Origin of the sequence: Amycolatopsis sp. NPDC051128, from assembly GCF_040682715.1 — a bacterium.
In the GTDB taxonomy this organism is placed as follows: Bacteria; Actinomycetota; Actinomycetes; order Mycobacteriales; family Pseudonocardiaceae; genus Amycolatopsis.
The window spans coordinates 348,443-431,819 of sequence record NZ_JBFBBN010000001.1; the positions used below are offsets into that span (position 1 = coordinate 348,443).

Here is an 83,377-nt window from a genome sequence, read left to right on the forward strand (position 1 = left end):
CGCGACGGCGACCTGACTGACCCGGACTGGTCGATCACGATCCGCTGGGACAACTCGCAGCGCAACGCCCACCGCACACCGTGGAATCCGCGCTACGACAGCACAACTCCACCAGCGCGGTCGCCCGGCGAAGCTCCCGCACCGCCGGAACTGCGCTACCCCGCCGCGGTCTCCTGCCGGCTGTGCCGCTCTCGGTTCGCGCTCGTCCGCGCCATCCACCACGCATTCTGCGTCCACTGAAGGGAAATCCGATGGCCCCAGCTTCGCTGCCCGACGTCTTTGACCGCGTCGCCGGTTCCACTTCCTCTCACCGGACCGCGGACGCTACTACTGACCGTGCGTTCGGTGTCCTGCGCCGCCGCGACGAACCGGTCCGCTGGCACGGACGCGACGAGATGACCCGCGAGTACGTCCACCCGGGCCGCACCGTCATCGAGGTGCCGAACCGGCCCTGGCCGATCGGGCGCCCGGAGGACTGCGACGACCAGACTTCCACCGGGCTCTGGTTCGACGCCACCGGCACCCCACAGCCCAACCCTGACAACCGCACGGCGTCCGACGGTGTCGCGCTGCTGTGCCGTCGATGCGGCCTGGACTGCACCTGACAACCGCGAAACGAACTCCGTTACGTCCACTTCAGACACTGGCAGGTGACCCGATGCCCGACAAGAACCAGCCGCACGGCCTCCCCGCCGACGTTCTCCGCGTCGACGAAGGACTGGTGTGCGGTGACGACCATCCCTACTTCCCCGCGCAACTCGGCGAACCGCAGTTCGCGGCCCACGACGCACACGGCCGCCACCACTACACCTTGCTGCCGCGGTTTCGTCGTGTCGTCACCGAGTGGATCGCCATCACCGTCGAAGCCACCTCCGACCACCTGCGCTTCCGCTGGGACGGCGACGACCTGATCGTCACCGACGACGACGCACACGAAGACTACGACGATCCGACAAGCGGTCCCGCCCGCGAGCGCCTCCGGCCCGACGCCGACGGCCGGTACGTCTTCCCGACCTGGGAGTGGCACATACCCGACGTTGACCTCGATCACCTCGACGAGGACACCTGCGCGGCGTTGGCCCTCCTGGCACACGACGATCCGCAGTCAGTCGACCCCCTGATCCGCTACGTGGCCGCCAATGCCTACCCCGCACCGACTCCGCAGACGCCACGGACCATCCGCCATCGCCATCGGACCACCGCGAATCCGCCCACCGCATCAGTCCGCGACACCGAATCCGAGGAGACCCACGATGAGTAGCGACTACGCCGGGATCCCCGCAGGATGCGACGTCACACTGGCACGCCCAGGCGACGAGGCCGGCGTCCAACTTCTCGCCGACGGCGACTTCGCCCTCGTCCTGACCGATGCCTGGAACGACATGGTGGTCACCGTTGAGGGCACCCGGGCCGAACTGCTCCACTTCGTGCGCCGGGCTCAGCACGCGCTGGAAGAAGAGGGGGACCGCACCTCCCCGCCGCCCGCCGACTGACCGTAGCCGCGATCAGGCACTCCGGCCGGTGCGGACGACCGCCGCCAGCACAGCACACCCGGGCCCTCGGGCGCCGACTCCCGCGCCACGTCACGCGAGCTGACAGGCGCCCGAGGACCACGGGTGTGCTTCAGAGGTCGGGTTCACCCGCACCCGACCCGGAGGCACGCCATGACCGCGACCACCGCCCAGAGCGCACCGTCCGACTGCACCGAATCCGCCTACGCCCGGGCGTGCCGGTTGATCGAAACCGAACTCGGCGGCCGCCGGCTCGCGCCGGAACCCCGAACCTGGCTCGACGACCTTGCCCGCACCCGGCGGCACAAGACCGCGTTCATCACCGCGGTCTGGAACACCTGCTTCCCCTCCGGTGTCGTGGAAGCCTGCCGGGTCGTCGAAGCCGTCTACCCCTACCTCGATCCCGAGGGGCTCTGCACCGACGCCGCGCTCACCGCCGCCTGGAACATCCTCGAACCCGACGCCGGGACCTGGCCCGAGGATCTGCAGGACGAGCGGCGCCGCTTCACCGACAAGTGCGTGACCCGCGCGCTCGCCGAGGCGAACACGGCGGTGACCGACCATGCCTGAGAACCGGTTGTGTCTCACCGCCTACGACTGGAGCCGCTCCTACGTGCTGCCCGAGTCGGTCGCCTGCAACATCCCCCACCGCGGCAGCCTCCTCGACTACGGCGCCTGGAACGTCGCACGCGGTGTCCTCGTCGAGCTGTGCCGCGCGCTGCCCGCGACACCGGTCTCGCTGCTCTACGACGAGCCCGTGCAGCGCCGCAACCGCCTGCGCGTCGCTATCCGGATCACCGCGCACGCCCGCCGTGCCGACGGGCAGGACGTGCGCGTGATCTACCGCAGCGAACGCACCGACGCCGAACCCTGGCCGGAGTTCTGGAGCGTCGCGGTCAACGGATTCATCCCCGCCTCCGGCCGGGACGTCCGACGGCCGTCACCGCCGTGGATCGCCCACACCGCCGCGCAAACACTGCGGTCCGAACTCTGCCGGTGACCTCCGGTCTCCAGTCGTCCGCACCCTTGTTCCCTGCCGGACAGGACGCTCGTGCGACGACATCCGACGTCGATTCACCGGCGACGGCCACCTACTAGCGGCCGATCGGACCACGCAGCTACCGCCACGTCGCTCCCACCCGCACCATTCGTCCACTGTTCGCAGCGAGGTTTCCTGATGCCTGAACCGATCTTCCTGACCGACGAGAATCTCCTGGCCGCCATCCCCGCCGTGGTTGGGTTCACCCCCAACGACTCCCTCGTGATCGTCGCCGCAGTCGTGCACACCGACGGCACTGTCCGCCTGGGCCGCACAACCCGATTCGACCTCGACCCGGCCATGCGGCTGCCCCGCGTGATCGTCGCAGACCTCAACCGCGCGCTGGGCGACCAGCCGATCCAGCGCCTCATCGGCGCCGTCGTCCACGACGCCAGCGACACCACCGACCTGCCCTACCGATCTCAGCTTCACCAACTCGTTCACCAGCTGCACGAATCCGGTTTCACCAACACCGAGTTTCTGCACGTGCCTAGCTTCACCCCCGGTGCTACCTGGTCCTGCTACGACGTCGCCGACCACACCGGCACCCTGCCCGACCCTGCCATCTCCCCGCTCACCACCGACCGCGTAGCGAAAGGCAACCGCGTCTACCGCAACCGCGACGCCTTCCTCGCCCAATTCGTTGCCGCGCCCGCCGACATCCGCGACCGCATCGCAACCCTGGCCGACCCGATCGCCGAGGACGTCCAGGCCGAAGAACTCGCCGGCGACTTCCCCCGGCTGCGCCGGCGCCTGCAGCTGATCGACGATGCGGTCACCGCCGCCACCCACGGCCGGCTCCCCACCGACCACCACGAGATCGCGGAACTGATCGCTGCCCTGTCCAGCTTTCTCCTGCGCGACATCCACCTCATCCAGGACACCGAGCAGCGATGCGGGGCGGCCCAGTCGCTGTGGCTGCACCTGTGGCGACACGCCTCCGACCGATACGCGCCCACGATGACCTCGCTGACCGCCGTCACGGCATTCCTGCGCAAGGACAGCGGCGTCGCCGGGCTCATCATCCAGCGCGGTCCGCGCTCCACGAAACTCACCCGGCTGGTACACCGATGGATGCGCGAGAGCGTCGACTTCACCGCTCTGCACACCGACATCGCGGACGTTGCACAGCAGCTGCGAGCAACTCTGACTACTTCCACCGAGAGCTGACACCTCTCCTTGCCGTCGACGGGTTCATCCGGCCTCCCGCCACACGGACGCTGCACGCCGAACTCGGCCGATGGTCTCCCCGGCCCGGTCCTCACCGACAGTCCGTGCTCGCTCTTCTCTGAAAGGACGATCGTCGATGCCGCTCACTCCCGCCAGCACCAGCGTCGTAGTCGCCAGCATCCCGGCCCTGCTCGGCTTCATACCCGAGGACTCCCTGGTGCTGATCGCCACGCTCACAAAGGACCCCGGCTCGGCCAGCAGCGGCCCCCTCGCCCGAATCGACCTCACCCACCTCGCCCACGATCCAGAAGGCTGCGCGCGGCACTTCAACCGGCAGTGCGCCGATCTGCCCGTCCTCTGCGTGACCGGTGTCGTCGTCCGCAGCGTCGACGACGCCACCGCCGGCGACGACGCACTGCCGCTGCGCGCCGACGTCGACAGCGGCATCGCGCAGCTGGCCGAGCACGGATTCGCCGACGTCGACATCGTGCACGTGCCGGACATCACCGAAGGCGCGCGCTGGCGCTCCTACCGCGACACCGACCGCACCGGTGTCCTGCCCGACCCCGCAGCCACCACCGCCGCGGCCGCCGCTGTGGCCGCCGGATACACCATTGCCGCCCGCCGCGACGACCTCGCGGCGCGGTTCACCCCCGCCCCCGAGGCCCTCCGCGCACGGCTGCACCCCCGCATCGCCGACGCCGTCGAATCCGCCGCCATCGACGAATCCTGGCATCTGGCCGCGCACGTCCGGCTGGATCGCGCCGACGCCGCGATCCGCGCCGCCGGCCACGGCCAGCTGCCCACCGACGAGGCCGACGTCATCGATCTCGCCGCGACCTTCGCCGTGCCCGCGTTCCGCGAAGCCCTGCTCGCCCTACCCGACCACACGGCACGCCTGGCCGCCGAGAACCTGGTCCTGCATCTGTGGCGCCACAGCTGCGATCCCATCGCCGCCCAGCTCGCCACCGTCATCGCGGTGTACGCATACCTCCGTGGCGACGGAACCGTCGCGCGAATCGCGCTCGAGCACGCCGACCCCGAACAGCCCCTGGCGGGACTGCTCTCGACCATGCTCAGCCACGCGCCCGGCTCGCCGGGTCGTGGATCGCCCGAAGGTAAGCACACCCCGGCCGGGGGCAATGCGTCCCCGAAGCCCCGCCCGATCCGCCCGGGTGAACCAGCCCCCTCACCCAGCCGAGCTCCGATGCCGGTCGCGCGCGAGCTGGTTCACGCGCGGGCGGATGAGCCGGGCCGGGGACGTCGCCTGAAGGCGACCCCCGGCCGCCGCGTGCTCAGGCTGCGCCGCGTTCCACACCCCAACGAGCACCAGGGAGACACACCATGGCCGGCGACACCACCCTCACCATCATCGGCAACCTCACCGACGACCCGACCAGCCGCTTCTTCGACAGCGGCTCCTTCGTCACCAACTTCACCGTCGCCTCCACCCCGCGCAAGCTCAACCGCGCCACCGGCGAATGGGAAGACGGCGACGCGCTGTTCCTGCGCTGCAACGCCTGGGGCCAGCTCGGCGAGAACATCGTCAACAGCCTCCGCAAGGGCCACCGCGTCATGGTCCAGGGCCGGCTGCAGCAGCGCAGCTACACCACCAAGGACGACGAGAAGCGCACCGTCCTGGAACTCAACGTCGACGAGATCGGCCCGTCGCTGCGCTACGCCACCGCCGAGGTCACCAAGAGCACCAAGACCACCCAAGCCACGGTGAACCCCAACCTGGTCACCAGCACCCACAACGCGCCGGCCGAGGACCCGTGGAGCGCTGACGCCGGACGCGACCTGGTGGGGGCGACCGCCGGCGGCGGGTTCAGTGACGAGCCGCCGTTCTGATGAGAGCGGGTGTCCGGCCGGACCTTCCCCTCCGGCCGGACACCACCCCGAAGGCCGGGGCCAGCCTGACGGCTGGCCCCGGCCTTTCCCATGCCACACCACCGCACCCCGGAGGCCACCATGCCCGCCGCTCCCAGCACCACGCCGTCCACCCGATCCGATGCGCCGACGAACCGCCGTGTCGCGCGCGAGCGGATACTGCGTGCCCTGACCCAGAAATCACCCTTTAGGGTAGGAGAATCGCCTTACGCTCGAAACATGAGCAATCGTTACGGCGTCACGATCCCCGGGCTCGTCCTCGCCGGAGGAACTGGCTTCTACCTCGGCATCCAGCCCTTCGGCTACACCGGACTCCTCGTCACACCCTTCACCGACCCCGCCGGCCTGCTCGCCCTCCCCGGCGCCGTGATGTTCGGTGCGCTCCTCGGCTGCGTCGTCGGCTACCTCAGCCGCAACCGCATCAAACCGAAACTCGCCCACCGCTACCGCCGCGGAGCCATCCTCGGCGCCGTCACGCTGCCCGGCTACCTGTTCATTGGGCACTTCCCCGGCGCAACTGAAGGCGGCACCGCCAGCCAGTGGGCGTTCGGGATCGCTTTCTGCTGCGGCATCGCCGCGATGATCGGCTACTACCAGCGCCGCAAGCGCGCCACCTTGGCCCGCCGAGCCCGGCGTCTCGCCCAGCAGCAGGCCGACCAGCCGACCATGACGCGCTGACCTCCCGAGCACCACACGAGGGGCGCTGGCACCTGACGGTGCCAGCGCCCCTCTTCGCGTGCCCGGCAGTCCCAGCCGAATCAGTCAGCCGGAACATCCACCCCTGAATCTCGTTCGGACGGCTCGACCTGCTCGCCCACAGGTGCTTCCACAGCCCGCTCATCCCCCGAGGTTGCCGCCTCTACTGCTTCAGCGTGCGTGGAGTCCGCGTCGCTCCGCTGGCCGTCGACGTCCGACGCTGCTGCAGCACTACGCGACAACGCGGTAACCGCCTTCGCCGAGATTCCCAACAGTGCCCCCGTCTCCGCCGCGCCGACATCCGCTGCGCGGATCTCGGCCACCGACGTGGCCATCACCGCGCGCCACTCGCCGATCTCCATCTCCGCATCCGCGCGGACCTGCTCGGCCGACCACTCGAACTCCGCCACCTTTGCCGCCCGCTGCCGGTCCAGCTCCGCCAGCCTCCGCCCCAGCTGAGCTTCCAGCGCGCCGATCCGGTCGTCACGCCGGCGCTCCACCGCCTCGATCGCCGTCATTGCCTCCACGAACGGCCCCAGCGCCGCGTCCACACGGGCCTCGTTCTCCCGCTCGCGCTCCAACTGCTCGACGCGGCGGTGCCGCGCCGCCTCCAGCCGCGCCAGCGTCGCCGACGACCGACGCTTCCGCCTCGGCTCCTTACTTTGACGTTCAACCATGACACACCTCCCGCGCGGGGAGGGCTGCGGTTCTACCGCCCAGCCTACCCGCGGCAACGGTGCCACCGCGCCGCGTCGGCGGCGCAGCGCTCACGCCGCCGCCAAGACGACCGACAGCGTCGACCGTGCTCACGACGACAGTCGGCAGGCCACGAGAAGGAGGCGCGGTACCGCCGCAGCAGCCCCGAAGGGCCACGCCACCGAAGCGGCGAGCTGCAAGACTCGCGGCGGCCCGCTGACGCTCCGCCGGAGGGCCTACGCGAGCCCACGAAGCGCTCTCAGCAGCATACCCGCAGGTCATCGGGGTCGTCGCCAATGGGGGCAGAGCAACCGTTTCAGCTACTCAGGCACCCGCTTCTAGAGCACCCAGACGGTCGGAACCTTCCGATGTTCTCGTTGCGTCCGCGGGTGGTGGGTGGCCCCGAAATTGTATCGGTCGTCCCCCCAAATACAAGGGCACCCCAAACTATTTTTGACCGAAAAGCGTGGCCAAAAATAGTTCGAGGCCCCACCCTTGCATTCGGGGCCCCTACTCCCTAGGTCAGGCATTAAGGGCAGGCCGGGGGCCTGCCCTGGTTGCTTCGGGGCCACCCACCACCCACTCAGCACGTGGTCGCCTCTACGGCAGCGACCAGCAGCACTAGGCGGGCTACCAGCGCGGACAGAAGCCACCGTCCGCGACTCAATCGAAGCTTCACAGCGAATGAGCTTTGAAGCATTTCCCGACGCCTCAAATTGCCTGAGATATCGGTCGGAACACCCTATTTGAAGTGGAATTGAGAGCCTTTTAGCAGTAACATGGAAGCGTAAGGCAATCGGGACTGCAAGCCCGAGAACCCGAGAAATTACCTACGCGAAGGTTGGTTATCATGGTTTCGACCATTCACCCGAAGAACCGCCCCAGCATTATCCGCGCGGTAGAGGCGTTGCAGGCACAGCCGCCGCGCGTCCGGTCCGCGCTCACCGAGCTGCGGAACGCGTTCACCGACAGCGGCGACAACCCGCCCGCGATCCTCGCCGCGTGCGCGACACTGCTTAACACCGACGCCGCGATCAGCGGTGACGTCCTCGCCGCCGTGCGCGCCGCTCACGCCGAGTGGGACAGCTACGGCGAGACCGAACGCGAGCTGATTAACCTGTGCGTCTACAGCAGCGAAACCCGCCGCGCCGTCGCCGTGACCAACGTCAACGACGTCACGGCCATGCTGCGCGAGCAGCCCAAGCGAATCACCGACGCGCTGAACGGTCTCCGGTGGCTCAACGCCCAGACCCAGCACGCGCACCAAGCGGTGTTCACCGTGTGCGGGACGCTGCTGAAGAACCCCAGCGCCGACCACCCCGCCATCGTGGAAGCCATCCAGACCGCACACCAGTTGTGGCCGAGCCTCGCCGACGACTTACGCACGCTGGTCATGACGTGCGTGTACGCGAGCAAGGCACGCGCCGCCCACGCCCGCGCCCGCACCGCCGCCCGACAGCAGGCCAACGAAGCCGAGTCCGGCGACATCCACCGGTGCGGCAACTGTGAAGGCAACCTCGCCGGACTCCCAGAAATGCGCTACTGCTCCGATACCTGCCGTAAGGACGCCGAGAGCGCCGAGCGCCCCATGCCCGGCGAGCACACCGCTACCAAGGAACCGGCTACCGCGCCCGAGGCCACCGAAGCCGCGCCGATACCCGGGCCCGCCACCGAGGCGACGCCGAAAATCACGGCCAAACGCAAGAACACGGCCAAGGCCGGACACGAGCCGATCGAGAAGAAGGCGGACGGCCGTTACGTCGTCGGCGAAGTCGAAGCCCAGTTTGACGAGCGGTGGCGCCAGATTCAGCAGGCGATCCCGACCGCCGGTTTCGTCCGCAAGGACGAGCGCGGGGTGGACCTCTACGAGCAGGAGCGGCAGCGTCACGCCGACCTTGACGACAGCAGCGACGCGGCGCGCGACCTCACCGGCTACACGCTGTCCGATGAGGATTACGAGTGGCTTGCTTTGCTCCCGGTCGCGCCGGGTGGGTTGTGCGTGGCGTGCAACCTCGAACGCACTCCCGCCGAGCAGCGCACCCAGGGCACCGACGACCGGTGCGAGATGTGCCGGGACCGCGACATGCCGCCGCTGTCCGCGTTCGCGCCGTTCCGCGAACTCGCCGCCGTCGCCTAACCAGCCGCCGCGCGCGGGGGCACCCGGTGCCAGGTGCCCCCGCCCCACCCCAAGCCAGGAGCCACCACCGTGCGCACCTTCCATGACATCCTCGCCGACATCGACCGCGAGCTAGCCGCCGCCGACACAATCCCGACCGACACACCCGCGTCCGTCGCGGCATTCCTGCGCGAGCTACTCACCCGCTACACCCGAACGCTCACCGCATCGAACGGCCTGCCGTTCGACGTCGTACCCGCCAACGCGATCCGCTGCGAGCTGGAAACCCTGATCCGCGCCACCCAGCAAGACAGCGACGAGACCGAGGAGCGGGCCGCCATTTGGTGCCACTTCGACTGTGGACACATCGGATGTGACGCGCCGTACTAGATGTCCGTCCCCACACAAAGCGGCCGCCGATCTCCGGATCGGCGGCCGCTTTGTTATGTCGGCACAACCGAGGACCGCACCGGCGCCGGCAGACGGCGCCCGGGGGCCTTAGTGCAGGCGCCGGCGCTCGACCCGAAATCGGTCACCACACCACCGCCTCACCAACCCCACTCAGCCACCGCACCCCGCCCACCACCACACCCCAGCCCCGCACCTACCCCGCCACCCACGCACCCAGCCGACCACGCCACCGCACCACCTCACCCAGCCTGCCCCCTACCCCGCACGCAGCACGTCTTGCAGACGTTCTGAACCGGGTGGGCTCCGCCGGATTTTCGGCGTAGTCTGGTGTGGACATGATGGGCTTGCGGAAGCTGAGCCCTGGTGGTCATGAGTACCTCACGAACACGGTGGCGTGCGCCGATCGCAGCCGTGAGCTCGCACCCGGCGAGCTGTTAAGTGACTACTACCTCTCCCGTGGTTACCCGGCAGGCCAATGGTTCGGCGCCGGAGCAGAGCACTTAGGACTCTCCGGCGCAGTCACCCCTGCCCAGATGAACGCCCTCTTCGGCGAAGGCCGGCATCCACACGCCGACGCCATCGAAGCCGAAATGATCACCGGCGGCGCCACCGCCGAGGAGGCATTGAAAGCCACCCGGCTGGGCCGGCGGTTCCCGCAGTACTCCGCGCTGGATCACCTGCGCAGCCAGGTGTCGCAGGCGTACAAGGACCACAACCGTCTGCAGGGCCGCCCGATCGGCGCACCGATCTCCGCGGCCAAACGCGCCGAGCTGCGCCGCGGCGTGCAGCTACAGGCCTACCGCAAAGCCCACGACGGCAACGGTCCCGCCGACGACAAGGAACTGAACAAGTGGCTGGCAGAGCAGAAACGCAATCTCAAGTCCGCGGTCTCCGGGTTCGAGGCGGTGTTCGCTCCGGATAAGACCGTCTCCATCGCGTGGGCGATGGCGTCACCCTCCGGACGAAAGCGCATTGTCGGCATGGCCCGCCAAGCTGCCCTTGACACCGTGTCCTATATGGAACGCAACGTCGCGTTCACCCGCCGGGGGAACATGGGCGAGGCCCAGGTGGACGTCAACGGCATCACTGCCGCGCTGTTCGAGCACTGGGATTCCCGCGCTTCCGACCCGCATCTACATGTTCACGTGCTGATCTCGTCGAAGGTGCAGCGCAGCGACGACGGCGAATGGACCGCCCTTGACGGTCGCACCATCTTGGCTGCGACCGTCACGATGTCGGAGTTCTTCGACAACCGCCTGCGTGACCTGTTCCGCGAGCAGGGTGCGTCGTGGGTGCAGCGGAGCGCTGAGGGCGTGGACATGAAGCGCCCGGTGTGGCAGCTCGAGGGTGTTCAGGTCGAGCTGGTGAAGCTGTTCTCCCAGCGCCATCGCCAGTTCGAAGCCGCTCGGGCGAAGCGCATCGTGGAGTTTAAGGCCCAGTACGGGAAGGAGCCGACGCCGAAGGACATTTTCGCCATCGACCGGGCCGCCCAGTACGACAACCGGCCCGGTAAACAACCACCCAAGACGCTTGCGGAACATCTGCAGGCGTGGCGCGAGCATGCGCTCAGCATCGTGCCCGCCAAGATCCTGGACACGCTCGCCGACCGCGTGTTCCTTACCGGACGCGCGGAGCCGGACGCGTTCGACATCGCCAAACTCGCCGAGGTCACGCGGGAGGTGGTGTCGGACAACTACAGCCACTTCTCGTGGTGGAACCTCGCTGCCGAAGCCCACCGCCAGTCCGCGCACCTGCGGATACCGGTGGACAAGCGGGAACAGCTCGTCGACGACGTCGTCGACACCATCCTCGCCCAGCCCGACACCCTGGCCCTCGTCGGACCGACCGCGGTCAACGAGCCCGTGTCGCTGCGTCGCCGGGACGGGGAGTCGGTGTTCGTGGAGCACCGCTCCACCCGCTACACCACCACCGCCACCCTGGCCGCCGAAGGCGACCTGGTCGCTTGGGCGCGCCGCGGCGGCGGTCACCGGCTGCGCGCCGGCACCGTCGAGAAGGCCCTCGCGGGCCAGGGGCTGAACGCCGGGCAGACGGAGATGGTGCGCCAGTTCGCCCTCTCCGGCCGTCGGCTGCAGCTCGCCTTGGCACCGGCTGGAGCCGGGAAAACCTCGGCGATGAAGGTCCTGGCCACGGCCTGGCGGCCTACCGGGCACCGCGTCTACGCCTTCGGCCCGTCCGCTCGCGCCGCGCAGGAGCTGGGCGCGTCGATCGGGGCGAAGCCGCACACGCTGCACCAGCTGACCACCGCGCTGTGGTTCGGGTTCGCCCACCGTGCGTTCCCGATGGAGTCTGGGGACCTGGTGATCGTCGACGAGGCGGCGATGGCCGGCACCCACACGCTGCACAAGGTCGTTAGGTACGCGCTGACCAACGGCGCCGACGTGCGGTTGATCGGCGACGACGCGCAGCTGGCCGCAGTCGAAGCCGGCGGGGCGATCCGGCTGATCGCCCACGACGTCGGCGCTGTCCGGTTCCGGGAGATCGTGCGGTTCCGGGGCGAGGACCGGGAAGAGCAGGCAGCGGCGTCGTTGCAGATCCGGGCAGCGAACCCGAAGGGACTCGAGTACTACTTCGAGCACGGCCGGGTCTCCGACGGGTCTCTGGAGACGATGCGCGACGCTGCGCGCTCGCACTGGCAGGCCGATCTTGACGCCGGCGTGCAGTCGCTGCTGATCGTGCCGACCAACGAAGACACCGTCGCGCTGAACATCGAGGCCCGCGAACGGCGCCTGGGCCGGGGTGCGGTCGATCGTGGCCGTGAGGTGGATCTGCACGACGCGACCACCGCCGGCGTTGGGGACTGGGTCGTCACCCGGCACAACCAGCGGCTGCTCTCGCTGTTCGGTGGGAAGGATTTCGTCAAGAACGGTGACGTCTGGACGGTTACCGCCGTCCACGCCAACGGCAAGATCACCGTCCAGCACCGGGTGCACCAGGCCGCGATCACGTTGCCTGCCGGGTACGTCCAGGCGCACGTCGAGCTCGCCTACGCGGCCACCGTCAACCGGGTGCAAGGCATGACCAGCACCGGCAACGCTCACCTGCTGGTGCCGCCGACGATGACCCACGAGCAGTTCTACCCCGGCATCACCCGCGCCATGCTCCGCAACTTCATCTACGTCGTCACCCACCACCACGTCATCGACCAGCACCAGGAGACACCGGAACCGGTGTCGCCGGAGTCGGTGTTGACCGGGGTCCTGCACCATTTCGGGGCTGAGGTCTCGGCCACCGAGACGTTGCGGGAGGCGCAGGACGACGCGTTATCGATGGGCACGCTGGTCTTGCGCTACAACTACACCGCCACCTACCGCGACGAGGACCGCTACCGCGCCATCCTTGCCCACCGAGCCCCCTCCGCGCTTGATCTCGACAGCGAGCCGGCGTTGATCCAGACGCTACGCAACGCCCACGACCTCGGCTGGGAACCCGACCCGCTTGTCGCCGCCGTGATGCGCTGGCGTCAGTCCCTCGACGACGCCGACGACCCCGGTGCCGCATTGCAAGCCCGGATCGCCACACATCTTCAGCGCCGCGGGCCGCCCTCGCCAATGGCGCCAGCCCAACCGACCGATGTGACCCGCTGGCGAGGCATCATCGACGCGATCGCCCCGCACGCGGCCGTCGAAGACCCGGAATGGGCCAAGATCTGGCAACGCGCAGCCAGCGGCCTCGCGGTCGGCGTCGACGTCGACGCGGCCTTGACCGTCGTCGCCCATCAGCTCGCCGCTCGTCCGGTGGTGCCGGACCCGATGCCGGATGACCGATACGCCGACGCGGCATTGGCCGCGGAACTTCAGCGTCGGAGTGAGCGTGGTGAAGCGCACGTGCGTGCCGTGCCGTGGCTGGCCCGGCCCGACTTCGCCCACGTCCGCCACCGTCCCGGGCACGCCGAGTACCTGCACGAGATGAACCTCGCGATCGCCGACCGCCTCGAGCAGCTTCGCGCCGCGGTGATCCGCGACCAGCCCGAATGGGTATCGGAGCTCGGGCCGCGGCCGGACAACCCGATCGCCGCCGAGGACTGGGACGACCTTGTCGGCCTCGTCGCGGCCTACCGCGAAACCTTCCGTATCGACGGCGAGGCGCCGCTGGGAGGCAAGCCTGACAGCCGCGGGGCGAAGTCGGAAGCCTGGCGCACGCTGACCGAGCGCTGGGAGGCTTTCGGTCAGGCACCAGCATCAGCCTCATCCGAATCTCCATCACCAATCACGTCGGCCCACGCCGCTGAGTTGGACGACGTGTTCGCCGAGTTCGAGCGCCACGACGAACGGGGCGTTCTCGAGCCGTTGAACGTGCTGGTTCGCCGATACGAGCTGCTGGCCCGTGACGGTGACGAGGACCGCTACCTCGACGTCCTCGCCCGCTACGTCCCCGACGCGGTCAATACCGGAGCCGAGCCCGCGGCCTTGGCGGCGCTGGCCCGTGCCCAGGACCGCGGGTGGCAGGCCGACCGACTCGTCCGTGACCTGGTCGACGACCGCGGATTCAGCTGGGCCCAGGACCCGGCCGCAGTGCTGGCCAAGCGGGTCAACGACCACGTCCGGACCCACGTGGCGCCCGCACGGATCGCCCCGGCGACCGACGAGCAGATCAGGCGCTGGCAGCAGATCGTCGCCGCGCACCTGCCCGACGCGGCAGTGACCGAGGAGTGGTGGGGCATCGTGTGGCGCCACGCCGCCGGCGGCGCCACCCGCGGACTCGACCCCGACACCGCGCTCACCGCCGCCGCCCGAAAGGTCGCCGCAACAACGACCGGCGTCGAGCACACCGACCCCCGCAGGACCGGCGTTGCGCTCGTCAGCGTGCTCGTGCGCCAGCACGACGCCGGCGCCGGGCACCACTCCGCCCTACCGTGGCAGGCCCAACCCGATCTGGCGCACACGGCGAACTATCACGGATCGCTGGAGCGGCTGGCGACCACGAACGCGGAGATCACCGCGCGAACCGACCAGCTGCGGGACCAAGCGGTTCGGGAACAACCGCCGTGGCTCGCACGCTTCGGTGCCCGCCCTGACGATGCTGCACTCGCGCGGCAGTGGGATCACCTTGTCGGGCTCGCCGCGGCGTATCGTGAGACCTACGACATCACCACCCCTGATGCTGCCTCCCCGCTCGGCAACCAACCCGCCGGAAACGACCTTCGCGCCGACGCCTGGCGGAACATCACCCGGCAATGGAGGCAGATGATGACCACAGCCGACCGCGAAGACGCCGCATCCGACGTCATGCTGACCCGCGAATCTCTGCGTGACGCCGCCGACGCCTACGTCGCGCGGTTCAACGCCGAACTCGCCGCCGAGAAGGCACAGGAGGAGGACGCCGCGGCGGAAGAGGCAGCGGCCGCGCGGCGTACCGAACTGGAAGACGAACTGGTTGATCGCCAGGACCACAGTTACGGCGAAAGCGCCCACCGCGGGCTCAGCTACTGACCCGCCCGCCAGCAACGTCCGGCGAGGACGGCCACGTGACCGATGACGTGGCCGTCCTCGCCGGACATCGGAGTTCTCTCAACTTTCTCTCCAGCGCCGATGTTCAGCGCCGTCCGCCAACTTCTACCTCGTCGCGGCCGCGACCTTCTTGCGCGGAGCACGCTTCCGCGTCGCCGGAGCGGGCTCGTCGACGACGATGGGCTGACCGTCGTTCGCGTCGAATGCCTCAATGATCTCGGCCGAGAGACGGCCACGGTCGGACACCGAGTAGCCGTTGGCGTTCGCCCACTCACGGATCTGGCGCGACCGCTCGCGGTCCGCAGCAGTAGCGCCGGACTTCTTCACCTGCGAAGACTCTCCGGCCGCCAGCCGCATCTTACGGCCGCCGATCCGTCGCCCGGCGGCAATGTAGCGGGCGAGTTCATCGCGTAGCGCGGCCGCGTTGGCGTCGGACAGGTCGATCTCGTAGCTCACCCCGTCCAGGCCAAATGGAACCGTCTGGTTGGCCGCACCGCCGTCGATGTCGTCGACCATCTCCACGAGAACTTTCTGCACCATAACGGAGAAACCTCCAGTGACTCCGGCTGCAAAATAAGATGTGCCGGACGGTGTCACTATAACTCACGACCGTCGAGCTACGCTGCAGTCGCGGCATTGTTTCCGGACGCCTCGATCGTCTTGAGGATCTTCCGCCGCCAGCGGAGCGCGAACTTCACACAGTTGTTGCATCGCCGGTGGCCGTGGCATTCCGGTAGCGGCGGCGCCATCGCGCGGCGAAGGACCAGGCCAGAGTTCTCTCTCGGGTGAGAGCTGTTGTGTTGACTTCGGCCAAATGAGTTGCTGGGACGACCAGTTGTGGGGGCATGATGTCAGTGCTCCGATGCAGGTCGAGGATGGGTGGGATCGTGTTTGTTGTGAACTTGGCTGAGCGGCCAGATCTGTTGGAGCCAGCGCTTGCGCTGGGTGATATCGGGGCCGAGTTCATGCAGCACGACCAGATCGGTGCGCTGACGAGGGCTCGCCGCCTCGCCGTCCGCTGGCCTGAGTACTTCCTGGTCGTTCTCGACGGCGACGTTCCTGTCGCCCGGGCGGTGAGCGTGCCACTGGTTTTCCCTGACACCGAGCGGGCAGAGCTCCCGGATCAGGGTTGGGACGGGATCATCATCTGGGCGATCGAGGACGCACTGGATGAACGACCCCCAACGTGTGTGGCGGCGCTCGACGTGCAGGTCACCAGTGACCGGCGAGGCGAAGGGATAGCTGCGGAGGCGTTGACGTTCTTGCGGCAGTCGGTTCGCGAGCGTGGTCTGAGCCGGCTCGTCATCCCGGTTCGTCCGACGACGAAGGATCAACTCCCGTCGTTGCCCATGGAGCAGTTTCTTGACAGGCGGCGCCCCGACGGGTCATCGGCCGACCCATGGGTTCGTGCTCATGAACGTCTGGGCGGGCAATTCGTCAAGGTGGCGCCGTTTTCCATGACCATCGTCGGCTCTCTCGCCCAGTGGCAGTCGTGGACAGGCAGCTCGCTGGATGAAGGGGCGAACGTGGTCGAAGGCGCTCTGGTGCCGGTGCTGGCATCGACGGAGTTGGATGTCGGTGTCTATGTGGAACCGAACGTCTGGATGGAGCACGCAGTTGGCCAGCCGGAAGCACCTGATGGTGGGTCATGAGTCCGATCTCCTCAACGGCGTGACGGTTGCGCGCGGAGAAGCCTCCTGCTCCCTCAACGCCTTGTTCTCCAGGGCAAGTTCGTTGATGACCTGCGCGTAGGTGCGGACGAGTTGTTCGAGCTCAGCGCAGTGCTTCTTGAGTGCGTCGTGGTCCCGTCGTAGCGGGGTGCAGGGGTCGTAGTTGTCGCGAACCTCTGCGGCGGTCCGACGGGCGTGAACGACGAGCTGCTGGAAGTGGTCGCAGATCGGGGTGCTTTTGAGCGACGACCCAGTACTTGACGTCGGCTTCGACGGCGAGCTGGACAGTGGACAAATTGCCACCGAAAGCATGCAACCGATAGCCACGCTGCGCGAGCGAACGCACGATGCCCTCGGCTTCTGCGGTGTGCTGGCGGCGGTTGTCGCGGCAGTTGGCGTGTCCCGTTGCGGACGTGTCGCGTTCCGGCCAGGCGGTTGAGGTCGTCGGCGCCGTGTTCGTCCATGTTAGACGATGTGGTCGTCGAAGGGGCTGTTGATGTGGCCGTGTCGGGTTAGTGGCTCGGCCATGGTTTCGTGTTCGACCGCGTGATAGCCGACGGAAATTCCGTTGGCGGCCGGTCCCCGACGCGGCAAGATCACGGTGTGACTGTGGCGAGGATGCGGCCGTATGCTGGCTTGGTGGATCTGCGCGCGATGCAGCGGCTGGTGCAGCGGATCTGGTCGTGGGCGAGTCGGTGGCATGTCGGTGATCTGGCGTGGGAGCGTAACCAGCACCTCGGTCGCGAACCTGAATGGCCGACCGCGTTGTGGGAGGCCGAGGGTGAGGTCGTTGCGTGGGGCTGGGCCGAGTTGCCCAACAGCCTGGCTCTCCTGGTGGATCCAGCCTGGCCGGATCTGGCCGCCACCGTGCTCGACTGGTTTTCTGGCATTGCTGCTGCGCCTCAGACGACGGTCACAGTGCTGGACGCCGAGAAGCACTTGATCGCCGCGCTGGAAAGGCATGGATACATCCGCCGGAATTTTCCGTACTTCAACTGGTATATGGCTCATCCGCTGACTGAGTTGCCGCAGCCGGACCTGCCCGAGAGATATCGGGCGCGGCCAGTTCGAGGTGAGGAGGACTTGGCTGGCCGGGTCGCTGTGCACCGGGCCGCTTGGCATCCTTCTCGGGTCACCGAGGGCAGCTATCGCAACGTGATGGCCGCATGGCCGTATCGGGCGGACCTGGACTGGGTTGTCGAGGCTCCGGACGGCAGCCTCGTGGCCAACTGCTTGATCTGGCTGGACGAGCGCAACAAGGTGGGCGAGTTGGAGCCGGTCGGCACCGACCCGCGATTCCGGCGCAGAGGTCTGGCCCGCGCGGTGTGTCTGGCGGCGATGCATGCTCTGCGCGAGGCAGGCGCACGGCATGCGGTGGTGTATCCGGTGCAGGGTCACCCGGACCATCCGGCGCCGGTCCCACTCTACGAGGGCTTGGGATTTCGGCCGTATGCCCGCACGCTCACCTTCACCAAGGGAAACGAGAGCGTCGCGGCCGATGTCGATTAGCTGCATGGTCCGGTGATCCTCGACTTCCTGGCGTCGGGGAGTTTCGGACGTTGTCGGGCGAGTCCGCGCTCTGGCGAAGCCGGAGGATCTCCTGGTGCTGCGCGGCGAGCTGTGCGGCCCAGTCGAGCATGCCGATTTCGTCGCGGTAGCGGCGCAGCCGGTCTACGTACTCCCGCGGTGGGATCGTCCACCGGCCGTGCTGCTTGAGCTGAGCGAAACCGCCGTTCCCCAGTACGCGGTGTCTCATGAGACGCAGAGCATCTGTCCGCGCTGCGCTGCTGGATGGTTTTCGGTGAGCCGAGCCGAGAGTGCTTGGATGCGGCGATGATCGTTGCGTCGGGTCGGCTGCGCCTACTACCGGCATTCTCAAACTGGTTCCGATCCCGTCGTGGCTTGACAACCACATGGGGGAAGCCCCAGGAGCCCTTCGACGGGCCTGGGGTGTGCGCACGTCTACCCTGGACCGATGATCATCGTCGTGCCTTACCACCAGGATGAACGGTTGCCCGACAGCAGCATCCCTCTGCCCGGGTCGGCCGTCATCGAGACCGTCGAAGCCACCTTGCCCGAAGGGGATATCTGGACGCGTCTGGTGGCCTTGTTCGACCTTGTGGCGGATAGGGTGGCCGCCCGGCTCGGGACTGAGGAGGCCATCGCGCCGGTGGTGGTGTCCGGGGACTGCCTGGCCGTGAACGCCACGGTCACGGGTGCGCAACGCGCAGGCCTCGACCCGTCGGTGGTCTGGTTCGACGCGCATGGCGACGTGCATACCCTGCACAGCTCGACCTCCGGCTACCTCGGTGGCATGGCGCTGCGGTTGGTGATGGGCGCGCACGAGGAACGACTCGCCGCACCCTTGGGGCTCCGTCCCCTGACCGAACGCCAGGCGGTGCTCGTCGATGCGCGCGATCTCGACCCTGCTGAGGTCGACTATCTTTCCGGCAGCGACCTCAGGCGCCACCGGGTCGAGGAGCTCCAGGCACCGATGTTGCCCGATGGGCCGCTCGTACTGCACATCGACGTGGACGTGATCAGCACCGACGAACTGCCGGGGATGCGCTTTCCCGCCCCGAACGGCCCCACGCAGCGAGCCGTGCTCGACGCGGCGCGCCGCGTGCTGGCCACAGGCCGTGTCATCGCCATCGACATCGCTTGTCCTTGGCACCCGTCCCGTGACGAGCAGGACACCACTACTCGGGCACGCCTGCTCACCGAACTCCTCACCGCGGCCCGGGCCGGGCTCTGAGATCACGACGCTGGTGCTCGGACGACATGCCACCCCCGTCCCGCGCCGGCGCCCGCCGGTATGGGCTGGGGTGCGGACAGAACGGTGATGTCGCCCCGACTCGTCGCTGTGAGAACACGTTTGCCGAGCCGCACGAGACCGGCACTGCGTGTACCCCTGAGACGGTTCCAGACAAACTGAAGAACCGCCGGAGTCGCAGGCCCAGTCGCATGACGCGACCGGCAAAGTCTTGTACCGGCGCAGAGTTCGGTCGGACACGAACAACGGCACATCGAGCAGCGCCAGCCAGTGGGGCCGATGAACCCGAGCAGGAACCTCATGACCGGCGACGGACGATGGCAGTCACGATCGTTCTGGCAAGGACGCCGTACGCTTTGCCCAGCAGCTGACCTGGCGTCAGTGCGAGCGAAGCGAACGCGATCGCCGGGAACAGCAGCGAATCGACCGTGACGCCGACGACCCCGCTGCACAGCACCGCAACGACGGCGCCGCGGCGCTGGACGGTGCCGGAGTACACCGCCGCGTCGAGCACTTCGCTGACAGCGAAGGACACCGCCGACGCCGTCGCGATGGCCGGGCCGGCAACCACGTAGGACAGCACCGTGCCGAGAACGACAGCCACTAATGAGATCCCTAGCCCGGCGAGGCGTTGCACCCAGCCAGCCAGTTCACGCCGACGACGCACGCGATGTACAGCGCAACCACCGACACGCGTGCGAGCCGGGTGCTCGATTCGCACGTCCACGACCGGCGCGCGTAGGCGATCATGGCCGACCGGGCACGGTCAGCTGGTCGTCGACGCGGGCCTCTTCCGCTGCCCGTGCCTCCCGTTCGCGATGTTCCAGCGTGAAACGATCGGGGCGAGCCGGTGCGCCGGCGGTCTTGTGGCCGTCGGATCGGCAGCGTTGATGGACCCATTCGGTGGCCATGCGCTCGGCGAAGCCGGGGCGCCAGTGGTCGTGCCAGTACTGCGCATCGCGGGCGGTGGCTTTCTTGCCCAGATGGGCTTCGCGCCAGGTGTAGGTGAGGGTGGCCAGTTCGGCGACCAAGCCAGGATGGTCGAGCCAGCAGTCGGGGATGGCGACCGCGCGGGTACCGGGATTGCCGACGTAGGTCTCGTTGTAGTACTGCACGAAGTGCGCGATCGTGAACAGCGGTGTGTCCCCGTGATGCTGCTTGTCCTCGGCCGCGTCCGGCGGCAGGAACATCAGCCACCGCGCCAGTCGTGGATCACTCTCCGGCTCATCGGTCAGCTCCGCGAGTTTCTCCGACAACTGCTCGATCTGCCGCCCCAGGGCCTTTGCCAGCGTCTCCAACCCGGCAACCACCTCGTCGAGCTCATCCAGCGACCGCGGCTCCGACCGGTCCCGATCGTCGGGGCGCTCGGCGATGTCGTCGTCGCTCATCGCAGATCACCCACACCAGGCAGGGTCAGCGGGTAGCCGTCAGGAGCAATTGCAGCCTGCCCGGAGCGGATCGCGGCGACGTCAGCCTGCAGCTGGGGCCAGTCCGGGCGTTGCTCGACGTCGACGGTGTGGCCGAGGATCGGGCGGAGGTTGCCGTGCAGGATCAGCACCCGTCCGCGGTCGAGGGTGCGGATGTCCCCGGCGCGCAGCGTCGGGACGGTCTCCTCACCGCTGGCGCCGCGCCCGACGCTGAACACTCCGTCGCTGTGGTGCTGGTGGGTTCGGCGGCGGTGCTGCCCGGACAATGTGGACAGCCACTCCAGGGTTTTGTCGTCCTTCAGCCCGGGGAACGCGGTCAGGGTGAGGGTGTTGTCGATCAGCTGCAGCCGGCCTGGCTCGCGGTAGAGCTCGTCCAGCTGGGAGCGTGACTGCGCGGACCAGTGGATCAGCACGCCGCGGCCGGCGGAGTCGGCGATGATCCCCGGCAGCCGCGGCACCGGCGTCCCCGCGAACAGCTCATCCAGGATCGCGGTCGTTGGTGGTTCCAGCCGGCGGCGTTCGCGGCGCAGTGCGGTGTCCTGGGCGGTGGTGAGGATCTGCTCGACCAGCGCGGTCAGCACCGGCCGGGCCTGCGGGGCTTGGTGTTCCCCGGCGATGATGAACAGGCTGCCGCGGCGGTGCAGGAACTCGTCGATGTCGAGTTCCTCGCTGGGGCTCGGGGTGGCGAAGTAGCGGATGGCCGGGTTCATGAACGGTTCGATCGCGCGGCGGACCGACATCCAGACCGCGTCCGAGGTCTCGGCGACCATCCCGATCTCCGACTCCAGGTTCTGCGCCAGCTGCGGATACTGCTGCTCCAGCAACTCGACCGGTTCCCGGTCGGCGGGTTTCGCGATCGACCACCGCACGAGATGGTCGACGGTGCGGTGGTGGGTGGCGGCGGCGAGCAGGTACGCCTGCATGACGATGGTCGCCCGGCCTCGGAACACGGCGTCGTTGCCGCCGACGTTCTCCAGGCCGAGCGAGGACGCTTCGATCAGCGTCTCTGCGCGGCGGAGTGCGACGGCGGGGTCGGCGCAGCCGGTGACCGGGGACCAGCGCGCGTGTGCCGGCCAGGACAGGGAGCCGGTGGCGTCGATCACCAGCACCGGCCCGGCGCCCGGGCGGCGGGTGCGGGCCAGCAGGCACCACTCCGCGAGGTCGTTCTTGGTCGTCGACGCGACCAGGGCGCCCGGTGCGGCGAGCACCTTGTGCACCAGGTCGGTGCGGCTCTTGCCCGAGCGGGTCGGCGCGATGGTCCCGGTCGGAGTCTCCAACGACGTCACCAGCTGCTCGCAGCGGGGACCGCGGTGCAGTGGGACCGCGATCTCCTCGACCGGAGCGGTCCGGCGTTGCTGGTCGGTGAGGTCACCCCGGGTCCACACCGCGGTCTTACGCGCGGCCGCGACCGACAGGTTCTTGGCCAGGTCGCGGCGGGTGGCGTGTCCGGCATCGGTCGGCGCCACCCGCCGCCAGACCGGGATCGCACTGCCGACGGTCAGGCCGGCGGCGAGCATGGTGATCGTGGTGAACCAGATGTAGAACGCCAGCTGGTGATCGCCGACCGCGCCCGACCACGGGACCGGCAACGCCGGACCGGGATCAGCGGCGTGGAAGGCGACCGTCAGCGCGAAGCTCGGCCACGCGGTGACCGGCGGCCACGTCCAGCCGCCGGCATGAAAGCCGGTGACCACGACCGCGGCGATGACGACGATCGCGCCCAGCGCGCAAAGGACTGCCAGGGCGGCGACCGCGAGGCCCATCAGGGCGACGTCGCGGTCCAGGTTGAGGGTGTCGGTGCGTGTGCGCGGCATCGGCCGCTCCTCCCGGACAGCGGGAGAGCGGCACCACGGCGACGTTCATCGGAGTGGGCTCCCTCCCTGTGGCGGGGAGGGCAAAGGGGAGTCGGCGATCCGGCGGATCGCGACGATCTTCGAAGTCCAGGCCGAGAGCGGTTCGAGGATGACGCCGGTGTCGGTGTCGTAGGCGTCGACGATCAGCCCGTGCCCGGCGTACATCCCGACATGCCGCGGCACCTGCGCGCTGCCGAACGCCCCGGGGATCAACAGCAGATCCCCAGGCTCGACCTGCTCGATCGAGGAGACGGCGTGCCCGGCATGGACCTGACTGACCGTCCCCGCCGGGATGCCGATTCCAGCGGCGGCCCAGGAGGCGAGCATCAACCCCGAGCAGTCGTAGGCGTCCGGGCCTTTCGCGCCCCACACGTACGGTTTGCCGAGCTGGCCCAGGGCGAACCCGACCGCGGCACGCTGGCGGACATCGGTCGGCAGCGTGAACCCCGGCGGTACCTTCGTCGGATCGATCTGGTCGGGGTCGCGGGGGACGTCGGATCCGCCCTGGTCTGGGCACAGCGTCTTCGCCTGCACCGCTTCCGTGCTGCCTCCGGGCGGTGGGGGTGGGGTGGGGTTGTCGGGGCCGGTCCAGAAGCGATCCACGATCGCTGCGGCAGCGGGCTCGCGCGGGGCGTAGCGGTCTGGGAAACCGCTGCGCTGCACCGCCTGCTCCGCCCTTCCCGGGGCCATGGTGTCCCAGCCGGACACCGCGATGAGGGCGTCCAGGAATCTTCCGGTGGCGTAGACGGGGTTGAGGATCTGCTCGCGGGTGCCCCAGCCTTGGCTCGGGCGCTGCTGGAACACCCCGATCGAGTCGCGATCGCCGTAGTCGAGATTGCGCAGCCCGGACTCGACCATCGCAGTGGCGATCGCGAGGACCGCGGCCCGCCGCGGCAGCCGCCGCTGCTGAACGACGTCGACGATGGTGCGGGCGATGTCCATCTCGTCGGCGCCCAGCTGCTGCCGGTCCACCATGATCGATCCGCCGCCCGGGCCGCCCTGCTCACAGCCGCTCAGCTGGACGACCGTCGCGGTCGCGGCCGGCACGACGACGAGGGCCAGGGCGAGGATCGGCAGCATCACCAACCCGACCAGTGCACCGGCTACGCCAGCAAGAACTCCGGTGCGGCTCACGACGACACCGCCGAGGGGCCTTCGTGCGTCAGCGGATTCGGCTTCCGGACGAGTTGACTGTTGGTGTCGAAGATCTGCCGCTCAATCCGGCTGAGCACGGTCTGCACCTTGAGCCCGGTCCGGTTCTCGATCTTCCACAGCGCCCGGCCCTGGCGGTCGTTGGCCCATCCGGTCGTGGCTTCCTGTTCTTTTCCCGATAAGGCGAGGACATCGGCCAGTTCGCTCGCCACCCGGGTCGACTGTCCAAGCAGGACGCGGATTGAGCACAGGGCGAGCAGATCGCGGGCGATGGCGACCTCTTGAGAGCCGGTGGCGCCGACGGAGAGGAAGTCGCCGGGCTTGTGGCTGACCAGCACCTGGATCTTGCGTTCCGCGCGGGACAGCCGTAGTTCACTGTCGACGGCCTGGACCGCGCGCAGCCCGAGCCGCAGTTGCCGCCAGATCTCGTCGCGGACGACGATCCGCAGCTCTCCGTCCTCCTGCAGATCCGTGGCCAGCGACGACCATGAGCCCAGGCAGGTCAACGCGACGGCGACCGCCTGATCGCCGCGGGTGCGTAACCGCGAGAGATCCAGGCTTTGGATCGGGGCGTCCCAGTCGACGGTGAAATTCGTGGCTGCGTCGAACAGGCCGGCCAGCGGTCCGCTGATCAGGTTGGCCAGCGCATCGGTGATCGACCGGAGGTGGTCCAGGAATTGGCGGCGGCCGGCGAAGCGCAGCTCCTGCCAGAGCTGCTCATCCGGGTCCGACAGCGCCCGGTGAACGTCGGGGATGGTGATCGGCGTCAGGCTGGAGTAGCCGTCGGTGACGCCGAGCAGCTGCCGCAGCACCGCCGAGAGGGCGGCCTCGTCGGTGACGGTGGGCCGATAGCCCTGGGCTTCGCCCAACGCGACCAGCAGCTGCACCCACCGGCCCAGGACCCCGTCGACTTCGTCGCGTTGCCGGTCAGCTGACCAGCCGTCCCAGCGGGCGGCCAGGGGGCCGAGGTCGAGGGCGTTGAGGCGGGCGCTGCTGCCGCGGCCGAGCATGATCGGCGTGACACCGAGCGCGTTCAGCAGCGGGGTGTATTCGCCTTTGACGTCGCCGGAGATCAGGGTGCGGACGCCGGTGAGCATCATCCGCAGCAGAAACGCCACCACCGTACTGCTCTTGCCGCGGCCGGGTTCGCCGAACAGGACCATGTTCGGGTTGGTGCAGATCGAGCGCAGGACGAACTCGACCGGATGCAGGTAGAACGCGCCGCCGGAGTGGACGTCGTAGCCGATCCGCGCACCGACCGCCGGCAGCGGACTCGCTGCCAGCAGCGGGAACAGGCCGCCGATCTCGTGGGTTCCGGCCTGATAGATCTGCAGCGGCGCTGCCACGGGCGACCAGCCGTACCCCGGGCGGGCGAAGCCTCGCCGCGGTGCCGCTCGCCGGTTCACTCGCGCACCCCGATCGTCCGGACGCCGACGTCCGGGTGACCGCGTGCTGAGGGCAGGCCCGAAGGTGGCGAGCAGTTCCGCGGCGGTCCGTTCGTCGTCGCGGCCGCTCACGGCACACCGCCCCGCAGCCGAGGCAACCCCACACCGACCGGCAGGACGGCGGCGACGAACCCCGCATCCTGGGCCAGTTCCATCCGCAGGAGCTGGAAGCGGCCAGCGATGTCGTTCTCCAACCGGGCGGCGTGGTCCTCGACGTTCCAGGTCTCGGGGATCGTGACCGCGGCGGCGACGGCGAAGCGGATGATCCCGTGCCCGGCCGCGACCGCGTGCTCCTGCGCACGCGCCCCGCCTGCCTCGCGGGCTTCGGCTGCACCGGAATTGAAGCCCTTCGCCGACTTCCAGTCCCGCACCACACCGGTGCGGAACCGCAGCCGGCGCACAGCCTTGCGGGACCGGTGCTGGGACAAGGTCTCGTAGTGGATGGCCAGGCTGCGTCGCTCGCCGGCGGTCTTGACCGCCAGCAGCCCGCCCAGCGACCCGAACACCGTCCCGGCCTCCGGCATCAACACCGAGAAAGACACGGTCGCGAAACCGTCGTGGTAGTAGGCCCGCGCCGACGGCGCCGGAGCGTGCACGGGACCCGCCGTCGCCCAGCGCACGCCGGCGTCGCCGCCGGCCTGGTGGCGACGCGCGGCGAGACCGGCGGAGCTGGCTGGGTTGAACCCGGTGCGGATCGCCACCGCCAGCTCCGGGCCCGAGAGCCACTGGACGCCGGTGGCGCCGAGAGACTTGAGCTTGTCCTCGAGCCCGTCCAGCACGCGGTAGAGCACGGCGGCCCGGCCGGCGACCCCGCCGCCAGCGGCGGCAGCGGGGCGGCGGAGGGCGTCTTCGGTGCCGGAGAGCGTGACGAACACTTCGTGCCGGACCGACACCGCTCCGACCAGCCGATCCAGCTCCGCGGCCGCCTGGTGCGCGAGCGCGGGGGCGCCGGGGACGTCGTGTTCGGCGCGCCAGGCGTGGTAGTCGGCGCCGTCGTCGGGAACGGTGCGCACCAGCAGGCTCATCCGGTCGATGACCTCGAGGTGCCCGATCGACAGCAGCAGGTTGCCGAGCCGGTTGGCCAGCCGCTCGCACTGGGCGTCCGAGAGCATCCCGACCCCGGCGTGGGTCAGGCGGGCGGTGGCGCCCCACCGTCCGTCGGCGGTGTCGTGGATCAAGCAAACGCGGCCGACGTCTCGTAGAGGCGGCCCGTCGGGGAACCGCAGCCGGGCCAGCACCCCGGGTAGATCCGGCTCATCGAGATCCTCGGCCTGCCCGGCGACCGCGCGCGACTGCCACCGCGACCAGCCCAGCGCGGTCCCGGCGCGGTAGAGCAACAGATGCCCCAGCCACCGTAGCGCCGGACGGCCGCGCACCGGGACCACCACCAGCGCCGCCGCCGTGCCGCAGAGCCCGCCCAGCGCGAGAGCCTGCCCGAAGCGGCCGGCCGCCAGCGCGAGAATCACCGGCACGGCCAGCCCCACGCACACGAACGCCTGTACGGGCGTCAGGCCGATGATCCAGCCCGCGCGTTCCTTGCGGGACAGTCCTTTGTAGATTCGTATCGCCGCGATCACAGCAGCACCGCCGCGTCCTCGGCTTCACCGGCCGCGGCACCGCCGCCGTCATCCGGCGGCGGACCGCCCGGAGGTTTGGGGGCCGGCGGTGTGGGTGGGCCCGTGTCGCCGGGCGGGTCCGGTGGTGGCGACTTCCCATCGTCTTCGCTGTCGTCAACAGGCCCGGTCACGCTCGCGTCCCCGGCCTCGGCAACAGGCGGAGCTATCGTCTCAGCAGCCGAGTCGGCCTTCGATTCTTCGACACCGCCGGACTTCTCGGCCGCGGATGCGTCGCCGCCTGGAACTGCGCCGGTCGCGTCCGCCGTGCCGGATGCGTGCTCGTCGTCGGTCGCGTCGGGCGGCCCGATGGCCGTGTCGTCTTCGGCGGCGGCCTGGTCGAAGCGCTCGACGTTCGCCTGTTCTTGGCCGTCGCCCCCGTCTTCCCCATCGCCGCTGGTTCCGTTGCCGCTCAGCTCTTGACGGGCCTTGTTCCCGAACGCTCCGGCTATGCGTCCGGCGATGCTGTTGGCGCCGTAGGAGTCCAGACCGGCATCGGAGAGCTTGTCGCGGAACACCCCTTGCGGGTCGGCGTTGGGATCGATGAAGGCGAAGAGTTTGAACAGCACCAGCGGCACGCACAGTGCGACGAACAGCACCCCGATGCCGGCCAGCAGCCCGGACAGGCCCTGCGCGCCGCCGACGATCGCGACAGCCAGCACCACGACGAACGCCAGGGCGGGTTTCATCACGATGGCGACCAGGCCCCAGCGGACGACTTTCCAGTACCACCGCGCGGTCGCATCGGCCACGAGTCCGGCCGCGGCGATGGGGATCGTGGCGACCAGTAGGTAGATCGCGGCCTCGCGGAACACCGCCTCGAACGCGAACCCCAAGCCCGCGGGGATCACCCCGAAAGCACCGGCGAGACCAAGCACGACGTTCTTGACCTCGTCCGAGAGGGCGTCGGTGAATCCGGTCATGTTCAACGCGTCGCGGAAGTTCCCCACGCGCAGCCCGGTGGACAGGATCGCTTCGGTCAGGCCGTCTGCGGCGGCGAGGAGCGCCGCGACCACGCTCACGGTGATGGCGAGGGCGATCCCGTACTGGATGGGGCCGGTGATCAGGCGGAGGAAGCCGCGGCCGCCGTGCAGGACCGTGGTGATGATCTGCCAAAAGAACATGCCCAGCGCGATGGCCCCGGAGATCCACAGCGTCATCGGCCACAAGATCGAGACGGGTCCGTCTGTTGTGGACACAGTGAAGATGGAGAATTGGTCTACGAGCTGAAACGCGGTGCGCAGGATGAACAAGGCCGCGGCCCAGGTGGCCGCCATGAGCGGCTCCAGGACCCCGCTGGCGGTCGCCCTGATCCCGAGGCCGGCCAGCCCGCCCAGCTTTTCCAGCAATTCCAGGGACGTCATCGGACGCCGTCCCGGTGCAGGGGCCGGTAGCCGGCGGTGACCGATTCGGCGCTGCCCGGCCACGCGCAGGTCGCGTAGGCCGCGCGGGTGCCCGGGGCGATGCGCCAGGCGGTGCCGGTCCAGCGCAGGGCCTGGCAGTCGCCGATGCCCATGCTCGTGGCCTGGCCCTGGTAGTCGAAGCTCAGCTGCCCGAGCGTGCACACCACCGCGAACCGGCCGCCGTCGGCGGTGCCCTTGATCAGACCCTGGGTGACCTCGTAGGTCACGGTCAAGCCGGGTTTGAGCTCGCCAGGGCGTATGTCGGCGCGGTCGCGGAACGAGGTCAGCAGCGCGAGCGGGCCACTGCCTTGGGGGGCGGGTGCGTGTGGGAGCGCGGACTCGCTGTAGGCGCGCACGTAGGTGGCTGGGTCGCCGCCGCGCAGTGCGGTCTCGTTGAAATCGGTCAGCCAGCCGAGCGCGCCTTCCGCGGTGGCCGGGAACCCGTCGGAGATCACGCGGTTCGCGATCGGCGCCGGTCGCGGAACGGTGATCGGCGGGCCGGTCGTTGCGGTGGTGAGCTCGTGCGGCAGGGCCGCCTCGGGTGGCAGGGTCAGCATAGGACGGCTGGCCAGCGCGGTCGCCTCGTCGACCGGTGCCGTGGGTGTGGCCGTGGGCGCGGCGCCGGGCGGGGGCGTTGTTGTCGGCGGCGCAGGCGGTGCCGTTGCGTGCCGAGCAATGACTACGACCGCGATGGCCGCCACGAGCACGGCGGTGACGGTGATCCAGCGGCGGGCACGAGTGCGGGCGCGTGGGGATGGCGTGGTGGTGAACATGGCTCAGCCGCCCGCGAAAGAATTGATGAGCGACCAGCCGATGCCGTAGAGGATCGCGCCGGCGATGGCGCAGAGCATCATGACGACGCCGACTTTCCCGGCGCGGTGGTGATCGACCCAACGGCCGCCGACCCAGACGATCAGGCCGATGAAGAACCCGGCGACGAGCGCGACTCCCGCGCCCCACTTGACGTTGTTGAGCAGCCCCAGGATCTTGTCGCCACCGACCTCGGGCTGCACGGGTGTCGGATTCGGGATCTGGACGAGCCAGTCGATGACAATGTGCGCGGACATCGCGCCCTCCACATCGCACCGCCCGACGTCACGTCAGGCGGGTCAGGTGGGAGGGCGTTGAAGGTGTTCTCGGCCGAACGGCGGGTGGGCTCAGCCGGTGTCGGGGTCGGAGACGCGACCGCGGACGATCCGCGGCCACCGCAGCGCCAGGCGGCGTGTCGGCGGCTGCAGCATGTGCCAGGAACGGAGCAGCTGTTCGGCGGGTGAGCGAAGCGCAGCAGGTGTCACGTCGGCCGTGATGCCGTGGTTGGCGACGTCACGCTCGGGCGGGAAGAAGACAGCGTCGGGTAGCAGGACGCTGGTGCGGCGGCCCGCGGTACCGGCCACGCCTTTCGGCCATCGGCGGGCACCCACGACGAGCAGTTGCGTGGGTGGGGTCACCGCCGCGGTCCGCACCCACGGCTCCAGGCGGGCCAGGACCTGTTCGGCATGTGCGAGCGCGGGAACCGTGGGCCGGACCACCAGAGCGGGTATCGGTGAGGGGCTGCCGACGCGCAGCCATTGCCCTGGCCCGAGCGTGGGGTCAGTTGCCAGCCGCCAGGGGTCGTGGCCGATGTCGACCACGGTCACGTCGACACCGCGGGCGCCGCCTGGGTGCCAGTACGGCGGCGGCGGAAACATCACCGGCTCGGCGGCGCACTCTGCCACGTCGAGGCGGGCAAGTATCGCGCGGGCGCGCCGGGAGAAACGAATCCCGGCCGCGGGGCCGGGTCCGTCCCGCCGTGGCCCGTCGGCCCGCGCGGCACGCCCGAGTCCGGATCGGACCGGATCGCCGGCATCGACGAGCAGCACCGATCGGCCCGCCAGCTGGAGGGCGTCGGCGATCGCGACGGCGGTGCTCGTCGCACCGGCTCCCGAGGAGGCGGCCAGGATCGCCACAACTCGGCCAAACGGTGACCAGTCGATCAGCTCCACCGCTCCCTCCGCGGGGACGGGCTGGTGTCGCTCTGTAGCTGGCGAGTCCACGTGGTAGCCGATATCCGCAGGTAGCTCGGACGTGGCCATGACGGGCCTCCCCTCAGCGGTGGTGGTGCGCCGGTGAAGGGTGCGGCGGTCACAGCGGGACCGTGCTCCAACCCCCTGTACGGGGTGGCGTGGGTTGCTTTCTCTCGGTAAACCGAAGATACTCGCAACGAGTGTGGCTCTTTGCATTCGATGGTAGACGTAACTTGCGATGTGTCAAACACGAGCCATCACGACGAAGTCAGCGCCGAGAGTGACGAAACTGGGTGGGTGTGCGGCGTGGGCCGACGGTATGAGGATGAGCCGGTTTTCGACAGCTGGGAATCGACTGCGCCCGAGTACCTGACTTCGCCGATCCCGCATCGCTCCTACGCCGAGCAGCAGCAGCTCACCCTCGAACTACTCAACCTGGACACCTTCGCCGAGCGGTTGACGTACCTATTCGATCACGAGTCGACCTACTACGTGCTCGAGGGCGAGGCCGTCGTCGATCCCGACGAGATCGCCCGCTTGGCCGCCGACGAGACGTCCGGGTTCCGAAGTTTCGTTGCGCGGGTGCCGCTGGTGGCGCGATGGGTTCAGGCCCGCAGCGGGGTCCCCCTGACCAAGCAGGCCCTTCACAACTTCAAGGGCGGGGTCCGGGAGAATACCCGCCCGTCGATCAACCGGGCCTTGGCCGCGTTCTGGCGAATCCACCAGGATTTGCTCGACCCCCACGTTGCGGCCGCGGAGTTCGCGCTGCCCTACGACGTGACCGACCGCAGAGCCCACGAGCTGATGACCGAGTTCGGCGGGGTCGGCGTCGACGCCCGCACGATCACCAGCTACCTGGACGGTGCCCACGAAGCGGACAAGCAGCAGTTGCTGAAGGTGTTGGAACGGATCGCCCAGACCGCCCGCGACACCGGCCACGGGCGGCCCGGCTGATGGTCCGACAGCCGGGCCGACCGTCATCACGCCCGGCTGCCGGCGGCGAACTGCGTCGGTCCCATCTTCTTCGCCAGCCGTTGTACCCGACGGTCGCTCAGTACCTCGCCGACAGCTGCCAGATAGACCAGTCGTGTGCCGTCATCGACGCGCAAGCGCTCGGTTTCCGGCCACCACGCCTCGCCATCCTCAGCATCGTCGGTGTCATCGCGGGTGCGCTTCCCCGATGGGTGTGACAACTGCGCGACGAGTGTGGCTATCGCGATCTCGAGCTCGACGGCGATGGCCATCGGTTCGATGTCCATGCCATAGACGAGCGTGAGGTCCCGCAGGTCGTGCCGAATCGCACAGCGCGTCGCCGAGCCGATCATCTGGTCCACGATGAGTAGAGCGTCCTCGATTTCGACCAGCTGCCGAGCCTGGGTCAGTGGCGGCCGGCGGCGGCTGGCGAGCAGGATCCGCGCCCGCCGCCACAGGCGCTCGATCGCAGCGTCCTGGCGTGCTGTGCGGCGCCGATCACGTCGGTCGAACACCGAGCGGGTCGCGGCGGCGAACAGCGAGCCCAGGACGAACAGCAGCAGCCCGGCTGCGTCGGTGAATACCCCGAAGTGGCTGCCCCGGGGCGGATGGTCCGGCTCGGCCAGCAGCCGGAGTGCGCCACCGAACCGCCAGCACAGCCCGACGAGCGACACCGCGATACCCAGCTGGGCCAGGGCGACGCCGCCGCGGACCGCGGCCACCTCACCCATCGCCACCACGGTCAGCCCCAGCAGCAGTAGCGCCAGCCAGCCGACCATGTAACCGAGGTAGATCGCGCTGTAGAGCTGGGAGGGCAGTGCCGGGTTCTTGGGCGAGGCGAACCAGGACGTGTGCGCGCCGGCCAGTACGTAAAGGGTGACCATCGCCGTGGCGCAGATCAGGAAGATCGTGACCACGCCGGGCATGGGAAGCCGGAGCTGCCCGAGGGTGTGCAGAAACGCGGCGGTGAAGACCATGGCCAGCATCCCTAGCAGGTGGTGGACCACGATCGCGACGTTGTGCAGCCCGGTCAGGTGGTCGGCCCAGTCCAAGGTCATCGGGCTACCGGCCGCCATCGATAGGGCCATACTCGCGATGCCGGCGGTCAGGAGGTGGCGGCTGAGGGTGTAGCCGACGCCGCGGTTGACCAGCACCTTCCGGGCCGATTCGGCCACGCCTGCGGCTGCGGCGCCGTACCAGAGGCAGGTGACCGCGTCAGGCATCGGCGCACAGGTGGCGACGGGCTCCGAATGCCGCGCGCAGGGCCGTGCGGCCTGGCGGGAGATGGCGATCGCGGTGGCGCGCGGTACCGGCCCGCACGTGCGCCTGCAGCAGGTCCGCGAACTGCTCGGCTTCGATCTCCCGGCGGTCGTCGGCACTCGTGCGGCGTCCGCAGACGTAGTCGCCCGGGTGGCCCAGGAGCCAGTGCCCAACCTCGTGGAAGGCGATGTGGAACACGTGCGCCGGGACGGCGGCGGCTGCAACCCCGAGCCAGCACTGTGTCCGCATGCGCACCAGCAGCCCGCTGGTCCCGCCGCGCCCGCTCGGCATCCTCCCCAGGACCACGGTCATTCCCCGTTGCTTTCCGACGGCGTTAAGAAACGCGCGTAGCTCGAACGGGTACCGAATCGGCAGCGTGGCGATGAGGGTTTCGCAGCGCCGGATGAACTCCTGGTCTGCGTATCCTGTGTTGTTCAACGTTGTCCCCTGGATGTTGTGTCGATCCCGCCGGTCCCCACCGGCCCCCTAGTCGACGCTGACGCGATGGATCTTCATCGCAGCAGGTCAGAGCGTTGCCGCCATACTGACGGACGCAATACACCTCAGACGTCCGAATACGCCCGCCGGATCCCGCAATGTTCGCGTGCGGGGGTCATGCGGGCGTTCGGCCGCGTCGCGCACCAGCTGCACGGTCCACGCGCAGTGGCGTTCCTCGATTGCGTCCTGGTTGCCGAAGTGCCGCAGGCGTCGTCGGCCGTATTCACGCAGGCAGTTTTGCTGGCGGTAGCGACCGTCCGCGGACGCGCCGTCGATGATCGAGTGGGTAACCAGGTAGTCCAGCGTCGCGAGGATCTCGGCACGGTCGACGCACTCGCCGGCGCAGACTTGCTCTGCCGCCTCGAGAGTGAAGCCGCCGGTGAACACCGTCAGCCGGGCCCACACCCGCTGCTGCACATCGCTGCACAGCTTCCAGGACTCACCGATCGCCACATCCAGGGACAGGTGATGGGCTTGGACTCCGCGGGTGCCCAGGGCGTATCGCAGCGACAGCCCACCTTCCAGCCGTTCGAACAGCACGGCCGGCGAGCGACCTGTGCTCAGCTGGGCCGCAACGAGTTCCAGGATGAGCGGAATACCGTCGGACCAGCGCACGAGTCGGACGATGGCCGACCAGTCATCGTCGGCGGTCAGCGGCCGCCCGGCCAGGGCTGCGCGGTCCTGCAGCAACCGGACGGCGTCGCATTCCTCGGCCTCGACGCGGGCGGCGTCCTCCTCCGGGACGCGGAGGGGATTGAGGTGCACGATGCGCGCGCCGTGGATCTGCAGCCAGGCGCGGCTGGTCGCGACGATCTGCAGCTGCGGCGCCTGGTTGATCAGCAGGTCCACGAGTTCCTGGACGCACCCGAGCAGTTGTTCGCAGTTGTCGAGTACGAGCAGGACGCGTTGGTCGCGCAGGAACCCGATCAGTACGTCCAGTGGTTCGGCGTCAGGCTGGTGATTGGCCACGCGTAAATCTGCGAGTAGCAATTTGCAGATTCGCTCGACGGTCGTGTAGCTGTCCGCCTCGTCGCTCATTTCGGCGAGGCGAACGAAGGCCGCCGCGTCGTAGGCATCGCCTCGCCGCCGGAAAACTTCCGCGGCTAGTCGTGTTTTTCCCACTCCGCCGCTGCCGGTCACTGTCACCAGACGGGCACCGTCGTCGATATAGCTCTCGACCTCGGTCACCTTGTGTGATTGACCGGCGAGTGTCGTCGGATAGGCCACGCCCGGAGGACCGACACTCGGCGATTGTCTACGCGCCATGTCGCCAGGGGTCACACCGTTAATCACTCTGGTCCATTGTGCCGCGGTGCACGACTCCGACATTGCCCCTCCTACAGCACTCGTCACAGGCGCCGATCTGCGCCCGTCCCACCCTCGCCAGCCGAGCGCTGCGTTCACCCCAGGTGTACCGCGCTCCGCGCCATGTTTCGTACCACGGGTAACACCGTGATCCTCAAGCATTAACCAGGGGAACACTCAATCGGGTTAATCGTCTACAACCATGCAGCTCCCAGATGACTACAGTCAGTAGCAGTACCGTTCTTCGGTCAATCGGCCAAAAAGGCCACACATCACGACTCACGAAGAGCGCCCGGCAAGACACACATGGCAACAACAGGCGGGGAAAGCTAGGCGTCGAGCGCGTGCACCCATCGGACATCCGCAACGGTTGTTGACTTTTGCCAAGATCTGGTTATTGTTCGTTCCAGCAAGGCGGATCGTGCTCACGCCGGGGGAGGCGTGGTGCAGGCACGGTCAGCCGACACGTTGGGACGCACCCGTGCTCACACTATTTGCTGTATTCCACGTAACGGCTCGAGGACCGCCGTAGCGATCTCGGTCCGGCGACCACCTCTGACTTAGATCCTCGCCGGTCGCGCAGCGACCGGCACGATGACCAGGCCTGCACGGCCGGTCCATCCGTCCGAAGTCTCCGCTCAGCCCTTTTCGCGTATCCCTGGCTGCGGCACGAGGCCCGCCTTTCAGCACGCCCGTCACCCGACGGACGTCGCACTGGATGGCTTTCCCTTTCATTCAAGGAGAAACCTCGATGCACAGCCGTCTTTGGCATGCCCTCGCCGCGACCGCGGCCCTACTCGCCTCCACTGTGGCCACCGCCGTCGCGGCACCCAGTACGCCCGCCGGCGACACCGCTGACCGCACTCCGATCGCCGGGAGCACCCCCGCCTGGGCCACCCCGCACACCGAAGTCGCCCGCGCCAACGGGAACACCGTCCGGCACATCAAGGTCGCACTCGCGTTCCGTGACCAGGCCGACGCCGAACGCCTCGCCGCACAGCTGGCCACACCGGGCAGCGCCGAACACGGCAAGTTCCTGTCCTCGAAGGAGTTCCTCGACCGATTCGCCGCCACCCAGGACACCGTCGATCAGGTGTCGCAGTGGCTGGCCACGCAGGGCCTGCACGTGACCGGGGTCAGCGCCAATAGGCACTTCGTCAACGCCGAAGCCCCCACCGCAGCGCTGGAGTCCGCGTTCGGGACGCGGATCGCCGCGTTCCGCACCCGCATCGACGGAGCGGTCCGCACCCTGACCGCTCCGGCGTCGCCGGTGACCGTGCCGACCTCGCTGCGCGCCTCGATCACCGCCGTGCTCGGCCTGGACGACAGCGCCATCCTGCTCAAACCCCAGCACACCCGCACGGACGCGGCGGCAGCCGAGCAGCACTGCGCCCGCTGGTGGGGCGAGCAGAACAACACCGACGTCCCGCAGAAATACCCGTCCGGGTTCCAATCGAACGCGCTGTGCGGCTACACCGGCACCCAGATCCGTGCGATGTACAAGCTGAGCGACGGAAACACCGGTGCCGGTACGACGATCGGTGTTGTCGGCGCCTACAACTCCGACACCATCGTCGCCGACACCAACCAGGCTGCCGGCCAGCTCGGCGTGCCGCCGCTGGCCGAGGGCCAGTACAGTGCGGTCCTGCCCGAGGGCGGGTTCACCGACGCGACCGAGTGCGGCGCCGAGGGCTGGGCGGCCGAGCAGACCTTGGACGTGCAGGCCTCGCACACCATCGCCCCGGCGGCGAAAATCCGCTACTACGCCGGGAAGACCTGTAAGGGCACCGGGATCTACGACGCGTTCAACCAGGCCGTCGCCGGCAACGCCGTGGACGTGATCAGCAACAGCTACGGCAACGCCGACGGCGAGAACAGCTTGCCGCAGACGGCGCGGGATCAGTTCAACGCGATGGCGCTGCAGGCGGCGATCCAGGGCCAGACCGTCACGGTGTCCACAGGCGACGCCGGCAACAACTCCGGTCCCGTCGGTCGCCCGACCGTCAGCTTCCCGTCCTCGAGCCCGTGGGTCGTAGCGGTCGGCGGCACGAGCGTCGGGCTGGACCAGAACAACCAGCCCAAGGTGCTGACCGGGTGGGAGAACAGCGGCAGCACCCAGTCCGGCAGCAGCTGGGCACCGCAGCAGGATGCCGACGGCCCGTTTGCCTCCGGCGCCGGCGGCGGCAGCTCAGCGCTCTACTACGCGCCGAACTGGCAGGTGGGCTTCGTCCCCGGCAGCGGTGAGAATCGCGGGGTCCCGGACATCGCGGCGCTGGCCGACTCCTACACCGGGATGCTGGTCGGGCAGACCATCAAGGGCCAGTTCGGGATCGGCTCCTACGGCGGCACCTCGCTGGCCGCGCCGCTGATCGCCGGGCTCGTCGCCGACGCCCAGCAGGCCCGCACCGGCAACGCCCGCGCGGGGATGCTCACCCCGATCCTCTACAGCCTGCACAGGTCCAGCGCCATCGCCGACGTCACGCCGCAGCAGGCCGGGGTCTGGACACCGATGATGCACGCCTTCGGCGGCGTCGCCGTCCCCGGCGGGCAGGGCAGCTACCTGATCGACTTCGACGCCCGCCCGCAGAACCTGCAAAGCGGTACCGGCTGGGACCCCGTCACCGGGCTCGGCACCCCCGCCGACGGCTTCATCACCGCACTTTCCCAGTAACGGCAACCTCTTTCGTGGTGGGCCCGCTCGACGGCGGGCGGGCCCACCGCGGCCTCCACCACCGCAGGAAGGTCTACGCCATGTCCGAGGCCACGCAGCCGGCACCGAACCGATGGCTCGTCCTCGCAGCCTGGGTGACCGGCATCGCCCTGGTCGCCACCGCCGGCGCCCTGCTCGCCCCGTCCCGTCCGGCACCCGGACCCGGCCCCCTCGGCCATCCGGTCGAGCTGGGTGTCGAACTGCACGCACCGGTCGTCGCCGCCCGCCCGGTCCCGAACCTCGCCGGACTGCCCGAGGCCAGCACCTTCGGCACGGTGCCGGGCGCTCCGGCGGACGCGTCGGCCGAGGAGGTCCCGGACGGGCAGCTCGTGCACCCCACCGAGCCGGTGCCGGTGTTCGACCAGCCCGGCGGGGCGGCCATCGCCGTCCTGCCGACCACGCAGCTCGGGTCCGACACCTGGGTGCCGGTGATCGCCGACGAACCGGGCTGGGTGCAGGTCCTGCTGCCGTCGCGGCCCAACGGCTCCACTGGCTGGCTGTCCACCCAGGACAACACGCTCACGATCCGGTCGACGACCACCTGGATCGTCATCGACCGGGCCGCGTTCCGGCTCACGCTCTACCGCGATCACCAGCAGATCGGCAGCTGGAGCGTCGGGGTCGGCACCGCGGCGGCGCCGACCCCGGCGGGGCGGACGTTCGTGCTGGCCTCGATGACCGACGCGACGCAGACGTTCAGCCCGGTGATCTTCCCTCTCGGGATCCACTCGGCGACCTTCTCCACCTACGGCGGCGGTCCCGGCACCACCGGCATCCACGGCTGGCCCACCACCGACGTGTTCGGCCGCCCGTCCAGCGACGGCTGCATCCGCGTCCCCGCCGACGCCCTGGCCACCTTCACCAACCCTGCCGCCCCGGTGCCCATCGGCACCCCGGTCCTCATCCGCTAACCCAACCACACCAACATTTTCGGAGATTCGTCATGAACACCAATCGCACCGCACTTGCCGCCGCCGGAGCCGGCGCGCTCCTCGTCGGCACCCTCGCCTCCAGTTGCACCCCGGCGACCGCCGCACCACCCGCCTTCGTTGCCGCCGCGGCGACGTCGACGGCGACCGGGATCTCCGTCTCCGGCGGCGAACACCTCCCCGCCCAGCCGAGCGTGTCCAGTAGCGGCGCGATCAAGTCCGCCGACGGCTCGGTGTCCAGTCCCAGCGGCGCCGTGGTGGCCAGCGGCATCAGCCTGCAGGCCGGAGCAGGATTCGCCGAAGCCCGAGTCGCCTCGGTGCGAGTCGGCGGGACCACGGTCGGGCCGTTCACCGCGACCTGCCGCAACGGGGCCGTCACCACCAGCGCCCCCAAGGGCGGCGGCGGCAACCTCACAGTGTCACCCGGCGGGCATCGCACCGCCGGCGTCATCACCGTCACCACCAGCACCGCCCCCACCCGCACAAGCGAGTCCGGCGCGCCGAACAAGCCGACCGCGGGAACGGCGATCACGGTGACGGTGGCGACGGTCAGCTGCGGCGCCGGAACACCGCCGCCAACGGGCAACCCGCCCACCGGCACCCACCCGGCCCCGACGCACAAGCCCAGCGCACCCGGCACGTCCCACCCGGTCAAGCCGGGCGAAAGACACCAGCAGGGCGACAACCCGGGTGACCGAACCGCGCCCAAGCCACAGCCCAAACCCGGCCACGTCGCCGTCACCGGCTAACCCTCAGGCCGCGCGGGCCCGCACCCCATCAACCCGCCATCGCGGGCCCGCGCACCCCTCCCGCTCCCCATGTCCCCGCCGGGCGACCTCCCCACGCCCGCGCCACCACACAACCCATCCGACTCGCCTACCAGGGGAGAAACCCATGTCCACGCTCGTTTTCAGCGACACCAGCCGCAACCGCACCGACGCCGCGTCATCCGAGGATGTCCGGGCCGTGCACTTCGTCGGCTCGCTGCCCGCCGTCCTGACCGGGGACCACCGCGCGACGATGCAGTGGTTCCTCGACCACAGCTCCGACACACCGTTGACCGGGCTGCCGTGCGACCCGGACCCGCGGTGGATCATCGACTGGCTCGAAGGCCTCGCCGCGATCGACGCCCTCGAACCCGTCCGGACCGGCGCGTTGGCCGACTACGACGACATGCCGACCTACCGCCTCAAGCACGGCCACTGGCTCGAATCCGAGGATCTGTCCCTCGGCCGCGCCGCGCATACCGATGCTGTCATGGCCGCCCGCGTCCAGCTGCACGACGACCGCGACTTCCCGCCACACCAAGTGTCGATTCCCAACCCCTACGACCTGTCACTGTTCACCTTCGGCAGCCCCGGCGCCGCCGTCACGCACCTGCCGGTGTTCCGCCAGGCCGTGCTCGACGACGTCCACACCATCCACGGCCAGCACGGCCACCAGGTCGTCTTCCAGCTCGAAACCCCCGCCGTCCTGGCGACGCTCGATCGCACCCCGCGGCCGTTGTGGCCGGCCGCCGTGCGCGCGCTGGCCAAGCAGGTCGCGCGCGTCTTCGCCGATGGCCCACGCGAGGCGACATGGCGGATCCACCTCTGCTACGGCGACCTCGGCCACCAACCCCTGTTCGCCCTGACCGACCTCGTGCCCGCGGTGCAGTTCCTCAATGCGCTGCACAAGCAGCTGCAGCGACTGCGGATCCCGATGCCGGCCGCGCACATCCCAATGTGCACCGGCACCGACGCCCCGCCGACGGACCCACGGTTCTACCGGGCGCTGCGGCACCTGCGCCGCGACATCGACGTCATCGCCGGACTCGTCGACGAAACCCATCCCGAGGACTCCCGCGCCGCGCTCGGGCTGGTCGAGACCGAACTGGACCGGCCCGTCCTCGCGGTCGCCGCAGCCTGCGGCCACGGCCGCCGACTCGTTCCCGACGCCGTCGCCAACGCCGCGCTCGCCTACACGCTCGCCCGCCACACCACCGACACCCCGGCCCGCTGACTCCGACAGGGAAGGACCCGTCGACATGGACACCACGACCACGCAGATCACGTCTGAGGCTGGGCATCTGGCCGGCGAAGACGAAACGCTCACCCCCATCCTGCGCACGGGGACCGTTCCCACCCGCGCCCTGTCGGGCGGCCGGATGCACCTGCCCGGCGCCACCACCCTCGCCCCGCAACGCCACGACACCACCGAGACCGCGATCGCGATCATCAGCGGCCACGTCGCCGTCCTCTCCGGCAACGCCATGCAGCCCTTCCACCCCCGCGCCGGGGACATCATCTACATCCCCGCGACGCTGCCCTACGCCGTGGTCAACCTCAGCAACAACGCCTCCGTCCTCGCCCTGGTCTTCCGCACCGACCCCGGATTCGACACCGACGTCCACCAGGTGCCCGAACTCGACCAGACGGCCCGCGACCAGATCCCCGACCTGCGCCGCGCCCACCACGAGGCGCTCCTCACCCGGCGCGGCGGCCGCGCCCGCAGCACCTGACCATCTCCCACCCTCCCGACCAGCACCACGCCACCCGCCGACCGAACCCGTTCGGCGCCTCCCCAACACCTGGCGTGCCACACCGACCGGCTCGATCAGGAAGACATCATGCGCACCTGGATCACCGACACCACCCGCGACCTACTCGACGACCCGCCACCCGGCGGACCGCTCACGCTCGACGAGATCGCCGCCTGCGCCGGCATCACGCTCCACCACCTGCGGGCCTACTACGGCTCGGTCGACGCCATCACCGCCGACCACGCCGACATCCCGGCACACCCACCTCAAGTCGGGCGGTGATGAACCATGCGTTGGCAGAACCTCCACCTACGCGGCATCGGCGCCGCACTCGGCGACATCGTCGCCGTCGACGACCTCGAGTCCGGCCGAACACTTCTCGGAGCGACCAGCCAGCGCGCCGTCTCGATCGCCCGCGACAGCACCGGCATGGACCTGGCCGTGCGTGCCGGCCGCAACGCCCTCGCCAGCATGGCCATGACCACCGCCAGCCCGCTCCCGATGCCCGACCTGCACTTTCACGCCGCGATCTGGCGGGGCAGCCGCGGCATCGATTTCTGGTCCCGCGCCGCCTACGTCCGCAGCCGTCTCGGCCTGCCCGCCGGCCGCGGAATCGCCAGCGAGCTCAACGCCATGAGCAACAGCCTCGTCGGCGGCATCGACATCTCCGCCCGTGTCCTGGCCGGCAGCCCCGACCTCGACACCGTCCTGCTCACCGGCGGCGAAACCTTCGGACCACCCGCCTTCGACCACCTCACCGCCGACCACGGCATCGTCTACGGTGACGGCGGCTCCGCCCTCATCCTCGGCCGCCACCCCGGCCTCGCCCGCGTCCTCGCCACGAGTTCGTATATCGACCCGACCCTCGAACAGCTCCACCGCGGCAACCACCGCTTCGCCCCCGCCGGCACCACCGAGCTCGGCATCGAACGGATCCGCGAACGCAAACGCCAGTACACCGATGTCGTCGGCGCCGCCTCGGTCACCCGCCGCAACCACGATGGCGTCCGCGCCGTCATCGACGAAACGCTCCGCGACGCCGAGCTCAGCCTCGATCAGCTGCGCTGGGTGCTCCTGCCGCACTACGGCCGACACCTGCTCCACACCCACTGCCTGCAACCGCTCGGCATCACCGCCGACCGCACCCTCTGCCACGCCGGCGACCAATGGGGCCACATCGGACCCAACGACCAGATCATCGGCCTCACCCACCTGCTGACCCGCAGCGCCGTCGCCCCCGGCGACCACGTCGTCCTCCTTGGAATCGGGATCGGCATGACCTGGACAGCCGCGATCCTCCGCATCGACACGGCACCACCCGGCCTGAGCATCCTTGCCCCGCCGCTGCGCTGGCCCTGGCGCGCCCCAACCGACGTGCCGAGCTGATCAGCCGTCCGCACGCCGAGCTCACCGAGGACTCCCCATGCCAAACACCTACATCCCATCGCGCCTTGATCAGGCACTCTTTGGCGCGCCATTTATCGTCATCGGCGCCGACAACGACGCCCGCACGATTACCCACCGCCTCGACGACGCCGTCGCCACCCTTAACTCCGACAGTGCGGCACGCGCGGTCGTCGGCACGCTCCGGCACCCCCTGCTCGCCATCGACATCGACCCCGAAGACACCGGCGCAAGTGCCGAGGCAGGCGAAGTTGTCGCTGAACAGCTGCTCCTCTGGGCCGACCACTACGGCCTGCCGTGGCTGCGCCGCGAGTCCGGCCGGCCCGGCCACACCCACCTCGTCATCAAGACGCCGCCGAGCCTGCACGACGAGCTGCAGCTCATCGTCCGCACGGTCGCCGCCAGACAAAACGTCTCCGCCACCGTCCGCTCAACCCTCCGACTCACTTCCTCGCCACACCGACACGAGCTTCCCAGCCCCATCCTGAGCTGCACACTGAAGACGACCGACGTGTCCCAGCCCATCGAGACCGGACCCCGGCGCGCCGCGCGACCCGCGCGCCGACGAGGTGGTTCAGACCGCAGCAGATCCGAAGGTGAGTACGGCCACGCCCTCGCGCTTGCCCGTGCCGGCCACACCACCGCGCACGCCTGGGCCTTCGCCAACCTCGCCGAGACCAAAGCACGGGAAATCGGTGAGAAAGCGTGGCGGCGCTGGTTCTGGGCACCCGCCACCACGATCATTGCCGCCGAAAATGGCCTCACCGAGCAGCAGGCCTGGGACCTCTTCCACCAGGCTTCCCCCACGCAAGCGGCACATATCGGGAGAGCCGCCTGGCGGCGCAGACGTTGGTTACCTGCAATCCGCGAAGCAGCGGACATCCGGCCGCGACGGCGGCGCCTCGGACTACGTCAGGCAACCGACAACCAGATCGAACCTTCGTCCCGTCGACTCCGCCAGGTTCGAGCGGTGCTTCAAGCCGCCGTCGACAGGTACCTGGAGGGTGGATTCAGCACCGCGACGCGCACCGGCGTGATTGCGGGCGTACGAGTTTCGAGCTTGCGCGCAGCCCTCGACGCATTCGCGCACGCAGTTCTCACCACCCGAGGCTCTATCTCAGTGCGACTTTGGGCCGAGCGCGCAGGTCTCGATCCCAAGACCGTCCGCCGGGCACGAGATGTCGCCTTGAAGCTGGGCATCCTCGAACGGGTTCACCGCTACGCAGGAGGAGAATCAGACTGCGACGCATTTATTTTGATCGAGAAAATTGCAGCGGAAAACAATACAAAATCGACTTCCCCCACTCCGTACACCCCCACCCGAGGTAAGGCCGACATCCTCCGACTCCGATCACAGCATCAGCGCGACCGACGCCAGTTCGCCCTCAACAACCAGAGGACCTCAACTACAAACTCTGCTGTCAGCATTCCGCTCGAGAGCACTCGTACGCTACCGCGAATTCAGTCGATCGCTTATGTCCCCGGCGTCCGCGATCAGCGAACATCCGCTCCTGTCACAGTGCGGGCCGCAGACAACCGTGCTCAACGATCCGAGAGCCCTGAGCCGGAGGCGCGGGATCCGGCTCTGTCTCGGGCCACGGCTGGGAGCGCGGGGCCGAACGCGCGTCGGGGCGGCTCGGACTGCCAGCGCGGCCACGGTTGCGTTGACGCCACCGTGGCCGCGCCGACGCCGAACGGAGCCACCCGGCCGAGCACGATGATGCCCTGCTTGGTGCCGTACTTCGTGATGAAGTTCTTGCCCAGGACGCTGTTGATCTGGCGCAGCGTGGCCGTGTGCACCTTGCCGACGAGCTGGCGGGTCCAACGCTGACCGGTGCGCTCGGCGACCTATAAGGACCTATAAGGAGGTCAAGGCGGCTCGAACCCTGACCGTGTCGGGCCAGCGACACCATCAACTCGAATACCCCTCGCGACGCAAGCCCCCGGGGGCACGACCACTCGATCGAGTGACTCACCGTGAAGCCACCTTGCGCCGATAACCACTTCGACACGTAAACGAATGCCCGCGCCAAATCCACTGACTCGTGATCGTCGACCTACGGAATTCGTAGCTTATGCCCAGGTAGATGCTTCGCGAGGCGAAGGCTCGAACGTGAATGACGTTCATGTCGAAGCGCCGACTCGCCGCTTGGCCGAGCGCTTAGTCGGACAAGCGGTCCTACGCGTCGGTAACTCACCGTTAGCGCCGAAGTCCCTCGACCGTTGGTCGACGAGTGTGGTTCGCTCAGCGCGACACACCTCTGAGTAGACGACGCCCGCCTGCAGGCGGGAGAGGATTGACGTGGCCGGGCGACGTCCGGTCATGAGAACGCGGCCCCCTGCTGGAACAGGAGGCCGCGTGATGTCAACGAACCCGCTAGCGTCTCTTCTAGGAAGGCCCAAGACAAGCGTGACTGTACAACCAGACGTTGCGGCTGCGCCATACAACAGGACGCAGGCGCCCGTCGTCCTCCCCCGCTGCCGGCCTCGCAGCCTGTGCGGCACGATCTACGCAAATCTCGTGGCGCCGCCCCTTCGGAACCTCGACCGCTGGACTCCGACAGCTCGGTCTGCGGCGGTCACCATCCTCTTATTCGGCGGGGCCGCGGCTGTATCGCTCCTCGCGTCGACCGGTGCGACTGCTATGAGTTGGACCGTAGGAGTCGGGCTTTTTGTTCCATTCGTCGCTGTCGTGATCTCCGCGATCCGCTGTGCGCCATCTCACCGGCCGGGGTTGCCCGAGTACAGCATGCAGAGCAGTCAAGCCAACTCGGCACAGGAAGGCCAGCCGCAGCGGGAAGCCGTATTCCTGAGAGGTTGGTGACCGACCGGTCTCGTTAGCCAGCCGCTCCCGTCTGCGCGCTCGACCTTGATCCTTGACAACTGAACAGGCCTCCGCCGAACCGGTTCCGAGATGCGAGAAGGTCCGGACGCGCCGCACGTCCGGACCTTCTCGTAGCTACCCCAGGCTCGGCCGCACAGCCCTTCCCAGCCGTGCCGCCAAGTATGTGCGGCGTTCGACTCCCCTCCGCCGACAGTCGATCGCCACTTGATGCGGATCTTTCAGAGGATGATGACCTGCTTGGTGGAATCGCCGGTCTTCAGTAGCACCTCTGCACCGTCCCGCTTGACGGCTTCATACACAACCTCGCCGTAGCCAATGAGGCGACGAACGGCTTCGGTGAGGCTGACACCCTCGCGCTCGATGACGGCTTCGAGCGCCTGGATGGTTTCAGGATTCACCGCCACGTTGATGCGCTTCGGCGGTGTCTTTTTCTTGTCCTCTGGCGTCCCGCGCTGGTGAGGCGCGTTGGTTGCAGCTGCGGACATACTTTCTCCCTCGGCAGGATCGGCGCATCGGGCCCCTCTCCCGAAATCCCGGCGCCTGTCGATCTTCTGATGGTCGTCGACCTAGGCTCCCTCCCGATGGAGTTCTAGGTCGCACGATGCGTCCGTAACCACATGCCCTGACAGGGACTCGACACTCCCAGGGCACGGCTTGCACGTTAGGGCTCACGCACCATACTCAAGCATCTTTCCCACGAGAACACCACCCACTTGCCGCAATCATCACACGAGTGAGCCACGTCTGCGCCACGCATGACCCACACCTTTCACACGTCTGTGTGTCGTCTGAGGTAGGGTGCCCGTTACGCGTGGACCTGGCTACGGGCTCCAGCGCTCGGCCCCCGACGAGCGCCAGCGCGCCAACGTGTCCCTTTCGATAGGAACGCAGGTAACCCGACCGCATGACCACATACCCCGAGCGCCCCAACCCGCCAACAGCTGAAGTTGAGCATCTCAAGACCGCCGAAGCCCGCCACGACCTCGACGAAGACACCTGGGTTGGCTTGACACCGCACGACAAGGTTCCACGCGAGCCGGTTGTCGTGCTGTTCGTCAAGGAGGAGAAGAGCCCGACCGGCAGGCGCCGGTGAGCGAGTCTGACGAAACCTGGAGCGACGACGACCCGGCCTCCGGACCGTCCCACCGCACGCCACCGCCGAGCGACGCACCGATCGTCCGCATCGACGAGCTGGAGGTGCGGCGTCACGCTCACAAGGCGTCAATGCAGAACCGCGTGCTGGCCGGCGTCTTCGGGTTGATCCTCATCACGCTGTTGGTCATCGTGATGGCGGTGAGCCTGCACGGCATCACTGAGCAGTTCGCGCTCGAACTCGCTCGACTAGTCCTGCCAGCAGTCCTGGGGTCGGCTGGCGCCATCGTGGGGACCTTGTTCGTAACCCGCGGCCGCGACGAATCGTAGGTCGGTGTGGGCGCCGAGATTTTCCCGTATCCCCCACGCTGCCTTCCAGAGCAACGGCGACGTGCCGCGCACCACAGAATCTCAAACCATCAGCACAGCTTGATCAACAAAGAAGCGGGACCCTGCGCCGCCGCCCCACGAAAGGAGCCTGGTCGGATGACGAGCTATGGCTACAAGTTCTACACGTTCAGCGTCCACAACCGGGGAGACAACACCACCCGCCTGAAGCTCGGCACGCTCCGCGGCGAAAGCGCCGGGACGAGCGGAACGCCGGCATCGAGGTGCGATGCCCTCGTCACGCTGTACGGCCTCTTGAACGGAATCTGCGGGCGCCGCCTGGCCGAGAAGACCAAGCACCTCACGGTCAGGTCTGTCAGCCCGGCGGGCCGCTCGGTCCGGTTCACAGCCGACCTGGGCACGAGCGGTCAGAGCTCGACCTTCATCGACCCGGCCACCGGTGATGACGCTCAAGTCTTCCGGCGGGCCGAGCGCCACATCGAAAGCAACCAGCGCCGCGGGCTGATCGTCGCGCCCACGCAGTCGGCGGTCGGCATGCTCGCCCTCGAGTCGCACTCCGGCTCGACCGGCAGCAGCCAGATCATGCCGATGCTCAAGCGTGGGTTCACCGCCCACACCGGCCTGGTCATCGACTTCGACGCGGTGGTTCACGAGGACGCTCTCGACAAGTTTCTCGAGGAAGCTCACATCGGCGCCATCACGGTGCGTCGGCAGGGCCTGCCCACTGACCTCGCTGACCTTCTCGAGGTCCGTGACAAGGAGGCCCCGCTCGGCCGGCTGGAGATGAAGATCAGCAAGGGGCGCATCCCGGCATTCACGCGCGGCTTGACGGACAAGCTTCGCCGCAACGCTCAGGCACGCGAGCAGCTGCTCTCTGTCGGCGGTCTCGCCTTTGACGAGGTCAACGTCAAGATGGAGGTCGGCGACCGCGCCACGACGCTGTCGGTCTCGGCCGAGCGGATGCCGTCGTTCGTCTACCAGATCTGGACCAGCGCCGTCCCGACGGACGACCGCTTCTACGACGAGGTGAGCCAGATGGTGCCGGACGTGGCACGCGCGTTCGGCGCGATTGTCGGTGCTGCCTGGCAGACTGGCGCCTGGTCGGATGCCAGCCGAACGACGGTCGTGGAGCTGCCGCAACAGGAGGTTTCGCGTGGGGAGGGGCCCAACTAGAGCGCGGGGCAAGTTCTCCAGTTTTGCCCTGGTCAGCGACCACTTCCGGACGCTGAGGGACGCGGAGACCGGCCAGCCCCGGGTCCGGGACTACCTGACGTTCGTCGGTCTGCCGCTCCTCCTGGCGGCGGTCGCCTGGGTCCGCGGGGCGCACGCCGGCCACATCCCCGAGGTGCTGGCCGCGGTAGCCATCCTGACCGGGCTGATCTTCAACGTCTTCGTGCTGCTCTTCGACCTGACGATGCGAGCAGCGGACAAGACCGACCCGGCACACCAGGCCACGCTCAACCAGCTGACCGACGAGCTCCGCGCCAACATCTCCTACGCCGTGCTGCTTGGCCTGATCCTCACGGCCACGTTCGGCGGCTTGGCCATGTTCACCGACACGAGTCAACCCCTGCCGACCAGCGTGACGGCGGTGATCGTGTTCCTTGGCATCCAGATGCTGCTGACGGTCTCGATGATCTTGAAGCGCATCCGCGCCCTCTATCGGGCGTTCCGGGTGGTCGGCCCAGAGCGGATCCCGTGAGCTGATTCGGACCCCGACCAGTTGGCACACATGGTTGACATCAGGTCGGCTGCAACGCGCGACCGAATTAGGACCGTCAGCGCCCGCCAGGTTCGCTCAGTTGGATGAAGCCTGAGCCCTCGTCGTTGGCCACGAAGCGTCGATCGCCCGGCCCATTGAAGATGTCACGCGGCAGGGGTGTGGCGGTCGGACTTACGGTCTCGATGACGTCGAGGCTGAGGACCTCGCCTAGCGGTGCATCGACGCGCGCTGCTCTAAGCAGCGCCGCGGTCAGAGTGCTGGCGTCCTCGTACTGAGCGCGATGTTCCGCGATCCACTGATCACTCCAGGCGCGGGCAAGCGGCGAAACACGAAGCATCGCGACCGCGCTGAGGTACGCATGGTGGGTCGTTAGTCGACCGTTTCGTCCCGCCACCAACGAGAACTCGCCTAGTGATCCATCCTCGAGCTGCGAGGCGCCCAACTCGAAGTCTCCGTACATCGCGGCCATGACTGACTTCGGGTCAGTGGGTACCAAGAAGCCGAACGGGTTTGACAGCACCACGACAAGTGGCCAATCTCGATCTTGCAAGTCCTTTAGCTGGGCGGCAGCCGATTTGATGTCCTCGCGCAGGGGCGCCACCAGCTCTTTCATGTTCCTCGCGCCGATGAACGGGCCCTCGCCGCGGGCTGCCGCAAGAACGCCGGCGGTGTTGAGTGCCTTGACTTCGCACACCACACTCCGGCCGTCTGCATCGACGAGGTAGTCCGGTCGCTTCTTGGTGCCAAGGTCGGCCGGCTCGCGCCGCCAGGAATAGCCCCGCTCACCGAGATACCGCTCAAAGAGCCCCTCGGCGACCGGGCCGGGGTTCAAGATCACGAACTTCACCTTTTCGCCCGCGCAACAAGCAGACTACGCCCGCCCAGCGAGGGATCCGTACAGGATCTACCGCACCGCAGCCACCGCAGCTCCGCTTCTGCGAGCGCGCACGTCGTCACGATCTACCCTGGAGAAGCGGTTGCTCCTGCGAACCTCGACTTCACACCAGGCGCCGCCTCAATCTCAAAGGTCTGTGGCGTTCCGTCGTCATTCAAGAACTCGTTGCTTCCAACCTTCTGTCGACTTTCATCAGTGAATTGGCAACAATACAGCGCGGGTCGGGTCAGCATGTCCTCGCCGAAGCCGCGCCTGGGCATCGCAGAATCTAGGCATGCGACTTCGACCTGAGCTGTCCAATTTCCGACTGCGGTAACGGTGGCGCGCCTCGTGGTCACCACAGCACGCCGTCTGGGAGCGTCGCACTCCGTCGCGTGCGGCGACGACATACGGTTGCTGACCACGTCTCGGCAGAGGATCATGAGAGTGGACGAGTTCCAAGGTTCGGAAGCCCTCCCCTTGTGCACCAGGTGGAGGCTTCGTGTCCAGCACATCCAGCACATTCGACGGATTGGCCGGAACGGGTTCCTTAGCTAACCCGTTGGCGACCGATCACCTGGCCACAGGTGCGGCCGCACGGCCCGCGGATCGGATCGTTGAGACCCTGGCGCTGCCGTCGTTGAACCGGGCAGACGTCAAGCTTGAGCCGCTACCCGTTCCCACGCTGGAGCCGTTGATGGACTCTTCGGTCGCAGTGTTCGCCTTGACGCGGGTTGATGCCTCGGGTGCCGTCGCGTCGAAGACTGCCGTCTCCCAGTTGGGATGGCCTGCCGACACACCAATTCGCTACGACGTGCGCTCTGGTTTGATCGTGGTGAGTGCGGATCCTGGCGCCAAGCGGAGGGTGCCGACGAAGTTGAACCTGGTTTTGCCCACGCAGATCCGGTCACAATGCCGGGTACGCGCGGGCGAGCAGATGCTCCTCGCTGCGCTGGTCGAGCATCAACTCCTGGTCATCTACTCGCAGCGCCGACTCTACGACATGGTGGTTGCCTACCACGCGACCCTGCAGCCGGAACCGGGCTCACTCCTCTGACCGCCGAGGCGCCCACGGCCACAGCCTGCGGGGTGTTGACGTCTGTACGACGGCGTCAACACCCCGCAGGCCTGGTCAGGCGGCAGGATCTGGTGCGACTGGGTGTGGTTCTCCGCTGAGAGCAGCCAGTGCGGCGGCGACTTCGGTGATGTCGGCTTTGACGTAAGTGGTGGTGGTCAGGTCGCTGCCGCTGTCGGCGTGGCCGGCGTAGGCGCGGGCGACGCCGATGCCGAAGCGGCGTTCGACCCAGGTGAGGGTGGTGTGGCGGAGCCAGTGGGCGGTGACGCCCATGGCTTTGGCCCAGTCGAGTTCATTTTGGACCCGGTTGAAGATGTAGTCGTAGCGGCGGTCGGTGATGGGTTTGCCGTCGGCGTAGCGCAGCAGCTGTCCATTGCGGTGGCCGTCTCCGCGCTCGTTGGCGTGGGCGAGCAGATGGCGCATCAGGGTCGGCGAGACGGGCTGCCAACGCTCAGTCTCGCCCTTTTCGCGCAGCAGGATCAGGCATTGTGCTTCGTCGAGGTCGCGGGGCCGCAGGGCCAGTGCGCCGCCGCGGCGGCAGGCGGTCTCGACGTGCAGGCGGCAGATCAGGGCATCGAGTTCCGGGTCGTTTCCGGTGCTGGCGACGACGTCGGACAGTTCGGTCAGCCGGGCGTTGGCCAGGCCGCGCCGGGTGGAGGGGTTGCGGCGGGGTTTGGTGACGCGCATGGCGGGGTTGTCGCGTTCGTCCATGCGCCGGTCGTTGACCAGGTGCTTGTAGAGGCAGCGCATCGCCGCGATGAAGTTCTCCGCCGCGTTGCGGCCGCCGCGGGAGTTTCGGCGGAGCCTCGCGGTGCGGCGGACGACCTCGGCTTGGGTTTTGATGTCGCTGGCGGTGATGGTGTCCATGCGACGGCCGGGCCAGGCGGCCTCGGCCTTCTTCCAGTAGGAGCCGTAGGAAGCGGCGGTGCTGGGCGAGACGAGGGCGGCGACGACGGGGATCCATTCGCTGATCGTCGGGACCGGCTCGTCCGCGGTGTCGTTGTCCGCAGGTGCCTCGTCGAGCAGGTCGGCGGGGTTGACGCCCAGACGTGAAAGCAGCAGGCGGGCGGCCTCGAGGTCGGCCGGGTTCGTGGTGTCGGTCATTGGTCCGCCTCCCCAGCGGCAAGCATGGCGTGGAAGTCGCGCAGCATGGCGTGCACCACGGGTTCGGGGTGCACGACCAGGACGTCCTGGGTCAGGTCGGCCACGAGCAGGACGCGGCTACCGGCGAGGACGCCGCAGCCGTGCCGGACCGGGGCGGGCAGCACGACATACGGTTTGCTCGTCATCCGGAAGACACCGTCGCCGCGGCGGCAGATCACAGCCGACGAACGGATCTGGGTGATTAGCAGCCGGTCCCCCGGTTTCCAGCCCAGCGCGGTGACGATCCCGCGGTCCTGGATCCGGCCCGAAGTGTCCAGTAGCGCGGTGGAGAACCGCCGTTCGCCACCCGCGGACAGGTCCGGCAATGAAGGCATGGGCAGCGGGGCGAGGGATCCGGCCAGCGCCTGGCTCGGAGCAGGCACACCGGTACGGGGTGGGAGTGGCAGCGGCTGGACGAGGCCGGTCATGACGCACCTCCCCGGCAACGGTCGTGCGGGGAGGGCACGGTCAAGATCAGCGTATCTGACCGCGCGGAGGAGGATACGACGAAAGGACCCACCGTAGTGGGCCCCTTGCTCTGTGGTGCGGGAGATATCCCGTATTTTTGTGTCCGAGGGGGGACTTGAACCCCCACGCCCGTTAAGGGCACTAGCACCTCAAGCTAGCGCGTCTGCCATTCCGCCACTCGGACCTGCTGAACAAAGAGTATACGGCCACCCTGCCCCCTCGTTCAGGGGGGTCCGGATCAGTGCCCGGCGCCATCCTGGCATGATCGACAAGTTTCATCCCGACTGCATCGATTCAGCGAGCCGACCTGCGGCTTGGCCTCGGCGAAACATGCGCAGTGGCTCCTGGTACCGGTAGCGATCGGCGCCGAAGGGGTCCAGGAGGTGGGCGTCCGTCAGGGACTCCAGCAGCACCGCCGTGTCGCCAGGCGTGAGGCCGAAGGCCTGGGACGCCGAGGCGACCAAAAAGTCCTCGGCGTCGGACAAAGCGCGTAGCCGCCGCCGACGGACTCGATCTCCACTCCGACGTGCCGCAGCCGGGAGACGTACGAGCGGACCATGCCGACCGCGGCCCGCCGTTCGGCGCCGCCCCACCGGGCCGACACCGGCTGGGCCGGCGACAGCGGGGTGCCCTCCTGCAGAAGCAGCACCGCCGGCGCCGCCCGCTGCTGGGGCGGGCCCAGCTCGATCTCGACGTCGCCGCGCCACGCGCGGACCGGGCCCCGCACCTCGAACCGCAGCGCATCCGTCACGCCGAGCGCAACTCCCGGCGGGCTATTCCGGGACGTGCGCCGGGCGCAGGCGCGCGAACTCCTTCCGCAGCTCCGGGACGACCTCCGCGCGCAGCAGGTCGATCTGGGCCAGCGCCGTCTCGTGCGGCAGGCCCATGCCGTCCACATTGAACAGCTGGCGCTGGTAGTCGCCGAAGTCCTCACGGAACCGCATCGTGCGGTCGATGACCTGCCGCGGGCTGCCGACCACCAGCGGCGTCTCCTCGAGCGACGGCCCGTGGCCGTAGATCGGCGAGTGGTCGAAGTACGGCCGGAACTCGGCGGGGCCGTGGCCGTGGTGCTCGAACCGTTCGCGGTAAAGGGAGATCATCCTCCGAGTGTGGTCGGGTGGCCAGAAGATGTTGTTGTGGAAGTACCCGTCGCCGTAGAAGGCCGCTTGTTCGGCGATCTGCGGGCTGCGGATCGACCCGTGCCAGACGAACGGCGGGACGCCGTCGAGCGGCCGGGGCGTCGACGTGAACCTGCAGCGGTGTCCGGAAGCGACCGGACCGGTCGACGACGTCTTCGCGCCACAGCCGCCGCAGCAGCGCGTAGTTCTCCACCGCCAGCGCGATCCCGTCGCGGATGTCCTTGCCGAACCACGGGTGCACCGGCCCGGTGTTGCCGCGGCCGAGCATCAGGTCGAGCCGCCCGTCGGCGAGGTGCTGCAGCATCGCGTAGTCCTCGGCCAGCTTCACCGGGTCGTTCGTGGTGATCAGCGTCGTCGACGTCGAGAGGATGATCCGGCTCGTGCGCGCCGCGACGAAGCCGAGCAGCGTGGTCGGCGACGACGGCACGAACGGCGGGTTGTGGTGCTCCCCCGTCGCGTAGACGTCGAGGCCGGCCTCCTCGGCGCGGACGGCGGTCTCGACCATCCGCTTGTTCCGCTGGTGCTCGGTCGGCGCCCGCCCGGTCACCCTCCGGGTCGCGCACGCCGGCGAAGGCGGCCTCGTGCTCGGCGTAGTAGAAGAACATGTTCGCGAGGTCGTCGGCGCGGGGAACGCCAGCGCGCGCAGTACGTCGACGCCCATCGGCCGGTAGGCCACGTCCTCGCCGAGCTGTTTCGCGAACGCCGTCGCGTACTCTTCGCCGGTCAGGTTCTCGCCGGAGATGCTGATCGTCTCGCCCACGAGCTCCGTGCCGCGGGCAAAGACGCCGAACGCGGTGCGCCCGATGTCCTTGGCCGCGATGCCCGGCAGCCGCCGGTCGCCCATCGGGAGGTGCAGCGCGAGAACTCCGTCCGCGTCGCGGACCGGGCGGAAGAAGTCGATAAAGGACTCGAAGAAGAAAGTCGTCGACAAGAACGTCGTCGGCACGCCCGCTTCGACGAAGAACGAGGTGCAGGCGGGTGTCCGGCAGGGTGGACCAGCCATCCCGCGAACTTGCCGCTGTTCCCGCTCCGGCGACTGAAGCGCTTTCACCAGGCTTGCCTCGGCCGGTGGCACCGACGACGGCGATGATCTTCTGGTCTGTCATCGAAAAACCTCCTGCGGTCCGGCCGGGTGATCCGGCCACCAGCCCAGAAAACCGTCTCGACGTCAGCGTGTCGTGCACGCCGGATGCACGCGGCATGCACACCATTTACAAGTCCGCCCGGTGTTCCTAGGATTCGCCGGGCAAGCCAGCGCGTACAAGCGCCCACAAGGGACTGGAGGTTCCGCCATGGCGCGCGCCGGTCGGCGGCGGGGGGAAGACATCTCCGTCGACGAGCTGCTCCGGGAAACCGGAGCCACCCCGCGATCACTCGGCGGGTCAGCACCACCCGTACGGGCTCGTGAAGACGAGATCGGCGATGGCTACCGCGAACGGCTCGAGCAGCGGGCGCGCGAGGCCGCCGCGGCCCAGCAGCGCGCCGGACGGCGGGTGCGGTGGGTTTCCGCGGTCTGCGGTGCCGTCGTGGTGATCGGCAGCCTCGTGATCATCGCGGTCACCTCCGAAAGCTCGCCGGGGCGGCAGGCCGCGCTGGCACCGGCGCCGCTCGATCCGGCGACGACGACCCCGCGGCAGGCGACGACGTCCGGCACCACGACGCCGAGTCCGTCCCCGATCCCGACGGTGCTGCGGCAGACCGAGACCCCCACGCCGGCCTCGACCTCGGCCTCGGCCCCGCCTCCGCCACCACCTCCACCCCCGTCCAAGCCCGTCGTGACGGCGTCGTGCGCCGTCCACTACGCCGTGACGGACACGTGGCCGAACGGCTTCACCGCCGCGGTCGCCGTCACGAACACGGGCACCGGCACGCTCACGCCGTGGACGGCCGGCTGGACGTTCAGCGCCGGCCAGCGGGTCACCCACAGCTGGAACGGCGACTTCAGCCAGAGCGGCGCCCGGGTCACGATGAAGGCTGTCTCGTACAACCTCACCCTCGCGCCGGGCGCGAAGGTCGACATCGGGTTCAACGGCGCCTTCGACCGCGGCAACCCGGCGCCCGGCGCGTTCACGCTCAACGGCGTCTCCTGCGACGTGCGCTGACCGAAGGTTGACCTCGGTGTCCTCCGGGTAGCCACGGAAGATCGGCCACCCGGAGGAGGAACGATGTCGGAGCCTCACCACGAAACCGGTGAAGAGGATTCGAGCGGCAACCCGGTCGGGGACCCGCCCCGGCGCGACGACCCCGACGGCCCGCTCGAAGACGAAGACGCGAAGGCGCGGCCCGGCCATCCGGGCTCGCAGGAGAACTTCCGCGGCGGCTAAGCCGTTTCCTCGGGGCGGCGCCGCATGGTCGGCTCCGGCGCCTCGGTCCGGCGGTCGGAGTCCCGCAGCACCTCGCGGGCCTGGCCTTCCGGATCGGCGCTCTCGGCGGCCTGCTCCTCGGGCAGCAGTTCGGCCCGGGTGGTGGACCGCTCGGCGATCTTGTTGCGCTCGTCGAATGCTTCAGGTGCCATGCCGGGCGGGTACCCGCCCGGGCCCGGTCTCAGACGCCGTCTCAGCCACCACGAAGCCAGCCGAAGGCCAGCGCGACGACCAGCGCGGCCACCATCAGCACGAGCACGCCGGTGACGACCAGCCACAGCACGGGGGTGGCTTTCGAGGGCATGGGCTGCGGGTGCGACAGCCCGGACGTCTGGGCCGAGTCGGGCGGGGTGCTGCCCGGCGGCACCCCGCCCCCGGCCTCCAGGTCCGGGGTCCGGCGCGGGTCCGGATCCGGGGGTTCGGCGGTCATGGCGGCATCGTCCTTCCGTCGCGGTCGCTTTCGCCGCCGGGTGCCCGCCGGCCGGCCGCGCAAACCCCGGACGACGGCGGCTCGGACAAGCTTCGCTCAGTCCCGCGCCCGCCGGTTCCCCGCGGCGTCGCGGCGCAGCCGGTCGGTCTGTTCCGTGATCTCCCCCAGCTGCTCCGCGAGCCCGGAGTGCGGACCGGTCAGATGCGGCCGCGCGGCGGCCAGCGGCGGGAGCAGCGTCGCCGGGTCGTCGTCGCCGAGGGCGGCACCCAGGCGGTTCGCGCTTTCCTGCCCCGCCGGGCCGAGCCCGTCGAGCGCGCTCACCCGGCCGGCGAGCTGGCGCAGGATGGCGGAGTTGCGCCGCGCCCAGTCCGCGACGGCCCGGTCGCCCGCCCGCCGGTCGCGCTCCGCGTCGACCCGCGCTTCCCCGGTCTTCTCCCCGGTGTGCGACGGCTGGAGCCTCAAGTACCGCCGTTCCGCGGCTTGGCGACTGGCCACGCCCAGCGCGGGAGCCAGCGCCACCCAGCTGGCGCCGGCCGCCCTGGCCGCCGTGATCAGCTCCGGTTCCCAGCCGGCCAGTTCCTCGCGGAGGAGGCGCAGACCGGACAACGCGCTCAGCAGCTGATCCTGGTCCGCCGTGCCGGCGCGGGCGGCCGCCACCACGTCCTGGATCCGCCGTAGCGCGCCGGGGGGATCGATTCCGTCCATTCCGTCATCCTTTCGACGACCTGCCTCTTGTCATCGGTTTGACGACATGCTAGAACAGAAGTGCGTGTTGACACCAGAGTCGTCGAGTTCCAGGAGGTGGATCCCGATGTTGATGCGCACCGACCCGTTCCGCGACCTCGACCGGTTCGCCCAGCAGGTCTTCGGCACCGCGGCCCCCGGTACCTGGTCGAAGCCGGCCGCGATGCCCATGGACGCCTACCGCGCCGGTGACGAGTTCGTGGTCTGCTTCGACCTGCCCGGCGTCGACCCCGACGGTGTCGAGCTGGACGTCGAGCGCAACGTCCTCACCGTCAAGGCTGAACGCCGGCCGCTGCCGACCGGCGACGACGTCCAGCTGCAGGTTTCCGAGCGGCCGCTCGGCGCGTTCTCGCGCCAGCTGTTCCTCGGCGACACCCTGGACACCGACCACATCACCGCGGACTACGACGCCGGCGTGCTGACCATTCGCATCCCGGTCGCCGAGAAGGCCAAGCCGCGGCGCATCGAAATCGCCGGCACCGGCGAACGCAAGGAGATCAAAGCCTGACCTCGCCGGCGTGGGGCCGGAAACGCGTCCGGCCCCACGCCCCCACGGCGTCGAGGAGGGTTCGCGATGACGGTGAGACCCACAACGGGCGAGCGGGCCCCGTTGACCGCGCTGCTGGAGGAGCTGCTCAAGCGGATCGCCGCCGACGTGCCCGGCGCGCTGGGCGCGGCGATCTCCGTGCACCACCGCGGCTCCTCCGCGTGGCCGCCACCCACGGGCTCTCGACGGCGTTCGTCCCGGCCCAGCTGAACGGATTCGGCGGGCCGGTCCCGACCTCAACGTCAAGGTGCGCGAACTCGCCGTCGCCCTGGTGGAACTGATCGCCGGAGCACCGGCGCCCCAGCCGGACGGCGACCGCACGATCCGTCCGAGCGCCGCCGCCCGCGTCGGCGCCGGCCATGTCGTGCGGGCCTTGGAAACGGCGTCGGCGAGCCTGCCACCGTCGGGATGACTCAGCCGGGCTGACTCAGGCCGGTTCGACGCGGAAGACCGCGATGCGGGCCGCCGCCGCGGCGACCGCGTCCGGCGTCGCCCCGTCCGCGAGCCCCGTCGTCACGAACCGCTTTCCCACGCTCGCCGGGCTCTTCTCGACCAGTTTGCGCAGGACGGGACCGCGCTCGGCTACCGGGAGCTCGGCCAGCCGCGCGGCCGACGTGCGCCGGCCGCGGGTGAGCGTCACCTCGCGGGCGGCCCGCGCGTTCGCCACCCACGCCGCCTTCGGATAGGCCTGGACGATGTAGCGGGCGCCGTCGATCGGGACGACCGCGATGGGGAACGTGCGGGGGACGCCGGTGCGCCGCCCTGCCACGGTGAGCAGCTGCATCGGGCCGAACGCGACGCCGAGCCGCTGCAGCCCCACGACGATCTTGTTGCCGGCGTTGACCATCCGCCGGTAGTTCTGCGCTGTTGTCATCATGCTCCGAACAGTACACGAAGTCATATGAATCTCATATGTTCTGTGGGTCATACTCATTGCTTGGGGTCCGGCGTTGACCCTGACACCGTGTCAGGCCCTATCCCGGAGCCATGACGTCCTTCGCCACCGCCACCGAGGTCGCCGCCGGCATCCGCCGCGGCACGCTCTCGGCCCGCGAACTGACCGAACAGCTCTTCGCCCGCATCGACGCCTCCGACGTCAACGCCGTCGTGGCGACCCGCCGCGAGTACGCGTTGAAGGCCGCTTCGGAAGCCGACCGGGCCGTCGCGCGCGGCGACGCCGTCGGGCCGCTGCACGGCGTCCCGATGACGATCAAGGATGCCTTCGCCGTGGCCGGGCTGCCCACGACCTGGGGCGAACCGGCGTTCGCGGGCCGCGTCGCGGATCAGGACGCGGTGGTCGTCGAACGGCTGCAGGCGGCGGGCGCGATCATCGTCGGCAAGTCGAACGTGCACCACCTGCTCGCCGACTTCGGCCAGACCGTCAACCCCGTCTACGGGCGGACGGTGAACCCGTGGGACCCCGCGCGGACGCCGGGCGGCTCGAGCGGGGGCGCCGCGGCCGCGCTCGCCACCGGACTGTCCTATTTGGAGTACGGCTCCGACCTGGCCGGGTCGATCCGGATCCCGGCGGCGTACTGCGGTGTCTACGGCCTCAAGCCCACTGCGGGAACCGTGCCGCTGCGCGGGTTCCAGCCACCCGGGCCGCCCGCGGCGCCCGCGCGGGAATTCCCCTCGGCCGTCGGGCCGCTCGCGCGGTCGGCCGCCGACCTGCGGCTCGCACTGGGTGTCACCGGCGGGCCGGAGACGTCCTCGTGGGAGCTCGCGCCGCCGCGCCGGCGCCGGCTCGCGGACTTCCGCGCGGGCGTCGTGCTCGACGACCCGCGCTGCCCGGTGACCGGCGAAGTCGGCAAGGTCCTGTCGGACGCCGTCGACGCGCTCGCCGTCGCGGGGGTCCGGATCCGCGAAGGCTGGCCGGACGGTGTCGACCCGGTCGTCCAGGCGGACGCGTTCGGCTTCCAGGTGGAGCTGTTCTTCGCCGGCCTGGAAGGGCGTGAACTCGCGGGTGTCGCCGGGCAGGAGCGTCGGCGGGCGGACCTCACCGCGGCGTGGGGCCGGTACTTCGCCGACGTCGACGTGTTCCTCTGCCCAGCCGTCTTCACGACGGCGTTCCCGCACGACGAGCGGCACCGCTACGACGACCAGGTGTTCTGGATCGCGCAGGCGTCGCTGCCCGGGCTGCCGGCGCTCAACGCGCCGGTCGGGGGCGCGCTGCCGGTCGGGCTCCAGGTGGTCGGGCCCGCGCACGAGGACGACACCGCGATCACGTTCGCGGAGCTCGCGGCGGACGTGGTCGGCGGGTTCGTCGCGCCCGGAGGATGATCGGGCGCGTGTTCTCGATCGGCGACTTCGCCCGCCACGGCCGGGTGTCGGTCCGGATGCTGCGCCACTACGACGCGATCGGGCTGCTGCGCCCGGCGCGCGTCGACCCCGCGACCGGGTACCGCAGCTACACCGCGGGCCAGCTCGCGCGGCTCAACCGGATCGTCGCGCTGAAGGACCTGGGGTTCACGCTGGAGCAGGTGGCCGCGATGCTGGCCGACGAGGTGACGGTCGAGCAGGTGCGCGGCATGCTCGCGCTGCGGCGCGCGGAGCTGGCGGCCGCGCTGGCCGAGGACGCGGCCAAGCTCGCCCGGGTCGAGGCCCGGCTGCGGACGATCGAAGACGAAGGCCGCCCGTCCGGCCACGACGTCGTGGTCAAGGACCTGCCCGCGACGCGGGTGGTGGAGCTGACCGGTGTCGCGGCGGGGTTCGCGCCGGAAGCGATCGGCCCGGTCGTCCACCCGCTGTGCGCGGAACTCGGCCGCCGCCTGCCCGACGCGGACGTCACCCCGGCGGGGCGGCTGACGTGCTACTACGAGCAGCGCGCGGAGGACGAGGTCGTGGTGCACGCGGCGATCCCGGCGTCGGTCGGTCCGGGTGACCTCGCCGGCCTGGTGGTGGCGGATCTCCCGGCGACCCGCGCGGCGACGCTGATCCACCGCGGCGCGATCGACGGCGTCCTGCCCGCCTGGCAGGCGGTGGTCCACTGGATCTCCGCGCACGGCTTCGCGTCCGCCGGGCCGCAGCGGGAGCTGTACCTGGACTGCCCGGAGGATCCGGCGGGCTGGGTGACGGAGCTGCAGGAACCGATCAGCTGGTCCGCGGGTGGCGCGCCGAGTCCCACTCACCGAGCCGGACCGGCCGCGGCAATGGAGTGAATGACTCATTCACCTCGTCCGGCGACATGAACGACTCTTTTCATGTCATCCGGCCGGACCGCTCAGGAGCAGACCGGCTGCTCCGCCGGTTCCGGCTTCGGGCTCAGCACCCCGGCGAACACCGCCGCCAGCACGCACAGCACCACCGGTACCGCGAAGGTGACGTTCAGCGGCATCCACCGCGTCAACCCGCCGATGAGGGCCGGGCCGGCCAGCAAGCCGACGTACCCGAGGCCGACCACCCGGGCCATCAACGCACCCGATGCCCTGGTGTCCAGGTTGCCCGCCGCCGTGAACAGCTGCGGGACGCCGCCCGACAGGCCCAGCCCGAACAGCGCCCAGCCCACCAGGGACAGCGGCACCCACGGGGCCGCCGCGGCCGTCGTCAGGCCGACCGCCGCCAAAGCCGCTCCGTAGCGGACGATCGCCGCCGGGCCGGCCCAGGCCGCGACGCGGTCGGTCAGGAACCGGCCGGTCGTCATCGCCACCGCGAACGCCCCGTACGCGAGGGCCGCCGTCGAAGCCGAGGTGCCCAGCACCTTCTCCATGTGCAGCGCGGCCCAGTCGTTCGCCACGCCTTCCGCCAGCATCAGCGCCAGCGCCAGGCCGCCGAGCAGCCACACCACCTTGCCCGGGGTGCCCCGGCGCGCCTGCGGCTCCGGCGAGTCCGCGGCCGTGGCCGGTGCGTCGGCCGGCTCCATCAGGAACCGCGCCGCCGCCAGGGAAAGCAGCACACAGAGCCCGCCGGTGCAGGTGAGCGTGACGCCGGTGGGCACGCCCGCGCCGAGCGTCGCGGCGCCGATCACCGCGGCGATCGCGCCGCCGACCGACCACATCGCGTGGAAGGCCGCCATGATCGGGCGCGGGTAGGCCCGCTCGACGACGACCGCGTGCGAGTTCATGCCGACGTCGATCGCGCCGTTGCCGAGGCCGAACAGCGCGAGCGCGAGCCCCAGCGTCCACCAGGAGTCCGCGAACCCCGGGCCGCACAGGGAAAGGCCGAGCAACACCCCGGCGGCGGGCACCAGCCGGCGTTGGCCGAGCCGGTCGACGAGCGGGCCGGCCACCTGCATCCCCACGAACGCCGCGCCGCCGAGCACCAGCAGCAGCGCGCCGAGCGTGCTGTGCGAGATGCCGGTCGCGCGCTCGACGTTCGGGATGTGCACCACCCACATGCCCATCCCGAACCCGTTGAGGCCGAAGAACACGAAGGTCGCGAACCGGGCGGCGCGCGGGTGGGGCGGGGTGGTCGTCATCGGCTCTCCGTGGGGGTGGGGACGGCGACGTGCACGAGCACGCCACGTTCGGTCAGCGCCGCGCGCTGGTCCTCGGGCGCGCCCGGATCGGTGATCACCACGTCCGGACGGTCGGCCGGGCAGACGTGCGCGAGCGCGGAGCGGCCCCACTTGGCGCCGTCGGCGAGCACGATCGCCCGGGACGCCACGGCCAGGGCCTGCTGCTTGACTTCGGCGTCGCCGAGGTCGAAGGCGGTCAGCCCCGAATCGAGGTCGAACGCGCACGGACTCAGCACGGCGACGTCGAACCGCAGCGCCCGCAGCGAGGCCAGGGTCAGCGGGCCGGCCAGTGCCTGCTCCCCCGGCCGGGGCTCGCCGCCCGGCAGCAGCAGCCGGACGTCCGGGGCGTCGGCGAGCTCGCGGACCGCGTGCAGGGACAGCGGCATCACGGTGACCACGCGCCCGCGCAGGAGCCGCGCCAGTTCCAGCGCGGTCGTGCCGCTGTCGAGCACGACCGTCTCGCCGTCGCGGATCAGCTCGGCCGCCGCGGCCGCGATGGCCCGCTTCGCCGCGATCGCGGCCGTCGCGCGGGCCGCGAACGGCGGTTCGATTCCGGACGGCGACGCCGGGACGGCCCCGCCGTGCACCCGCCGCAGCACGCCCCGCGAGGCCAGCTGGTCGAGGTCGCGGCGCACGGTCATCTCCGACGCGCCGGTCGCCGCGGCCAGCGCCGCGACGGCCACCTGGTCGGCGTCGCGCAGCCGCTCCACGATGATCTGCTGTCGTTCCGCGCTCTTCACGCCGTGATGTTCGCAAGCCACGAGCGTCCGCACAACTGATTTGTTCGATCGCTCACGTGATTTGTGCGAACGCCCGCTGCGGCATGATGGTGCCGTGCACGCCGCCGAGACCACCGCGACCCCGTGACCGGGGGCTACCTGAAGGGCCGGATCCGCCGCGAGGACATCATCACGGCGGCGGGCGCGGCGTACGGCGAACTCGGCTACCACGGCTCGTCCCTGCGCGAGATCGCCAAGCGCGTCGGGATCTCGCACGCCGGTCTCCTCTACTACTTCCCCACCAAGGAAGCCCTCCTCGCCGCCGTGCTCGAACGGCGCGACGCCGAGGACTCCGAGCGCGAGCAGCTCACCGTGCCGCCCGGGCTCGACGTCCTGCGCCACTTCGTAGCGCTGGCCGAGCACAACGTCCGCCACCCGGGCATCGTCGACCTCTACTCCCGGCTCGCCGCCGAAGCGGTCGCCCCGGACCACCCGGCGCACGACTACTTCGTCCGCCACTACCGGGCCGCCCGCGACGGCGTGCACGAGTCGTTCGCGGTACTGGCCGCCCACGGCGAGCTGCGCGACGGCGTCGATCCCGGGATGGCGGCGCTGACGTTCATCGCGCTGATGGACGGCCTGCAGGTGCAGTGGCTGACCGCGCCCGACGACGTCGACCTGATCGGTTCGCTGCGCTTCTATCTGCAGAACCTGCTCACCGTCCCGCTCTAAAGGGTCTTCGCGTACGGGTTCCAGCCCGGCGGCAGCGCGGGCGGGACGTCGACGGTGCTGCCCACTTCCACGGACTGCCCGCGGGTCATGGACTCGTCGATCGCCAGCATCGCGTCGAGCACGTGGTAGGCCAGCTCGCCGGACGCGCGTTCCGGCACGCCGGCCCGGATCGCCCGTGCCAGTTCCAGGGTGCCGGTGCCCCGCGAAGCCGCGTGTCCTCGTGCCGGCAGCTCTTCCGGTTCGTCGTGGCCGAGCAGGTGCAGCCGGGTCGGCTCGTCGAACCGGTTGGGGTCCGGCAGGACGGCGGTGCCGAGCGTGCCGGTCAGCTCGACCAGCCCGGCCCGCTTGAGCGCCGAGTCGAAGCTCAGCACGAGCTGGGCGGAACCGCCCTCGAACTCGACGAGCGCGGTGACCGTGGTCGGCACCGTCACCGGGAACTCCGTCCCCACCCTCGGCCCGGACCCGACGACCCGGGTGTCGCGCGCCCGCGCGCCGGCCCCGGTGACGCGCCGGACCGGGCCGAGCAGGTGCACCAGCGTCGTCAGGTAGTACGGGCCCATGTCGAGCAGCGGCCCGCCGCCGGCCTGGAAGTAGAACTCCGGCGCCGGGTGCCACAGGTCCGGCCCCGGCACCTGGAACAGGGCCAGCGCGGTCAGGGGACGGCCGATCCGGCCCGCGTCGACGGCCTGGCGCGCGGTCTGCGACGCGGCGCCGAGCACGGTGTCGGGCGCGCTCGCCACGCGGAGTCCCTTCTCCCGCGCGCGGTCCAGCAGCTTGCGGCCGGTCTGACGGTCGAGCGCGAGGGGCTTCTCCGCCCAGACGTGCTTGCCCGCCTCGAGGGCGGCGAGCCCGACGTCGACGTGCGCGGCCGGGAGCGTCAGGTTGACCACGATCTCGACCTCGCGGTCGGCGAGCAGTTCGGCCACCGTGCCCGAGTGCGGCACGCCGTGTTTCGCCGCCTGCGCCGCGGCACGCCCGGTGTCGAGGTCGGCGATCCGCAGCACGCGGACGTCCGGGAAGCTCGTCAGGTTCTCGAGGTAGGTGCCGCTGATGACGCCGGCGCCGATGATCCCGACGCCGACCGGGCCGCCGGTCACCGGCCGGCGCCGGTCAGGAAGGTGTGGCTGGCGGCGATGGCCTCGAAGAGGTTGCCGTCAAAGGCGTCGAACTCGACCACGCGCAGCGCGTCCGGCGCGGCGGCCAGCACCTCGGCGACCGGCACCCGGCCCTGCCCGGCGGGGACCTGGCCGGTGGCGTCGGTGGCGAGGCCGCCGTCCTTGACGTGGATGGCGCGGACCCGGTCGCCGAGCCGGCCCAGCAGCGCGGACGCGTCCTCGCCGCCCGCGGTCGCCCAGTAGGTGTCGACCTCCAGAGCCACGGCCGGGTCGAGCTGGTCGGCGAACACCTCGAACGCGCTGCGGCCGTCGATCCGGGATTCCAGCTCCCACCAGTGGTTGTGGTAGCCGACGCGCAGGCCGTGCTCGGCCGCGAGCTTGGCCGCGGCGTTGAGCGCGTCGGCCGTGGCCGCGATGCCGGCCGGGTCCTGCCACCGCTCGGGCGGGACGAACGGGTCGATCACCAGGCCGATGCCCAGTTCGGCGGCGGTGGCGAACGCGGCGTGCTGGTCGGCGCCGATCAGCGGGGCGTGCGCGGTCGGCGCGGTCAGGCCGTTCGCGGGCAGCCCGGCGCGCAGGGCTTCGGCGTTTTCGACGACGCCGTACGGCTCGACCTGGGTGAAGCCGATCGCGGCGAGCCGCCGCAGGGTGCCGTCGGGATCGGCCGCGAAGGCGTCGCGGACCGAGTACAGCTGCACGGAAAGCGGGCTCATTTCCCCAGCTCCTCGAGGTCACGGTGGCGGCGGCCCGCCACGATGACCAATTTCTACCACCCGGTCAAAATTGGCACCAGGATTTTCGCGGCCGGCCCCACCGGGCAGCGGCGTGCGGGCGCTCACGCCCGAGGTTGTTTTGGCGAGCGCCCGACGGGGCAGTAACGCAGGGAATGGGCAGCCAGGGCCGATCCGGGAGGTGCCGGCAGTGGACAGGGCAGGGGACGAAGTGGACACGGGGGCCTTGGGCCACCCCGCGTCCCGTCGCGACCTGACGGAACTGTCCGAGGCCGCGCGCGATCTCGACCGCCGGATCGAGCAGCACCTGGCGCGGCTGCGCTGGGAACGCGCCCAGGGCGTCGCCGACGTTCCCGACCAGCGGCTTCGTCCGAGCGGCTGACCTCGCTTCGCAGACCGGACGCGACCTACTACGCTGGGTGACCCACGTCACCCGCCGAAGTCCTGCGAGGTCGCCATGCCCGAGGCTCCGTCCACGTCGTCACCGAGCCGGAAACCGGTGGGGCTCGACCCCGACCGGCCGAGCATCGCGCGAATCTACGACGGGTTCCTCGGGGGCGACAACTTCTACGAGGTCGACCGCGTGGTGATGGCGAGAATCCGCCAGGCGGTCCCGGAAGCGGTGCACATCGCGCTCGGCAACCGCGGGTTCCACAACCGCGCGCTGCGGATGCTGGCGAACCAGACGAAGATCCGGCAGTTCGTCGACTGCGGGTCCGGGCTGCCGACCGCGGAGAACACGCACCAGATCGTCCAGCGCATCCACAAGGCCACCAGCGTCGTCTACATCGACAACGACCCGGTGGTCCTCGCGCACGGCCGCGCGCTGCTGGCCGAGAACGACTTCACGCACATGGTCGAGGCGGACATCTTCAGTCCGCAAGAGGTGCTGGGGAACGAAGAAGTGCTACGGCACATCGACTTCTCCGAACCGGTCGCCCTGCTGCAGGTCGGCACGATGCACCACTTCGAGGGCGACGGCGTCGCCGACATCATGCGTGAGTACGTCGACGCCCTGCCGTCGGGCTCCTACGTCGTGCTGTCGCACTTCTTCGACCCCGAGGTGCCGGAGCTGACCGAGATCGCCAAGCGCATCGAGCAGATCCTGGTCCGGGGCCCCCTCGGCGCCGGCCGGTTCCGCACGCGCGCGGAGATCGAAGCCATGATGGCGGGCCTCGAGTTGCTCCGGCCGGACGCGACGTCGGAACCGGGCCTGGCGATCTGCGACGAGTGGTGGCCGGACGGCCCCCGGCTCACCCCGCTCAGCGACGCGGCCAGGTGCGTGGCCGGGATCGTGGGCCGCAAGCCGTAGCGCGTCAGGCGATCGTGCGCACCCGGCGGATCGCGAAGTAGACCAGCGCGGCCGTCAGCAGCACGAAGACGCCGGTCTCGATGTACTGGAACGTCCAGAACCGGTCCCCCGGCTGGTACTTCAGCCAGTTGTACGCGCCCGGCCCCACCTGGCCGGGGCCGCTGCCGCAGCCGCCCGCCGGGCAGGTGCCGATCTGCGCGTCCGGCAGGACCATCTTCCCCGCCGCGTCGCGGACGCCCTGCTCCATCAGCCAGTCCCCCGACGCGAAGTTCGGTGTCTGCTTGTCCGACGGGAAGAACGACAGGGTCCGCGCCGGCAGGTACCGCGGCCGGGCGAAGACCTCGATCGCGACGCGGACCGCCGCGAAGCCCGCCATCGCGATCCCCATCGCGGGCAGCACCTTCCGCCAGTACGTTCCCGCGAAGACACCCAGCGCCAGCGCGAAGAGGGTGTACGCGATCGGCACGATTCCCTGGACGTCGAACGAAATGTACGTCAGCCGTCCGGTGCTCGCCGAGACCAGCGGCTGGAACCACCACGACACGCCCAGCGCGTACCCGACCGCCAGCACGGCGGTGATCGCGCCGATCAGGCCGAACTTCGCCAGCGCCCAGTGCAGCCGGCTCACGCCCTGCGTCCACACCAGCCGGTGGGTGCCCTGTTCGACCTCGCGGGCCACCAGCGGCGCGCCGAAGAACACGCCGACCAGCACCGGCAGGACCAAGAACAGGACGGCGACGAACGTCAGGCTGGTGAACTGCTGCTGGAACCCGTGGGCGAGGCTGTCGCACCGCGCCACCGCCTCGCTCTCGGTGATCAGCGACGCGCTGCCGAGCGCGGCCCGGCACGCGGCCAGGCCGAGGCTGTCGTACTTCGCGTGCATCGCCAGGCCCGTCGGCACCATGATCGCGCCGAGGACACCGAGGGCGACGAGGGTGAACAGCGCCTGCTTGCGGTGCTGGCGCCAGGTCAGCCAGATCATGCCGGCACCCCCCACGCCGCCGAGGTTTCGCGGGTGTCGGCGTCGGCCAGGTAGGCCAGCACCACGTCTTCCAGTGTCACTTCGTGCTCCGTCCACAGTGGATCGATCGGCCCGTCGCCGCGGCGGACGAGCAGTGTCGACTGGCGTTCGGTGTGGCTCGCGCGGACCACGTTCGCGACGCCCGAGATGGCCTCGCTCCCCGCCCGCGGGCCGACGAGCGTGCGGTGCGTGTCGAGGAGCTCGTCGACCGGGCCGGTCAGCTGGACGCGCGAGGTCTGCAGGACGACCAGGTAGTCGCAGCTGCGTTCGAGGTCGGCGAGCAGGTGCGAGGACAGCAGCACGGTGGTCTCGCTGTCGGCCACCGCGCCCATCAGCGTCTGCATGAACTCGCGCCGGGCCAGCGGGTCCAGGCTCGCGATGGGCTCGTCGAGCAGCAGCAGCCGCGGCCGCTTGGCCAGCGCCAGCGCCAGCGCGACCTGCGCCCGCTGCCCGCCGGAGAGCTTGCCCGCCGGTTTGTCCGGCGGGATGCCCAGCGTGGCGAGCCGTTCCCTGGCCAGCGCGGCGTCCCAGCGGCGGCGGTTCAGCTTGCCGCCCATGGTGATCAGCTCGGCCGCGGTGAAGTCGCGGTACACCGGGGTGTCCTGGGCGACGAACCCGATGTCGGCGAGCACCGCCGTGCCGGCGCGCGGGTCGCGGCCGAACACGCGCACCTCGCCCGCGTCGGGCCGCAGCAGCCCGACGGCCAGGTGGAGCAACGTCGTCTTGCCCGCGCCGTTCGGCCCCACCAGCGCGGCGATCCGCCCGGCAGGCACCTCCAGCGCGCAGTCCTGCAACGCCCAGGTGCGCCCGTACCGCTTGCCCAGCGCCCGGGCCTCCACCGCCAGTTCCATTTCGGACTCCCTACGACAGGTCGTGCGGCACCCGGGTGCCGCGGATCGTGGTCTCGATCAGGGCGGCGATGTCGTCGGCCGACATCCCCGCCGCTTCGGCGCGCTCCAGCCAGGCCACCAGTTCGTCGCGCAGCTGCGCCTGGTTGCCGAGCGAGGGCCCGGCCAGGCTGCCGGTGACGAACGTGCCCACCCCCGGTTTGCCTTCGGCCAGCCCTTCCAGCACCAGCTCGCGGTACGCCTTGAGCACGGTGTTCGGGTTGATCGCCAGCGCCTGGGCCACGTCCCGCACCTTCGGCAGCTGGTCGCCGTGCCGCAGCAGGCCGACCCGCAGTGCCTGCTTCACCTGCACGACGAGCTGCATGTACGTGGCGACCCGGGAGCGGCCGTCCAGGACGAACTCGATCACCCCTGCCCGCCCTCCTATTGTCCTACGACATTAAGACAACACCAGGAAACGCGCCGCTGTCAAGGCGGGGCCGGCGGGCATAGGGTTTCGATCGAGACGCACACCGGCACCGGGAGGCAGGCATGTCGTTGTTGGACGGGCTGAGCGAGGCGATCGCGGGCGGGGCGATCGAGATCGTCGATCTCACCGCTCCCCTGAGCTCGAACACACCGGTCCTCCAGCTGCCCGAGCCGTTCGCCAACACCATCCCGTTCCGGCTGGAGGAGATCAGCCGCTACGACGAGCGCGGCCCACGGTGGTACTGGAACGACATCCACACCGGCGAGCACACCGGCACCCACCTCGACGTCCCGGTGCACTGGGTGTCCGGAAAGGACGGTCACGACGTCTCGCAGGTGCCGCTGAAGACGCTCGTGGCGCCCGCGGTCGTGCTGGACTTCTCCGCGAAGGCGGCGGAGGACCCCGACTTCCTGCTCTCGGTCGACGACGTCCGCGCGTGGACGGCCGAGCACGGGCCGCTGCCCGACGGCGGCTGGCTGCTCTACCGCACCGGCTGGGACGCGCGCAGCGCCAGCCAGGCGGAGTTCCTCAACGCCGACGAGTCCGGCTCGCACACGCCGGGCGTCTCCGCCGAGTGCGCGCGGTGGCTCGCCGAGGAGGCGCCGATCACCGGGCTGGGCGTCGAAACCGTCGGCACCGACGCGGGGCAGGCGCCCGGGCTCGAGCCGATGTTCCCCTGCCACGAACTGCTGCTGGGCGCTGGGAAGCACGGCCTGACGCAGCTGCGGAACCTCGCCGCGCTGCCGCCGACCGGGACCCTGCTGGTGGTCTCGCCGCTCCCCATCGTCGGCGGCTCCGGCAGCCCCGCCCGGGTGCTGGCGCTGGTGGAACGGTGAACGTCGCCGAACTCGTCGGCCGGACACTGGCCGGCCTCGGCGCCGGCACGGCGTTCGGCGTGGTCGGCAGCGGCAACTTCGAGGTGACCAACGCGCTGCGCGCGGGCGGCGTCCGGTTCGTCGCCGCCCGCCACGAGGGCGGCGCGGCGAGCATGGCCGACGCCTACGCCCGGATCAGCGGCAAGGTCTCGGTGCTGTCACTGCACCAGGGCTGCGGGCTGACCAACGCCATGACCGGCATCACCGAGGCGGCCAAGAGCCGGACGCCGATGCTCGTGCTCACCGCCGACTCCGCGGGCGCGTCGGTGCTGTCGAACTTCCGCGTCGACCAGGACGGCCTGGCCGCCGCGGTCGGCGCGGTGCCGGAACGCGTGCACTCGGCCGCGAGCGCGGTCGCCGACACCGTGCGGGCGTTCCGGACCGCGCGCCAGCAGCGCCGGACGGTGGTGCTGAACCTGCCTCTCGACGTCCAGGCCCAGCCCGCGCCCGAACCGCCGGACTCGCTGCCGCCGATCCCCGGGCCGGCCCCGATGCGCCCCGACATCGGCGCGGCGGCCGACCTGGCGGACCTCCTGATCGCCGCCGAACGGCCGGTGTTCGTCGCCGGGCGTGGCGCCCGCGGGAGCCGGGAACCGTTGCGGGAGCTGGCTTCACGCAGCGGCGCACTCCTGGCGACGTCGGCCGTCGCCCACGGGCTCTTCCACGACGAGGAGTTCGCGCTGGGCATTTCGGGCGGGTTCGCCTCGCCGACGGCCGCCGAGCTGATCGTCGGCGCCGACCTCGTCGTCGGGTGGGGCTGCGCGCTGAACATGTGGACCACCCGCCACGGGAAGCTGCTCAGTCCCCACACGAAGCTGGTCCAGGTCGACCTGGAGCAGGGCGCGCTCGGGGCGCACCGGCCGATCGACCTCGGCGTCGTCGGCGACGTCGGCTGCACCGCCGAAGACGTCCTGAGCGAACTCGGTGATCACGAAGCGGTGGGTTACCGGACCGGAGACGTCGCCGCCCGGATCGCGGCCGGGCGCTGGAACGACGTCGAGCACGAGGACCTCTCGCGCGATGGCCGGATCGATCCGCGGACGCTCACCAAGCTCCTCGACGAGCTGCTGCCCGCGGAGCGGATCGTCTCGATCGACTCCGGCAACTTCATGGGTTACCCGAGCGCCTACCTCTCGGTGCCCGACGAACAGGGTTTCTGCTTCACCCAGGCGTTCCAGAGCATCGGGCTGGGCCTGGGCACCGCGATCGGCGCGGCGCTCGCCCGCCCGGACCGGCTGCCGGTGCTCGGCACCGGCGACGGCGGGTTCCACATGGCACTGTCCGAACTGGACACCGCGGTCCGGCTGGGGCTGCCGCTGGTGGTGATCGTCTACAACGACGCCGCGTACGGCGCGGAGATCCACCACTTCGGTGACGCCGACCTGACGACGGTCCGCTTCCCCGATTCCGACCTCGCCGCCATCGGCCGCGGCTTCGGCTGCGACGGCGTCACGGTGCGGTCGGCCGAGGACCTCCGCGCGGTGCGCGAATGGCTGGCACGACCGCGCACCGCGCCCCTGGTGATCGACGCGAAGATCGCCGACGACGGCGGTTCGTGGTGGCTGGCGGAGGCGTTCCGGCACTGATCCGGCACTGACCGAGCACCGGCCCGGCCTTGACAGCGGCCCGGGTTGGCTGGATTCTGGCCGAGTTGTCCTACAGTCGTAGGACAGTGGGGAAATTACTTCCGGAGCCTTCATGCGCCTCTTTCGTACCGTCCTGGCCGTGCTCGCGGCCGCGACGCTGGTGGCCGCGCCGGCCGACGCGGGCCAGTCCCGGCCGCCTTCCGATCCCGCGGGCGCCCTGCTCGCCGCGTTCGACAACCACGCGATCGTCGCGAAGTCCAGTCCGGACGTCGGGACGTTCGTGTTCGACCTGATCCGCGACCCGCGCTTCCCCGGCCGGGTGAACGACATCGTCGTCGAGTGCGGGAACTCGCGCCTCCAGCCGCTGCTGGACGCCTACATCGCCGGCGGTGACGTTCCCGACGTCAAGCGTGTCTGGCGCGAGACGACCCAGCCGAGCTGCGGGTTTTCGACTCACGACGAAAAGCTCTTCGCCCTGGTGCGGCAGGTGAACAAGACACTGCCCGCGGAGCGGAAGATCCGGGTGCTGGCCGGCGATCCGCCGGTCGACTGGAGCCGGGTCCACACCCCGGCGGACTTCCGGCCCTTCGAGGATCGTGACCCGACGATCGCGTCCGTGGTGAAGACCGAGGTGCTGCGGAAGCACCGCAAGGCGTTGATGCTGTTCGGCCTGGGCCACCTGCAGCACGACGGCGGCAGCGCGGCGGTCGCGCGGCTGGAGCGTGAGTACCCGGGCGTGGCGTACGTCGTCGCGGACCACTTCGGGTTCACTTCGGACAACACCCGGCTCGAACAGCGGCTGGGATCGTGGCCCGCTTTGGTGCCGCTGAAGGGTTCCTGGCTGAGCACGCTCGACACGACGTACTTCCCGACGAACCGCGACTACCCGCCGGGCACCAAGGGCTATCCGGGCGTGGACGCGTACCTCTACGAAGCTCCGGCCGACCTCCTGCTGCGCGAGCCGCTGTCGGCCAGGGCGATGCTGGACGCGGACTACCTGACCGAACTGCGGCGCCGGGCGACCGCACTGGACGCGCCGCCGGACTCGATCGAGTGGCCGGAGGTGCTCTTCGAGCGGGAGCGCACGTCCGGGATCCTGCTGCGCGGCTAACCCACGCGGTGTGACACCCAGACGTTGGGCTCGACGTAGACCGCGAAGCCCTGCGCCAGGGAAACGAACACCGGAGCGAGCGCGCCGGCCTCGATCCGGCCGCCGGCCCGCACGTGGGTGCGCAGCCAGCGGTCGGCGGGTTCCCGTAACTCGCGTGATCAGAGCCGTAACTCGCGTGATCAGAGCCGTAACTCGCGTGATCAGAGCCGTAACTCGCGTGATCAGAGCCGTACCGCCTCGAATCACGCGAGTTACGGGCTCAATCACGCGAGATCCGGCTCCGCGGGGAGGCCGTCCGCCCGCGTCTCGGCGGCGTAGCCGCGCATCGGCGTCGCCGGGACCGCGGCCTTGTCCGGCGGGCGGACGGGGATCACGAGCGCCCCCAGCCCGGCGGCCGCGACCGCCGCGCGCATCGCTTCCAGCACCGCGCGGGAGTGGCCGCGCGCCTGGTGATCCGGGTGCACGGCGATTTCCAGGGCGCACGCGGTGTCGGGAGTGACGCCGTCGAGGGCGTCTTCCGCGGCCCACCCGGCCACCTCGTCCCAGCCGCGCGCGGGGAACGGCTCGCGGCCTTCGCTCCGGTAAGCGACCATCACTCCTCGCGCGACCGGCTGCCCGTCTTCGAGCAGCGCGACCACGAGGTGCGGCCAGCGGCGCACGACCCGGCGTCCGCGCACCAGCCGGCTCGCGAGGCTGCCGGCCATGAACTCCGGGGAGCCCGGCGGGTACGGAATGGCGTAGGTGGCCTCGGCGAGGTCCGGCCGCCGCGCCAGCGTCACGGCCTCGGGCACGCTAGTTCCCCCGGGCCCAGGATTCCAGCGCGATCAACGTCTTCGTGCCCGTCACCTGGTGGTGCCGGCGGATCTCGTCGATCGTCTTCTGCAGGTGGGCCATGTCCCGGACCCGCAGCCACACCAGCGCGTCCGGGTCGCCCGCGATCGTGAACACCGCCTGGGCCTCCGGCATCCGCGTGGTCGTGCGCAGGATCTCGGCGACCTTCGTGTTGCCGACGAACCGCAGCTCGGTGAACGCCTCGATCCCCCAGCCCAGCTTCGCGTGGTCGACCTGGACCGTGAAGCCGGTGATCACCCCGGTCTCCCGCATCCGGTCGATGCGGCGCTTGACCGCGGCCGTCGACAGCGTGACCCGGCCCGCGATGTCGGACAGCGTCCGGCGGGCGTCCTCGCGCAGCAGGCCGAGGATTTCGTGGTCGGTGGCGTCGAGGAGCTCTTCGGTCATGCGCGCGAGGGTAACCGCACGCAAAAAACGGCACCACCGGAGGCGATGCCGTGTCGAATTTTGCGTGTAAGCCCGGAATCCCGCAGGCGGTTGTTGCGTCGCTGTGGTACGCATCGCACTGTGCCCCGAAGAGCTGTGCCCGGGAGCACATCGAGGCGAAAGGAGCCCCGCCGTGCAGACGTTCACGCTGGAGGACCGCTATCTGCGGGAGGCGGGAACCGTGCACCTGACCGGGTTGCAGGCCCTGGTCCGGCTGCTGTTCGACCGCGTCCGCCACGACCGCGCCGGTGGCGGCGACCCGGCCGTTTTCGTCTCCGGCTACGAGGGCTCGCCGCTGGCCGGCTACGACCTCGAACTCGGCCGCCGCGCGAAGCTGCTGGAGAAGCACGACGTCGTGCACCGCCCCGGCCTCAACGAGGAGCTCGCCGCGACCTCGGTGATGGGCAGCCAGCTCGTCGCGGGCGCCGGTGGCCGGCGGGGCGTCACCGGCTTCTGGTACGGCAAGGCACCCGGCCTGGACCGGGCCTCCGACGCCCTTCGCCACGCCAACCTCGCCGGCACCGACCCGCGCGGCGGCGCGGTCGCGCTGGTCGGCGACGACCCCAACGCGAAGTCCTCGACCGTTCCGTGCGCGTCCGAACTCGCCCTCGCCGACCTGGCGATCCCGATCCTCTACCCGGCCGACCCGCAGGACGTCCTCGACCTCGGGATGCACGCCGTCGAGCTGTCGCGGGCCAGCGGGCTGTGGTCGTCGCTGAAGATCGTCACCAACGTCGCCGACGCGTCCGGCACCGCCACGGTGAGTCCGCAGTGGACGGCACCGGCGATCGAGCGGGCCTACCGCCACACGCCGACGTCACGACTGCTCGGCACGAGCCTCGCCGAGCTGGAACGCAGCCTCTTCACCGTCCGGCTGCCGCTGGTCCTGGAGTACCTGCGCGCGAGCGGGGTCAACCGGATCACCGCGCGCGGCCCGGCCGACCGGATCGGCATCGTCTCGGCCGGCAAGTCCTATTTGGACCTCCAGCAGGCGCTGCACGCGCTCGGGCTCGACGCGGAATCCTTGTCCCGGCACGGTATCCGCGTCCTCAAGCTCGGCGCGATCCACCCGCTGGAACCGTCGATCGTCCGCGAGTTCGCCGACGGCCTCGACGAGATCGTCGTCGTCGAGGAGAAGCGGTCGTTCGTCGAAACGGCTCTCAAGGAAGTCCTTTATGGCGTCGCCGGCGCGCCCGCCGTCACCGGCAAGAAGGACCGCGACGGCCGGACGCTGTTCACCGAGCTCGGCGAGCTGGACCCGGACGGCATCGCCACCGGGCTGGCCCGCCGGCTGCCCGAGGGCATCCCGTCGGTCGAAGCCTGGCGCGGACGCCGCCGTCGCGAACGCGTTCCGGTGCCACTGCTCGCCCGGACGCCGTACTTCTGCTCGGGCTGCCCGCACAACTCGTCGACGAAAGTTCCGGAAGGCACGCTGGTGGGCGGCGGCATCGGCTGCCACACCATGGCCCTGTTCATGGAACCCGACCAGGTCGGCACGGTGCTCGGCGTGACGCAGATGGGCGGCGAGGGCACCCAGTGGATCGGCATGGCGCCGTTCGTCGAGGCCGGGCACTTCGTCCAGAACATCGGCGACGGCACGTTCACCCACTCCGGCAGCCTCGCCGTGCGCGCGGCGGTCGCCGCCGGCGTGAACATCACCTACAAGCTGCTCTACAACTCCGCCGTGGCGATGACCGGCGGGCAGGACGCGGTCGGCGGGCTGCCCGTGGAGAAGGTCGCCGAGCTGTTGCTCGTCGAGGGCGCGAAGCGGGTCGTGATCACCAGCGACGCGCCCGCGAAGCTGCGGCGCCGGAAGCTGCCCGCCGGCGTCGCGGTCCGCGATCGCACCGAACTCCTGCGCACGCAGGAAGAACTGGCGGCCGTCAAGGGCGTCACCGTGCTGATCCACGAGCAGGAGTGCGCGGCCGAGAAGCGCCGGAAGCGCCGCCGTGGCAAGCAGGCCGCGCCCGCGACGCGCGTCGTGATCAACGAGCGCGTCTGCGAAGGCTGCGGCGACTGCGGCACCAAGTCGAACTGCCTGTCCGTGCAGCCGGTGGCGACCGAGTTCGGCCGCAAGACCGCGATCCACCAGTCGTCGTGCAACGTCGACTACTCCTGCCTGGCCGGGGACTGCCCGTCGTTCGTCACCGTCGTGCCGACCGGCCGCAAGCGGCGCCGGCGGCTCGGCGAGCTGGCCGCCGACGCGGTCCCCGCTCCCCGCTGGGAGACGTCGAAGGACTTCACCGTGCGGATCACCGGGATCGGCGGCACCGGCGTCGTCACCGTGACGCAGATCCTCGCCACCGCCGCGGTGCTCGACGGACGGCACGTCCGCACGCTCGACCAGACCGGGCTCGCCCAGAAGGGCGGAGCGGTGGTGTCCGACCTGAAGGTGACGGCGGAGCCGGTCGAGCAGGCCCCGAAGCTCGCCGCAGGCGAGTGCGACCTCTACCTGGCCTGCGACGCGCTCGTCGGCGCCGACGCGGTGAACCTCGGCGTGACCGATCCGGCGCGCACGACCGCCGTCGTCTCCACGACCGAGGTCCCGACCGGCCGGATGGTGGTCGACACGACGGTGTCCTTCCCGGACCCCGGCAGCGTCCTCGCGCCCATCGACACCGCCGCGGCGCGCACGGTTTCGCTGGACGCGCGGGGCCTGGCCGAGACACTGTTCGACGACGACCAGTTCGCCAACGTGCTGCAGCTCGGTGCCGCGCACCAGACCGGCGCGATCCCGTTGCCCGCTTCGGTGATCGAGCGCGCGATCGAGCTGAACGGCACCGCGGTCGCCGCGAACCTCCAGGCGTTCCGCCGCGGCCGTCAGCTGGTGGCCGACCCGGACGCGCTGTCGGCGTCCTCGGCGCCCGCGCCCGCCACGGCCGCGAGGCCCGCCGCCCCGGCCGTGCGGGCTCTGGTGCACGCGGAGCCCGGCTCCGAACTGGCGCGGCTGCTCGACATCCGGATCCCCGACCTGGTCGCCTACCAGGACGAGGCCTACGCCCGCGCGTACGCCGGGTTCGTCGAGCAGGTGCGGGTGCTGGAGGACGGGCCGACGGAGGTCACCGAGGCCGTCGCGAAGCACCTGTACAAGCTGATGGCCTACAAGGACGAATACGAGGTCGCCCGGCTTTCACTCGACCCGGCGTTCACGGCGGGCCTCGAGGACCAGTTCGGCGCGGGCACGCGGTACGCCTACCGGCTGCACCCGCCGGTGCTGCGGGCGCTCGGGATGCGGCGCAAGATCAGCCTCGGCCCGTGGATCCGGCCGGTCTTCCGGCTGCTGCACGCGCTGCGCCGGGTGCGCGGCACCCGCTTCGACCCGTTCGGCCGCGCCGAAGTGCGGCGGGTCGAGCGGGCGCTCGTCGAGGACTACCGCGGCACGATCCTGCGTGCCTTCCGGGCTTCGGAGGTCGACCGGGACCGGGTGCTGGCCCTGGCCGAACTGCCCGACCTCGTCCGCGGCTACGAAGACGTCAAGCTCGCCAACGTGGCCCGGTACCGGGAAAAGCAGGCCGAGCTGCTCACGCTCGTAAGTAACTGAGCATCGCCTGGGCTTCGTCGGGGACGCGCAGCTTCGCGCTGACGTCCCCGGCGTGCTGCCGCGCGGCGTCGGTGCCGATGCCGAGCAGCCGCCCGATCGTCGGGACCGAGTGGCCCTCGGCGAGCAGCGCCACGACCTCGCGTTCGCGCTCGGTGAGCGTGGCGACCGGGTCGCCGGGCCGGGGCCGGGCCAGCTGGACCGCCACGACGTCCCGGTCCAGGACGGTGCCGCCCGCCGCCACGCGCCGCAGGGCGTCCAGGAACTCGGCGGGCCTCCCGACGCGCTCCTTGAGCAGGTAGCCCGCCCCGCCGCCGCCGGCGGCCAGGAGGTCGCCCGCGTAGCCGTCTTCGATGAAGGCGGACAGCGCGAGGATCGCCAGCCCCGGCACACGGCGCCGGGCTTCGAGGGCCGCGCGAAGGCCTTCGTCGGTGAACGTCGGCGGCATCCGGACATCGACGACGGCCAGGTCCGGCACGTCCGCTCCGATGGCCGTCAGCAGGTCGCCGGGGTGGTCGACGGCGGCGACGACGTGGAAGCCCTCACTGCGCAGGAGCAGCACCAGCCCTTCCCGGAGCAGGGCGTCTTCCTCGGCGATCACGATCCGCACGACGGCTGCCTCCTCACCTCGATGGCACGGCGAACGGCGCTCCCCCTGCCTCGATGTACGGATGCGAGAGCCGAACCGTTCAGGTGCCGCACGCGGCGTTGTGGCGGACGCCCGCCACGTCAGCTGTCGGACCAGCCGCTCAGCCGGGTCAGCAGGCGCTCCAGCACCTGCGGGTCCGCGGCCACCGGCTCGCCGGAGACCGGCTCGTCGACCAGGGTCCGGCGGTCCTGCCGCCGCGGCAGGCGCACCTGCCGCGCGTTCATCCCGCCCGGCAGCGGCAGCTCGCACCAGGTCGTGCGGGCCCCGCCGGGCCCGGGGATGACGCCGACGCGTTCGCCGGGCCCGGCCGTCGGCTCCGGCAGCCCGGGCACGTCGTCGTCGACCTCGACCGCCAGCACGTCGGCGCGCAGCCGCAGCCGCAGCGTGACGAACGCGGGCGCCCGGGGGTCGCCGGCGTCGATCACGGTCCCGACCAGCCGTTTCGCGGTCGAGGTCACCTGCTCCAGCATCGGGAGCAGGGACCAGTCGCTGAGAATCAGACGGACGAAAAGTTCCGTGACCGGCAGCGCGCTGGGCTGCGCGACCAGCCGGATATCGTCCATCTGGGAGGTGTGCGCGCTCAACCCTGACCTTCCTCGCCCAGGCCGACTGTCCCCGGCCTCCGGCGGCACGGTACCGGCCGTGCCCGCGTCGCTACCGCCGGGGCCTGGCTGAGTCCTGACGGCGCCGGGCCGAAGCGCCCCAATGTGGCATTGGGTGCGTCCAACGCACCCAATGTGGCGTTCGGTGCGTCCAACGCACCCAACGCCACATTCGGTGCATCCAACGCACCCAACGCCACATTGGGGCGCTAGGGCACCGGTCAGACCCGCGCCGGCAGCCACAGTTCGTCGATGGCGCGTTCCGCCGCCGCGAGGCTCTCGTCGGCCAGCGGGATGAGGTCCGCCATCGCCGGGTTGACGTGCGCCAGCGTCAGCTCCGCCGTGATGAACCGCGGCTCCAGCCCGGTCAGCGAGACGCCGTGGGGCAGCCACCGCTCGGCGTGGTCCCAGCCCTCGCGGGGCGTGCCTTCGCCGTAGCCGCCGCCCCGGCTGGCCAGCACGACGAAGTCGCGGCCGCCGAGCAGGCCCGCCCTCGTCTCGGCGTCGATCGACAGGCCCGGCGCGATCAGGTGGTCCACCCAGGTCTTGACGCTGCTCGGCGCGCCGAAGTTGTACAGCGGCAGGCCCAGCAGCACCGTGTCGGCCGCTCGGACCTCGCCGACGACCTCCTGGGTCCGCGCCCACGACGCCGCCTGCTCGGGCGTGTGCTGCTCCGGCGGCACCATCCGGGCGTTGCCGGCTGCCGTGTCGAGGTGCGGCAGCGGGTTCGCGCCCAGGTCGCGGTAGGTCACCGTGCCGTCCGGGTGCGCGGCCCGCCACGCGGCCGCGGCCCGTGCGCTGAGCCGGCGGCTCACCGAGCGGTCGCCCTGGATGCTCGAGTCGATGTGCAGGAGATGCGCCATGTCGTTAACCATCCGTAGATCGTTTGTGTAAGACAAACCATTAATAGCACACCGACCATCGACGCGCCCATATACTGGGCCGATGACCTCGCTGCCGGTCGTCAACCAGCCGCCCCACCGGTGCGGCGCGTTGCTCGACCACGTCGGACGCCGGCTCCGGCTGCGCAGTGAGTCGGTGCTGGCCCCGCTCGGGCTGCGGCCGCGTCACCTGATCGCGCTCACGGTCCTGCGCGACCAGGGCGGCAGCTCGCAGCAGCACCTGGCGAAGACCCTGGAGATGGACGGCACGAACGTCGTCGGGCTGCTCAACGACCTCGAGGCGGAGAAGCTGATCGAGCGGCGCCGCTCCCCCGTCGACCGCCGCCGCCACGTCGTCGAGCTCACCGACGTCGGCGCGAAGCTGCTCGCCAAAGCCGAATTCGCCCTGGCCGCGGTCGAGGACGAGGTGTTCCGCGCGCTCAGCGACGACCAGCGCGAGACGCTCTACACGCTCCTGCAGCAGGTGACGAGCAGGACGGGCACGGAAGCCTGCATGGAAGGCGTGGCGAGCGAGCCCTGCTGACCCGGCTCAGCCGCCGGCGATGTCGCGCGCCAGCTGCCGCGCCTCGTCCTGGGTGTACCGCCCGGTGATCTGCGTTTCGCCACCGGTGATGGCGGACTGGACGGTGGGCGCCGTCAGCACCCGGCTCTTCAGCACCATCGCGACCTGCTTGCCGACGTTCTGCCCGGTCCACTCGGCCCACTTCCGGGACCCCTCCGGGGTGAACGTGACCACCACGACGAAACTCCCGGACTGCGGGTCGCCCTGCACGGCCACGCGGCTGACGTCCGCGCCGCTGAGGAACCCCGGGCCGAGGACGTACTTCGTGCCCTGCGCGCGGTCGCAGCTGACCAGCGGCAACGCCGGATCGTCGTGGCCGTCCAGCGGGTCCGGCTTGCCCGCCGCGCAGTCGAGCGCCTGCGCGGCGGCCTGCTGCGTGGCGGGATCGGTGCTCTGCCGCTCGGCCGCCGGGCCGCCCGACAGCCCCGGCGGCAGCTCGGTCAGGACCGGCCGGAACCGCAGCAGCGTGCCGTCCTTGACGTCGAACCCGGCGGGTACGGCGTGGCCGTCCACCTCAGGCTGACATCCGGCGACAGTGGCGAGCACGGCGACGGCCGCGAGGAGGAGTTTCCGCACCGCGCCCATTCTGGCGTGCGGGCCGGGAAAGAACCAGCTACGGCTCCGGAATTCTCCGGACCGGAGGCGGGAAGAGCCGAGGCAGAAAGGCGAGCACCAGCGCCGACCACACGACATGCGTCAGCAGCGGCGCCCGCACCCCGCCGGACCGGCCCCGCTGCACGGCGAACAGCGTCCCCATCGCCGCCGATGCCAGCACCAGCGCGGGATTCCGCGTCGCCGTCGTCGAGAGCACGTACAGCGCCGTGGACCCACGCGCGCCGAAGACGTCGTAGAGCGCGCCACGGAAGAAGACCTCCTCCGCGGCGCCCGTGACGAGCGTCGTCGCCACCACCGACGGCTTCGAACCGCTGTGGGCGTGCTCGAGGACGCCCTCGATCGCCCGGCGCAACGGCGGGATGCGGCGGGCGACCAATGCGCAGCCGTAGAACACACCGAACGCACCGGCCCCGGCCAGCACCGGCCGCCCGACGTCCCGGCGGCCGCGGGGCACCGGTCCGGCCGCACGCGCCCCGGCGAACCAGGTCGCGGCGACCGACGCCGTGAGGACGTGGAACCGGCGTGCCCCGGGACGGCCGGCCAGCGACGCCCCGAGCAGCCCGGAGCCGGCCGCGGTCACGGCGGCGAGGAACGCCTTCACCTCGCCCGCCGGCTCTTCGCCCGCTCGCCCAGCGCCTGCAGCACGGCTTCGTCGTAACCCATCGGCTCGAACTCGACGATCCGGCGGATCGCGTCGTCGCGGACGACGACCTCGTTGGTCATCGAGTCGATCAGCGTCCGTCCGGTCGTGACGTCGATGTCGGTGACCAGCGAAAGCCAGTAGGAGGACAGCCGCGGGGAAAGCAGCGGCACCGGCACGATCAGCAGCGGCCTGCCCTTGATCGCCGCGACCCGCCGCAGCATGTCCCGGTAGGCCAGCACCTCGGGACCGCCGATGTCGAACGTCCGGCCCGCGGCCTCCGGGTGACCGAGCACGCCGACCAGGTAGCGGACGACGTCGGCGACCGCGATCGGCTGGGTGCGGGTGCCGACCCAGCGCGGGGTGACCATCGCCGGCAGGTGCTCCACCAGCTGACGCGTCAGCTCCCAGGACGTCCCGCCGTGCCCGACGACGATTCCCGCGCGCAGGACCGTGACCGGCACGCCGGTCTCCCCCAGCAGCCGCTCGACCTCGCGCCGGCTGGCCAGGTGCGCCGACAGCGCGTCATCGTCGTTCCCCAGACCACCGAGGTAGACGATCTGGCGCAGGCCGGCGTCCGCCGCGGCACGGGCGAACGCGCACGCCGCGGCGGCGTCGCGGCGCGCGAAGTCCACACTGTCGAGTGAATGAACCAGGTAGTACGCGGCATCGGCACCCTTGAACGCGTCACCCAGGGAACCGACGTCGGCTACGTCGCCGTGGACGGCTTTCCCGGCGCCACGGTACTTCGCGGGGCGGCGGGTCATCGCGAGCACCTCGTGCCCGGCGTCCTCGAGCGCCGGGCACAACCGGGCGCCGACGAACCCCGAAGCCCCGGCCACCAGCACCCGCATGTCCGCGACGTTAGCCGGGGCTTCGCCGGGCCGCAGCACGTCCGGTCCCGGCGAAGCAGACCGCGGCGACGACGCCCGCGCAGCCGATCAGCTGAAGCACGCCGGGCGACTCCCCGAGCAACCCGATGCCCAGCACCACCGCACCGACCGGTTGCAGCAGCATGAGTGTCGCCCCGGCGGTGGCGGACATCCGCGGCAGCGCCGCGGAGATGAGCAGCCAGCCGGCCAGCTGGCCGACGACGGCGAGCGCGACCAGCCAGCCGAACGCGGGCAGGCCCGGCGCCAGGTCGAGCGTGCCGGTCGGCAGGCCCAGCGCGACGGCCACGGCGCCGGCGGAGACCGTCGCCAGCACCAGCGAGCGCAGCTGCGTTCCCACGCCGCCGCTGAGCCGGATCAGGAACAGGTAGCCGGCGTACCCGGCCCCGGCGAGCAGCGCCGCGACGGCGCCGGTGACCGGGTCCGGGCCGAACGAGCCGGTGCCGGCGAACCCGCCCGCGAGCACCACCCCGCCGAGCAGCACGGGCGCGGCGACGAGGAACCGCTTCGACGGCCGTTCCGCCAGGAACGCGAACGCCAGCAGCGGCACGATGATCACCTGCACGGCGAGGAGCACCGTCGCGACGCCGGCGCCGACCCGCGGGATCGCCTCGCCCCAGAGCACGAAGTCCAGGCCGAGCCCGGCGCCGGCCAGCAGCGGGAAGACCGCGTGGCGCCGCGGCACCGGGCCCGCCGTCCGCCGTTCCCGCGCGGCGAGCACGAGCAGAACCGGCAGCGCCAGCAGGCAGCGCCAGAACGCGCTCGTGCTGCCGCTGGTGTGCGAGACCTTGATGAAGACCGACGACAGCGAGATGCAGAAGCTGCCGAGCGCGGCGAGCAGGCGCGGGTCGAAGCGCTGGGTGAACGTGGCGGCGGGGCGCGGCGCGGTCGTGGTCACGCCTCCAGCGTGCGGGCCACGACTATCCAGGACAAGCGATTGTTTCTGCGCGGAATTCGGTAGCATCTCTACCGTGTTCGGACTCGAGCGGATGCGCGCGCTGCACGCCGTCGCGACCCAGGGCTCGGTCGCCGCGGCGGCCGCGTCCCTGCACGTCACGCCGTCCGGGGTGTCGCAGCAGCTGGCGAAACTGGAGCGGGAGGCCGGCCAGCCGCTGCTGGAGCCGCGCGGCCGCGGCGTCCGGCTGACGAAGGCGGGCCTGGTGCTGGCCGGGCACGCCGAGCGGATCCTCGCGCAGGTCGCGGCGGCGAAGGCGGACCTGGAACTGCTGCGCGAGGACGTCATCGGCCCACTGCGGGTCGGCGCGATCCCGACCACGGTGCACGCGCTGCTGCCGCCCACGCTGGCCACGCTCGCCGCGCGGCACCCTCGGCTGGCGGTGACGCTGCACGAAGGCGAGGCGGAGCAGACCATGCCGCGGGTGCTGGCCGGCGACCTCGACGTCGCGGTGCTGGAGAGCTGGGCGGACCGTCCGACGGTGATCCCGCCGTCGACGACGCGGATCGCGCTGTTCTCCGACGTCGCGGACCTGGCCCTGCCCGCCGGGCACCGGCTGGCCCACCGCAAGGCGGTCGATCTGTCCGAAGTGGACGATCTGCCGTGGATCGGCTGGAGCGCCGGGTCCGGCTGTCACGAGTGGCTCGTGCAGGTGCTGCGGAAGCAGCGGCTGGAGCCGCGGATCAGCTGCACGGTCGGCGGCTACCCGACCCAGCTGGCCCTGGTGGCGGGCAACGTCGGCGCGGCGCTCGTGCCCCGCCTGGCCCGGGAGCGCCTGCCCGAGGGGGTCCGCATCCTGACCACCCGCCCGCCACTGACCCGGACGATCTACGCGATCTGCCGGGCGGGCGAGGAGGATCACGGCGCGGTGCGCGCCTGCCTGGACGCGCTCCGGACGGCGTCCGCGCGGTTCGAGGTCACGGCGCGGCCGGTCGGCTGAGCCGCGCCACCCGGACGTCGCGAACGTACTCGCCCACAGCCGTGAATGGCTCATTGAGGGACTCGGGGTGGCGGGAAGGGTGGCGTGGGTGGGTCGGTTGTGCGCGGG

The 83,377-nt window shown here is 70.2% G+C and carries 86 protein-coding genes, 1 tRNA gene and 2 pseudogenes (1 of these 89 only partly in view); 46 read left to right on the forward strand and 43 right to left on the reverse strand.

Annotated elements, in window-relative coordinates; translation table 11 throughout:
• From AB0M82_RS01560 to AB0M82_RS01605, 10 genes and pseudogenes are all read left to right on the forward strand, one after another.
• On the forward strand, nucleotides 1-240 hold the final stretch of the coding sequence (locus AB0M82_RS01560) for a hypothetical protein (protein WP_364716478.1). Its footprint begins 366 nt before the window's first position; only the last 240 of its 606 coding nucleotides appear in the window; its start codon lies beyond the left edge, outside the window; the stop codon is at nucleotides 238-240.
• Nucleotides 241-251: 11 nt separating this feature from the next.
• Nucleotides 252-605, forward strand: a complete 354-nt coding sequence (locus AB0M82_RS01565) for a hypothetical protein (RefSeq protein ID WP_364716480.1) — start codon at nucleotides 252-254, stop codon at nucleotides 603-605.
• A complete protein-coding gene (locus tag AB0M82_RS01570) occupies nucleotides 584-1,261 on the forward strand; it encodes a hypothetical protein (RefSeq protein ID WP_364716481.1) in 678 nt (225 codons plus the stop codon). Before AB0M82_RS01565 ends, AB0M82_RS01570 begins: the two co-directional genes overlap by 22 nt.
• Nucleotides 1,254-1,493 (forward strand): hypothetical protein, encoded by a 240-nt coding sequence (locus AB0M82_RS01575; protein ID WP_364716482.1) that lies wholly within the window; start codon nucleotides 1,254-1,256, stop codon nucleotides 1,491-1,493. Before AB0M82_RS01570 ends, AB0M82_RS01575 begins: the two co-directional genes overlap by 8 nt.
• 171 nt (nucleotides 1,494-1,664) lie before the next feature.
• Nucleotides 1,665-2,081: a hypothetical protein gene (locus tag AB0M82_RS01580; RefSeq protein WP_364716483.1), complete on the forward strand. Its 417-nt coding sequence runs from the start codon at nucleotides 1,665-1,667 to the stop codon at nucleotides 2,079-2,081.
• Complete coding sequence (locus AB0M82_RS01585) at nucleotides 2,074-2,511, forward strand: hypothetical protein (protein WP_364716486.1); 438 nt, start codon at nucleotides 2,074-2,076, stop codon at nucleotides 2,509-2,511. The genes AB0M82_RS01580 and AB0M82_RS01585 overlap by 8 nt, the downstream gene beginning before the upstream one ends.
• A 177-nt stretch (nucleotides 2,512-2,688) precedes the next feature.
• Nucleotides 2,689-3,720, forward strand: coding sequence for a DUF4192 domain-containing protein (locus AB0M82_RS01590; RefSeq protein WP_364716487.1), 1,032 nt, complete (start codon nucleotides 2,689-2,691; stop codon nucleotides 3,718-3,720).
• 136 nt (nucleotides 3,721-3,856) lie between these two features.
• Nucleotides 3,857-4,747: pseudogene (locus AB0M82_RS01595) on the forward strand (DUF4192 domain-containing protein); the annotation flags it as partial.
• A 317-nt stretch (nucleotides 4,748-5,064) separates the two neighbouring features.
• Nucleotides 5,065-5,571, forward strand: coding sequence for a single-stranded DNA-binding protein (locus AB0M82_RS01600; protein WP_364716488.1), 507 nt, complete (start codon nucleotides 5,065-5,067; stop codon nucleotides 5,569-5,571).
• A 258-nt stretch (nucleotides 5,572-5,829) separates the two neighbouring features.
• Nucleotides 5,830-6,288, forward strand: a complete 459-nt coding sequence (locus AB0M82_RS01605) for a hypothetical protein (RefSeq protein WP_364716490.1) — start codon at nucleotides 5,830-5,832, stop codon at nucleotides 6,286-6,288.
• Nucleotides 6,289-6,368: 80 nt separating this feature from the next.
• Here AB0M82_RS01605 and AB0M82_RS01610 read toward each other — a convergent pair whose 3' ends face one another.
• A complete protein-coding gene (locus AB0M82_RS01610) occupies nucleotides 6,369-6,983 on the reverse strand; it encodes a hypothetical protein (protein ID WP_364716492.1) in 615 nt (204 codons plus the stop codon).
• An 869-nt stretch (nucleotides 6,984-7,852) separates the two neighbouring features.
• On the opposite strand from AB0M82_RS01610, the gene AB0M82_RS01615 reads away from it, so the two are divergent.
• The 3 genes from AB0M82_RS01615 to mobF all read left to right on the forward strand — a co-directional run bounded on the left by AB0M82_RS01615 (nucleotide 7,853) and on the right by mobF (nucleotide 14,979).
• Nucleotides 7,853-9,139 carry a hypothetical protein gene (locus AB0M82_RS01615; protein ID WP_364716493.1) on the forward strand — a complete coding sequence of 429 codons (1,287 nt, stop codon included), beginning with the start codon at nucleotides 7,853-7,855 and terminating at the stop codon, nucleotides 9,137-9,139.
• 69 nt (nucleotides 9,140-9,208) lie between these two features.
• Nucleotides 9,209-9,508, forward strand: coding sequence for a hypothetical protein (locus AB0M82_RS01620; protein WP_364716495.1), 300 nt, complete (start codon nucleotides 9,209-9,211; stop codon nucleotides 9,506-9,508).
• A 356-nt stretch (nucleotides 9,509-9,864) separates the two neighbouring features.
• Nucleotides 9,865-14,979, forward strand: coding sequence for a MobF family relaxase (mobF, locus tag AB0M82_RS01625; protein WP_364716497.1), 5,115 nt, complete (start codon nucleotides 9,865-9,867; stop codon nucleotides 14,977-14,979).
• A 123-nt stretch (nucleotides 14,980-15,102) separates the two neighbouring features.
• Here the strand turns inward: mobF and AB0M82_RS01630 are convergent, their stop codons facing one another.
• Nucleotides 15,103-15,537 carry an Lsr2 family protein gene (locus AB0M82_RS01630; protein ID WP_364716499.1) on the reverse strand — a complete coding sequence of 145 codons (435 nt, stop codon included), beginning with the start codon at nucleotides 15,535-15,537 and terminating at the stop codon, nucleotides 15,103-15,105.
• 335 nt (nucleotides 15,538-15,872) lie between these two features.
• Here AB0M82_RS01630 and AB0M82_RS01635 point away from each other — a divergent pair, with 335 nt between their 5' ends.
• The 3 genes from AB0M82_RS01635 to AB0M82_RS01645 all read left to right on the forward strand — a co-directional run bounded on the left by AB0M82_RS01635 (nucleotide 15,873) and on the right by AB0M82_RS01645 (nucleotide 19,422).
• Nucleotides 15,873-16,649 carry a Long-chain-fatty-acid--CoA ligase gene (locus AB0M82_RS01635; protein ID WP_364716501.1) on the forward strand — a complete coding sequence of 259 codons (777 nt, stop codon included), beginning with the start codon at nucleotides 15,873-15,875 and terminating at the stop codon, nucleotides 16,647-16,649.
• Nucleotides 16,650-17,306: 657 nt separating this feature from the next.
• Nucleotides 17,307-18,176, forward strand: coding sequence for a GNAT family N-acetyltransferase (locus AB0M82_RS01640; protein WP_364716502.1), 870 nt, complete (start codon nucleotides 17,307-17,309; stop codon nucleotides 18,174-18,176).
• A 466-nt stretch (nucleotides 18,177-18,642) separates the two neighbouring features.
• On the forward strand, nucleotides 18,643-19,422 hold the full coding sequence (locus AB0M82_RS01645; RefSeq protein WP_364716504.1) for an arginase family protein: 780 nt from the start codon (nucleotides 18,643-18,645) through the stop codon (nucleotides 19,420-19,422).
• A 316-nt stretch (nucleotides 19,423-19,738) separates the two neighbouring features.
• Here AB0M82_RS01645 and AB0M82_RS01650 read toward each other — a convergent pair whose 3' ends face one another.
• From AB0M82_RS01650 to AB0M82_RS01695, 10 genes are all read right to left on the reverse strand, one after another.
• Nucleotides 19,739-20,044 (reverse strand): VUT family protein, encoded by a 306-nt coding sequence (locus AB0M82_RS01650; RefSeq protein ID WP_364716505.1) that lies wholly within the window; start codon nucleotides 20,042-20,044, stop codon nucleotides 19,739-19,741.
• A 142-nt stretch (nucleotides 20,045-20,186) separates the two neighbouring features.
• On the reverse strand, nucleotides 20,187-20,828 hold the full coding sequence (locus AB0M82_RS01655; protein ID WP_364716508.1) for a hypothetical protein: 642 nt from the start codon (nucleotides 20,826-20,828) through the stop codon (nucleotides 20,187-20,189).
• Entirely contained in the window at nucleotides 20,825-22,681 is a 1,857-nt protein-coding gene (locus AB0M82_RS01660; protein ID WP_364716511.1) for a TraM recognition domain-containing protein, read from the reverse strand. Before AB0M82_RS01660 ends, AB0M82_RS01655 begins: the two co-directional genes overlap by 4 nt.
• A 45-nt stretch (nucleotides 22,682-22,726) precedes the next feature.
• The gene (locus AB0M82_RS01665) at nucleotides 22,727-23,800 is read right to left on the reverse strand and encodes a C40 family peptidase (RefSeq protein WP_364716713.1); all 1,074 of its coding nucleotides are present in this window, start codon (nucleotides 23,798-23,800) and stop codon (nucleotides 22,727-22,729) included.
• Between the two features lie 50 nt (nucleotides 23,801-23,850).
• Nucleotides 23,851-25,218 carry an ATP-binding protein gene (locus tag AB0M82_RS01670; RefSeq protein WP_364716513.1) on the reverse strand — a complete coding sequence of 456 codons (1,368 nt, stop codon included), beginning with the start codon at nucleotides 25,216-25,218 and terminating at the stop codon, nucleotides 23,851-23,853.
• Between the two features lie 167 nt (nucleotides 25,219-25,385).
• On the reverse strand, nucleotides 25,386-26,894 hold the full coding sequence (locus tag AB0M82_RS01675; protein WP_364716515.1) for an SCO6880 family protein: 1,509 nt from the start codon (nucleotides 26,892-26,894) through the stop codon (nucleotides 25,386-25,388).
• Nucleotides 26,891-28,294: a hypothetical protein gene (locus AB0M82_RS01680; protein ID WP_364716518.1), complete on the reverse strand. Its 1,404-nt coding sequence runs from the start codon at nucleotides 28,292-28,294 to the stop codon at nucleotides 26,891-26,893. The genes AB0M82_RS01675 and AB0M82_RS01680 overlap by 4 nt, the downstream gene beginning before the upstream one ends.
• Nucleotides 28,291-29,106, reverse strand: coding sequence for a hypothetical protein (locus AB0M82_RS01685; RefSeq protein WP_364716521.1), 816 nt, complete (start codon nucleotides 29,104-29,106; stop codon nucleotides 28,291-28,293). The genes AB0M82_RS01680 and AB0M82_RS01685 overlap by 4 nt, the downstream gene beginning before the upstream one ends.
• A gap of 3 nt (nucleotides 29,107-29,109) precedes the next feature.
• Nucleotides 29,110-29,400, reverse strand: coding sequence for a hypothetical protein (locus AB0M82_RS01690; protein ID WP_364716524.1), 291 nt, complete (start codon nucleotides 29,398-29,400; stop codon nucleotides 29,110-29,112).
• Nucleotides 29,401-29,490: 90 nt separating this feature from the next.
• Nucleotides 29,491-30,315 (reverse strand): hypothetical protein, encoded by an 825-nt coding sequence (locus AB0M82_RS01695; RefSeq protein ID WP_364716527.1) that lies wholly within the window; start codon nucleotides 30,313-30,315, stop codon nucleotides 29,491-29,493.
• Between the two features lie 318 nt (nucleotides 30,316-30,633).
• On the opposite strand from AB0M82_RS01695, the gene AB0M82_RS01700 reads away from it, so the two are divergent.
• Entirely contained in the window at nucleotides 30,634-31,290 is a 657-nt protein-coding gene (locus tag AB0M82_RS01700; RefSeq protein ID WP_364716529.1) for a hypothetical protein, read from the forward strand.
• 26 nt (nucleotides 31,291-31,316) lie between these two features.
• Here the strand turns inward: AB0M82_RS01700 and AB0M82_RS01705 are convergent, their stop codons facing one another.
• The 3 genes from AB0M82_RS01705 to AB0M82_RS01715 form a co-directional block, all read right to left on the reverse strand.
• A complete protein-coding gene (locus tag AB0M82_RS01705; RefSeq protein WP_364716532.1) occupies nucleotides 31,317-32,531 on the reverse strand; it encodes a hypothetical protein in 1,215 nt (404 codons plus the stop codon).
• Entirely contained in the window at nucleotides 32,524-32,880 is a 357-nt protein-coding gene (locus AB0M82_RS01710) for a hypothetical protein (protein ID WP_364716535.1), read from the reverse strand. The genes AB0M82_RS01705 and AB0M82_RS01710 overlap by 8 nt, the downstream gene beginning before the upstream one ends.
• Nucleotides 32,881-33,093: 213 nt before the next feature.
• Nucleotides 33,094-34,254: an NB-ARC domain-containing protein gene (locus AB0M82_RS01715; protein ID WP_364716538.1), complete on the reverse strand. Its 1,161-nt coding sequence runs from the start codon at nucleotides 34,252-34,254 to the stop codon at nucleotides 33,094-33,096.
• Between the two features lie 868 nt (nucleotides 34,255-35,122).
• Between AB0M82_RS01715 and AB0M82_RS01720 the strand changes: the two genes are divergently transcribed.
• The 8 genes from AB0M82_RS01720 (at nucleotide 35,123) to AB0M82_RS01755 (ending at nucleotide 43,766) form a co-directional block, all read left to right on the forward strand.
• Nucleotides 35,123-37,042 (forward strand): S53 family peptidase, encoded by a 1,920-nt coding sequence (locus AB0M82_RS01720; protein ID WP_364716541.1) that lies wholly within the window; start codon nucleotides 35,123-35,125, stop codon nucleotides 37,040-37,042.
• 80 nt (nucleotides 37,043-37,122) lie between these two features.
• Nucleotides 37,123-37,992, forward strand: coding sequence for a L,D-transpeptidase (locus tag AB0M82_RS01725; protein WP_364716544.1), 870 nt, complete (start codon nucleotides 37,123-37,125; stop codon nucleotides 37,990-37,992).
• Between the two features lie 32 nt (nucleotides 37,993-38,024).
• Nucleotides 38,025-38,759: a hypothetical protein gene (locus tag AB0M82_RS01730; RefSeq protein WP_364716547.1), complete on the forward strand. Its 735-nt coding sequence runs from the start codon at nucleotides 38,025-38,027 to the stop codon at nucleotides 38,757-38,759.
• A gap of 145 nt (nucleotides 38,760-38,904) precedes the next feature.
• Entirely contained in the window at nucleotides 38,905-40,011 is a 1,107-nt protein-coding gene (locus AB0M82_RS01735; RefSeq protein WP_364716550.1) for a hypothetical protein, read from the forward strand.
• Between the two features lie 25 nt (nucleotides 40,012-40,036).
• Nucleotides 40,037-40,510, forward strand: coding sequence for a cupin domain-containing protein (locus tag AB0M82_RS01740; RefSeq protein WP_364716553.1), 474 nt, complete (start codon nucleotides 40,037-40,039; stop codon nucleotides 40,508-40,510).
• Between the two features lie 108 nt (nucleotides 40,511-40,618).
• Entirely contained in the window at nucleotides 40,619-40,813 is a 195-nt protein-coding gene (locus AB0M82_RS01745; protein WP_364716556.1) for a hypothetical protein, read from the forward strand.
• Nucleotides 40,814-40,819: 6 nt separating this feature from the next.
• Nucleotides 40,820-41,917, forward strand: coding sequence for a 3-oxoacyl-[acyl-carrier-protein] synthase III C-terminal domain-containing protein (locus tag AB0M82_RS01750; protein ID WP_364716559.1), 1,098 nt, complete (start codon nucleotides 40,820-40,822; stop codon nucleotides 41,915-41,917).
• Between the two features lie 37 nt (nucleotides 41,918-41,954).
• The gene (locus AB0M82_RS01755) at nucleotides 41,955-43,766 is read left to right on the forward strand and encodes a hypothetical protein (protein ID WP_364716562.1); all 1,812 of its coding nucleotides are present in this window, start codon (nucleotides 41,955-41,957) and stop codon (nucleotides 43,764-43,766) included.
• A gap of 1,232 nt (nucleotides 43,767-44,998) precedes the next feature.
• Here the strand turns inward: AB0M82_RS01755 and AB0M82_RS01760 are convergent.
• Nucleotides 44,999-45,265 (reverse strand): hypothetical protein, encoded by a 267-nt coding sequence (locus AB0M82_RS01760; RefSeq protein ID WP_364716564.1) that lies wholly within the window; start codon nucleotides 45,263-45,265, stop codon nucleotides 44,999-45,001.
• 419 nt (nucleotides 45,266-45,684) lie between these two features.
• On the opposite strand from AB0M82_RS01760, the gene AB0M82_RS01765 reads away from it, so the two are divergent.
• From AB0M82_RS01765 to AB0M82_RS01780, 4 genes are all read left to right on the forward strand, one after another.
• The gene (locus tag AB0M82_RS01765) at nucleotides 45,685-45,873 is read left to right on the forward strand and encodes a hypothetical protein (RefSeq protein ID WP_364716566.1); all 189 of its coding nucleotides are present in this window, start codon (nucleotides 45,685-45,687) and stop codon (nucleotides 45,871-45,873) included.
• On the forward strand, nucleotides 45,870-46,202 hold the full coding sequence (locus tag AB0M82_RS01770; protein WP_364716568.1) for a hypothetical protein: 333 nt from the start codon (nucleotides 45,870-45,872) through the stop codon (nucleotides 46,200-46,202). Before AB0M82_RS01765 ends, AB0M82_RS01770 begins: the two co-directional genes overlap by 4 nt.
• 156 nt (nucleotides 46,203-46,358) lie before the next feature.
• Nucleotides 46,359-47,393, forward strand: coding sequence for a hypothetical protein (locus AB0M82_RS01775; protein WP_364716570.1), 1,035 nt, complete (start codon nucleotides 46,359-46,361; stop codon nucleotides 47,391-47,393).
• Nucleotides 47,374-47,922, forward strand: coding sequence for a hypothetical protein (locus tag AB0M82_RS01780; RefSeq protein ID WP_364716573.1), 549 nt, complete (start codon nucleotides 47,374-47,376; stop codon nucleotides 47,920-47,922). The genes AB0M82_RS01775 and AB0M82_RS01780 overlap by 20 nt, the downstream gene beginning before the upstream one ends.
• A 76-nt stretch (nucleotides 47,923-47,998) precedes the next feature.
• Here the strand turns inward: AB0M82_RS01780 and AB0M82_RS01785 are convergent, their stop codons facing one another.
• Nucleotides 47,999-48,790, reverse strand: a complete 792-nt coding sequence (locus tag AB0M82_RS01785; protein ID WP_364716576.1) for a hypothetical protein — start codon at nucleotides 48,788-48,790, stop codon at nucleotides 47,999-48,001.
• A gap of 529 nt (nucleotides 48,791-49,319) precedes the next feature.
• Here AB0M82_RS01785 and AB0M82_RS01790 point away from each other — a divergent pair.
• Nucleotides 49,320-49,874, forward strand: a complete 555-nt coding sequence (locus tag AB0M82_RS01790; RefSeq protein ID WP_364716578.1) for a hypothetical protein — start codon at nucleotides 49,320-49,322, stop codon at nucleotides 49,872-49,874.
• Nucleotides 49,875-49,949: 75 nt separating this feature from the next.
• Here the strand turns inward: AB0M82_RS01790 and AB0M82_RS01795 are convergent, their stop codons facing one another.
• From AB0M82_RS01795 to AB0M82_RS01820, 6 genes and pseudogenes are all read right to left on the reverse strand, one after another.
• Nucleotides 49,950-50,996, reverse strand: coding sequence for a site-specific integrase (locus tag AB0M82_RS01795; RefSeq protein ID WP_364716579.1), 1,047 nt, complete (start codon nucleotides 50,994-50,996; stop codon nucleotides 49,950-49,952).
• Nucleotides 50,993-51,463, reverse strand: coding sequence for a hypothetical protein (locus AB0M82_RS01800; protein ID WP_364716582.1), 471 nt, complete (start codon nucleotides 51,461-51,463; stop codon nucleotides 50,993-50,995). The genes AB0M82_RS01795 and AB0M82_RS01800 overlap by 4 nt, the downstream gene beginning before the upstream one ends.
• A 140-nt stretch (nucleotides 51,464-51,603) precedes the next feature.
• Nucleotides 51,604-51,687: transfer RNA gene (locus AB0M82_RS01805), tRNA-Leu, on the reverse strand.
• Nucleotides 51,688-51,897: 210 nt separating this feature from the next.
• Nucleotides 51,898-52,254 (reverse strand): hypothetical protein, encoded by a 357-nt coding sequence (locus AB0M82_RS01810; protein ID WP_364716584.1) that lies wholly within the window; start codon nucleotides 52,252-52,254, stop codon nucleotides 51,898-51,900.
• A 22-nt stretch (nucleotides 52,255-52,276) separates the two neighbouring features.
• A complete protein-coding gene (locus AB0M82_RS01815; protein WP_364716718.1) occupies nucleotides 52,277-52,447 on the reverse strand; it encodes a hypothetical protein in 171 nt (56 codons plus the stop codon).
• Nucleotides 52,448-52,573: 126 nt separating this feature from the next.
• Nucleotides 52,574-53,645 (reverse strand): annotated as a pseudogene (locus tag AB0M82_RS01820) (LLM class flavin-dependent oxidoreductase); the annotation flags it as partial.
• A 289-nt stretch (nucleotides 53,646-53,934) separates the two neighbouring features.
• Between AB0M82_RS01820 and AB0M82_RS01825 the strand changes: the two are divergent.
• Both AB0M82_RS01825 and AB0M82_RS01830 read left to right on the forward strand, forming a co-directional pair.
• Nucleotides 53,935-54,744 (forward strand): cellulose-binding domain-containing protein, encoded by an 810-nt coding sequence (locus tag AB0M82_RS01825; protein ID WP_364716587.1) that lies wholly within the window; start codon nucleotides 53,935-53,937, stop codon nucleotides 54,742-54,744.
• Between the two features lie 63 nt (nucleotides 54,745-54,807).
• Nucleotides 54,808-54,966, forward strand: coding sequence for a hypothetical protein (locus AB0M82_RS01830; protein ID WP_364716589.1), 159 nt, complete (start codon nucleotides 54,808-54,810; stop codon nucleotides 54,964-54,966).
• Here AB0M82_RS01830 and AB0M82_RS01835 read toward each other — a convergent pair.
• From AB0M82_RS01835 to AB0M82_RS01845, 3 genes are all read right to left on the reverse strand, one after another.
• Nucleotides 54,963-55,157, reverse strand: coding sequence for a hypothetical protein (locus AB0M82_RS01835; protein ID WP_364716590.1), 195 nt, complete (start codon nucleotides 55,155-55,157; stop codon nucleotides 54,963-54,965). The two genes, AB0M82_RS01830 and AB0M82_RS01835, sit on opposite strands and share 4 nt — an antisense overlap.
• Nucleotides 55,158-55,198: 41 nt before the next feature.
• Nucleotides 55,199-55,435, reverse strand: coding sequence for a DUF6480 family protein (locus AB0M82_RS01840; RefSeq protein ID WP_364716593.1), 237 nt, complete (start codon nucleotides 55,433-55,435; stop codon nucleotides 55,199-55,201).
• 96 nt (nucleotides 55,436-55,531) lie between these two features.
• Complete coding sequence (locus tag AB0M82_RS01845) at nucleotides 55,532-56,140, reverse strand: HSP18 transcriptional regulator (protein WP_364716594.1); 609 nt, start codon at nucleotides 56,138-56,140, stop codon at nucleotides 55,532-55,534.
• Nucleotides 56,141-56,246: 106 nt separating this feature from the next.
• On the opposite strand from AB0M82_RS01845, the gene AB0M82_RS01850 reads away from it, so the two are divergent.
• From AB0M82_RS01850 to AB0M82_RS01860, 3 genes are all read left to right on the forward strand, one after another.
• Nucleotides 56,247-56,687, forward strand: coding sequence for an Hsp20/alpha crystallin family protein (locus tag AB0M82_RS01850; RefSeq protein WP_364716596.1), 441 nt, complete (start codon nucleotides 56,247-56,249; stop codon nucleotides 56,685-56,687).
• 66 nt (nucleotides 56,688-56,753) lie between these two features.
• Nucleotides 56,754-56,936: a hypothetical protein gene (locus tag AB0M82_RS01855; protein ID WP_364716597.1), complete on the forward strand. Its 183-nt coding sequence runs from the start codon at nucleotides 56,754-56,756 to the stop codon at nucleotides 56,934-56,936.
• Nucleotides 56,937-56,973: 37 nt separating this feature from the next.
• Nucleotides 56,974-57,138 carry a hypothetical protein gene (locus AB0M82_RS01860; protein ID WP_364716600.1) on the forward strand — a complete coding sequence of 55 codons (165 nt, stop codon included), beginning with the start codon at nucleotides 56,974-56,976 and terminating at the stop codon, nucleotides 57,136-57,138.
• Between the two features lie 15 nt (nucleotides 57,139-57,153).
• On the opposite strand, the gene AB0M82_RS01865 is transcribed toward AB0M82_RS01860, so the two are convergent.
• A complete protein-coding gene (locus tag AB0M82_RS01865) occupies nucleotides 57,154-57,603 on the reverse strand; it encodes a nitroreductase family deazaflavin-dependent oxidoreductase (protein ID WP_364716602.1) in 450 nt (149 codons plus the stop codon).
• A gap of 110 nt (nucleotides 57,604-57,713) precedes the next feature.
• Here AB0M82_RS01865 and AB0M82_RS01870 point away from each other — a divergent pair, with 110 nt between their 5' ends.
• Nucleotides 57,714-59,006 (forward strand): amidase family protein, encoded by a 1,293-nt coding sequence (locus AB0M82_RS01870; protein WP_364716604.1) that lies wholly within the window; start codon nucleotides 57,714-57,716, stop codon nucleotides 59,004-59,006.
• Between the two features lie 8 nt (nucleotides 59,007-59,014).
• The gene (locus tag AB0M82_RS01875) at nucleotides 59,015-59,884 is read left to right on the forward strand and encodes a MerR family transcriptional regulator (protein WP_364716607.1); all 870 of its coding nucleotides are present in this window, start codon (nucleotides 59,015-59,017) and stop codon (nucleotides 59,882-59,884) included.
• Nucleotides 59,885-59,946: 62 nt separating this feature from the next.
• Here AB0M82_RS01875 and AB0M82_RS01880 read toward each other — a convergent pair whose 3' ends face one another.
• Nucleotides 59,947-61,140, reverse strand: a complete 1,194-nt coding sequence (locus AB0M82_RS01880) for an MFS transporter (protein ID WP_364716610.1) — start codon at nucleotides 61,138-61,140, stop codon at nucleotides 59,947-59,949.
• Entirely contained in the window at nucleotides 61,137-61,919 is a 783-nt protein-coding gene (locus tag AB0M82_RS01885) for a DeoR/GlpR family DNA-binding transcription regulator (RefSeq protein ID WP_364716612.1), read from the reverse strand. The genes AB0M82_RS01880 and AB0M82_RS01885 overlap by 4 nt, the downstream gene beginning before the upstream one ends.
• 123 nt (nucleotides 61,920-62,042) lie before the next feature.
• Between AB0M82_RS01885 and AB0M82_RS01890 the strand changes: the two genes are divergently transcribed.
• On the forward strand, nucleotides 62,043-62,630 hold the full coding sequence (locus AB0M82_RS01890; RefSeq protein WP_364716615.1) for a TetR/AcrR family transcriptional regulator: 588 nt from the start codon (nucleotides 62,043-62,045) through the stop codon (nucleotides 62,628-62,630).
• Here the strand turns inward: AB0M82_RS01890 and AB0M82_RS01895 are convergent.
• Complete coding sequence (locus AB0M82_RS01895) at nucleotides 62,627-63,727, reverse strand: Gfo/Idh/MocA family oxidoreductase (RefSeq protein ID WP_364716618.1); 1,101 nt, start codon at nucleotides 63,725-63,727, stop codon at nucleotides 62,627-62,629. The genes AB0M82_RS01890 and AB0M82_RS01895 overlap by 4 nt on opposite strands.
• Entirely contained in the window at nucleotides 63,724-64,458 is a 735-nt protein-coding gene (locus AB0M82_RS01900) for a TIM barrel protein (protein WP_364716621.1), read from the reverse strand. The genes AB0M82_RS01895 and AB0M82_RS01900 overlap by 4 nt, the downstream gene beginning before the upstream one ends.
• 208 nt (nucleotides 64,459-64,666) lie before the next feature.
• Here AB0M82_RS01900 and AB0M82_RS01905 point away from each other — a divergent pair, with 208 nt between their 5' ends.
• Both AB0M82_RS01905 and AB0M82_RS01910 read left to right on the forward strand, forming a co-directional pair.
• Nucleotides 64,667-64,858 carry a hypothetical protein gene (locus AB0M82_RS01905; RefSeq protein WP_364716624.1) on the forward strand — a complete coding sequence of 64 codons (192 nt, stop codon included), beginning with the start codon at nucleotides 64,667-64,669 and terminating at the stop codon, nucleotides 64,856-64,858.
• A 75-nt stretch (nucleotides 64,859-64,933) separates the two neighbouring features.
• Complete coding sequence (locus AB0M82_RS01910; protein WP_364716626.1) at nucleotides 64,934-65,788, forward strand: SAM-dependent methyltransferase; 855 nt, start codon at nucleotides 64,934-64,936, stop codon at nucleotides 65,786-65,788.
• Nucleotides 65,789-65,792: 4 nt separating this feature from the next.
• Here AB0M82_RS01910 and AB0M82_RS01915 read toward each other — a convergent pair whose 3' ends face one another.
• From AB0M82_RS01915 to AB0M82_RS01925, 3 genes are read right to left on the reverse strand one after another with little or no spacing between them, the layout of a single operon-like run.
• On the reverse strand, nucleotides 65,793-66,770 hold the full coding sequence (locus tag AB0M82_RS01915; RefSeq protein WP_364716628.1) for a transporter: 978 nt from the start codon (nucleotides 66,768-66,770) through the stop codon (nucleotides 65,793-65,795).
• Complete coding sequence (locus AB0M82_RS01920) at nucleotides 66,767-67,660, reverse strand: ABC transporter ATP-binding protein (protein WP_364716630.1); 894 nt, start codon at nucleotides 67,658-67,660, stop codon at nucleotides 66,767-66,769. The genes AB0M82_RS01915 and AB0M82_RS01920 overlap by 4 nt, the downstream gene beginning before the upstream one ends.
• Nucleotides 67,661-67,670: 10 nt before the next feature.
• Nucleotides 67,671-68,066 carry a GntR family transcriptional regulator gene (locus AB0M82_RS01925; RefSeq protein ID WP_364716633.1) on the reverse strand — a complete coding sequence of 132 codons (396 nt, stop codon included), beginning with the start codon at nucleotides 68,064-68,066 and terminating at the stop codon, nucleotides 67,671-67,673.
• Nucleotides 68,067-68,188: 122 nt separating this feature from the next.
• Between AB0M82_RS01925 and AB0M82_RS01930 the strand changes: the two genes are divergently transcribed.
• The 3 genes from AB0M82_RS01930 to AB0M82_RS01940 all read left to right on the forward strand — a co-directional run bounded on the left by AB0M82_RS01930 (nucleotide 68,189) and on the right by AB0M82_RS01940 (nucleotide 71,698).
• On the forward strand, nucleotides 68,189-68,962 hold the full coding sequence (locus AB0M82_RS01930; RefSeq protein WP_364716635.1) for a cyclase family protein: 774 nt from the start codon (nucleotides 68,189-68,191) through the stop codon (nucleotides 68,960-68,962).
• Nucleotides 68,959-70,587: a thiamine pyrophosphate-binding protein gene (locus tag AB0M82_RS01935; protein WP_364716638.1), complete on the forward strand. Its 1,629-nt coding sequence runs from the start codon at nucleotides 68,959-68,961 to the stop codon at nucleotides 70,585-70,587. Before AB0M82_RS01930 ends, AB0M82_RS01935 begins: the two co-directional genes overlap by 4 nt.
• Before the next feature lie 112 nt (nucleotides 70,588-70,699).
• Nucleotides 70,700-71,698, forward strand: a complete 999-nt coding sequence (locus AB0M82_RS01940; RefSeq protein ID WP_364716641.1) for a hypothetical protein — start codon at nucleotides 70,700-70,702, stop codon at nucleotides 71,696-71,698.
• Nucleotides 71,699-71,961: 263 nt separating this feature from the next.
• Here the strand turns inward: AB0M82_RS01940 and AB0M82_RS01945 are convergent, their stop codons facing one another.
• Together AB0M82_RS01945 and AB0M82_RS01950 are read right to left on the reverse strand one after the other, a co-directional pair.
• Entirely contained in the window at nucleotides 71,962-72,489 is a 528-nt protein-coding gene (locus AB0M82_RS01945; protein WP_364716643.1) for a GNAT family N-acetyltransferase, read from the reverse strand.
• A 1-nt stretch (nucleotide 72,490) separates the two neighbouring features.
• Entirely contained in the window at nucleotides 72,491-72,937 is a 447-nt protein-coding gene (locus tag AB0M82_RS01950) for an Lrp/AsnC family transcriptional regulator (RefSeq protein WP_364716646.1), read from the reverse strand.
• Between the two features lie 172 nt (nucleotides 72,938-73,109).
• Here AB0M82_RS01950 and AB0M82_RS01955 point away from each other — a divergent pair, with 172 nt between their 5' ends.
• Nucleotides 73,110-76,517, forward strand: a complete 3,408-nt coding sequence (locus AB0M82_RS01955) for an indolepyruvate ferredoxin oxidoreductase family protein (RefSeq protein ID WP_364716649.1) — start codon at nucleotides 73,110-73,112, stop codon at nucleotides 76,515-76,517.
• Here the strand turns inward: AB0M82_RS01955 and AB0M82_RS01960 are convergent.
• The 3 genes from AB0M82_RS01960 to AB0M82_RS01970 form a co-directional block, all read right to left on the reverse strand.
• Nucleotides 76,498-77,124 (reverse strand): response regulator, encoded by a 627-nt coding sequence (locus tag AB0M82_RS01960; RefSeq protein ID WP_364716651.1) that lies wholly within the window; start codon nucleotides 77,122-77,124, stop codon nucleotides 76,498-76,500. The genes AB0M82_RS01955 and AB0M82_RS01960 overlap by 20 nt on opposite strands.
• Nucleotides 77,125-77,243: 119 nt before the next feature.
• Nucleotides 77,244-77,747, reverse strand: a complete 504-nt coding sequence (locus AB0M82_RS01965) for an ATP-binding protein (protein ID WP_364716654.1) — start codon at nucleotides 77,745-77,747, stop codon at nucleotides 77,244-77,246.
• 239 nt (nucleotides 77,748-77,986) lie between these two features.
• Entirely contained in the window at nucleotides 77,987-78,628 is a 642-nt protein-coding gene (locus AB0M82_RS01970; protein ID WP_364716657.1) for an NAD(P)H-dependent oxidoreductase, read from the reverse strand.
• Between the two features lie 82 nt (nucleotides 78,629-78,710).
• On the opposite strand from AB0M82_RS01970, the gene AB0M82_RS01975 reads away from it, so the two are divergent.
• Complete coding sequence (locus AB0M82_RS01975; RefSeq protein WP_364716659.1) at nucleotides 78,711-79,190, forward strand: MarR family winged helix-turn-helix transcriptional regulator; 480 nt, start codon at nucleotides 78,711-78,713, stop codon at nucleotides 79,188-79,190.
• Between the two features lie 6 nt (nucleotides 79,191-79,196).
• Here AB0M82_RS01975 and AB0M82_RS01980 read toward each other — a convergent pair whose 3' ends face one another.
• The 4 genes from AB0M82_RS01980 to AB0M82_RS01995 are packed head-to-tail and all read right to left on the reverse strand — an operon-like array spanning nucleotide 79,197 to nucleotide 82,272.
• Nucleotides 79,197-79,805, reverse strand: a complete 609-nt coding sequence (locus tag AB0M82_RS01980) for a precorrin-3B C(17)-methyltransferase (protein ID WP_364716661.1) — start codon at nucleotides 79,803-79,805, stop codon at nucleotides 79,197-79,199.
• Nucleotides 79,806-79,842: 37 nt separating this feature from the next.
• Nucleotides 79,843-80,445, reverse strand: coding sequence for a CPBP family intramembrane glutamic endopeptidase (locus AB0M82_RS01985; protein WP_364716663.1), 603 nt, complete (start codon nucleotides 80,443-80,445; stop codon nucleotides 79,843-79,845).
• On the reverse strand, nucleotides 80,442-81,338 hold the full coding sequence (locus tag AB0M82_RS01990) for an NAD(P)H-binding protein (protein ID WP_364716666.1): 897 nt from the start codon (nucleotides 81,336-81,338) through the stop codon (nucleotides 80,442-80,444). Before AB0M82_RS01990 ends, AB0M82_RS01985 begins: the two co-directional genes overlap by 4 nt.
• A gap of 10 nt (nucleotides 81,339-81,348) precedes the next feature.
• Nucleotides 81,349-82,272: a DMT family transporter gene (locus tag AB0M82_RS01995; RefSeq protein ID WP_364716669.1), complete on the reverse strand. Its 924-nt coding sequence runs from the start codon at nucleotides 82,270-82,272 to the stop codon at nucleotides 81,349-81,351.
• Nucleotides 82,273-82,345: 73 nt separating this feature from the next.
• Here AB0M82_RS01995 and AB0M82_RS02000 point away from each other — a divergent pair, with 73 nt between their 5' ends.
• Entirely contained in the window at nucleotides 82,346-83,269 is a 924-nt protein-coding gene (locus AB0M82_RS02000; RefSeq protein WP_364716672.1) for a LysR substrate-binding domain-containing protein, read from the forward strand.
• Nucleotides 83,270-83,377: the final 108 nt, after the last annotated feature.

Excerpts from the sequence above, each read along its gene's own strand:
- AB0M82_RS01565 (WP_364716480.1), top strand. The coding sequence starts at position 252 with ATGGCCCCAGCTTCGCTGCCCGACGTCTTTGACCGCGTCGCCGGTTCC.
- AB0M82_RS01570 (WP_364716481.1), top strand. The coding sequence starts at position 584 with ATGCGGCCTGGACTGCACCTGACAACCGCGAAACGAACTCCGTTACGT.
- AB0M82_RS01575 (WP_364716482.1), top strand. The coding sequence starts at position 1,254 with ATGAGTAGCGACTACGCCGGGATCCCCGCAGGATGCGACGTCACACTG.
- AB0M82_RS01580 (WP_364716483.1), top strand. The coding sequence starts at position 1,665 with ATGACCGCGACCACCGCCCAGAGCGCACCGTCCGACTGCACCGAATCC.
- AB0M82_RS01585 (WP_364716486.1), top strand. The coding sequence starts at position 2,074 with ATGCCTGAGAACCGGTTGTGTCTCACCGCCTACGACTGGAGCCGCTCC.
- AB0M82_RS01590 (WP_364716487.1), top strand. The coding sequence starts at position 2,689 with ATGCCTGAACCGATCTTCCTGACCGACGAGAATCTCCTGGCCGCCATC.
- AB0M82_RS01600 (WP_364716488.1), top strand. The coding sequence starts at position 5,065 with ATGGCCGGCGACACCACCCTCACCATCATCGGCAACCTCACCGACGAC.
- AB0M82_RS01605 (WP_364716490.1), top strand. The coding sequence starts at position 5,830 with ATGAGCAATCGTTACGGCGTCACGATCCCCGGGCTCGTCCTCGCCGGA.
- AB0M82_RS01610 (WP_364716492.1), bottom strand. The coding sequence starts at position 6,983 with ATGGTTGAACGTCAAAGTAAGGAGCCGAGGCGGAAGCGTCGGTCGTCG.
- AB0M82_RS01615 (WP_364716493.1), top strand. The coding sequence starts at position 7,853 with ATGGTTTCGACCATTCACCCGAAGAACCGCCCCAGCATTATCCGCGCG.
- mobF (WP_364716497.1), top strand. The coding sequence starts at position 9,865 with ATGATGGGCTTGCGGAAGCTGAGCCCTGGTGGTCATGAGTACCTCACG.
- AB0M82_RS01630 (WP_364716499.1), bottom strand. The coding sequence starts at position 15,537 with ATGGTGCAGAAAGTTCTCGTGGAGATGGTCGACGACATCGACGGCGGT.
- AB0M82_RS01635 (WP_364716501.1), top strand. The coding sequence starts at position 15,873 with ATGGGTGGGATCGTGTTTGTTGTGAACTTGGCTGAGCGGCCAGATCTG.
- AB0M82_RS01645 (WP_364716504.1), top strand. The coding sequence starts at position 18,643 with ATGATCATCGTCGTGCCTTACCACCAGGATGAACGGTTGCCCGACAGC.
- AB0M82_RS01655 (WP_364716508.1), bottom strand. The coding sequence starts at position 20,828 with ATGAGCGACGACGACATCGCCGAGCGCCCCGACGATCGGGACCGGTCG.
- AB0M82_RS01660 (WP_364716511.1), bottom strand. The coding sequence starts at position 22,681 with ATGCCGCGCACACGCACCGACACCCTCAACCTGGACCGCGACGTCGCC.
- AB0M82_RS01665 (WP_364716713.1), bottom strand. The coding sequence starts at position 23,800 with ATGCTGCCGATCCTCGCCCTGGCCCTCGTCGTCGTGCCGGCCGCGACC.
- AB0M82_RS01680 (WP_364716518.1), bottom strand. The coding sequence starts at position 28,294 with ATGACGTCCCTGGAATTGCTGGAAAAGCTGGGCGGGCTGGCCGGCCTC.
- AB0M82_RS01685 (WP_364716521.1), bottom strand. The coding sequence starts at position 29,106 with ATGTTCACCACCACGCCATCCCCACGCGCCCGCACTCGTGCCCGCCGC.
- AB0M82_RS01690 (WP_364716524.1), bottom strand. The coding sequence starts at position 29,400 with ATGTCCGCGCACATTGTCATCGACTGGCTCGTCCAGATCCCGAATCCG.
- AB0M82_RS01705 (WP_364716532.1), bottom strand. The coding sequence starts at position 32,531 with ATGCCTGACGCGGTCACCTGCCTCTGGTACGGCGCCGCAGCCGCAGGC.
- AB0M82_RS01710 (WP_364716535.1), bottom strand. The coding sequence starts at position 32,880 with ATGACCGTGGTCCTGGGGAGGATGCCGAGCGGGCGCGGCGGGACCAGC.
- AB0M82_RS01720 (WP_364716541.1), top strand. The coding sequence starts at position 35,123 with ATGCACAGCCGTCTTTGGCATGCCCTCGCCGCGACCGCGGCCCTACTC.
- AB0M82_RS01725 (WP_364716544.1), top strand. The coding sequence starts at position 37,123 with ATGTCCGAGGCCACGCAGCCGGCACCGAACCGATGGCTCGTCCTCGCA.
- AB0M82_RS01730 (WP_364716547.1), top strand. The coding sequence starts at position 38,025 with ATGAACACCAATCGCACCGCACTTGCCGCCGCCGGAGCCGGCGCGCTC.
- AB0M82_RS01735 (WP_364716550.1), top strand. The coding sequence starts at position 38,905 with ATGTCCACGCTCGTTTTCAGCGACACCAGCCGCAACCGCACCGACGCC.
- AB0M82_RS01740 (WP_364716553.1), top strand. The coding sequence starts at position 40,037 with ATGGACACCACGACCACGCAGATCACGTCTGAGGCTGGGCATCTGGCC.
- AB0M82_RS01745 (WP_364716556.1), top strand. The coding sequence starts at position 40,619 with ATGCGCACCTGGATCACCGACACCACCCGCGACCTACTCGACGACCCG.
- AB0M82_RS01750 (WP_364716559.1), top strand. The coding sequence starts at position 40,820 with ATGCGTTGGCAGAACCTCCACCTACGCGGCATCGGCGCCGCACTCGGC.
- AB0M82_RS01755 (WP_364716562.1), top strand. The coding sequence starts at position 41,955 with ATGCCAAACACCTACATCCCATCGCGCCTTGATCAGGCACTCTTTGGC.
- AB0M82_RS01760 (WP_364716564.1), bottom strand. The coding sequence starts at position 45,265 with ATGTCCGCAGCTGCAACCAACGCGCCTCACCAGCGCGGGACGCCAGAG.
- AB0M82_RS01765 (WP_364716566.1), top strand. The coding sequence starts at position 45,685 with ATGACCACATACCCCGAGCGCCCCAACCCGCCAACAGCTGAAGTTGAG.
- AB0M82_RS01775 (WP_364716570.1), top strand. The coding sequence starts at position 46,359 with ATGACGAGCTATGGCTACAAGTTCTACACGTTCAGCGTCCACAACCGG.
- AB0M82_RS01795 (WP_364716579.1), bottom strand. The coding sequence starts at position 50,996 with ATGACCGACACCACGAACCCGGCCGACCTCGAGGCCGCCCGCCTGCTG.
- AB0M82_RS01800 (WP_364716582.1), bottom strand. The coding sequence starts at position 51,463 with ATGACCGGCCTCGTCCAGCCGCTGCCACTCCCACCCCGTACCGGTGTG.
- AB0M82_RS01815 (WP_364716718.1), bottom strand. The coding sequence starts at position 52,447 with ATGCGGTTCCGTGAGGACTTCGGCGACTACCAGCGCCAGCTGTTCAAT.
- AB0M82_RS01825 (WP_364716587.1), top strand. The coding sequence starts at position 53,935 with ATGGCGCGCGCCGGTCGGCGGCGGGGGGAAGACATCTCCGTCGACGAG.
- AB0M82_RS01830 (WP_364716589.1), top strand. The coding sequence starts at position 54,808 with ATGTCGGAGCCTCACCACGAAACCGGTGAAGAGGATTCGAGCGGCAAC.
- AB0M82_RS01835 (WP_364716590.1), bottom strand. The coding sequence starts at position 55,157 with ATGGCACCTGAAGCATTCGACGAGCGCAACAAGATCGCCGAGCGGTCC.
- AB0M82_RS01840 (WP_364716593.1), bottom strand. The coding sequence starts at position 55,435 with ATGACCGCCGAACCCCCGGATCCGGACCCGCGCCGGACCCCGGACCTG.
- AB0M82_RS01845 (WP_364716594.1), bottom strand. The coding sequence starts at position 56,140 with ATGGACGGAATCGATCCCCCCGGCGCGCTACGGCGGATCCAGGACGTG.
- AB0M82_RS01850 (WP_364716596.1), top strand. The coding sequence starts at position 56,247 with ATGTTGATGCGCACCGACCCGTTCCGCGACCTCGACCGGTTCGCCCAG.
- AB0M82_RS01855 (WP_364716597.1), top strand. The coding sequence starts at position 56,754 with ATGACGGTGAGACCCACAACGGGCGAGCGGGCCCCGTTGACCGCGCTG.
- AB0M82_RS01865 (WP_364716602.1), bottom strand. The coding sequence starts at position 57,603 with ATGATGACAACAGCGCAGAACTACCGGCGGATGGTCAACGCCGGCAAC.
- AB0M82_RS01870 (WP_364716604.1), top strand. The coding sequence starts at position 57,714 with ATGACGTCCTTCGCCACCGCCACCGAGGTCGCCGCCGGCATCCGCCGC.
- AB0M82_RS01880 (WP_364716610.1), bottom strand. The coding sequence starts at position 61,140 with ATGACGACCACCCCGCCCCACCCGCGCGCCGCCCGGTTCGCGACCTTC.
- AB0M82_RS01900 (WP_364716621.1), bottom strand. The coding sequence starts at position 64,458 with ATGAGCCCGCTTTCCGTGCAGCTGTACTCGGTCCGCGACGCCTTCGCG.
- AB0M82_RS01910 (WP_364716626.1), top strand. The coding sequence starts at position 64,934 with ATGCCCGAGGCTCCGTCCACGTCGTCACCGAGCCGGAAACCGGTGGGG.
- AB0M82_RS01915 (WP_364716628.1), bottom strand. The coding sequence starts at position 66,770 with ATGATCTGGCTGACCTGGCGCCAGCACCGCAAGCAGGCGCTGTTCACC.
- AB0M82_RS01920 (WP_364716630.1), bottom strand. The coding sequence starts at position 67,660 with ATGGAACTGGCGGTGGAGGCCCGGGCGCTGGGCAAGCGGTACGGGCGC.
- AB0M82_RS01930 (WP_364716635.1), top strand. The coding sequence starts at position 68,189 with ATGTCGTTGTTGGACGGGCTGAGCGAGGCGATCGCGGGCGGGGCGATC.
- AB0M82_RS01940 (WP_364716641.1), top strand. The coding sequence starts at position 70,700 with ATGCGCCTCTTTCGTACCGTCCTGGCCGTGCTCGCGGCCGCGACGCTG.
- AB0M82_RS01950 (WP_364716646.1), bottom strand. The coding sequence starts at position 72,937 with ATGACCGAAGAGCTCCTCGACGCCACCGACCACGAAATCCTCGGCCTG.
- AB0M82_RS01970 (WP_364716657.1), bottom strand. The coding sequence starts at position 78,628 with ATGGCGCATCTCCTGCACATCGACTCGAGCATCCAGGGCGACCGCTCG.
- AB0M82_RS01975 (WP_364716659.1), top strand. The coding sequence starts at position 78,711 with ATGACCTCGCTGCCGGTCGTCAACCAGCCGCCCCACCGGTGCGGCGCG.
- AB0M82_RS01990 (WP_364716666.1), bottom strand. The coding sequence starts at position 81,338 with ATGCGGGTGCTGGTGGCCGGGGCTTCGGGGTTCGTCGGCGCCCGGTTG.